Here is a 113,317-nt window from a genome sequence, read left to right as displayed (position 1 = left end):
CCACATTTCACGACATCGCCAGCGCCCTCGACCATGTCGTCGAGGTCGATCAGCAATACCCACAGCTCACCACCGACGACGAGTTGGTCGTCGGACACAGTGCCGGCGCGCAGCTGGCCGTGTGGGGCGGCACCCGGCACAAGCTCGACGACGACGAGGTCGGGTCGAGCCCGCGGTTCCGGCCCACCCGCGTCGTGTCACTGGCTGGTCCGCTCGACATGCGGTACGCGGCCACCCACGGCGACGACCGGATCGTGACCGTCCTCGGCGGCACGCCCAGTGAGGTGCCGGAACGGTACACCGAGGTCGATCCCATCCAGAACATCGATTCGGACACCCCGGTCGTCGCGATGCACGGGACCATCGACACCGTTGTTGCGCCGACGAATTCGCGGCGCTACGTGGACGAGGTGGAACGGCAGGGCGGGTCGGCGTCGCTGGTGCTGTTACAGGGGATCGACCACGGCGGGATCGTGTCATCGGACAGTTCGTCGTATGACCGGGTCATCGACGTGATCGCCGCGACGTCGCAGGCCGAACTCGACGAGCTGGTGGCCGAATAGACGGGCCGCTATCGCGGTGCGGTGAACACCTGGAACATGACCTCACGGCGCACGACGAACCCGAGCGTTTCGTACAACCGGATGGCGTTGGTGTTGGTGGCCGCGGCGTGGAGGAACGGAATCTCCCCGCGCTGCCGGATGCCGTGCACGAGAGCGAGAATCAGGCGACTGGCCAACCTCTGGCCACGGAAGTCCGGGTCCGTGCAGACAGCGCTGATCTCGGTCCATCCGGGCAGGTGCAGGCGCTCGCCGCCCATGGCGATGAGCCGGCCGTTGCGTCGGATGCCCAGGTAGGTGCCGAGTTCGATGGTGCGCGGGCGGAACGGTCCCGGCTCGGTGCGTCGCACCAGGTCCGTCATCTCCGGTACGTCCGCGGCCCCCAGCTCGATCGCCTCGGGGTCCGGTACGCCGGCTGCGCTCTGGTCGATCATCTGCACGCCGGGCATCTGCATCGTCACACCCCAGTCCGTGGGCGCGGTCACTGACACCACCGGCAGGAACATGGACTGTCCGGCACCCACCAGGACGGCCGCATCGGCCCAATCGGCAGCCGACGGATCGTCGGGCAGCGCGGCCATCGGGCAGACCTCCGGCCGGTAGCGCACGGCGTGGCCGTGCCGTTCGGCGAAGCGGGTATGCGGGCCGGTCAGGGCCGCGAAGGCGGGGTTGTCGAGCATCCGGTGGTCGGCGTGCGGCGGCCCAGCAGGGGAGCCGGAGGTTGCGCAGGTGACCACGACGCGACGATACCCGCAGGCAGAGAACCGGAGGAACCGGATTTCGCTCCCTCGAATGACCTCGATGGCCGACTACCCTCGGACACAAGCGTGATGGGGTGTGATGTGAACGTTCGGACGATGGCTGTGGGCGCGGTGACAGTGCTACTCGCGCTGAGTGTGGGTGCATGCGCCGACGACGACGAGCCGGGAACCGCGGTGGTCACCGAAACGGCGACGCAGACCGTGACACCCTCTTCCGCCGCAGCGCCGCCGGCCGCGTCATCGCCGACGACCTCGGACGGCGAATGCGTCGACCAGGGCATGAACCCCGCCAACTGGAACACCGCCGAGGACACCGCACCACCGATCAGCCCCGCCACCGATGGCGGCATCGGCGACGTGACGCCCAGCGCGGGTGAGTGTTTCGATCAGATCGTCATCAGCACCACGACATCCGAGGTTGGCTTCGATGCCCGGTACGTGCCGCAGGTGCGGCAGGACGGTTCCGGGTTCCCGGTGCAGTTGCAGGGCGGCGCCTTCCTCGAGCTGTCGGTGTTCGCGTGGGTGAACGACCCGCAGCAGTTCCGCGACTACCGGTTCGTCGCCGACGACAGCTACCGGACCTTGCGCGAGATCGCGTTCGCCACGTCGTTCGAGGGCGTCACCAAGTTCGGCATCGGCGTCGACGAGGAGACGCCGTTCGCGGTCGAGAAGCGGCGCCGCGATGACGGAATCGTCGATGTGGTGGTGTTCCTCGCACACTGATCCCCCCTCCGCTGATCCCCCATTCGTTGATCGAGTAGCCCGAGGCGCCCCCCCGTTGATCGAGTAGCCCGAGGCGCTAGCCGAGGGCGTATCGAGATCCGAGATCCCGTGACCACCCCCCCGCTGATCGAGTAGCCCGGAGCGCGCCCCCCGCTGATCGAGTAGCCCGGAGCGCTAGCGGAGGGGGTATCGAGATCCGCCCTGGGTACTCACCACCCATGACCCCCTACCGCCGCCAACTCCTGGCCACCTACCTGCGCATGCACCTCCTCGGAGCCGGGCTGAACGAACGCGCCGAGCAGCAGGTCAGCACGCTGCAGGAGCTGCATCAACGAGCGTCGGCCGAGGCCTTCACCTGACTACGAGTACCGCCGCCGGTTGAACACCCACGCGGCGGCGCCGGCGAACACGCTCGAGATCAGGGCACACCACCCCAGCGCGAGTGCAGCCGTCGATCCCAGGTCCGTGACCGGCTGTCCGTCGGTGCCCAGTCCCACCAGCAGCCCGCGGAGGGTTTCGATGACCGGGGTGATCGGCTGGTGCTCGGCGAATCCCCGCATCCATGTCGGCATCGTCTCCGGCGGCACGAACGCACTCGACACGTACGGCAGGAACAGCATCACGAACCCGAACCCGCCTGCGGCAGCGGGACTTCGCACGGTGACGCCGATGAGGGCGGCGACACAGGTGATCGCGGTGACATAGGCGACGACCATGCCGATCGCGCCCAGCCATTCCAGCGGATCGGCCGACGGCCGGAAGCCGATGGCCACGGCGACGGCGAGCACCACCGCGGTGGTGACCAGGTTCTTCAGCACGCTCACGACGATGTGCCCGCCGACCGCCGTCGCACTCACGATGGGCAGGGACCGGAACCGATCCATCGCGCCGCTGGTCATGTCCTGACAGATCGCGATCGCGGTGTTCGACGCCCCGTAGCCGGCGCAGAGCAGGATGACGCCCGGGGTGGCGTAGGTGATGTAGTCGACGCCGATCGAGATCGCGCCGCCGAAGACGTAGACGAACAGCACCAGGATGCTGGTCGGCAGGACCAGCGCCATGATCAGTTCGTCGGGGTCGCGTCGGGTCAGGCGGAACGACCGGCCGACCATCGTCGAGAGGTCGCCGGCAGCGTTGCGAAGCCGGCCGCCATGGACCGGGGTGGGTGCGAGCGTGGTCATGCCGCCACCTCTTCCTTGTCGGGATCTGCAGGGGCAGTGCGTACTCCGTGACCGGTGAGGTTGAGGAAGACGTCGTCGAGGGACGGTGCGCGCAGATCCCACGAGACCGGACCTACGGGCAAGTCCACGGCGGCCGCCAGCACGGCCCGAGCATGCTCGACGGTGCCGTCGGTGGGGACACGTACCGCCGAGTCGGTGACTGTCGGCGCGAAGGAGGCCAACGCTTCCGACGCCCGCTGCGCGTCGCGATCCGACCCGAACGTGAACTCCACACCGGCGTCTCCGACGCGCCGTTTCAGTTGCGCCGGTGTGCCTTCCGCGGCAACCCGACCATCGTCGATGAGTGCGATCCGATCGGCGAGCTGGTCGGCCTCCTCGAGGTACTGGGTGGTGAGGAACAGGCTGGTGCCCTCGGCGACGACCCCGCGAATCACCTCCCACATCGTCTGCCGGCTGCGTGGGTCCAACCCGGTGGTCGGCTCATCGAGGAACAGCACCTGCGGCCGGGTGAGGAGGCCGGCAGCGAGATCCAGTCGCCGTCGCATACCGCCGGAATAGGTGTCGACGCGGCGGTCGGCCGCGTCGACCAGGTCGAAACCGTCCAGCAAACCGTCGACCCGCGATCCGATCGTGCGGCGCGACATATGCGCGAGCCGCCCCATCATCGTCAGGTTCTCCCGACCGGTCTGCTTTTCGTCGACCGCCGCGTATTGTCCGGTGAGACTGATGATCTCGCGCACCCGATGGGCGTCGCGCACCACGTCCAACCCGTCGACGGATGCTGACCCGGAATCCGGGCGGAGCAGTGTCGTGAGAATCCGAACGGTCGTCGTCTTGCCCGCGCCATTCGGCCCGAGCAGCGCGAGGACCTCGCCGCGCGCCAGCGTGAGGTCGACGCCGCTGAGCACGTCGACCTGCTTGTTTCCGCGGCCGAAGGACTTGTGCAGTCCGGTCGCGCTCACCACTTCATCGGACACTGTCAGCTCCTCATCCAACTGTTTACGACATAAACATTGCGTTTATGGTAGACACAGTTAGTGGTGAACGGCAAGGGCGAAGTGGATGATGAGGACGTGAGTGACAGCGGGTCCGACGAATTTCCGGGAACGGTTCAGCGGTTGTGGTTCGGCGGGGTCAGCGGCAAGCGTGGTCCGAAGCCTGCATTGAGCGTGGAGTCGATCGTCCGCGCGGCGATCGAGATCGCGGACGCCGATGGGATTGCCGCAGTGTCGATGGCGAAGATCGCCGAGCTTCTCGGATGCACCTCGATGGCGTTGTACCGCCATGTGGCGAACAAGGATGAGTTGCTGGTGCTGATGGCCGACGCCGTCGGCGGATTGATGACGCTTCCCGACACCGACGGCCTCACCTGGCGTGAAGGGCTCGAACGCTGGGCGTCCAGACAGATCGAGGGAATGCTCGCGCGGCCCTGGATGCTCGACCTCCCGCTGTCGTCGGTGGTACCCGGGCCGCAACGTATGGAATGGATCGACGCGGGATTCGGCATCATGCGCGAGCTCGACATCTCCTTCATGGACAAGCTGGCGATCCTCGGCCTGCTCGGTCAGTTCGTGCTCGGCGAGGGACGCGTCGAGGTGGAATCGCGGCGCGCCGCAGCGGCCGTCGTCCGTCGTGAAGCAGGCCTCGATGACTCCACCCCGTTCTCCGCGCTGGACCCGGCCGCCGTCGAGGCCGCCAACCCCTACGCCGGGTTCGAGGCACTGATGGCAACCGTCGCGGGTCCCGACCGGTTTCCGCACATCGCGGAGGCCATCGCCGGCTCCGATCCGACCGGCCTGGAGGAGGATCTGCAGTTCGGACTGCGAGTGGTCCTCGATGGGATCGAGCGATTCGTGGAGGAGAAGGCGAGATAGCGGATGGAGCCGGTGATCGACGATGCCTGACCTTCAGCAGCCGACCGGCGGGGACGGCCGCGCCCGAGACCTCCGCGAGAATGTGCTGGTCATCATCCTCGGATTGGTCGGGACTATCGCGACGCTCGCCCTGACGACGGTCCCGATTCTCGCGGATGTCGCGTACAACGCTCCCTTCGCCATCTTCGTCGGCGCGATCAACACGTGCAGCTACCTCGGCATGGTGATGCTGGCGACGCAATCACCCCTGCGATGGCAACTGGTGCGAGATCTCGGTCTGCTCGTCGTCCTCGTCTCGGCGATCGCCGCCGTCTGGGCGGTCACCGTGATGGACCCCGCGACGGCGGGTACGGCGTTCCTGCTGGCGACGTCGGGGCTGATGGGGTTGGTGGTGCTCATCGTTTGCCGGCTGGTGGCGGCCAACTGACTCGCGTCGATCAACCAACCGAATTCGCGACGAGCCGGTACCGGACGCTCGCGCACGCCGGTTACCGTTCGATCATGAAACTGGGTCAATCCCGACTGGGTCCGACGATGGCGGCAGTAGCAGTGGTGGCCGGTGGCGTGATCGTGCTCCAGGACGTTCCCGGTGCGACCGCGAGTCCACCACGGATCGGCGCTCCGTGCACCAAAGCCGAGGCCCGCGACTACCGGAATCAGCCGAACGGTGTGCCCACCGTCTGCGCCTACATGGGTGGCAGCGGCGGCTTCAAGTGGGTGCGTGTGGCACCGGCCGATCCGGTGACCCGCACTCTCGGACAACCGTGTTCGGGTCAGTACTCCGTGGCCGTGACACCCAAGGGCAAAGCGGTCATGTGCGCACAGGGCCGCTGGTCGGTCGGCCCGTAGCCGCCCCGAGCACAGCACGATCCTCGTCCGACAACGCCACCGGCGAACCCCGCAGGATCATGTCCTCGAACCCGCCGTCTCGCTCCATCACGGTGATCGCGTACATCTTGTCGGTCTCCGACGAGTTGGCGATGCGGTGCACCGACCCTTTCGGCAGGACGATGATCGTCCCCGCCGACACCGGCCGCACGTGGTCATCGGAGTAGGCCACACCATCACCGGCCACGATCACGAAGGTCTCGGTCGACTCGGGATGGCTGTTGGGTGGCTGCGATCCCAGCGGCTCCCAGATCTCCAAGCACACAGTGGTATCCGAACCGGAGGTCTCCGGCCCGGACAGCACCGCGAGGGTGACGGTGTCGTCGGGGCTGATCTTGTAACCGTGCAGCGTGTCGACGTCCGCGACGACGGGAGCGGCGATCACGAGCCGGCTGTTCCTGCCGGGGCCGACAGCCGCACCGGGCGAATCCCGGAGCCTGCTGCAGATGCGATCATCCGTTCGGTGAGTTCGTGATCCGCGCGCGCACGCTGCGGATCGTCGACACCGCGACGCCACACCGTCGAGCCGCCGACGATGACCTCGTGCAAGTTCCGCAGCCCACAGCCCAGCACGTAGGTGGCGACCGGGTCCCAGATGGGTCCGGTGTGTGGCGAGTACGGGTCGACGATCAGCAGATCCGCGAACTTGCCGACTTCCAGTGAACCCACCCGGTCGGCGACTCCGATCGCGGCGGCCGATCCGAGCGTATGCAGCGCGAGCACATCGGCCGGGGTCAGCAGACCCGGATCACTGTGCAGCCCGCGCTGCAGGAACAGGCCGGTGCGCATGTTCTCGAACGGGTCCGAGACATCCGTGCAGGACTGATCGTCGACACCCATCCCAACCGTCACCGACTCGCGAAGCAGCCGTGGCACATCGGCAATGCCTGAGCCCAGCCGTCCGTTGGACATCGGCTGCCACACCACCGCGGAACCGGTGTCGCGGACGCGGGTCACCATCTCGTCGGTGGGGTGGACGAAGTGGCCGAACGCGAAGCCGGGTCCGAGGACTCCGGCGGCGTCGTACCAGTCGAACTTGGCCTGCTGGATCTCGATCTGTTCGGCGGTCTCCACGAAATGCGCCTGGTTGGTGATGCCGTAGCTGCTCATCAGCGTGCGTTCGCGTTCAGCGGTCGCCGGTGACGACGACCACTGCACCGCCCCGTAGACCGACCCACCCAGGTTCTGGTCGGCCGGTACGGTGTCGAGATACCGCATGGCAGTGTCGAACCCGGTGAACGCGTCGTCCTCGCGCAGCTGTTCGTCGTCGAGCCGAACGCTGGTGACGAAGCGGATGCCGGAAGCCGCGAGGCCGTCGATCTGCCGGGTGACGAACTCCGGCGAATGGACCCGTTGCGGCGCGAGGACCGACCGCTCGTAGTCGAAGATCGACACCACCCGCGACTGGGTGAAGTTGTACACCGATGTGATGCCGTTGGAGAGGTGGTCGAGCCCACCCGCCAGGGTCATCCAGTAGAGGTCCTCGGCATCGGCGCCGAGCAGCATCTGCCCGTTGAGGGAGACCCACTCGTAGAGTGGGCTGCTCGGCGCGACGCCGCGCATGCCGCCGGTGTAGATGTGGCTGTGCGCCGACACGAAACCCGGTGCCAGAAAACGGCCTTCGAGGTCATGCCGAGGTGACGGCGCATCCGCAGGCGGTGTGCCCTCGCCCAGCCCGGAGATGCGGCCGGCGTCGTCGACCGACAGCCAGCCCCAGAACCAGGGCTGCTCGCCGACCACGGGCAGGATGAGTGCGTTGTGGAATGTTGCCGCGGTCATCCGGGCAGTACCTCCGATGTCCAATCGTCTCCGCGGCGGTGGAACCGTACCCGCTGCGACGGGCCGGCCGGATCGCCGCGCCAGAAGGTGATCTCGTGCAGGTCGACAGCAAACCCGGTCCACGTGGCCGGTGCCTGCAATACCGGGTGGTCGGCGTCGAACTCGGCCCACCGCCGTCGTCGATCCTCCGGTGACTGCAGGGCAGTGTCGTCATCGTTGAGCCAGGCGAGTAGTTGCAGGTAGCGTGTCCGTCGCGAGAATGCCTGCTGTAGCTCGTCATCAGACGCGGGATGTACGTCGCCGTGTGCGACGACCTGCCGGCCGACCCCGGGCCATGCCAATGCGATCGCAGCTCGTGGTCGTTCGGACAGCTCGGCCACCTTCGACGACCTGCTGTCGGTGTGGAAGTAGACGGCGGTGTCGTCGGCTTCACTCAACAGCACATGCCGCACCCTCGGATAGCCGTCGCGGCCGCAGGTGGCCAGTGACATCAGCGGCGGCGGGCTGTCCGCGTCCGGCAGCCACCGCCGCAGCAGCGCCATCGGGTCGGTGGTGCGGTAATCGGCTGCATCGCAGTCGGTTCCGAAGTCCGTACCGCTGGTGATCACCGGCGCACCCGGCCCGGATCGAAGGTGGCGATCTCGCCGAGCGACGACACCAGGGTGCTGACGCGTTCGTCGAACAGCTTCTCCCCGATCCCGGCGTCGGCTCCGGTGGGGTCGCCGATGACGCCGGACTCGGCGAAATCGGTGGCGAGCCAGCCGAACTTGACCGGTTTGGTGAAGCCCACGTGTTCGTGGTCGGCGACGGCGTCGGCCACCGACGCGACGGCCTTGTCCATCTGGACCAGGTCGGGTCTCAGGTGCAGCATGATCGACGTCTCGGCCCACCCGGCGTGGATGCCGAGACCCCGTTCGGTGGGGCCGGGCTGCCCGGGGCCGGAGGAGAAGAACGTCTGTAGGTCGAAGCGACGGCGCAGTTCCCGCGCGGCGACCTCGATCAGTGCCGAATTTCCACCGTGCGCGTTGAGGAACAACAGTCGGCGTGCCGGTGTCTGCGCGATCGACGCGCCGATGTCGACGAGCGTCTCGAACAGCGTCGACGACCGCAGCCACATCGTCCCCGGCAGATGCGCGTGCTCGTCGGATTTGGTGTACCCCAGGGCGGGAAGCAGCCACACGTCGTGCCCCGCGGCGGCACCACGCTGTACCACTGCTTCGGATACGGCTTCGGCGACAATGAGATCCGTCGCCAGCGGCAGGTGCGGTCCGTGTGGCTCGATGGCCCCGGTCGGCAGCACGAGGATCGAATCCCGGGACAGGGCGGTGGTGATTTCCGCCGTGGTGAGTTCGGCGTAGCGTCGGTGCGCGATCACATCCACCTCCCGGGATTGAGCAGACCTTTCGGGTCGGTCTGTGCGGCCAGTGCCTGAACCCGCTCGGCGTCGAGGTCGACATACCATTGGTGCGGCGAATGGATGCCGACGCCGAGCTCCTCGAGGACCGGAACCCCGGCGATGACCTGTTGCGGGTCACGGTAGATCCCGTTGAGCATGCCGAACATCATCTCGTGACCCACCTCGAGGTGCACCATGCCGCCCTCGTAGACCTCTTCGACCTCGTCGAGCCGGGTGACCAGCGCGTCACCACGACACTCCATGTGAAACCACTTGTCCGGCTGAGCTTTCTGCAGCCACCAGGTCGGATGGTTATAGGAGAGGGTGGACAACTTCACCGTTTCCGCGATACCCTCGCGAACCGCCTCGATCCGGCCGCCGCCGGCGACGAGCAGGTCGGTGGCCTCCTCGACGGCGCGGGCATCGATGATCCCGCGCACGTTGGCCCGCCCGGACACGAACGCCGGGTCCTCGGGCAGGGCGTCGACGATCATCGGACCGTCCGCCGACAGCAGCCGTGGCTTCGGCTCGATGCTCGACACCCGGTAGGCAGCGTCGAACGCCTCCCGCTGCGTCGCGAAACTGGCATACACGCAACGCCACTCCTGCAGCGGCTCGAGCCGCACCGACGCGCTCACGATGATCCCGGCGACACCATAGGTGTGCACGAACGGCTGCGCGTCGGCCCCGTCGAGATGCACGAGTTCGGCGTCCTCGGTGGCATAGACCACGTCGAGGGCGTCGACGAATCCCTCATGGTTGCGGCCGTGCACGATGGTGCCGGTGCCGGCCGATCCGCCCGCCAGGAATCCACCCAGCGTGGACTGCACGGTCGACGGGTACATCCACAGCTGGCTGCCGTGCTGCCATGCGGTCTGTTCCAGGTTGATCATCCGGGCGCCGGCCTGCGCGGTGATGGCGCGGTCGGTGACGGAATGGATCTCGGTCAGCGACGTCATGTCCAACACCAGGCCGCCGAACCGCGGGATCACCTGGCCGTAGTTGCCGGTGCCCTTGCCGCGGGTGGTGATCGGCACGCCCCGCGCGACCGCCGCGCGGACGATGGCCGGGACCACGTCGGCGGTGCGCGGGTAGCAGACCAGATCGGGAGTGCCGAGCTGCTGGGCCGACAGGATCGGGCTCATGCCCGACCCGTCACGACCGGCCCGCTCCAGGGCGCGCGGCAACGTACCGACACCGCGCGGCCCCAGGATTGCGAGCAGATCGTCGGCGAGCGCGTCCACGTCGTCGGGCCCGAAATCGGGGCGCCCGTCGTCGGTGTCGACGCTCACCACCGGGGCGGGCATCACGGCATGCCCACCGAGGTGTCGATGAACCGGTTCGTGGACACAGCTTCTGCGGTGAGGCCATCGGCGACCGGGGTGCCCTGCTCGGCGAAGATCGGCGTCGTCACCTCGATGACACGCTCCACGCGGGCCGGATCGAAGTCACCGATGGTGGCGTTGGGTCCGTTGCCGACGAGATTCTGCTCGGCCATGGTCGCCACCGCGTACTCGGCGTTGGCGTCGGTGTACACCCAGCCGGTGTTGTACTGCTCCACCGCGTCAACGATCACTGCGTCGGCCGCATCGGGATTGGCCATGTAGTCGACGGCGCCGCGCTGCAGCACCGGCACCAGCTGCTCGAGGCAGGCGGCGTTCGCTTCCAGGTCACCGGACCGCACCGACAGAGCGGACTTGTAGATCGGGAAACCGACGTCGTGCACCAGCTGGTAGTCGACGGGCTTCATCCAGCCCTCGACCTCTTCCTCGTAGACCATCGGCTCGGAGCTGGCGAAGCCCTGCTGGGCAGCGCGGCCCTGGTCGGCGACGAAGTTGGCCGGTGTGCCGTCATAGCTGCCGTCGACCTGCTCCGGCGACAGAATGCCCGATCCGGTCAGGTAGCTCATGTAGGTGGAGCCCTCGAAGTAGAGCACCCGGGCGTCGACGCCCTTGAGGTCGGCGATGCCCTGCACCTGCGGGTAGGTCGCCGGGTCCCACATGATCATCTGCGGGCTGATGTCCAGCGGCGCCATCACCGCGGTGGTGGGGTTCGACTGCGAGTTCTGCACCGCCTGGTCGGTGTCGACGTAACCGAGCATGATGTCCGGGTCGGCATACATCTGGGAGGTGACCGTCTGGTTGCCGATGGCCGGTCCGCCGGAACGGATCTCGAGGTCGACACCGGTGTACTCCCCGCCATCGAACAGCGGTCCCACCACACGCTTGTTCTCGGCGTTGATGGTGGTGTTGTCGGGGCCGAGGAGCTGGTAGAGGTGTCCGTGCTCGGACTCCGGGTTCCAGTCGGTCTGCACGACGATCTTGGCGGGGCAGTTCTGGCTGAGGTCGACCGGACCGATCGCGCCGTCGAAGCCGGACGATTCGGTGCCGCTGTCGGAACCGCAGGCTGCGGTCAGGGCCACGGCCGCGGCGACCGCCGCGATACCGGTGCTCTTGGACAGGCGACGCCAGGTGTGGTTTGTCATGTCTTCCTTCGGTTGTGGACGTGCGGATACGACGAGACGAGCTGGGGACGAGAACGACTCAGGACGGCTGGTACCAGCGGCCGACGACTCGGTTGCCGAGCCAGCCGAAGAACCAGAACACAGCGACGCCCAGCAGCGACGCCAGGATAATCGACGCGAACAGCTCCTCGGACTGCAGGCGGGACCGATAGTTGTCGATGAGGATTCCGATACCGGGATTGCCCTGCTTGAAGAAGAAGTCACCGACGATGGCGCCGACCACGGCCAGGCCTGCGGAGATGCGCAGCCCGGCGAAGATGGCCGGCAGGGCGGCGGGGAACTCGAGTTTGCGCAGCACCGTCATCCGGCTGGGGTGGTGCAGCGCGAACAGGTCGCGCATCTGCCGGTCCACCGACTTCAGCCCGAACAACGTGTTGGACACGATCGGGAACAGCGCGATCAGCACACAGACGAACACACGGGCGCTGAAGCCGAACCCGAACCAGAAACCGACCAACGGGACGAGCGCGAGGATCGGGATGCACTGCAGGATCACCGCATACGGGAACAGCGCGTTCTCCATCATGCGCGACTGGGACATGATGACCGCCCAGGTGATGCCGATGGCGGCCGCGATGGCGAGACCGGTCAGCGCGACAACGGTGGTGCGTCCCAACGCCTCCCACATCTCCTGCGCCGACGGACCGAACAGGCCGTCGGTGATCACCTTGTGCGGCGGCGGCATCAGGAACCGGCGGTCGGGATCGAGGATGGCGTAGCTCACCAGATACCACACCCCGATGACGAGGAGCAGCACGATGAGCGGTCCAGACAGTCCGCGGAGCATGGTGCGGGACTTCTTGGGAGGCTTGCCGCGTGCTGCCACGGCCACCTCGGTGGTGGACTTGGGGTCCGTGTCGGTGGTGGTCACGAGTGGGCCCCTTTCAGGGAATGGGAGATGCGGCCGGAGATCTCGGCGAACTCGGGTTCGAAACGCAGGTCGGGCGATCGGGGGAAGTCGAACGGCACCTCGATCTCGTCGACGATGGTTCCGGGACGACCGGACATGACCAGCACCCGGTTGGACAGGAACGCCGCCTCCGACACCGAGTGGGTGATGAACAGCCCGGCAAAACCCTTGGCGGCGAACAGTTCGTTGAGCTCGACGCCGAGGCGCTCGCGGGTGATCTCGTCGAGCGCGGCAAAGGGCTCGTCGAACAGGAACAGGTCGGGGTCGAGGGTCAGCGAGCGTGCCAGCGACACCCGCATCCGCATGCCGCCGGACAGCATGTGCGGCAGGTGCTCCTCGAAACCCTCGAGTCCGACGGTGGCCAGTGCGGCGGCGATGCGATGCTTGCGGTCCTCGCGGGGGACGCCGTCGAGCTCGCCGAACAGTGCCACGTTGTCCCACACCGTCCGCCACGGCAGGAGGGTGGCGTCCTGGAACACGTAGCCGACACGGTCGGCACCGCACTGCATGTAGCCGTCGGTGATCGACTCGAGACCCGCGGACAGCCGCAGCAACGTCGACTTGCCGCATCCGGATGGCCCGACGACGCTGACGAATTCGCCTTCGCGGACGGTGAGATTCACGTCGCGCAGCGCATGGGTGCCGTCCGGGTAGACGAGTTCGCTGTGCTCGAATCCGACCAACGGATGGCCGACGGGCGATCGGGGAGTGGTCGCTTCGGGTGAGTTCATCATCGCTCCATCACGCAGGGGACAGGGGTCGTTTCGGTGTCCGACGGCGCGATCGCCGTCCAACTGGTGGTCTCGGTGCGGGCGACCGGAGCGCCGTTGACGATCACCACGCGGTCGGCGGGGGCGGTGGCGATCACGTCGACGACGTCGGTGCCGCGCACCGCGAGGAAATCGGCGCGCGCCCCGACCTGCAGGCCCGCCGGTTCGAGACCCAGGGCGGCGCGGGCGTTGTCGGTGACGAGTTCCATTGCGGTATCGGGTGCCTGGTGCGCTGCGGTCACCAGCAGCGATGCGGTCTCCAGTGGATCGGCACGGCCCACCGGGTTGAACGGATCTCGGATGTTGTCGGCGCCGCCGGCCACCAGAACGCCGGCGTCACGCAGCACATCGATCGCGGTGATGCCGCGCCGACCGGCCGACGCTCCGTGGCGTCCCTGCAGGTAGAGATTGGTGATCGGCAGTGCGATGACCGACACCCGGGCCCGTGCCAGGGCCGCTGCGACGAACGCCAGATCCGCGGGCGGCAGGGTGGACAGACGGCTGCAGTGCCCGGCGGTGCGGATGCGGTCGGTCGGCCAGTCGGCGACGCGATCGGCGTAGTGCTCGATGGTGAGGTGATCCCCGTCCATGAACTCGTCGATGTGCAGATCGGTGCCGATGCCGCGGGATTCGGCGAGATCGAGCAGCCGCGTGACCTCGACGGCGGGGTCGTCGGCGATGTGCGGGGCGCCGCCGACCAGGTCGGCTCCGACGTCGAGGGCGGCTTCGATGAGACGTGTCGGTGCCAGCGGGCTGGCCAGGACGGCGATCTGCATCGTCATCAACCCGCGAAGCTGCTCGCGCACATCGACCAGGGCTCGGACGGCGCGTAGCGGGTCGTCGTCGCCGAGGATGTCGGCGTGGGTGCGGACAGCGGTGATGCCGTTGCGCAGCATGGACGTCGCGGCCTGCAGCGCCCGTCGTCGGAACGATTCCTCCCCGAGCTGAACACTACCGATGCGCCAGCTGGTGATGGCGTCGTTGAGGTCGCCGAGCGGTGGGTTCAGCTCCGACCACGACAGTGCCTTGTCCAGGTGCGCGTGCGGTTCGGCGGCCGGGGCGGTGAGGACGAAGCCGCGCAGGTCGAGCCAGTCCGAGCCGGTGAGCAGCGAGTCGTCTACATGTGGACGGATCTCGGACACCCGCGCAACACCGTCCGCGTCGACCGACACGGTGACGTCCACCGGAGAGCCGTCGCCGGACGACCCGGTGATGCCATGCATCGGGCGGGCGGGGGTTGCCTCCACGGGCGGCCTCCTCGGTAGTGGTTGGTTGGCGGCGGTTCGCTTGGCGGACAGGGGATGTGATCGTCATTGGTGGTGCGGTGGTTCCGCCGTGGCTGGGATCGGCGAAGCGTGCGGTTTCGTGCTAAATGTTGATCACGTCAACAACGCCCAAGTTAGGACCGCTCTGTTGCGGCCCTGTTAACCAAGGCTGCGGGCGTGTAACCAATGCCGGCGAATCTGGGAAGGTGATGCAGATGGCACTCGATGAGCCGGATGTGGCGCAGGTGTCGTTGGGTGCCGAGATTCGTCGTCGGCGCAAGGAGAGCGGCATGACATTGGCCAATCTCGCTGCGCAAGCGGGAATTTCACACCCTTTTCTGTCGCAACTGGAACGCGGGTACGCGCGGCCCAGCATGACGACGCTGGAACGGATCGCGCGAGCGCTCGGTACCACCCAGGTCAGCCTGATGCTCGCCGCCGACCCCGCGCTGGCCCGCAACACCCCGACGCCGGCGCCGGAGGGTACGCACATCGTGCGCTCCGACGAGGGCGCGCTACTGCCGCAGGCCGGCGACGACGCCGGCTACGCCCGGTTGCTGGTCACCGGCACCGCCGCGTTCTATCCGCAGGAACAGGTGCTGAGCAGGAGAGACTACGGCGACTACTTCCAGCACGAGCAGGAGGAGTGGCTGCACGTCGTCGTCGGAGAGGTCGAGGTTGACCTCGGAGATGGACGCTACGTCGAATTGCGCAAAGGTGACAGCCTTTATTACGCTGGCGGCATTCCTCATCGGTGGCGGCTCGTCGGCCCCGATGTCGCGCACCTGATCGTGGTGCAGGCGTCACTGTAGGGAGTGGTTCCCATGGCTGGGAACTTGGCGGAGATCAGAGCCTTCCGAGGAGATCTCCGATGTATCAGTCCACCAACCCGATTCGCGTCAGCGTGGTGTCCCGACAGCGAGTCGCCGACCTCGTCGACGAGTTCGAACTTGCCCCGGCCGGCGACGATCCGTTGCCCGACTGGACGGCGGGATCGCACATCGATCTGACCACCCCGGCGGGTCCGGTCCGCCAGTACTCGCTGTGCCCGGCGCCCGATGATGCCGGCACATACCGGATCGCGGTCGAACGGCGGCTCGACAGCCGCGGCGGATCGATCTCCGCCCATGATGACCTGGGTGTCGGCGTGGAGGCGTGGATCAGCCCGCCGCGCAACCACTTCGCGCTCACCCGTGCACTCGAGTACGTGTTCGTCGCTGGCGGTATCGGCATCACACCCATCCGGGCGCTGATCGAAGCGGCGCAGCGCGCCGGACGGCCGTGGCGGCTCCTCTATGTCGGGCGGTCGCGCGCGCGGATGGCGTACGTCGCCGACCTGATCGCCGCCCATCCCGACCGCGTCGCCGTTCACGAGTCCACGCTGTCCGGCCGCCTCAACCTGGGGGAAGAGTTGGCCGGATTGTCTCGTGGCACAGCCGTATACGTGTGCGGCCCGCCGACGATGCTCGACGCGGTCGCCGATGCCTGCGCGCCGCAACCGGCGGTGGACTCCTTCGCCGAACGATTCACCGCCGCAGTCGGTGTCGGCGCACCGAACCAACCGTTCGAGCTGTCCTTGGCATTCTCCGGCACCACCGTCACCGTGCCCGAGGACAAGACCATCCTCGACGTCCTCGACGGACGCGGCGTGGTGGCACCGTCCTCGTGCCGCGAAGGAATGTGCGGGACCTGTGAGACCGGGGTGGTGAGCGGTGAGGTCGATCATCGCGACGCGATCCTGTCGCCGGAGGAGCGGTCGGAGAACGAATCCATGATGATCTGTGTATCCCGTTGCACCAGTGGACGGTTGGTTCTCGAACTGTGACCACGCTGGTTCTTGAGGGTGCGGTCTCGGTGATGGTCGACGGCCGAACCGGCGCTTCCGGGCCGGTCGTGGTGCGCGACGGCGTGGTCGTCGAGCGGCCGGCCCCCGCCGGCACCGAGGTGGTCGATGTGTCCGGCTGCGTTGTCACGCCGGGGCTGGTGAACGCCCATCATCATCTGCTGCAGAGCGCATTTCGGTCTCGACCCGACACCAGGTTTCTGCCGATGCGGGAGTGGCTGGCCCGGATGGGCGAGCGCTACCGCGAGGCCGGTGTCGGCCCGGAGCTCACTGCGGCCGCAGCCGCGGTGGGTGCGGCCGAGTCGCTGCTGTGCGGTGTGACGACGGTGGCCGATCATCACCTGACCTGGCCACGCGATCAGGACCCGGTCGCGATGGCCGGCGCCACCATCGGCGCCGCGCGACGCGTGGGTGCACGGTTGGTGTTCGTCCGCGGCACCGCCCGCGACGATCCGGACGCGGCCGCACAATCTGTGGCCGACATCCACCAGACGTATCTCCCCGATGCCGTCGGCGGTGTCACGGCAGACGGGATGCTGCAGTTGGCGGTCGGCCCGTCCGGGGTGCATGCCGACGGACCTGAGACCTTTGCCGCGCTCGCCGACGTGGCGGCGCGACTCGGCCTGCGTCGCCGGACGCAGGCCAACGAGCAGATCGATGTGGAGATCGCCGCCGAGAAGTACGGTCGCCGATCGCTGGAACTCCTCGACGAGTGGGGATGGCTCGCCGACGACGTGACCGTCGCGCACTTGTGCGAGATCACCGACACCGAACTCGACCTTTTCGCCCGGTCAGGAGCGTCTGCCACTCACGCCCCAGGCTGCGACGTGCCGATGGGATGGGGTGTCGCGCGCGTGGCCGCCCTGCGCAACGCCGGAGTGAGCGTGGGTCTGGGCACCAGCGGCGGCGGCAGCAACGACGCCGGCCACCTGCTGGCCGACGCACGGCTGGCGATGCAGGTCTCGGGACTGGTGGGCGAGCCGGTGTCGGCCCGCGAGTGTCTGGCGATGGCGACGGAGGGGTCGGCGGCCGGACTGGGGCGGCCCGAATTGGGTCACCTGCGGCCGGGTGCCGCCGCCGACCTGTGCGTGTGGGACTGCTCGGATGTGCACGACGCCGGTGTGCCCGATCCGCTCGACGGTCTCCTGTGGGCCGGTCCCGGCCGCCGCCCGCGCGATGTGATGGTTGGTGGCCGATGGGTGGTCCGCGACGGTGAGCTACTGACCGCCGACTCACGCGCCCTCGCCGCCGACCTGCGCCCCGCCCCCTGAGGAGCTCCACCCCCCCGGGTCCCTGAGGGAGCGCACCCCCGGTCCCTGAGGAGCGAGCCTGCGAGCGTCACGAAGGGCCGCAACCCCTGGTCCTGAGGAACGCAACCCCCCCGGTCCCTGAGGAGCCTCGCGAGGAACGAGCGATGCGTCACGAAGGGCCGCGCAACCCCCTTCGTGACACTCCTCCGCTAGCGCTCCGGAGCTCCTCGGGGGTGCGGTGGTGACGCTCCTCCGCTACCGCTCCCGAACCTGCTCCGAACTCGAGTGACCCCGCAACACCACCACCCGCAACGCCGCACGCAGTTGTTCCGTGGTCGCCCGCCACGCCTGTTCCTCGTGCCGGCAGGCCGACGCCTCGTCGGTGTCACCGGCCAGGTCGGCCTCAGCGGCCGACTTCATCCACTCCAGGTACTGCTCCTGGCTGGTGCGGATGTAGCCGAGGATCGCGGACTGATCGTGACCACAGATGGTCGCGACCTCGTGCGCGTCAAGCGTGGAGCCGTCGTCGTCGAGCACGATGAGCGTCTGCAACGGGTCGGGCAGCGGTTCCGTATCGGGCTCATCCGGTCGCCCCGCCCCGGTGATCGCCTCGATGACCTGCGGCGATGACTCGGCGATGAACTCGAGCCAGCGCCGAATACCTGCGACGAGGTTCTCGCGATGAAACGCGGCCATCTCGACCGACGAGAACGCCGTCAGCGTCGTCTGATGAAGCACCAGGGTGATGCCCGGCCAGCGCACCGACTCCCGCGCGACGAACTCTGCGGCGGCCGTGGCATCGGTCACCTCGTCGACCAGCGTCGCGAAGAACTCGACGGTCGGCTGCTGGGCGACGACCCGCAGCCACGACGGCATGGTGCCGGTGGGGAGTGGGATGTCGCCGTCCGCATCGACAGCCACCGGCCGTCCCGCGATCTCTTCCAGAGCGCCGGATACCAAGCGCAGCAGGTGTTCCCGCGACGTCGGGTATACCCCAACCGCGACCGACGCTTCGGGCCGGGTGGGCGCCGGGCCGGCGAGAAACGCCGGATGCAGCACCTCCCACGGCCGCTGCAATGCGTCGATCGCGACCTGCGCCAGTTCGTCGACACGTCGTCGGCCGACTTCGACGATCATCCGACCATCACGCAGCAGCCGCCATCCAGCGGATTCGAGGACGTCGAGCTGCTCGGCGAGCACGTTCGGCGTCGGGTCGAGGTCAGATGCGTGCGCGGTGCAGCGGACCCGATTGGCCCTGGTGACGGTGAACGTGAGCACAGCGCACGGCCCGACTCCGAGCTCGTGCGACGCCCTGACGGTATGTCGCTCACCGACCTGTAAGGAAGCCAACCGGTCGCCCAGATCCGCACGGAACTCGCGCCACGCGTCGTCGACGGCGGAGTCGAAATCGAAGTCTCGCATGACTTCTCCTTTCGTCGGTCCCAGACGTCCCGGTCGCGGTGTGGCATCTGTGAGGGGTGATCCTCGGCAGGTGGTCGCGTTGTCTCGCGATATCTGAACAGTAGGGGAGGGGTCTGACAGGTCGGATCGGATGAACCGAGCTGACGGCTGAACCCGCATCCACCTGCCGGCAACGCTGCTGACATCTCAATCGGTCGCAAACGTGCCCGGCGTTACACCCAGGGCCTGTGAGGAATCACAACATCGCCAGGTCACAGAGCGATCGACACAGGGTTCTGCCGGAATCCGGCCTCGTCCCCGGACGTTGAACGGTGGGTAACGCAGAGATGAGGAGACCATGACCACACAGGCTGAGGTGCGGGACGACACTGTCGTCGGGCCGTCGCTGCTGCCTGCCGACGACCCGTTCTATGACGAGCCGGCGGGCCTGCAGCGGATGCGTCCCGGCGAGATCATCCGATCCCGGCAGGTGGAGTTGAAGGACTTCTGGGCCTCGCATCACCGCAGCGATGCGTGGCAGCTGATGTACCGATCGACCGACCTGAACGGCTCTGCGTGCATCGCCGCGACCACCGTCGTGCTGCCCCGCAAGCCGGCATCCGGCGACGGCTTCCAACTGCTGTCGTTCCAGTGCGCGATCGACGCGGTCTCCTCACAGTGTTTCCCGTCATATGCGCTGCGCAAGGGCGCCGACGCAGGTCGAACCATCGCCCCCTTCGAGTTCATGGTGGTACGCCGTGCCCTGGCCAAGGGCTGGGCGGTCTCGATCCCCGACCACGAAGGCATGCTCGGAGCGTGGGGAGCCCCGCGCGAACCCGGCTATCGCACCCTGGACGGCATCCGCGCCACCCTGTCGTTCCCCGACCACGAACTCCCCGCCGACACCCCGGTCGGCCTCTGGGGCTACTCCGGCGGTGGGATGGCGACGTCGTGGGCCGCGGAGATGGCCCCGACGTACGCGCCGGACCTCAACCTGATCGGCGCGGTGCTCGGCTCACCGGTCGGCGACATGGCGTCGGCCCTGATGCGTCTCAACGGCAGCTTCCACGCGGGCCTGCCGGTGATGGCGATCGCCGGCTTGCGCCGTGTCTACCCGCAGCTCGATCAGATGATCGAGAAGCACGCCACCGACAGGGGGCGCCGTCACCTGGCGGAGATCGCCGAGATGCCAACACTGGATGCGTTGCGCCACTTCAGAAACCACGACATCGACGACTACCTCGACATCCCGCTGGCCGACGCGCTCGCCCAGCCGAAGATGGTCGAGATGATGGATGACCTGCAACTCGGCGCCCACAAGCCGGACATCCCGTTGCTGGTGATCCAGGCGGTGCGCGACGAGGTGATCAGCGTCGACGACGTCGACGGCCAGGTCGCCCGCTACCGCGACCACGGTGCAACGGTGACCTACGTGCGAGATCAGCTCAGCGAGCACTACTCGCTGCTTCCCCTCGCCGGCCCGATGGCTGTCGGGTGGTTGTCGCGTCGGCTCGAGGGCCGGCCGGCTACCGACAAAACCGTGATGGCCGTGGCCGGACAGCGGCCACCCACGGCGGCATTGCGACGGCTCACCGACCGCATCTGGGCGGATGGGCGAGACGGCGCGGTTGAGGTGGAGGATTCGTCGGTGGCGTGACGCGGTCGTCCAGTTCGGTGACAAACTCCGTCACGCAAGGTAACCGCGTTGCGTCTCGCCCAGCACTTCATCGATGTCTCCAGAAGGAAACTCGTAGGTGAGCGCCTGACGCACGGCCGCCAATTTGCGGGCTTTGATCTGGTGGTGCTGCTTTGCACGCGCATCGCGGAGCGCGGAACGAACCCACTGGGCGACGGTGGTCCCCTGTCGTCGCGCTAGGTTTTCTATCTCGGCGTACTCTTCGTCCTCCAGCATCACCTGCAAGCGCTTGCTCATCTTCCGAGTATGAACGGGACAAGTGTCCAGCGGGAAACGCCTGCGTCACAGTTCTCTTCCACCATTCAGCCCCCGCTCTTCTCGCGCCAATGTCAACGTGACCATCATGACAGCGCCATCGCACACGACCGGGTTTACCGTGAGACATGGCCAGTACAAAGTCGTACTCGCAGTTCATCGCTCTCGATCCCGAAGCCGTGTGGCAGGTCCTCGGTGACCCATCCCGGTTGCCCGAGTGGCACAGCGGATATCGCTCTGTCTCGCTTCACGATCCGATTCAGGTCGGCGGGCGAGGAGCGTATGTCCAAACGCACAAGATTGCCGGTCCACTTCATCGCCGCCTGGCGCCGCCCTTCGAGATCACAATCGTCGACGCCGGCCGCCACCTGCAGCTGACCCAACCGGAACCGGTAGGTGCGGCGGTGATCGACTTTCGCCTCACTCCGGCAACAAGCGGATGCGTGATGACCGAAACAGTCACCACCACAGCGACATCCGGAACCATGAGTCGCACCCTGCTCGCCGGCACCCCACACCTGACCGACCGCGCCGACTTCGCACGGCTGGCCCATCTCGCCGGACTCGCACCCGCCGACGACGCGCTCAACGTCGTCATCGCCGGCGGCAGCGGCGCACTCGGTCGACACCTCGCCGCCGACCTGTCCTGCCGCGGCCACCGTCCGGTGATCCTCACCCGAAGTCCCGACACTGCTACGCCTTTCGAGCAGATCGAATGGGACGGACGCACGGTCGGCGACTGGGCCGACGTGCTGACTGCCGACCGTCCGACCGCGGTGGTGAACCTGGCGGGCAAGCTCGTGGATTGTCGTCCGACCGAACGAAATGTGGCGCGACTGCGCGACAGCCGGGTGAACGCCACACGAGCCCTGGTCACGGCGTCGAAGCAGCGGGACACCCCAATCCGGCATTGGTTGCAAGCGAGTACGACAGCGATCTGGAGCGACGCCGGCGAACAATGGTGCACCGAGAACACTCCGCTGCCTGACGGTTTGCCACAGATGACCGGGGTGGCGCAGCCGTGGGAGGACGCCGTCGAAGGTGCGCACTCCGACCACCTGGTGATCCTGCGGACCTCGATCGTGCTCGACGGTCAGGCCCCGGCGATGAAGCGTCTCGCCGATCTCACGCGTGCGGGCCTCGGCGGCCGGGTCGGCTCAGGCAGGCAGTGGTTCAGCTGGATTCACATCGACGACTGGCTCGCCATCGCCCGCGCCGCACTCGGCCTCGACCCAGATATCACGATCCCCGACGGCGTGGTGGTCGGTGCCAGCCCGAACCCGGTGCGCAACACCGAACTCATGGCCGCCTTGCGGCGCGCACTGCACCGCCCACCTGCGCCGCCGACGCCCGCACCCCTGCTTCGCCTCGGTGCCATCGTGCTGCGCACCGATCCGGCGCTCGGACTCACCGGGCGACGGGCTCGGTCGCAGGTGCTCGTCGACGTCGGATTCGAGTTCCGATTCCCAGAACTGGATGGTGCCTTGGCGGATCTGCTCGGCAGAAGCGGGCGCGGCCAATGGGTAACCCCAGCAGGGGTCACAGCAGGAGCTTCTGCAGCCGATCCTCACTGATGACGTGGATGCGCTCTCCTCGGCGCTTGCGTTCGCGGACCTCGTACAGCTTGCTGCCTTCGGCGATACCAACGGTGTTGGCGATCTGCGGGGCACGGACGAGAACAGTCGTGTCGTCGGTGATCGACGACTGGACGACACCACCTGCCTTGGCGATCGCTTTTGACAGCTCCCGCTGGGTTCCGATGCTGAAGCGTCCGGTCAGTGCGACGTGGTGGCCGTACAGGGATCTCGGCCCGGTCTTGTATCGCATGTCGACGGAACCGAGTTCCTTGAGCGCCGTCGCCGCCTGTGAACCGTTGACGTACCGCAGCCCGTTGCGGGCGGTGGCGTGCCAGATCCAGCACTTGAGGTCGTCCGGCGCTTCGAGCGTACGGATGTGCGCCACATCGCCGCTCTGCCAATCCTGACCGGTCAGCAACGTCCCGGCGAGTAGCCCCACCTGGTAGATGTCGACCCATGTCGCCCAGTTCTGGCGCTCTTCGATGTCCGTGGGGGAGTAGGCGGGCGTGTAGGCGTCGATCGGGGAACGCTTCGGCGTGAGCGTGTGCTTCGAGATGCCGAAGTCGCCGAGAACAAGATGGCCGTCGCGCACGAACACGTTGTCCGGCTTGATGTCCCGATGCGTCACCCCGCTGGTGTGCATCAACGCCAGCACGCGGAGCAGCCGGCGGATCTCACGATGGACACGGCCCGGTGACCAACCATGCCACTCCGGGTCGTCGGCGAGCTGTGCAATGGTTCCGTCGGCGAGGTACTCCAGGACCAGCACGTATCGGGTCCGACGTCGTGGCTCGGTGCCGACAGCGAAGGAATCGATGACTTCGACGACCTCCGGATACCCGGCGAGTAGATGTCCGAAATGCGCCTCGCCGTGCCAGTCCGTCGCCGACGCGCACACCTTGACGCACACCGTGCGCACATTCCGATCACTGGTTGTGGAGAGGGTTGCGGCACGGTAGACCGAGCCGTAGCCGCCGCCGGCCAGATATTCGATGATGCGGTAGCGCCGGCCGTCGTCGTTGGTGAGGATCTGACCGGCACGCAATCGGGCTCGTGGGGACGCCATGCGTTCACGGTAGCGGGGTCGGTGACAGGCCTGTTGGTTTTGTACGTCAACCTCGGGAGTATGCATTTCGTAGGTTCAGAGCCTACGGAACGCAAACTCGTGGCGCCCCGTAACGGTCTAGGGCCTACGCCGACGGCACCGGCAACGGAGCCAGACTGTTCCCCCGCGGGATCGTCGCGCAGTTGCTGCGTGTCGGCGTGCCGGCGAAACGCTCCGTGAGGAACTGCAGCGCTTGGGCCTCGAAGACCGGGAACGCCTGTCCGTGGGTGAGGCCGTCGTACTGGGCATAGGTGACATCGACTCCGCGGGTGCAGTATTCGTGGGCGAGACCCACCACGTCGTCGGTGACCATGATGGTGTCGCCGACCGCGTCGGCGTGGCCGACGGCGAGGAACAGCGGCGACCGCGGGGTACCCCGGCTGCCCATGATGTTGTCGTTGACCGCGCGGACCACCTCGGGCACGTCGAGCAGCCCGGAATAGGGCGGCTTCACCATGTCGGCACTCGTCAGACCGGGATAGTCGCGGGCGAAGTCGTTGATGCACTCATCGCTGACCTGCTGGGTGATCTGCTTGCCGCGGGTGGACAGGAACGAATCGGTATCGAGGTCGTAGGTGCGTTGGTACGCGACGACGAGAGCGGGAATCACCCCGGCCCACTGGGCGCTGCCGTTGATGTAGGGCAGGTTGTGCGCGAGGTCGACGGGCAGGCCGCCGCCCGCCGTGCCGACGATGTTCAGCTCGGGCGCATACCGCGGCGCCACCTCCGCGCCCCACTGGGTCGGCACCGATCCGCCCGAGTAGCCGACCAGTCCCACCGGGGTGGAATCCGGAACGCGCAGGAAACTCTGCGCCGCACGCACACCGTCGAGCGCGGCATACCCCGACTGCCGGCCGATGGTCCACTCCAGATCCTCACCCTCGTAATCGGGCGCCACCACCGTGTAGCCGGCCGCGAGATACCCGGCGATGACAGCTTGTTCGGCGGTGTTCAGCGGGTTGGCGTAGCCACCGCTCAGCGTGTACGACGGGTCACACTTCGAGCCGAGCGCGTCGTAGGCCATGTGGTACGACACCAGCCGCGTCGGGCCCGGCGTCAGCGGCCGCAGCACCGTCGCCACCGTGACCGCGCCGTCGCCGGCCTGGTCCGTGGTCCGGTACAGCACCTGACTACCCGTGACAGGTGTGTCCAGGGTGGGGGTGCGGAACGTCATCGGCCGCGACCGCAGAACCGTTCCCGGCGCGACACCGCCCAGCGGGCCCGCGTAGTCGTAGAACGGATCCGCCGACGGCAGCGGCGAGCCCGGTCCGGGTGCGGCGGTCGCCGAGGGCGCGGCGGCGAACACCACGGACCCGAGCGTCAACCCGAGGGCGACGAGGACACGAAGAAGCACAAGGCGGGAAGCGCGGGCCATGGACCGAGTTAAACAGCAACCGACCAGGTCTGCCGAAGTTGGCGGGAACCCACGGCGATCGTGGCTCAGATCCGCGTGACCTCCAGATCCCCGTCCGTGTACTGCGACCGCAGCCGCTTCTTGTCGAACTTGCCGACGCTGGTCTTCGGGACCTCGTTGATGACCGTCCAGTTCTCCGGCAGCTGCCACTTGGCGACCTTGTCGGACAGGAACTCCTGCAGGTCTTCGACTTTCGCGTCGGACCCCTCACGCAGCACCACCGCCACCAGCGGTCGTTCGTCCCACTTGGCGTCCGCGATGCCGATCACCGCGGCCTCGATGACGTCGGGGTGACCCATGACGGCGTTCTCCAGGTCCACCGAGGAGATCCATTCGCCGCCGGACTTGATGATGTCCTTGGTGCGGTCGGTGAGGGTGAGATAGCCGTCGGGGGTGATCATGCCGACGTCGCCGGTGCGCAGCCAACCGTCATCGAACTTGTCGTCGGCGTCGATACCGTAGTAGGAGCCGGTGATCCACGGTCCGCGCACCTGGAGCTCGCCGATGGACGTGCCGTCGTTGGGCACCACCTCGTCGACGTCGACGAGCCGCGCCTGCACCGACGCCGGGAACCGGCCCTGGGTGTAGCGATACCGCCACCGCTCCTCACCCTCGGTGTGCGCCGGCGGCCGCGACACCGAGCCGAGCGGCGACGTCTCGGTCATGCCCCAGCCCTGCAGGATCTGGATGTCGTGGTCCTCGTCGAAGGTGTGCATCAGCGACGGCGGCACCGCCGACCCGCCGATCAGCACATCGTGCATGCAGGAGATGTCCTGCGGATGCTGCTCCAGATATTGGTGCAGCCCAAGCCAGATCGTCGGCACCGCAGCCGAGAACGTGGGCTGCTCGGCGGCGATCAACGCGGCCAGCGGTTCGGGCTGCAGGAACCGGTCCGGCATGATCAGCGACGCCCCGATCATGAACGCCGCATACGGCAATCCCCATGCCATCGCATGGAACTGCGGCACCACCGCCAGTGCACGGTCACCCTGCTTGAGCGCCGGGCCGTCGGTCATGCAGACCTGCATCGAATGCAGATAGACCGAACGATGCGAGTACACAACACCTTTCGGATCACCGGTGGTTCCGGACGTGTAACACATCGCGGCGGCGGATCGTTCGTCGACCTCCGGCCAGTCGAACTCGACCGGCTGATCGGCGATGAGCGTCTCGTACGCGTGTACCTGCACCCCGTCGGGCACCTCGACGCCGTCGGTGGAGTCGCCGGTGACGATCACGTGCTTGACGGTGCTCAGCTGTGGCAGGTGCGGCGTGAGAAGCGGCAGCAGCGTTGGGTCGACGATGATGACCTGGTCTTCGCCGTGGTTGGCGACGTGGATCAACTGCTCGGGGAACAGCCGGATGTTGAGGGTGTGCAGCACCACGCCCATAGACGGGATGGCCAGGTACGCCTCGAGATGTTCGGCGTTGTTCCACATGAAGGTGCCGACCCGCTCGTCGCCGGTCACACCGAGTCCGCGCAGCGCGTGCGCGAGCTGCGCGCAGCGTCGTCCGACGTCGGCGTAACTCCGTCGTCGTGCACCGGCGTCGGTCCAGGTGACGACCTCGGCGGTGCCGTGGATGGTGCTGCCGTGACGCAGGAGCTGTGCGATCGAGAGTGGGGTGTCTTGCATGGTGCTGAGCATGGGAACTTCTCCTTCGAAGATCTGAGCAGAGGACCTGGGTGGTATCTCGGCGTGGGGTGGTCAGACGCATCAGGTTCGAGCGTCGCACTCCGATGCGATCCGGATGGGCAGTTTCGCGAAGAGCGAGACGGGGCAATGTTTCAAGTGGTCGTTCCGTGTAATGTGTGTTGATAGCGCACGATATCCCCAGGTGGAGGAGGAGATCATGAGTGATGTTCTCATTCGAGATGTTCCAGACGATGTGCTTGCGGCAATCGACGCGCGCGCGACACAACTAGGCCTCTCCCGAACGCAGTATCTTCGCCGTAAGCTCGCGCAGGATGTCCTGGTGGATTCGGAGCCGGTAACCGTGGAGGACCTGCAATCCTTCGGATCCACATTCTCCGATCTGGCAGATGACGACGTGATGTCACGCGCGTGGCGATGACCCGTTCCTGGCTCATCGACAAGTCCGCGCTGGTGCGCCTCGGGTCGAGTCCGGACGCGCACCATTGGGCGGAAAGAATTGAGCGGGGGCTCGTTCACATCACCACGATGACTCGGCTCGAGACCGGATTCTCGGCCAGAAGTGCACCGGAGGCACGCCGCGGATTACATAAGCCACCCATCTCTTTGATGCCCGTCGAGTACCTCACACCCGCAATCGAGGCGAGAGCCCTCGAAGTTCAACTGCTTCTGGCTGAGGTGGGACACCATCGCGCTCCGTCGGTTCCAGACTTGCTGATCGCGGCGACCGCAGAACTCGCCGGACACGCGGTCTTGCACGTCGACAAGGACTTCGACCTCATCGCAGAGATCACCGGGCAACATGTGGAGCGGCTCGCGGTGCCCTCCAGGTGATCCCACTGCATCCGATCCCCCTGCATCCGATCCCCTTGCGCGACTCGGAGGCGGGATCTGGGGAAGGATCGGGTGTCGACTATCCGCGACGCCTCGCCGCCCTGCGGGCAAACTCGTCGAGTGCGTCGGTGACCTCGGCCGCATGCCACATCCTGTTCCGGGAGAACCCGGTGAACTCGCGAAGGATTCCCGCCTCGACCAGGGGGCCGATGGGTCTGCCGGCATTGTCGGGCGAGACATCCAGTGCGGCAGCGACGGTTCGGCGATCCACCACTGGCTGTCGAAGCAGGAAGTCCATGAGTCGCAGGGCACCTGCTCCCTGCCGGACACGTATCCGGTCGCGCCATTGCTCGCGGATGTGTCGTAGGTCCGAGACCAGGTGGCTGCCGTTCTCCACGGCGGAAAGAGCGGCGCGCGAGAGTGTTTCGACGATCATCGACGGATCTCCGCTCCGATAGGAATCCAACGCTGCGAAGTAGCTGCGCGTATCGGCGAGCAGTCCGGCCGACACCGGCACAGTGACGTTCTGCGTCAGTCGGCTCGCGCGGAGCATGGCCTGGACGAGTGCGCGGCCTGTCCGGCCGTTGCCATCGGGGAAGGGATGGATTGTCTCGAACTGCGCGTGCGCGATCGCGATGTGGATCAGCGGTGGGATATCGCTGCGACGGGCGAACTCGATCAGGTCGTCGATGAGGTCGGGTACCCGCGCAGCTGTGGGCGCGACGAACTCTGCGTCATGGGGGCCGATGCTCGTGCCACCGATCCACACCTGATCGTCTCGCCATAGCCCAGCCATCTGCGGGCTGGTGTTCTGCATCAGCGCGTGGTGCATCGCGAGGATGGCGTCGGCGTCCAGGCGGTCTGCCAGCTCGACCGCCGCCGTCATTGCCGCGACATTCCCGACGATCTCGGTGGCATTGCGCTTCTCGCGGCTACCCAACTCGGCGAGCGCGATCTGCTTGGCTCCCGACGACAGATTCTCGATCTGCGACGACGACGCGGACTCGGAACGTAGGAGTATCGCAGAGAACGGTGCCAGCTCGTTGCCGAGCTCGGCGTCGAATCGGGTGAGCACCGCACTTGCCTCGGCGACGAGCGCCGACGTCTCGGGAGCGACATGCGGCGTGGCAGCGGCGATGTGCGGAACAACGGCGGCCCGATACGGGCCCCGGTACCGCTCGCGTTGAGCTCGAGTCAGTAACTCAGGTGGGATCGTCGGGGTCCAGTCGATGACCTCGCTGGACAACGCGGGCCAGTCGCCTGGCCCGCGGGCGGGAGTCCCAAGTGAGGGCATACAGGAACCATACCTTCACTTATGAGATAAGTGAGGGTATGGCACACCCATGCCATCACTTACGCCGGTCTCGCCCGACTACCCGAGGTCGACGCTGCTCACCCGACGCGCGGTGTCGTTGATGAATCCGATCTGCGCGGACAGATTGGCCTGCATGCCCTGCAGGTGATCCCACTGCATCCGATCACACTGGGTGTCCCGTCCCCAAGATGCTCCGACGGTGTCGCCGTGCGCGAGCAACCGCTGGTGGCGTTCGTGGTCGCGCAGCACCTTGGCGTAGGAGTCGAAGTTGGTGGCGAGCTCGGCGAGCTGCGCGACGTTGTCGAGCAGCTCCCGCCAGTTGTGCTGCACTCGCGCCAGGCGTTGGTTGATCGCCTCCGTGAGCGCACGGCCGACGTCGGAGTCCGACTCGGGGTACTCGATCGATGACCGCACCCACCAGATGCGGTAGCACTGGTGGCTGATCGTGTAGAGGGACTGGTCGACCTGCGGCAGGATCTGGCCGGCGGTGATCACGTGACTGCGCGCGGCCGGCGATGCCTTGATCCGTTCGACGAGCAGCACCGCGATGCCGAGGAGTTCCGCCTCCGGTCGCAGCAGTGCCGATTCGCCGGCGAGCTCACCGTGCGCGGGGGTCCGTTCGGCGCCGTACGGCCACGGGTTGGCCGTGCGCGCATTGTCCGGAAATCGGACAATCCGTGGCCGTGTAATCCGGCCCCACAGTCCGGGCTCCGCGGGCGGCGGTGCCTGATTCGGCCACCGGTTCGACGCGGTGAACCGCAGGTAGGCGTCCCGCGCGTACTCCGACGTGAGCGCGCCGACCAGGGCTTTCAGTTCGGTGGTGTCGGCGTCGGGGCGCCGGCCGTCACGCGCACCCGCCGACGACATCGCGACCAGGTGGTCGGTCATCGAGACGGAGTTGGTGGGCATCGTGAACTCTCCGGAGGGGCAGGTAGGTGGCGTCCGGGTGACGGTAGCAGTGCGCACCGACCACGGGCTGCTGACTACATCGTCCCGTGATCAGCTCTCACATCCCACACCGTCGCCGTCGCGGTCGAGGTGCGAGCCGTAGCCGGGCTGCCCGGCGTAGACGGGTGCCGCGCCGGCGGCACGGGCCGCGGTGCAGTTCTTGTAGTAGGCGCTGCTGTCCTGGGTGGGCGCGGGCGGTGGCGGTGGGACGTAGGCCGGGGTGGTCGGCTCCGGTTCCGGCGCGGCCGGTATCGCGCGGCGCGTCTGCTCGTCGACGTACGGTTCGGTCTCGACCGCCTCGGTGGTCTCCTCGGTGACGGGAACCGTTGCGCCACAAGATGAGAGCACGCGCTGCATGGCGGACTTCTCGGCCGCGGTCACCCAGAGGCGGTACTCGGCTTTGACGTCGATCTGCCGGGACACGTAGGTGCAGCGGTACGACTTGTTGGGTGGCAGCCAGGTGGCGGCGTCGCCCGCGCCCTTCTGGCTGTTGGTGGGTCCGTCGGTGGGCTGCAGGTTGCGCGGATCGTTCGCCAGGTTGCGGCGTTCGTCGGCGCTCAGCTGCTGCGCACCCTTCTGCCAGGCGTCCGACAGCGCGACGACGTGGTCGACCTGCACCTCGGTGGACGTGGTCTCGCCGCGGGTGAACGGGATGGACCGGCCGGTGTACGGGTCGTTCAACGTGCCCGACAGGACCACGCAGTTCTGGGTGCCCGGCTTGATGACCACAGCGTCCATCGTCTGGAGGAGGTCGTTGCGGGTGTCGCAGCCGTTGTGGCCGCCGGCGACGGTGACGTCGTCGGACCAGGCCTGCCCGAACTGGTCGCGGTCGTAGCCGGTCTTGGGGGCGCGGCCCTTGACCGCCAGGGTGTCGAGCTTCGTGATCGCGGCGTTGGCGTCGTCGCTGGTGAGCGGTACCGCCGCGGCGACGGTCGACGTCGGGGCCGCACTGGTGGTGATGGACGTCGTCGTTGTGGTGGGTGCGGTCGTCGTCGACGACTGCGCGGCCGCCGGCGTCGACGTGTCCTCCTCTTCGGGGAGGAAGTTGCCGATGATCGCGAGCACCGCGATCCCGGCGACGACCCCGCCGCCGATCTTCCACCATTTACCGCCGCTGCCGGTGGCCGTGGTGGTGGCGCCCGGCGAGTGGTAGCGGTCGGTCCATTGCTCGCCGTCCCACCATCGCAGCCGTCCGGATCCCGACGGATCCAGATTCCAACCGGGCGGGGGCAGCGGCGCACTCACTTGTTTTCTCCAGGCAAATCGATGTAACTCAGTCCGCATGGTTTAGCGTTCGGGAGGCTCACTCTGTTACAGAGTGCCGATCCGAAGTCCAAGTCGACTCGCGTCAGAATCGATCCCCGCAACGATGGCCAAAGCAGCTGAGCGACCATAGAATACGGCATCCGCCAGAACTCCGAAGGGGTCGAAGGTACTGACTTCGCGGGACCAAAGTCGCACGGACATCGTCGTTTCTACCGCAGTCCTGCCCGATCGAACTCCTGTTGCAGCCGAGGACGATTCCGATGAATGTCCCGCAGTTGCACGATGAACGTGTCGACCTCGTGGGCTCGGTCGGTCCCGTTGGCCAACCGGCGCATTCGGACGAGGTGCCGGGCCGCTGCCTGGTAGTGGCCGGCGCCTGCGGTCTCGAGTTCGGCATACACCAGGTCGGTGAGTGGTCCGAGCACGGCGAGCCGGTCGATCTTCTCGTACTTCTTGATCAGGTCGAGCCACAGCGCGCCGTCGGTCAGAGACAAGTCGTGCGCCTGCGCCCAGGCCCGCCGCGGATCACGAAGTGTGTTGAGACTGAACAGGACCGCATCGCGCGGGCGGGTGTTGAGAGTCGTGGTGACCTCGTCCTGCAGGCTGTCCCAGTCGTCGCCGGCAGTGTCGTACAGACGCGCGGCGGTGGACGATGACGGGAACCGACGAAACACCGCGAGCCTAGTGGCGAGGAGCTCGTCGGGTCGATGGGCAGCCACCAGGGCACACCAGGTTTCCGACGCCGTCAGCGACTGATGTCCTCGGTCGAACTCGGTGGCGCGCTGTGCCCAGTCGATCGCGCGGTCGTACTCGTCGATCTCGGCGAGTGCTTTCGCGGTGTCGTCCAACCAGGCCGCGACCCGTTGGTCGCGTGCGTGCGTCCGGATGACCGCATCGGCGTCGCGGTCCAGCACGGCGAGACGACGGTCGTTGTGGTCCAGGGTGAACAGTTCGTGACGGAAGGAGGTGCGCCAGTCGTCGGGCAGAGGTTCGAGCCCGGCTCGGATCTCGTCGAGCCGCCGACGGTAGCGCGCCATCCCGACGTCGCCGAGCGCCGGCGCGTACCGCACCGGGTCGAGGGTGAAGAAGTCGCAGTCATTGTGGAACTGGAACTTGATCATCCAGTCGACCAGCTTGGCGGGTGGCGGAGCTGCCGGGCCGGACAGGTCGGCGTGCAGGTCCAGGAGGTCTCGGACGGCGTCGCCGATGATGCCGCTGGAATCGTCGGCACGCATGATCACCTTGAGCGCGGAGGCCAGCGCCTTCTGCGTCACCGCGAACGCCTCGGCCGGGTTGCCTTGGTCGGCGGCTTCGCGGAGCAGGTCGACACCCTCGTGCATCTGGGCGCCGTGGGCGTTGGATGCCCGCCAGGTGTGCAAATCGGCGCGCGTGCGGATCAGCGGTAGGACGTCGTCGGCGAGATCGGCCATCTCACCATTGTGGACAACGGGTCGGGCCGCGGCTGAGCCCAGGTCGCAGGCCTCCCGCCCGTAGATCGGTGCGGGCATACTGTTCGTGATTCGCCCGTCCCTGACTGGAGGTTCCTGTGGCCGGTGGCCTCGTCGCTTTGCTGGACGACATCGCGACCCTGACGAAGGCGGCTGCGGCGTCGATCGACGACATCGGCGCCGCCGCCGGCAAGGCCAGCATCAAGGCGGCCGGTGTGGTCGTCGACGACACCGCCGTGACGCCTCGTTATGTGCACGGCTTCACGCCCGATCGGGAACTGCCGATCGTCCGCAAGATCGCCGTCGGGTCGATCCGCAACAAGCTGCTGATCATCCTGCCGGTGGCGATGATCCTCAGCCAGTTCCTGCCGCAGGCGTTGCCGTATCTGCTGATCGCCGGCGGCCTGTTCCTCTGCTACGAGGGTGCCGAGAAGGTGTACGAGGCGCTCGGCGGCGGACACGGGCACGACCACACCGACGACGCGCCTGCCGCGGTGAAGGGACCCGAGTTCGAGAAGTCGATGGTCAACGGCGCGATCCGCACCGACCTCATCCTGTCGGCGGAGATCATGGTGATCTCCCTGTCGTCGGTCGAATCCGAACCGTTCTTCACCCGCCTTGCCGTGCTCATCGTCGTGGCGTTCCTGATCACCGCGCTCGTCTACGGCGTGGTCGCGCTGATCGTCAAGATGGACGACGTCGGGCTGTCCCTGGCGCAACGCCGCTCGACAGCGAGCCAACGCATCGGGCGAGGCCTGGTCAAGGCGATGCCGAAGATCATGGCGACGCTGACCGTAGTGGGCATCGCCGCCATGCTGTGGGTCGGCGGCCACATCCTCATCGTCAATGTCGGCGAAGCCGGATTCCCATGGCCCGCCGACCGTCTGCACGACCTCGAGCACTGGTTCGACGAACTCGTCCACGGCTTCGTCGGCGGCTTCCTCGCGTGGACCGCGAGCACCGTCGTGTCGGCGCTCGTCGGGCTGGTGATTGGTGCGATCGTCGTCGCGATCATGCATGTCATTCCGAGGCGGGGTGGCAAGGAAGTGCACGCGCAGCCGACGGAATAGGTAAATGCTGCCTGAACAGCGCCGATAAGATTGCCTTATGGACCTCGGTAGCGAATACCGCAACGCCCGACGCGACGAGGAAGTTGCCCGACTGCGTCGGGTCATCGCATTGCGGGCTCTCGTGGCGACGGGGAAGTCTCAACGAGAGATCGCCGAGGTTCTGGATATCTCCCAGCCGGCAGTCAGTCAGCAACTCAAGTTCGCACCCAACCTCGACCGTGTTCACCCGGAGATGCTGCTCGAAGCCGCCGCACCAGTCCTCAAAGCACTTGCTGCGCAACGCGGATACACCCGCCTGGCGGCCTTCGGTTCGGTGGCTCGCCGGCAGGCAGGTCCCGACTCCGATATCGACCTGATCGTGGAAGCCCCCGACGCGACGTCGTCGTTCGACTTCGTCGCCTTCAAGCGACTCCTCGAAGAGGTCCTCGGGCGCGAGATCGATCTCGTCGAGTACGGCGGCCTGAAAGCCGGCCTCGACGACGACATCCGCGACGACGCGGTGATGCTCTGACGGACGGGGATTGTTGCAGGTCTACGCAACGACCACCCACATCAGAAGCAGTGTCAGCAGCTGGAAGGCCCCGCCGGCCGCCGCCACGCCGATGAACACGGCCAGCGCGATCGGTGCCTTGATCCGCATGGCTGCGACTCCCGCCAGCCATCCGATGATCAGACTGGCCGCGGCCACCGCGAGCCAGGAATTGAGCAGCAGTGTGCCGAACCAGCCGACGACCAAGACAACAAACACCACGACGATCCGCGTCAACGGGTCGCCCTGCTTATCGACAGCCGGCGATGCGGAGCTGTTGTGGGACATCACTTCTCCTCTATGACGGCTCGTGCACTGACCCGGGGCGGTCCTCGCCAGGCGACCTGCCCTTCCGGCCGGCTCCACGATCTGACGCGCCCGCCAGTGGGCGATGTTCCCGACGCGCGCGTGCGGCCGGCATCGGCCGCATCTCGGAGCGGATCGGCCGACCTCGCGAATCGTGCTGTACTGGAGTAGTGATCAAGCTCCTCGTGTTTGTCGTCATTGCGGCGGCGATCGCGGTTGCGCTGGTCGTGGTCGGCTCGTGGGTGATCAACGGTGTCCGATCGCTCGGCGAGGGGCTGGGGAGTCGGCGAGTCCGGCCGTTGTCGGCCGACGAACTGCGTGCCCTCCCCGAGGTGGACTCAACCGATGCGGAGCCGGACCCACTCGGGGAACTGGCCGACACCCTGCGGTCGACGCGGGCCGCGCGGTGGTCGCGGTGTCGCGCGATCCAGGAACAGGAAGAGCCCGCCGAGTCGAGCCAATACCTGCAGCTCGCGCTCGACACCTGGGGAGGCGACGCTGACGACACTGCTCAGCTGCGCAACGACCCGATCGGTCAGATCGCCGTCACCGCGGGCCTGGTTGCCGACCGGGTGAGCGACTTCCCGGCCTGGAAGCTGGACTTCTTCGATCGGCACGGGGTACGTGTGGACCTCGGGCGCGAGGTCACCGAGCTCACGACGTCGGCCGCGAACGTCCGCGACCAGATCGACCTCCTCGGTGAACCGCCCACCCACCTGAGTACCGACGACGACGTCGTCGAGACCTACATCGCCAAGTCGTTGATGCTGTCCCGGCGGCTCGATGGGCTGGTCGAGCGGGTCGGCGCGCTGGGCGAGTACCAGCAGATCGTGGCCGCAATCCAGCAGCGCCAGGACAAGCGGGACTGGCTCGATCGGGTCAGCGCCATCGACGACTTCGAGAACGAAGTCGACGCGCAGTGGGACGCCACCGAGGCCGACCGGATGCGCAGCACCGCCGACGAATCGGAGACGCTTGCGTCGATCTACCTGGATGCGCTCGCGCCTCTTGCCAAGACACTCGGGCGAGAGTGAGCGGCACGTGAACGACGACGAGATCTTCGCCGCCATCGCCGACGAGCGCCGCCGCCTGGCCGACCTCGCGGCCACGTTCACCGACGAGCAGTGGGCGACCGCGTCGTTGTGCGACGGCTGGACCTGCCGGGATGTGATGGCGCACCTGCTGGTCCCGCTCGTGGTGTCGATTCCAGCGGCAGGCCTCGCGATGCTACGAGCCCGCGGCAACTTTCATCGCGCCAACCTCGCCATGGCGGCCAAGGTCAAAGCCACCTATCCGGATTTGCCGAGGGCACTGCGCGACAAAGCGGACACGCGGTTCACCCCACCCGGCCGGCAGGGTCCGCGTGCGCCGCTCACCGACATCATCGTGCACGGGCTCGACATCCGGCGGCCGCTGGGTATAGCGGCGACCACTCCGCCCGACCGGACCCGGGTGGTGCTCGACTTCCTCGTCAATCCCGTGAGCAACAACATGTTCGGGAAAGTGCCAAGCGCCGTGCGCTGGGTGGCCACCGACCTGGACTGGGCAGCTGGTGCAGGACCTGTAGTCGAAGGTTCATCGGAGTCGCTGTTACTCGCGCTCACCGGGCGTCCGGAGGGGATGGCCGAGCTTGCCGGCGAGGGCCTGCAAGAGCTCACGTAGATGGCATCGGGGGCCCGGCCGGATGCAGTCACGACCTGGCGAGCTGCGGATACAACGTTTCGATCGGCGCTGCGAGACCGGCCTTGACCTGCTTGCTGAGTTCGTCGGCGAGGATCTCACGGTCGCCGGTTTCGAGGCCGTCATACGCGGCGCGCACGATGTCGGCGGGGTCGTTCTTCGGGGCGTCGACGCTGGCGACCATAGGTGTGTCGGTGTAGCCGAGGTGCAACGAGACCACGTCAATACCCTTGTCCGCGAGCATCAGTCGTTGCGTGTTGGTTGCCGACCAGAGCGCCGCCTTGGTGGCGCTGTAGCCGTCACCCATCCCATGCCAGCTCAGCGCTGACAGGACGTTGAGCAGCGTCCCGCCGGAGCTTCGGAGTGCCGGAACGAACGCGTTGGCAACGGCCAGCGGACCCCAGAAGTTGGTCTCGAACAGTGCGCGGAGCTCGGTGAGGTCGCCGAGGACGCTCGCACCGTTGAGGCCGCCGGCGTTGTTGATGACGATCGTGACGTCGGCGGCGGCTGCGGCCGCAGCGTCGATCGACGACGCGTCGGTCACGTCCAGCGACAGCGGGACGATGCGCGCACCGTCCCAGTCGCGTGGGCGTCGGGCAGTGGCATACACCTTCGCCGCGCCCCGCTCGAGGGCCTGGTGGACGAAGTGCGTACCGAGGCCGCCGTTGGCGCCGGTGACGAGAACGACTGCGCCGTCGAGTGAAGTCATTGTGGTTCAGATCCTTTCGATGATGGTGGCGTTGGCGAGACCGCCGGCTTCGCACATGACCTGCAGGCCGTACCGGCCGCCGGTCTGTTCGAGATTGTTGAGCAGGGTGGTCATCAGGCGTGCGCCCGACGCTCCGAGCGGATGCCCGATGGCGATGGCGCCGCCGTTGATGTTCACCTTCGCGAGGTCCGCGCCGGTTTCCCGTTGCCACGCAAGCACAACCGATGCGAACGCCTCGTTGACCTCGAACACGTCGATGTCGTCGATCGTCAATCCCGCCTTCGCGAGGACCTTCTCGGTGGCGGGGATGACGCCGGTCAGCATGAGGACCGGGTCATCGCCGGCAACCGCAAACGAGTGCACGCGGGCACGCGGGGTGAGGCCGAGTCGTTGTGCTGCTTGCTCGTTCGTGACCAGGATTGCGGCCGACCCGTCGTTGATGGGTGAGCTGTTGCCGGCGGTAACACGCCAGTCGAGGTCGGGGTAGCGGGCTTCCCAGTGCTCGTTGCGGAATGCGAGCCGCAGATTCGCGAGCGACTCGACGGTGGAGTCGGGCCGGATGGTCTGATCGGTGTGGAGGTCGTTGACAAAGGTGACCTGGGAGTCGAACAGTCCGTCCTTCCAGGCACGGGCCGCGCGTTGGTGGGAGGTCGCGGAGAACTCGTCGAGCTCGGTACGCGACAGGTTCCACTTGTTGGCGATCAGCTCGGCGCTGACTCCCTGCGGGATCAGGCCCTCGGCGTACCGTTCGGCAACCCTGCTGCCCGCGATGTCCTTGCCGAGCGTTTGCGATCCCATGGGGACCCGGCTCATCGACTCGACGCCGGAGGCGATCGCGACGTCGTAGGCCCCGGCGATGACGCCCTGCGCGGCGAAGTGGAATGCCTGCTGGCTGGAGCCGCATTGGCGGTCGACGGTGACGCCCGGAACGGATTCGGGGAAGCCCGCGCCCAGCAGTGCCCATCGCGAGGTGTTGCCCGATTGTTCGCCGACCTGCCCGACGGCGCCGCTGATCACGTCGTCGACGACGACCGGATCGATGCCGGTGCGTGCCACGAGGTCGGCCAGCACGTGTGCATGCAGGTCGACGGGGTGGATGTCGGCGTAGGCGCCACTCGGCTTGCCGTGGGCGATGGGGGTGCGGACGGCGTCGACGATCACTGCAGAACTCATGACTGGCTCCCTCTATAGGTCGTGTCGTCACCGGACGACACGCTGACTTTGCGATCCCTTAGTCAGCATGCTACGAGCTGACTTGGGGTTTGTAAAGCCAGGAGTAGGATGAATCACATGAACGACGACGGACCCGAGGTCGCCGGCCCCGATGTGATGGAACTGCAGGGTGCTTTCGCGCGGCGCGATGACTGGCAGGTGAAGGGCTGGTGCCGCATCGAGCGGGCGCTCGACGTGATCGGAACCAAGTCGGCGATGGTCATCGTCCGCGAGTTGCTTTATGGCGGTACGAAGTTCGATGAGCTTGCCCGCAGAACGCAGCTGAGCGACGCGGTGGCGTCGTCGCGGTTGAAGCAGCTGCTCGCCGACGGGATCGTCGAACGACGTCCCTACCAGGAGCCTGGACAACGCACCCGCTACGAGTACGTGCTGACCGATCGCGGCCGTGCGCTGTTCCCGGTGCTGACGGCGTTGATGGACTGGGGCGAAGACCTCGAAGGTGATCCGCGCGGTGGTTTGGAAGTGACGCACCGTGGCTGCGGGGCACCGGTGTCGGCGGTGGTGCGGTGCGCGGAAGGGCACGAGGTGTCGGTCGACGAGGCTGCCGCGCGCATTCGGGATGAAGCCTGGGCGGTCGCGGCACGAGAGCGAGGGCGGAAGGCGTCCCCGCCCGCTGTGGACAACTGACCGTCGGCAGCCCGGATCTGTCGGAGCCACTTCCTACCGTGCATGTCAGAGGGTCATCGCCGATGACCGACTGCATAGGGGGGATGCACATGGCCGAGAATCAGGCCGCGGACTTCGTCGACGACATCGACGCGGAATGGCGAGAGTTCCGCAAGCAGCTCGCGATCAGCGTGGCGAGGCTGGAACGCGACGAGTTCGTGGAACTGAGCCGCGAGGGAAATACCGGCCGGCCGTTGCTGATCTTCACGGTGACCGGCGCCGGCCGGGTGCGATGCACCATCGGCACGTTGGCACTTGTCAACTTCTGGCCGCCCGACCAGGTACCGGTCGCTCGTGCTCAGCGTGCCGCCGTCGATCGGCTCGGATGGCGAGAACTGCGGTCGGGCAGCATCATTCGCGAGTCGGGCAAGCGCGCAGTGGATCGGCTCCTTCGCGATGCCGAGGCGGCGTTGCGTGAGGTGTGGCAGATCGAGCATCCGTCGGTGCTGCACGTGCACGATCCGTTCAGTCCGGAGGCGAAGAAGCTCCGGACAGAAAGCCGGCCGAAGCAACGGGAGCTGACCCTCAGCGGGACGGCCTCGTTCGGGGTGATCCCCGACGACGCCGAGCACCTCCTGGCCATGGCCGCCGAGACGTTGGGTGTCGGCTGGGGCTGCGACATCCCGATCGACGACGGCGCCATCCGCTTCACCGACATCGACGGCATCTACACCAAGCTGCTGGTGTCGCCGCATGCGATGCGCTTGGAGTTCTGCACGATCGTCGGTCACTGCATGCCCGACATGGAACTGCTCGGTGCCGTTGTCGCCGAGCACTCATCGCGATGGCCTGACGTCTCCATTCTCGTCGCCAAGGATCACGTCTTCGCGGTTCGCGCGCTCGAGTGCACCACCTTCTATCCCACCAACCTGCTGTCGGCGATGGAGGCGTGGCGCGACTTCTGCGCCGCCGGCGCAATCGACATCGTCGAACAGCTGCACCCCGAGATGACCGGCCAGTACGGGTCGGTGAATGGGGATCTGCCCGCGGGGCTCGTCGACCTGATCCGGCGGTTCGTCGCGGATCCATGCGGTTTCACGCCGTCCCGGCTGGCCTGTGACACCAGAGCGAACGCGCCGATGCTGCGCCGCTATGCGCGCGTCTGCGGCGAGTGGCTCCAGCAGTGGCCCGACGGGGAACCGGCCGCCGGCTGCAACGAGCCGCCGACACCGGCTCCGCATGATGTGCAGCGATTTGTGCCAGTCCTGTTGGAGGCGATCGGGATTGCGGCCGAGCTCAATGTGGAGTCGGAGATGAGGCGGGGGAGGTGAGTGTGGTCGTAGACCAGGAGGCCGGACAAGCTTGTGGAGTTGCCCGGAGTAATTCTGGCCCTGCGGTCAGCCGCCGACGATGTGCGGTGCGGGCGGCAGGAAGCTCGGGTTGTCGGGCAGCGCCTGCTCGCCGTTCTTTTCTCCGACTTGCTTGACCGTATCGAGGTCAGCGAACTTCGACGATCCCTGCCGAGCCAGCGAGTCGTCGTACCACTCGAACCAGGGATACCCGTAGCGCCGATACTGGGTGATCGTCGGTGGCGCATGGTGCGGGGGAGTGTCCGTGAGCGCTTCCCACTGCGCACTGTTGATGATGCGCAGGGTCGCCTCGGATTGCGCGTCGATCACCCAGTTCTCCTTCTGCTCAATGGGTACAGCGATCGACTGGGTGATCGAACCGCCGGCGCCCATTCCCATCGCCGAGCCGGGTTCTGGCATCGCGCCGTCGGGTGCAGCCAACGGGGCCACTATGTCGCCGAAGTCGGCCACCTTCCGTCGCCGGGCCCGGCGTGCGGCTTGGCGGCCGTCCCACGTCTCGCCCTTCAGGGGTGTCACCTGGATCCGCAGCGTTGCGTCGTCGTCGCCGGTCAGCTGCTCGGCTGCGGTGTACCCCTTGCCGAGTGGCATGGCGACGAACTGGCGCACCGTCGTCTCATCCACCCGGAACCCGTCGAGCCACGGTTGTGTGGGCACCTCGAAGTAGTCCTCGCCCGTGAAGTCGACCTCATCGGTGAAGTCGTCACCGGTGACGGCGTTGATGCCGCCCACCGACATGCGGACGAGGAACGGATAGTCACTTAACGCCGAGAAGCTGAACCACGCCGCCTCGGCCTGCCACATCGGCAGCAGCACATCGCCAGACGACCAGTCGCGTGCCCGGTTGCGAACTTGCGCGCCGTCGGTGAGCTGAAAGGCACCGAGCCCCGGCGGCAAGCCGTAGGTGGTGGCGTCATCGGGAACACGCAGCGTGCGCTGCACGGTGATGGACAGATGTGCTTGCCGGTGGACCTCGGGGAACGCGAACTCGAGACAGCTGTCGGTGGTGGTGACGGGCATAGGTCCTTCCTCGGTGGTGATGATGTGCGGACAGGCTATGACGGGGGTATGACAAAGACGCGATGCCGAGTCGTCGCGAGGGGCTCAGTCCGAGCGCACCCGCCGATCACTCAGGGTGGTCGCCACGCGCTTGCCGAGAAGCTTCTCGACCGGGTATCGGTCGATCTGCTCGAGCGTCAACTCCGCGGTAGGGGACACCATGCGTTGCAGAACGTCGGCGGACACATTCGGCACCTCCACGGCGACTTGCCGCGCTTCGACGATGTCGATGTTCTCGTGCGTCCACACGAAGTCGGATGTGCGGTGATGATCTTCCGTGACAAACCAGTTCGCCAGAAAGATCGATCGATTCGGGATGAGCGTCCACACCTTGCGTTGATCGACGAGCGCCCGAGCCTCCGGCCGGGTCGCGGCAAGCCAGTCCACGGTGGTGCTGCCGGCACGTGTCAGGCGCCAGAACTCCCAGCCATCCTTGGCCATGCGGGGTCTCCTTTCGTTGAACGTGACGGGTTGACCGCAAGGACCGTCCGGGCATCTACCAACCGGAAGTGGTTGTTATGGAACGGTATACGGCACCAATGTGGGCCGACTACACACCGAGCTGATCGGCAGCGTACGTCGCCTGCTCGACGGTGAACTGGTCTCCGGCATCCGACGTCAGCTGCTGGATGAGGCCAGAGCGCGACATCCCCATCATGTCCAGGTAAGCCTGGCCGGCTTCGACGGCTTCTGCATTCCAGTCCACGTCACCCTGCTGCTCGATATGGTTGACCGCGACAGTGGCGTCCTCGACCGAGAAACCATCTCCCGCATCGGAACTGAGCTGACCGATCAGTCCCTGCTTGGACATCCCCATCATGTCCAGGTAGGTCTCGCCCGCGCGCACGGCGTTGCGCTGGCTGCTGGTGAGGCTCGGAGTGGCCGGGGCTTGTTCGGTGACCGGGGCCGGTGCTTGCTTGGTCGTGGTGTCGGCCACCTGGGTGGCCGTCGCCGGTGCCTCCGGGACGGCGGTGTCAGCGACGGCCTGCTCGACCGGGGTGGGCGCGGAGACGCTGGTCGGCGACGCATTCACGTCCGCGGTCTCGGTGTCCGAGCCGCCGCCGGCGGCCGCTCCGATGCCGCCGACGATGACGAATGCGGCGACACCACCGACGACGATCTTCCTGCGCCGACTCCACCCCTTCTTGCTCTCGGGCGGTCCATCGGGCGCCGTCGGCTGGTCCCACTGCGCGGTGGGAATGTCGTCGTTGTGCTGAGTCATCGTGAACCTTTCGTATCTTGTGTGCGCTGATCGGCTACTGGTGGCCGCGTCAGCGGGTGGTCGAGGTGACCGGGTCGTCGATGGTCTGAATCCCGCTGTGCACGAACGCAACATCGCTCACGCGTCTCCGGCCCACGCCGCTGTTGCGAACGCGGACCGACCGCCCGTGGGCCGGGCGGGTCCTGGGGGTGTATTCCGATCTCTGACGAACTGACTCAGAGAGTAGAACTGAGGTCTGACAACATTTCGCCGTCAGTTGTTCGCAGTCTCTGGAGGGGCCACACGGTGTGGCCGGCGCACGTAGTCTGACGACGATGAGTACCGACGACGGCTATTCCGACTCCTTGGCTTCCGCGCTGTCCAAGGCACGGTTCCCGTCGGCCAATCATGAGTTCATTCGACACGTAACCAACTCGATCGGCATTCCGGATACCGCTACATGCCGGCCGGTGAACGCTACATCGCAGCCATCCGGCGAGACGGCCGCGGAGAGCTGCGGATCTATTCGGGCTACACGATCCGCTTCGTCGACGAGGCCGAAGCCCGACGAGTGGGTGCCGGTGCAGACACTATTCGACCGAGTGTCAAGGCCGGCGGTGGCTGGCTCGTCTCGCATCCGGAGCACGGTGACCTTGATCGTAGGTCGGCCAACGGCAGCAGCAAGCCGAACGTATCTCGGCAGTGTCCCAACCGGTGCGGCTACGAGCTCTCGGCTCGAGGCCATTGTCCGTCGTGTGATGACGACTGACCGGGTTGCGATGTGTACCCGATGGCGTGACGCGTGGTCCCGAGCGAGTTGATGTCACCTACCGGACTGCGCGGCTTCCAGCCGCACCGCCTCTGCGATGCCATCGAAGCCAACCGGTGACACGCCGAGGGCCTGCGGTAGAATCGACAGCGCGATGCTGCGCTGATTTCCGAGTCGACGATTGATGGTCGCGGTGGCGACCACGTAGAACTCCCACTGCTCGAGCCGAAGCGGGTCGGCGACAGCACGATCGTCGGCAGTATGAACGCAGAACACATAGACGTCAGCCTGTCGCATCGCTGTCGTGTCGTAGGTGTTGGTGTCTGCATGCCAGGCTGTGGTCTCACCGATGCTGAAGCGCCGCGACGACGGCTTCGTGACGCCCCAACTCTGCAGGTACGCTGTCGATTTCACCTCGATGGTGGTGCCGTCGTCGGTCTTCAGGTCGAACGCGTCCCACTCGAGACGGATGCGATGGTCGATGCAGCCGAGCGCCACGCCGACGATGTATTCGGCGAGCATCCCGCGCAACGCGTTCGACAGAAGGTCGGATGAGGACCAGGACCAGAAATCATCGACGGTACGTCCCAACTGGACGTCTTCGTGCGAGAAGGGTTCTTTGCCCGTCAGACGAATCACGGGGTTGCTGCTGTCGGGAGCCACAGAAGCACTGTGGCACGTTGTCGAGAACAACGGTGCTGGTTGACGGCGCCCGACCGTGCAACTGCGCCAAGGGCCCGTAGGGGTGGCTCTGCGCTAACTCGACGTCCAATCGAAATCGACCTTACCGAGAACTCCGATATCTTTGCGGCCCAACCAGACCGGCGTGCTCTCGGGTTGCGTCGCGTACAGGCCATGCGCAGCGGACACCACGCGGTCGAACTGGCTGGGCCAGTTGATGCCGGCGGCCAACTCATCGAGCAGGTGCTGACCCCGGCCCAACGCCCGGTCGACATGCGTGGGGGAGGGCAGTAGGTCTGACTTGTTGGAGTTGCACGACGGGCACGCCAATACGAGGTTGGCCAGGCCGTCGATGCCGACGCGCGACCACGGCAGCACGTGGTCCACATGTCGAGTGGCCGTCAGTCGAGCGGAACAGTAGAAGCAGTGCGGACCGAACTCGCTCGCCAAGACGTCACCCGCCTTGAGCAGTGACACGCGATCGGTGCCGAAGAGGTGGTCGGCGATGTCGGGACCGTCGGCGAGGAGGGTCTTGTTCATGCGTCGGACGTCGTCGACCCAGGCGAGCTGGAACGCGGGTTTCAGCAGTGGGGCCAGGCGCGCGAGTGTGGTGCAGACTCCGGGGAAGAGGATCAGCTTGTTGCCGTGGTCGGCGACCACGCGCAGCGAATCGGTGCCCATCCATGAGTCGTCGTACAGGAAGCGTTCGTGCGCGGTGGCGGTGGTGACGTTCTGCAAGAGCTTGAGCGGGTAGCGAACCAGTGTGCGCTTCACCGTGGTGTGCGCGGCGTGGTAGGCGTCGGAGCGGTCGGCAACGACCAGGTCGATCGTCGGCGCGCGGTGAGCGCTGGTCAGCTCTGCCCGCAAACCGGCGACAGTGGCGAAGATGACGCCGCGACCATCCGTGGACTGTCGCAGCTGATGCCCATCGAGGGGGCGCATCTGCCGCCAGTACAGCTCGATGACGCGGGTGGTGAGGTCGTCGAGATCGATGTCGACCGCGGTATTCGGGTCGTCGGGGACGGACTCGACGCTGAGGTCCAACAACGCCATGAGAACCGCGAGCTTGTAGGTGGCCGTGCGGCGCCCGCCCTCGAGGAGGGCGACGAGCTTCTGACCCAGGGCGAGGGGATCGGAGTGGGCTTGGTCCACGACGACGAGCGTAGGTCACTGGTGCAATACGGCGGCCAGATGCTGGGTCGAAAGCCTTGGGAACTTCGCGGCTACAGATCCATGGCGATCGGCCTCCATCAACGTGAGGCGCTAGCGTCCGCGCGTCTGATGCAAACCACCACGGGTGATACTGATGATTCCTGTTCGTCCGGACCCTCGAGAGGCACTCTTACGTCCTGCGCTGTTGTCTGGATACAGGGTCTTCGATTCTGAACTCTTGGACGATGATTGCGATTGCTGTTGAATCGCAGTTAGTTTGCGAAGTCGACTTGATTGCGCCAGGGTGAGTCCGCCTCCCTTGCGCAACGTTCTCAGTTTCTCGATCTCCGCCTGGACTTCGCGAGTCTGTAATTCTGTCTGCCGCTTGACTGTTATGGGCCGCTTGGATTTCTTTGCGACTCTTGATCGTCTTGTTTGCTGCAAATTGCCTTCGACTCGCCCTGTCGCCTTTTGCCGGGCCGTCAGAGCGGCTGCAGGAGACGCCGGCCGATCGCGGCCAAAGACGACGTCTGGGAATTGACTACGCAGCGACGATCGCTCTGCTTCCCATCGCTCGATATCGCGCGCCTCAGCTTCGGTGAGGGGCCGCGAGAGGCCTTCGCGACGCACAGAAAGCAGTTGCTGGCTGAGTCTTTCGAAATGCCTCAGCGCACTGTCTCGTTTCAAGGACGCTCCTGCGATCGGGGTTCGAATCTGCGCCGACGGAATTGCCGCGGGTGCTGCCATTTTCTGTTCTTCGGCTGACTGATCAGTTATTCCTCACTGGCGAAGTGAATTTCGCTCTCGGCGGGTGCAAAGCCGTAGAAGTTAACCCCGTTCCAGTCAGTATCGACGGCAATCAGAATTCCGGCCTCTATGTCAAGACCTTCCTGAATATCGTCCAGGTCCAAGTCATCTGGATCTGCGGGGAGTGCTTTGGCTAATCGTGAATTGACATATGCCCATTCGCTGACATCTCCGTAGTAGACAAACAGCAGAGTCGTGTCGGACTCGTTGGGGCTCTCATTTAATTCGGCGGGCAAGCCGGTAAACGGCGAGTGAATCTCTCCGAGGTAGCGAATATTGACTATCGGTAGCGACATGCTGTCCTCCGGACATGTGGTCGAGCTAGATTGAGCGTCGGCCAACTGAGCAAATGGCGATCGATGACTGGGCCTGACGCCTTACAGCTCCCACACCTGATCCGGGTCATCGAGGGCTTTCCGAATCTGGCCGAGATCACCCATCGCTGCCAACGGTGAACTCTTAGCGACGTCGACAACCCCCTTGACCACTTCGCTAATGAGCTGCGAGTCACCCGCCTCGATCGCGGCATCAAGTCGCGCAAACATTGCGTCAGTCGTGGCGCGCCGCTCGGCAAATGTGTGGTCGAAGTACTGTCGCAGAATTCCTTCAGCGGCCTTGATCCGCGCGACTTCGGTGTTCTCGTAGGCGGCGATCCTCGCCTGCTTGGTGTTCTCGACCGCGTGAACGGTAATGCACTCGCGCGCCGCGTCGACCAGTTCGTTCAACGCGGTGAAGCCATCAAGCGCGGCCGGCATCGAAGACGTGGGTCGAATGACCTCGCCCGAGAGTGGTTTTGAACGGTCAGTCACGGGCTAGCTCCTCGTCTGCCTCGAGTACGGGGGACTTGGAATCCTTGCTGTCCGTAGTCGACGGAGCGGAACTCACCTTCCGGTACTTCACGGTGAGCCGGTGGCCGTCGTCGGTCAGTTCGCCGTTCTCATCGATGACGGGAGTAGTAGCCAAATCGATAACACCTTTGACCAGGACCATCGTTCGCTGAAACAGCGGGGCGTGAGCTCCAGGGTCGAATGGCTCGGCTTCCAATTCATCGAGCGCAGCGATTGCTTTGTCGGCCATCTCGAAGAGGAGGTCGCTGAGCTCATCGGTCCGAGCCTGCACCGCGCCCATCTGGGCGTCTGCAGCGTCCAGGTTGGCGATCTCGACTTCGATCTCCGCTTGGTAGGCGCGCGCTTGTGTAGCTGCTTTCTTGCCTTGGCCCTTGACCACGAACCCGGCGACGAGCAATCCGGGCCCAATCGTCACGAAGTTCAGTGCGAGTGCGCCCAGCGCCATCCCTCCGCCGCCAGCCGCCACGGCTCCTCCGCCGAGCCACGCTAATGCGGCGCTTTCAGCCGCTGCACCCGAGAGTCCCGAGATGGCGGCGCCAGTGCTAGCGACCCCAAACGTCGTGGCCGCCGCGCTCGTCGCGGCGCCAGCCCCTGCACCTGCCCCGACAGAGCCGATCACCCCACGCACCCATTCGGAAATCGACAGGTCAAGCGAGGCGGATCCTGCTACAAGGTTGACATTGGCCTCAATGCCGTCAACCAGCAGTTTCTCGTTCTCTCGAACCTTCTTCTCGTTGCGGATGAGGAAGTCGTGCATGCGCAGGACTACCTCCCGGATCGCGCCTTCTTGCTGGCTGCCGTAGCGGACGATTCGATCATTCACGGATTCGACGAGCATTTCGCTGTCTGCGCGCCGCGCCTCGTATCGCTTACGAGCGGCGCCAAGTTCTGCGTTGGCCTTCTTGATGTCGTAGGCGCCCTTGCCTCCCAGGGCAAGGCCGCTACCACCAGCGGCGGCGCCCACCGCGATGGCTACGACAGGAATCAGTGGCAAGACCATGAATGTCCCCTTCTCGATTGGCCAAGAGTCTGACATACGCGTCCGACAAATCGGAAGGGTGCAGAAACCAACCTTCGTCCGAGGCAGCGATGTTCGGCCGTATGGGGGATAGCCAATTCGTTCCGAAACACCGCACCGTTCGCGAGCGATAGCCTGACAACTGCCCTACGACGAGGAACCTCTCAATGTCGAGTCTCGCCTGGCCGGACACGTCCACGGACGACGAGCGCCGCATGCGCGAGATCGTCGAGATGTTCAGCGATACCACCACCCTGGACGATCTGGGGATCGGGCAGGTGCCCCACGGGCGACCCCCAACCATTCCCGTCCTGCGCCTCGCCGGGATGGATTTGGGAAGGGCGAACAACCTTGCTTAGTAACTGTCTTACGACTACTGTCCAAAGCAGTCCCAAGGTCGCAGGAGGTCGCAGATGCCACAGATCGAGATCGATGACGAAGTGTTCGCACGCCTGAAAGGCGAAGCCGAGCCTTTCGTAGATACGCCCAACGACGTCCTCAGGAGGCTCCTCGGCATGGAAGCTGAGCCCAGAGTCGCGGTCGACTCTTCCAAGAGTCCGGCGCTGCCTCGCCCTGTCAAACGCTACCGGCGTCGGAAGGCTGGCGAGCTGATGCCGTTGTTGGACGCGGGCATTCTCAGGGTCGACGACGAGCTCGTTTATCAGAAGAGAAGCGGGGAACAGTACAACGGTTTAGTCACAAACGATGGCTGGATAAGCGTGGATGGCGAATCGTTCTTCTCGCCCTCAGGTGCGCTGAAGTCGGCAGTGGGGTATGACGTCAACGGTTGGAAGCACTGGAGAGTGGTTCGCACCGACCGCTTGCTGGACGAGTACCGACAGGCTGGTTGAGATCTGCCGCGAAGCATGGACAAACCATGCTTCGCGTCTTGGATGCAGATAGGGCGAACGCGTGTCGTGAGAAAGCATGTGTACTGCTAGAACTTTGAGGAGGGGTTCGATGATGATTTGCTCGTCGGCAGCACAAGCAAGGATGGCTGGATGACAACACGAGAGCAGTTCATTGTAGACAACACGGCTGAAGACTGGAAAGCGCTTGAGTACGTTCGTGAGTGGTGCGACATTAGCTCGGCCATAGACATCGCGACCGGCCACTTTGAAATTGGTGCGTTCTTGGCGCTCGACGGTGCTTGGCAGAAGGTGGACAAAATTCGCCTCCTCATCGGTGGCGAGACGAGTCGAGCCTCTGCGGATGCCATCGCGGCAGCACTCGATACATCAATCGTGGTGGAGCGTCAGTCGGGTGATGCCTTCCTCACAGGAGTTGAAGCATTGGTTGGGGGGATCCGCAGCGGCAAGGTCGAGATCCGGATCTATAAACCGAAGAAGTTCCATGCCAAGGCTTATATCACTCACAGTAAACTGAAAGTCGTCGGTTCGGCCGCGCTGGTTGGTTCCTCCAACTTCACCCGACCCGGCCTGACTCAGAACGTAGAACTGAATGTGCGCTTTCAGGGTCCTGAAGTCGCCGACCTGCAGGACTGGTACGAGCGGCACTGGGACCAGGCGACGCCGGTCAATGAAGAACTGCTGTCGGTGCTCGAACACAATGCACGCGAGTTCACTCCATTCGAGATTTACGTCAAGGCGCTGCATGCGTTGACCGCGAATGTTGCGCACACCGACAAGAGTTGGGAGACGACGGAGTCGGTCATCTACCCCATGCTCGCGACGTATCAGCAGGAGGCATTTCACTCGCTCGTGGAGATGTCGCGCCGCTGGAACGGTGGCTTCCTGACCGACGGTGTCGGTCTTGGTAAGACGTTCGTCGGCCTGATGCTGACCGAATACTACGCGGTACGGCACAGCAAAAACGTGTTGATCATGGCCACCAAGACCGGCCAAGACGCGGTATGGAACCCTGAGCTCCAGGAGAAGTTGCCCGACCTGTTCGGCCAGTTCTCGAACGTGCTCGTGCGTGCACACACGGATCTCACCACGAAGCGTGGGTCGGATGAGATCGAGCACCTCGCAAAGCGTGCCGACATCATCATCATCGATGAGGCACACAACTTCCGGAATCACGGCAAGGCGGCGACCGACGAGAACCCGTGGGGTTCCCGGTGGTGGCGGATGCTGGAGGTCTGCAAGGGAAAGACCGTGTTCCTGTTGACCGCAACCCCGATCAACAACACCTTCTTCGATCTCGTCCATCAGGCCGAACTCTTCACGGGGGTTGATGCCGACGATCACTTCGCGAGCATCGGAATCAGCAGCCTGCGCAAGTACACGGTCGAGTTGGAGAAGCCGTTCAAGAGCGGTGTTCCCGATCCTGCAGCCGTCGCCGCGATGATGGCGCAGGACAAGTTGTTCCAGTCGATCATTCACCAGAACAGCCGGCGCTATGCCGTCGAGAGTTCGAAAGTTACCGGGGGTGCAACAGTTGTCTTCCCGGAAACCCAGGTGCCCCGAGTCGTCCCCTACGAGTTCGGAACGCTCTATTCTCCCCTGTTCGCTGAACTCCAAACCGCGTTCAGTCGGGCCACCCCCCTCTTCACCCTGCCGATGTACTATCCACTGGCGTTTTCGAACGACAAAGACATCGACACCATCGCCGAGAACCGGCAGCGCCAAGTCGTCGCACTGATCCGCACAATCTTCCTCAAACGGTTCGAGTCCAGCCTGGCGGCGTTCGCGGGATCGTGCCTCGACCTGTCAGTGAAGGTTCTCCACTGGCTCGAGGTCAACACCAAGATCGCCCCCAGCGAAGAGGATCGGCTCGCGACATGGCGCTTGACGAACGAGCCGACGTTGAAGGCGATCCACGACCGGTATCGCGCCACCCTCGAAGAGGGTTGGCACGAAGAAGATCTCACCGAGGAAGAACTCAGCGAGCTCGACTACAACCTCGTTGGTGGCGACTATCGACTGCAGGACATGATCGACGCGGCGTTCGATGACCTCGACCAGCTGACTCGTTTCATGAGCCTGGTACAGGCCGGCGCAGGCGTCGACGACAAGTACCTCCGTCTTCGCGACCTGCTGATCGAACCGTCGAAGCCTCAGCAGAAGAAGGCACTCGACAAGGAGATCTACACACCTGAGTTCCGCAGCCAGCAGGTCATCGTCTTCACCGAGTTCGCCGACACCGCCCGCTACCTCGAAGAGCAGCTGAAGCAGGAGGGGCTGGCCGACGTCGATCGTATCGACGGTACTCGCGGCAACGACCGCTACGCGATGATCAAGCGCTTCGCCCCGTTCTACAACAAGGTGTCGCAAACCGACCGGGCTAAGCTGAAGCCGTTGCGCGTGCTCATCTCGACCGACGTCCTCAGCGAGGGCGTCAACCTGCAGGACGGCACGCTGCTCGTGAACTACGACATCCACTGGAACCCGGTTCGTCTGATGCAGCGCATCGGCCGTGTCGACCGCCGCATGAACCCCGCGATCGAGGCGGCACTGGTCAAGGAGAAGCCGTCCACCAAGAAGTCCCGCGGCCATATCCAGATCCGAAACTTCCTGCCACCGGACGAGATCGAGACGCTCCTCACCCTGTACAACCGGGTACAGAACAAGACCCTGATGATCTCCACCACCCTGGGAATCCCGGGCGGAAAGCTCTTCGACGAGTCCGACATCTTCGACGATGTGAAGGTGTTTCAGGCGTTCAAGGACGAGTACAACGGAGACATTGCCCCTATCGAGGAGTTGAGGCTGAAGTGGCTCCAACTCGTGGAGGACAACCCGGGCCTCGATGGCCTGGTCGAGCGACTTCCGGACGGCATCTCGACTGCGAAGACGGGGACGCCGGCCAGCATGTTCGTTTGCCGCCGTATCCCGGTGCTCACGAAGGTATCCGACGAGGCCGATCCCGAGTGGCGCATGGAGCCCGGCGAGGTCGAGTGGGCACTTCGCACACCTGACGGGGTCGAGCGAGCGCTGCACACCATCGATGAAGCGATATCCGCTGAACCCAACACAGCAACTGCATTATTCAGCGACAAGGCCGAACTGCAGTCGACGCTCCGCGAGTTTGAACGCAGCGAGACCAAACGCCTACGCAAGGAGACACAGTTGCCGCTCGACGCGCCGGCCCCCAAGACGATCTGTTGGATGGAGGTCCGATGAGCGTGGTCGAGAATCGTCTTCGCCAGATGCTCAAGGCAGCACCGAAATCGCCGGATCACTTGTTCGACCTCCTGGTCGATGGGCTCGACTGGCCTATACCCGAAGGCTTCGGGCTGAGTGACATCGAACTCGACTGGGAGCCGGAGGAGCTGCACCTCGACCCGGAGAAGGTTGCCAAGCTCACACAGATCTCACAGATCCCGCCGCTGACGAAATCCCAGACCTTCGGCGTCTTCGTCCTCGCCTTCGAGGGTGGTCGCCTCCCGATCGGTGCGGTTCGACGCCTCGTGCAGAGGCTGGTCCGAAACGAACGGTCACGAAGGGGAGCTGGAAAGATCCCCCAGTTCGAACTCAGCGATCTGTTGTTCTTCTGCCTCTCGGAGCCCAGCCATGACGTACTCCACGTGGTTGGGTTCCGAGAAGCCGACGGCAAACGGGTGCTCAAGGCCCTGAGCTGGGGCGGCAGCGTGACGGAGGCGAAACTCGACCTGATCGTCAAGCGCGCGGTCCCCAACCTGCGCTGGATGGGCAATGGGCCGTCGATCACGGTGGATCTTGACTATGCTCAGGGCTTTGGCGGCTACCGAGCTCCGATCCGCAACGCTGAAGCGCTCTCGTCACGCATGGCGGAGGTCGCCCAGGAGCTCAAGTCCGAGGTTCTCGCCCTGTACGAAGTTGAAACAGACGAGGGGCCACTTCGGACCTTGTATGACGAGTTCCGAGCGGAACTGGTCGCCGACCTCACGGTGGAGAAGTTTGCCGACGTGTACGCCCAGACAATGGTCTACGGGTTGTTCACGGCACGGGTGGCGCACCCGGAAGCGTTCAAGGAGGGCGATGCCGCGTCGCTGATCCAGTTCGAAAACCCCCTCCTCAACGAGATCTACACCCGATTCCGAGACGAGACCGACGGGGAGATCGACGTAGACGAACTCGGATTGGCCGACCTCTCCGCACAGCTGGCCGTCACCGATGTGGAATCGGTGGTCGCCGACTTCGGAGCGAAGAACAAGCGAGAAGACCCGGTCGTCCACTTCTACGAGGCATTCCTTGCGAAGTACGATCCTAGGGCCCGCATCTCCGCGGGCGCCTTCTACACACCGCTGCCCGTGGTGCGATTCATCGTCCGTGCCGTAGACCACGTACTTAAAACGACCTTCGGGCTTCCGTTGGGCGTTGCCGATTCCGGCACCTGGGGACAGGTTTGCTCTTATCTGGACATCCCGGTGCCAGGCGGGATCCAGGCTGACAGCAGATTCACCTCCATGCTCGACCCGGCAACCGGCACCGGAACGTTCCTCGTGGAGTGGATCCGGCAGGCGGAGGCCTCATTCAAATCGGTGCAACCCGAGGGAGATTGGCCTGCACACCTGCAGAACGTCGTGTTCCCTGGCATGCACGCCTTCGAGTTCATGCTCGCCCCGTACGCCATCGCGCACCTTCGGATCGCGCTCGCGGCCATGGAATACGACGTCGACGCCCCGAAACTTACGATACTGCTGACGGACACGCTGGATCACCCATCGAATCAGCTGATGATCGAGGAGATCGCGGACCCGGTGGCCGCAGAAGGGGAGCGAGCCGCCCAGCTCAAGCAGGACGCCCGATTCACCGTCGTCATTGGCAACCCACCATACGAACGCGAGCAGAAGGACGTCGGGGACACCGCGAAACGCAAGGGCGGTGTCGTGCGCCACGGGACCGCTGGAGTCACCCCGCTGCTCGACGATGTGATCGAACCCATGCGCGCCGCCGGACACGGCAAGCACGTCAAGAACCTCTACAACGACTACATATACTTCTGGCGCTACGGAACCTGGCGAGCAACCGAACGACCCACCGGGCCGGGGATCGTCGCGTTCATCACCGCCTCCTCCTTCCTGGACGGCGTGTCGATCGGCGGTCTGAGACACCACTTCCGGGACGTCTTCGACCAGCTTCACGTCATCGACCTCGGTGGCGAAGGACGCGGTGCTCGCACCGAGGAGAACGTCTTCGACATCCTCACCCCCGTCGCCATCGCCGTGGGCGTCCGCGGAGCCGGCGGCAGTGGCTGCGTCGTCGACTACGCGCGTGTGGCCGGGACCCGCGGCGTGAAGTTCGACTGGCTCGATTCACACGATCTGGAGACCGCAGACACGATCGAGGTACCCGGTTCAGGACTTTCCGTCCTCACACCCGTGAGCGCCAACGACTACCAGGCGTGGCCGGAGATCACAGAGCTGTTCCCGTGGATTCACAGCGGAAGCCAGCTCAAGCGGACCTGGCCGATCGGCCCAACGAAGTCTGTTCTTTCGAGGCGTTGGAGCGAGCTTCTCGCCCTTCGGGGCGTTGCCCAGGATGAGGCATTTCGTGACACGGGGTTCCGAGGACTGGACGTGGAGACGACAAGCCTGAGCGGCGACACGCGGCTGTCGTCGATTCGTGCGAACGGCATGTCAGCACAACCGGAGGCGACGACTCGTTATGGGTACCGAAGCTTCGATCGGCAGTGGATTCTGGCTGATGCGCGGCTGGGTGACCGGATGAGGCCGGACCTGTGGCGAACGATGGGTCCTGATCAAGCCTTCTTCACCACCCTCACCTCGACGAAGCTCGGTCGCGGTCCCGTGGTGACGGCGACCCCGTACATTCCGGATCTCCACCATTTCCGGGGCTCGTACGGCGCGAGGGACGTCATGCCGTTGTGGCGAGACTCGAAGGCGAAGACTCCGAACCTGACGCCACACCTGCTCGACACCCTCGCCGCTGCGCTGGGTTCCGAGGTGACGGCCGAGGACGTGGCAGCGTACGTGTACGCGTTGACCGGGACCGCCGCGTTCGCTGAACGCTTCGCCGAGGAACTCGGCGAGCAGGCAGGTCCGGTGCATGTCCCGATCACCAAGAATCACAACGCCTTCGCCCGCGTGGCCGCATTCGGGAGGGATTTGCTCTGGTGGCATACCTGGGGTGAGCGGTTCGGTGAACCCGCAACCGTTGCCGGCGCCGCCGAGGAGATCACGGCAGTCAGCGGAATGCCCGAGAAGTTCAGCTACGAGCGCACCGAATGCGTTGTACGTGTCGGGTCTGGATGCTTCGGGCCGGTCGCCCCTGAGGTGTGGGAGTTCGAGGTGTCGGGACTGAAGGTCCTGCAGTCCTGGCTGGCTTACCGCATGGCGAAGCGGAAGGGAAAGAAGTCGAGTCCGCTCGACGACATTCGTCCGGCGAAGTGGACATTCACCGATGAACTACTACTGCTCGTACACACCCTCGAGTACACGGTGCAGGTGACGCCGACTGCGGCCGAGCTGCTGGAAGAGGTTGTTGAAGGACCAGTATTCCTTGCCACCGAACTGCCGATACCCACCGATGCGGAGCGAAAGGCCCCGAGATGACCTTCAAGCCCAATCTGTCCGTCAAGGAAGGCCTCGACCACCTCGCGAAACGGCTGGACCCGATCATCAACGCGCGGTTCGCCGGTGACCTCGGTGAGCATCCGTGGACTGTTGTTCTGGAAATCCTCGATGAGAAGAAGGGGTACTTCGCCGGACGCAAGTATTGGGTGCACGACCTCCAGGCGCAGCTCCGAATGCTCACCGAGCGACTTGGGGACTTCGGCTACCCATTCGACGACAAGCTGCGCACCGTCAGCACCCTCGGCAACGAGCTGCGCATTGTCCGGAATCAGCTGGCCCACATGCACGACTTCTCCATCGAAGAAGCGTTCCGTGCGAACGACTTCAGCGTGCGACTGCTGATGCACTTCGATGATGAGGGGCTGGACGACGCCAAGCAGATCCGTCACGAGGCGCTGGCCGCGCTCGCCTCCGCGGAAGGTGTCACCGTGCAGACCGCCGCGGAGGAAGCGGTCACACTGGCCACTGTCACCTTTGTCGAGGAGTCCAACGCGGATGTGGATGAGACCGAAGCCGAGGTCGTCACACCGGACCCATCAGTCCTGGTGCGTGAACCGAGCGTCATCGGCGATAAGCGGCTCATCTTCGAGCCGTGGACTGTCGTGCGAGTTGGGGACGTGGACGTTCTTGACGACCTCCCCAAGAAGATTGCCAAGGAGAAGGTCCGTGCCGCGGCAGTCGAGATCGCAACGTACGAGGGTCCGATACACCTCGACCGGCTGGTGCAGATGACGGCAAAATCATTTGGGCTTCAACGTGTTCGGGCGTCTCGTTTGCGGAAGCTCACCTACCATGTCCAGCAGGCCGGGTTGTTCGTTGATTCGGACCGCTTCGTCTGGCCCCGCGAGATAGATCCCGGCTCATGGCGAGAGTTCCGTCCCAATGACAGCTCGGTAGATCGGCCCTTCGTTCATGTGAGTCCGGTCGAAATTGCGAACGCTGCCCGCCTCATTCGGAAAAGACGCGAAGAGCTCAGCGAGGACGACCTCGCTGTGGCGGTATTACAGACCTTTGGCCGGAGCCGTCGGACCAAGCAGGTCGTGGCCCACCTCTCCAAAGCCATGTCGCAACTCATAGAGGGACCGTAGTCGAGGCCATCCGAGCAATCGATGAAGAACAAGGCTGACACGATCATGCTGACCTGCAGCCACCCTGTAGTGTGCCCACGCAACGTGCGCCAAGATGTCAAGTGCGACTTTGTGAGAGCGCGGACCTCAAACTTGGCGTTTGGCAACCTTAAGGTGCATATGGATCAGCGAAAGCAGCTTTGTGAGTGACTGTTCGATCGGTCGCGATGAGGCAGTTGCGTCTACCCGATCACTGTCTCCCAAGTCGACTCAGGAACGCCCTCCGGCATCCTCGGAGTCGGTGCGCTCTCGGATGAGCAAACAGAAGCGGAAAGATACGCAAGCCGAACTGCTCGTACGGCGGGCTTTGCACTCGCGCGGAGTGCGATTCCGAGTCGGCGTACGGCCGGAGCCGGCACTGCGGGTGAGAGGCGACATTGTCTGGCGCGGCCTCAAGCTCATTGTGTTCATCGATGGCTGTTTCTGGCACGGATGCCCCGAACACGCAACGCGCCCACGGGCGAACGCCGAGTGGTGGGCTGAGAAGCTGGACAACAATGTGCGACGAGACAGACGAACTGACGCAGATCTTTCTGACCGGGACTGGCATGTGCTGCGCTTCTGGGAACACGAGGACCCGGAGGATGTCGCCGACGTCATCTGTGCGAAGCTCGGCGCACTGAGGTCTGCCAGCCGGTCACGGTGATTCAGTTCACGAGATCCAGAAGCTCAGCGGAGGGGGCTGTGATGGGGATGGCGACGCCGCCGTCTCTCGAAACCTTCCACGGTGAGCGCACTGATCGCTCCAGTTCCTCGCGGTCGATCAACAGATTCAATGCAGCCGCTAGAACATGAACCGACAGGCGAGGCGGGATGGCGTTGCCGATCTGCTGCCCGACATCGCTTCCAGCCCAGGGATAGTCACGCGGAAATGTCTGAAGCCTACCCGCCTCCTGCAGGGTGAAACGCCCGAAGTCGTCGTTCGCGAGTTCGAGTCGGTTGCGCATGATCTTGCCCGTGACTGTCGCGGCCGGCTCGTCCGACTGCCGTCGACCTCGCTTGCGGGGATCACCGCCACTGCCGTAGTTCGAGATGACCGTGAACGGCACGGTGCGGTCAAGTGCGTCCGCCATCGACACCCAAGGCTCGAGCTTCCGAGTGGACTGTTTCAGTTGTCCTCGCTGAAAAGCACGGTGGGTCGGCTCCGGTAAAGCGACTTCTTCGTCGTCGAGCCTCGCAATCAGTACAGCTCGACGCCGGGTTTGCGGAACACCGAATTCTTCCGTGCGGACGACGTCGTGATCGACGCCGTAGCCGAATCTTTCGAGGACCTTTCGGTACGCGGCCCAGACAGGTAGCACCTGTGGCACCTGCTCGAGAACAACCGCCTCGTACGGGCTGTCCTGGCGCAACGCCTCGAGAATCCAGCGCATCGGCTCGAGCACCAGGCCGGTCCGCTCGTCATCGAACACGCTCAGGCTGTCGGCCGCGTCCTCACCGTTCGCCATCCGGTCCACGAGCGCGACCACGTCGTCCAGTGCCTTGCGCCCGGTTCCTGTTCCCGCCACCGTGAACGTCTGACACGGCGGCCCACCCGCGAGAACGGTCGCGTCAGGGAAGTCCGCGGGGCCGAAGTCCCGGACGTCACCCTGGGTCGTGTCCAGACCCGCGGCAGCCCTTGTCGCGCAGGCATTGTCGTCGAGCTCGATGCCCTCGGCGGGGATTCCCAGCCATGCCGCCCCCACATCGAGGCCACCCGGGCCGGCGAACAAGTCGACGATCCGCGCACCGCCGGCGGCCCCTCCCGTTCCCAACACCATGAGAGAGATCGTAGCCGGCGGGACCGTCAAGTTCCCGTAGGCCGCAACGGTCAGTCGGATGCCTCCGCGGTAACGGACTTCCGGCGCTCGGCAGAGCGAGTCCCCGCGCTGGCTGCAGCGTCGTAGGCATACGACCAGGCGCGTTCCGCGATAGTGGTTCCGCCGCTGATCGATGTCTTGCTTGTGTCCACACATCCGGGACCGTCGGGAAGTGCGTTCCAGCTCACTGGGATGTCGGGGATCTGCGAGAGCCACTGCTGGTACCCAGCGAAATCGTCCTGCTGGAAGTCGGTCTCGGTCTCGGGTGGCGCGCCCGCGGTGGCAAGGTTCAGCACCCGAGCCAGGTCGTTGATGTCATCAGCGGACTTTGGGCCGGAACCCAAGGAATCGTCGATGGAGATGAGCTCGACAAGAGCCAGAGCAAGTGAGCGACAACGGACGATCGGCCTATGCAGGTAGCTGTTAGGGAGGTCCTGGAAGATGAACGCCTTTTCGACTGGGCGATAGTCCGACCCGTTGCGGAACAGTTCGGCTCCCCACCAGAGTCGGGCGAACGCCTGCTTGTGGACAGGGCCGCGGAAACGATTCTCGGCCGTGCCGGTTTTGCCTGGCCACCGCCACTCGACGTAGTCGAGGAAGCGGATGCCGAGCCATGCCCACAGGTCTGGGTCGGAAGCCTCTGCGCGACTGAGTCGCAGCGCGTAGTGGAGCCGGGGCGCCAACCATCGGTCGCTGGCGGAGCGATCAGCCCACGTACCCTTACGCCGAGTGAACTCCTCTATCAGGTCGACCACGCTTTCGAGGGACGCCGTCCCTGAATCGCCGGCGCGCCCAAGCGGCTCGGAATGGAGCTCCCAGTCGCACTCGACGAACATGCGGAGTCGCTCGCGCGCATCCACTGACTCGGTGAGCCGCCAGACGACCTCAGACATACTGCACCTCCGACGTCGCGGTGGAGGCTGTGGACGATGCATCGGTGAGAGTATCGATTGCGGCGTCGATGTCCGCCCAAAGATCGGCGATGCCCGGGCGCGACGTAGTTCGCACGAGCGCTGAATACAACTCATCTACCGAGGTGTAGTGAGGTATGGCGCCAGCGACCTTCTCGCACGTACTTCTTAGTAGCGGATCAGAGGGACCGATCGGATCATCGTCACCGTCCGCCACGACATCGGCGGCCGCGAGCCGGAAGAGTGTCGAGACCGTGTAGCGGGCGATCTGCGATCCGAGGATGTCTCGTAGCCGTCGGCGCTCCAGTTTTGCGTTCTCTGCGGTGAGGATCATCTGCAGGCCTGGGATTCCGGAGTTCAGGTACAGGATGGGCTTGTCCGGGGCCGCATCCAGCGCCGCGTGTGCACGGTTGTTCTTACGCGCGACGGGGGGTGCGTCAGCTGAGTCGAAATCGACCCACACCTGAGTGATCGGAGGCTCTCCGGCCTTTGCCGGAGCGTCGAACCTCCGCAGCACGATGGTCCAGGGGATCGCGCGGGCGACCACTCGGGTTCTACCGTCAACCTGTGCCGTGATCTCGGCGGACAGGGTCGCCGTATCCTCCAGGACCTCGCGGTTGAGGGTTATCGGCCCGGAGAGTCGATCTGGGTTGCTTGCGTCCGGGAACAGGCGAAAAGGGATCCGGGTATTGGTGCCGCGACAAGCGACCAGTGCAAAGCCTTGCTGCGCGACGAGACCGGCAGGGGCCGGCTCTGTCGGGGACAGGTTCAGCGTGAACGTGACAGTGTGCCAGGCAAGGTCGTCAAGGTGAAGCCGGTATCTATCTCCGTCGGGCTCCACGGCTGCGCCGGACTCTGTGGCGACGTCGAGCAAGTGCGACGCCCACTGACCCTTGTACGTGGGCCACGCGACGACAGGACTCATTTCGCTGCCTCCCGACTCAGATTGCTCAGGTCGCGTACCTCGACGTCGACGGTTGCCTCCTCGGCAGGGATCGGGAGAGAGTCGGTCGATACACCTGTGATCGTCGCGGAGACGAATCGGCCGCGATCCTTGCCAGGGATCACCACGACGCCGTCGTCGACCTCGGCATCGGCCGAGGCGAGGCTCGACCATGCGACCTCGACGTTCCTGCCGTCGAGACCGACGAACATCAACGCCGGCGCGATCCGCCAGCCATCGCTCCGATTCCGGGCCTTGATCTGAAAGGTCAGGTGCCACTGACCGTCCCGGACTTCCCAGGATGTCATCGTCACCGTTGGCTTGGCCGTGCGTCCGGTCCCCGCGGCGCCCTTGCCGGGGTCGCCCGACAAGAATCGGAGATGTTTGAAGACCGACTCCGGAGGCTTGCCGTCAGTCGGTGGGGCGGCGCCGAAGATGTCGAAGAGCGCAGCGTTGATCTGCTCTTCGATCCGTCGCAGGTTCGGTAGCCACGGGGGCACGTAGTGCGCGTTCAAACTGGATTGTGAGGTCTTGCTTCGTCCGCCCCGCGGAATCCACCGGTCATGGGCCGGGGGTTCGGAGTATCTCAGGAAATCGTCGGCCAGTTGGTTGTCCGGGTCATCGTCTGTGGGACTGACGGCGCCTCCGACCAGCAGAAAGCCATGGTAGGTGTGGTTCTCGAAGGTCTTGTCGATGGTCTCGACGATCATCTCCGGCTTTCGGAACAGACACACCTTGTTCTCGAGGGTGTCCTTCTGTTCATCGGAGATCGTGACGACCAACTGTGCGTTGTGTGTGAACTTCGTGTGCCGCGGCTCCGACTTGCGGGCGGGCACCTGGATCGGGACCTCTCGCACGATCACCGAATAGGGTTCGGACAGTTCGTCATCGAGGTCCCCGGCGTCGAATCGCCTCAACGCACGGACCAATTCGGCGTACGTTTCTTCGGGATCGATCTCCATGTCGGACACCGCTCGGCCGTTCTCCTTGACCGTGATGGAGACATCCATTCTCCCGCGGGCGAGCAGCGGCCAGAAACTCTCCTCGACGCCCGCGCGCAGTTCGGTGGCCATGTCCTTCACACCTTCGATGCCGCGGGCGCCCTTCTCCGGATCGTCCGGGTCTTGGAAGCCGACCAGCAAAGCGGTGGTCCCGGGTCGGGGATCGGTGCGTTGGAGATGGAGATCAAGGGTCTCCTGATCGGTCGCCCATGTCGATGCGACGTCGCCTTGGGCGTTCTGGATGCCGAAGTAGCCGCGGCCCTGGTAGGACGAGCCATCCAGCCGATGGGCGACACCTTGGTTCACGCCGAACAACCGGTTTCGCGTGTTCCCGTCGACAGCGTCAGCATCGGCCAGGACCGAATTGAACAGGACGGTCTGGATGCTGGAGAAGCGCCAGTAGACGGCCTTGCCGAGCCCGAAGCTCCCACCTGCTGCCTTGTCTTTGCCGCTGAACAGGTCGAGCCTGCACAGCTTGATGAAGTTGCCGAACTCGGCGGTGTCGATGTTGGAGAACTCGGGCCCGGTGAGCCCGCGGCAACCGTAGTCGGAGACCGCCAGCAGAATGATCGAATCCGAGTCTCTGAGCTTCTCGAGGCCTGTACGGATATTACCTGCAGCCACTGCTCCGGCTGACTCCTCTGACATGGCCAGCAGGTGCTTGGCGAGCTCATCCTTCCAGCCGAGAGCATTGAGGAAGTCCTTGCGATGCTTTCCGCTGAGCAGGTGAAATGTGAAGTCGAGTGCGGGCGTGGCCTCCGTCCGGGCGTCGTTCGAGTTCTGTGTACTCTCGCGCGCCAGGGAACTCATCCCGGCGTTCACGGTCCATTGGTTGGCATTTCCGTAATTTCCGTATGTCGCGCTCTGAGGGTCCCATTTCCAGGTCAAAGTCATTTATTCACTCTCTTCGTTCACGCGGCCCGAATTGTCGACACCATATCGGACTGGACTGACAGCTGCGATCAATACTCATCGCTGATCTATACAGATCGGCTGATCGAGTTGAGAATCTTTCCGTCGGTCCGCGCTGTCGGCGATTCCTAGGACAACGCCCTCGCCGAGAGCGTCAACGCCGACGCCGCCTACAAGGCCGAACCGATCCGCCAACCCGGCCCTGGCGCACCCGGCGAGCAGGTCGAGCTGGCCACCTGTGAATGGGTCTGCTGGTACAACCCCATGAGCGGCTGCACGAAGCTCTGGGCTGCCGCACCTCAGCCGTGGACGAAGCCACCTCGACCGGGAGCTCAGACGTCCGCGTGCCCGCTGTCCCGGCCCTCGCGCCCACATAGCAACTAAACCTGGGTTACTTCACTTCACCCGCCGAGCGTCACCGCAAATCCGTCGCCCACGACTGCGGGGATACGGAGGCGGACATTCGACTCCACCCCAGCAGGCGCGGCGCCTAACCCTCGATGCCAGCTTCCATCACCATCGTGTCGAATGAGGGCATCGTGGCCAAGATACCCCTTGCGATCGCCTGCTGGGGCTCCCCCGAAAAAGTGGACACGGTTAGCTTGATTGCTGACTTGTCAGTGATGTGATCTCGAAGTCGATAGGCGAGATCATCCCCAGCGAGCTGTGCCTCCTGTCATGATTGTAGAATCTGATGTAATTGTCAAGTCCTGCAGTAAGATTCGCGTACGTGGTGAACGCGTGTCGCTTGTAGTACTCGTGCTTGACGGTCGACCACAGCGATTCGGCGCCGGCGTTGTCCCAGCAGATTCCTGTCGCGCCCATCGAGCGCCGCAAGCCATGCTTGCCGCATGCGGCGGCCATGTCGTGGCTGGTGTACTGACTGCCCCTGTCGCTGTGCAGGATGGTGCCGGCCACCGACCCGCCTCGGGTGAACACCGCGGCGTCCACGGCGGCCTCGACCAGCTCGGTACGCATGTGGTCGGCCAGCGACCAGCCCAGCACCCGACGTGAGTGCTCGTCACGGATCGCACACAGGTATGCGTCTCCTTCGCCGCAGGTCAGGTAGGTGATGTCAGACGTCCAGATCAGGTCGATGCCGCCCTGGTCGAACACTCGCCCGACCCGGTCGGGCGGGAACGCTGCCGTCGGATCGACCTCGGTGGTCTTGACCTTGAACGTGCGTGGGCTGATGCCCTCGATACCCATCTCGGCCATGATCTTGGCGACGGTGTTCTCCGAGACCGCGACACCCTCGGCATGCAGATCGGCCGTAATCCTCGGTGAACCGTAGGTACGCGCCGATGCCTGCCAATGGGCGAGGATCTTCACCTCCAGATCCCGGCGGCGCTGCTGGCGCGGTGTCAGCTCCGCACGTCGTTGCCGATCCACCCACGCGTAGAATCCGGATCGTGAAACACCCAGCAGTTCAGTGAGTTTCGTGATGTCGTGGTCGGCGCACTCCGCAGCAATGAGCTCAAACTTGCTCACCGATGTTGCTGCGCCGCAAAGTACGCCGATACTTTTTTCAGGAACGCCAGATCGCGATCCTTCTCGGCCAGCTCCGCGCGTAACCGAGTCAACTCCGCGCGCTCACCAGCCGACAAGTCCCGATCCGGTGGGGCGTTGCGCACCTCGTCGGCGACACCATCGCGCATCCGCTCAGCGCGCACCCATCTGCCCAACAAGTTCTCATGCACGTTGAGTTCACGCGCGACCTCGGTGACCGGCCGGCCCCCATCGATCACCCGACGAGCAGCCTCCGCCTTGAACTCAGGCGTAAACGACCGACGCGTCCTGGACATGTAGACATCCTCCCAGCAGGACCCTTCGTCCCGCTATCTCAGGTGTCCACTCAAACTGGGGAGGTTCAATCTATAAACCGCTGAGGCGCACCGAGATGCCGGGGAGTTCAGAGATCGTCGTTTGCCGTTACGGATACATATCGCTGTTTCCCGACGATGATCGGCCAACTCAGTGGACGATCGGCCCGGCGGTGACGTATCCAGTCGTGCTAACGATCGAAAAGTCGGGACGACAGCCACCGTCGGGTCTGCGTGGTCACCTGGGCCAGCCTCACGGCGATGTCTTTGGCGACTGGACGGTTTCGTCGTACAAGTACATCGCGCTGCCACCCGCATGGCCCAAGGAAGATGACGAAGCCTGCGCCAACCAGTTTCCCAAGGACCCTCACCAGCTTCCGCCCAGGGACACTCCGAATCAGCAGCCAATCCCGGTGTTGCCACCGTCGCCGGGCTGGCCACGCGGAGGCATCGCGTGAGTCACACCGACGTATCGGCTCGCTGGGCCGGGCCCACGTGGTCCGTGACTGTGTTGGGAATCGTGCTCTCCACGGCCCTTCTCTACGTCAACGGCCGTGTGTGGCTGGATGATGCGGAACCCAACTTGGGCGCAACGTTGCTCATCGTGGGAGCCGTTGCCGTCGTATTCGGGATCGCCTACCTCCTGTTGCCGAACCGACCGATCCGACGATTCGCCCTTGCGGGTTTACTCGCCGATGTCGTCGTCGCCATCGTCTTTGTTGGTGTAGCGCTATGACAGGTGCACGTTCTGAGACCGTGTCACGGGAGCCTCGGAGTCCCTTCTTCGGGCCCACAAGCCCTTTCGCAGCAAGCGTCACCCTGCTCCTCAGCTTGGTGGTCTGGCTCGTACCGGGTGCGCTCTGGGTTGTCATCCTCGTGCTGATCGCGGCGTGTCTTGGTCTCGTCGCCTTGGGGACGCCAGGAGTGATCCGTCAGATCGGCGCCGGCCTGCTCGTGGGTGCTCTCGCTACGCCTCTCGGTGTCATCTTCGCGTTCGCTTCTAGTTCGGTCGGGATGTGAGTCATCAACCCACTCCCGGCGGCACCTCCAAACCAGGACACCGATCGAACGCCTGAAAGTAGTAAGACGACACCGGCTCGCCGCTCGGGTTGGCGTTGGCTTTCGCGGGCGCGACCAAGAGGTGGCGAGGCGATTGACTATCGAATGTGGATCTACGATTGCTACGGCTTCGAGCCGGGGATCGACATCTTCCGACCCCTCGACCTTACGGACCAGCGTTCATCGACAACAACAACCTCTACGGATGGGCTCAGAACTTCGATGTCACCGCTACGTTGAGCACGCGACACACGGCTGGTGGTGGCTATCGTGCGAAAGAAGAAGGTCGTGGCATTGGCGGCCGCCATGCTGGTACTCCTGCTGGCTGGCTGCATAGCTGATTCACACGATCCAGCAGACGCTGCAGAGATTATCCAGGTAGAACTGCCGGCGTCGGCGCAGGACACGCAATCAGATATTGCCACCGGCCGCGACGGCACATTCGTCAACCTTGAGTTCACGATTCCCACCGACACCTGGAATCAGTACGTCGCGCAGTACCCGACGATCACCCTGACTCAGAGCGAGGCATCGTGCGTCGAGTGCTCGTACTTCTCGCGCGAGGAGAGATCGGGCAAGCCGTTCTACTACGGCAGCGACGAGATACAGATCAATCACAATGGCGAGCAGCAAACGACTCGCAAACTGACGGTCATCCCCGACGAGGCCACCGGTCGGACGTGGATTATCTGGTCAAACAGTTAGCAGTGGACCGTCGCATCGGAATCAGGCGGCTCGGTCGAGTAGACCCGACCCCGATCCAATTGACGACACAGACCAACCGGCCAAGCAGTCTCATTGTCGGGATCCTGCCGGGCGCGCCCTCTTGACGACCTCCTCGTCGAGCAGCCATGGCGAAGCCACACGGAAATCGGGCCGGTGTTCGTTTTGGGCGTGGGTTCGTAGCTGCTCCCGCAGCCCGGCGTCCTGGTGGCCACTGTCATAGGGGCACGGGCGGTGTGGCCCTGACCTGAATACCCGAGTCCGATGGAACCGACGAAGCGTGGGCCGCGTCTTAACCGAGGGCGAAGAACGCCCGATTGGGTCCGCCCAGATGAACCTTGTGGTCGCTGACCTGGTATGAAGACTGTTCGGGGGAAGGAACCACATGTCGGAATTCGTAGTCGACCCAGGCGCGGTGACCGCCGCTGCTACCAGTATTGCGGACACCGGGGAGCGTATCGCTGCGCTCGAGCTCACCTCGCCATTCAGCCAGCTCGAGGGCGCGTTTGTCGGAGCCAGCGACCCGATGCGTCAACCGGCGTCGCAGGGCGACCAGCAGGTCAAGTCAGCTCTAGCTAACGCTGCCGGCCATATCAAGGGCTGGTCCGAGCTGATCATGGGATTCAAGGGCGCAGTCGAGGAGATGGACGCGTATAACGCGACGCGGATCCGCACGATTATGCCGCCGATTGGTGAGAGCGCTCCCTGATGACGCCGACCTACGACCAAGTGGTCGCGTGGCAACCGGAGTTGATGCAGAGTGTGGCGCAGGCATTGCGCTCACTTCACGAGTCCATAGAAGCAGAAGCGCCGAAAGTCGCCGACCCTGTCTTGAACCTGACAGCTGCGCAGTGGAAAGGTGTGTCGCGATCGGCAGCCGATGGGCGTGCGACCGATGAGACTCGCTGGCTGAAGTCGATCTCTGACAGAGTGACCGATCTGGCGACCACACTGGAATCAGCCCAGCCCGGCGTGCGCGGCGCGATGGATGCACTCCAAGCCGCCAAGGGTGACGCCGATGCGGAGGGTTACTTCCTGCGGACTGGCGATCCTGGGTACGGGATCGACTTCGATCCGTCTAGGACGGCCAATCCCGAAGCCAAGTACAACGCCCAGACAGCCAACGACTGGCACAACCGGTTGCTGACTCTGGGGCAGGAGGCCGACACCGCGGTGTCAGAGGCGTCCTCGGCACTGTCGGCTGGGCTAAGTGCCCTGGCGGGCCTGACGCCGTCATCTATCGCGCAGAACAGTTCGACGATCGACCCTGGCAAAGCTGCGAGTGACGCTCAGGCGATTCAGAACGGCACGGCAACCCCGGAGCAGCGCGCACGGTTTGAGCACGCCATGCGACTGACTCCGGAACAACTCGCCACGCTTGGCAGGGGCCAGCAGATCGAGATCGCACCTGAACAAATGCGCTACATGCGACTGGCCGCCGGAGCCGTCGACGTCGGTAACGGCGAGCTCTCCGGCATTGGTGCGTTTGATCAATTCGGTACACGTCCCGGCGACGAATCCGCCCGATCAGCGCTGGCGAATGGGCTGCAGGTCATATCAAACCCGAATGTTCACAGCAGCGCAGGCAACGGGGGACTGGCGGTGCTCCCACAGTCAATAAAGGACTCGTTGACCGATCCGAACCTGGTAGACAAGAGCAGAAACGGAAAAGGGTTCTTCCTCAACCGCGTAGGTGACAATGCGGCCATTGGGCGACTTCTCGATACATCGTCCAAGGAATATATGGCAGGCTCCGATGTCAACAAAAAGTTGATGGATGTAGCGCAGCAATACACCAATGCACAGGCCGACTATGAACAGAAACACGGGCCACGCCCCGCCGGCATGGGTGTGGACCCCTTCTTCGACAATATGCGGTTCATGAAGGTTGACGGCGAACTTCGCCTCGACGATGGAGGTACAACCAGCATCGCGGGCGATATTCAGGACATGCTGTCAGTTGGAGACGACAAACTCGCGGTGCATGACGCCTTTTCTGGCGAGAGCGGGCAAGACTTCATACATGACCTGATGACGGTCCAATGGACTGACGACGGGGCTGCCGCGGGAACGTTTGTGAACACGGACAGTGAGGATGCGTTTGTCACGAATCCAGACGATCCCAATGACGTCTTCCAGTCCAAGCTGACTGGCGGAATCATGGAAAAGGTCGCGCAATACGCACATAGCCATGAGGGGTGGGAGTCACTCAAGGATATCCCTGGGGCCGATAATCAGTCTGTGGGGCAGGTTAATCCCGAGTTTCTGCGCTCGCTGGCCGGTGCGATGCAGCCGTACGCCGGGGAACTCGGCGGTGACAACGATCCTCGGAGTTGGGTGGACATGTCAGAAGGTCCTGGCCCGAAGGGCTTCAATGCCGACAACGTTATCCATGGAGATGGTGGAGCGGATTACGAAGGATCCTCGAGGATCTTCGCCCTTATGGGCACAGACACCGAGGCTGCGAAGATCTTCTACGGCGGAGCCATGGATGCGGTTGCCAGCGAAGCTCGCGAGTACGCTGACGATCCCAATGACGGGTCTGCCGCCGACCACATCACCACAATGGGAACACTGCGGGGACTCATCGACGAAGGTCTCACGTATGCATCCGACGATGCTGCGGAGACGGCGTACGATTCGGCTCACCGCAGCTGGGAGATTAAGAAGGAAACGTTTGACACTCTGATGCAGGGGACTTCAGCGGTAGCCGATTCGAAATTCCCGGGAGCCTCCGCCGGGTTGCAAGCCATCCGGGGCGAGTTGGAAGGCGGGTTCGTCGGTGAAGAGCCTCAGCGGACCGACTTCAATCCGGAGAACTATAAGGCGGATATCGGATCGCGTAACGGGCTCGAACAGGGCCAAAACCTGGGGGACCTTCGGCAGCTGATCGCGACGTCGGTGCCTGGAGACGTGAGATCGCAGTTGGACGCGGACTTCGTGAACAATCGTGCTGATTGGTTCAACGGCGACGGGTCGCTAAAGTCGCCCGACCAGATTTCCGGGCTGGTTGACGAGAACAGGCAGAACAAGTATGTCCAATCGGAGATCTCAACCGGTTTCGAAACCATTGTTGGACAGCTTGATCGAACCGGGAACAGTGACGATAACAAGCTTGAAACGCACTATAATAACGTCACTGGGAGTTCGCCGGAGGCTCGTCGATGGGAATAACAAAGACCTCCAAGATCCGCGGGAATCGTACAAGTCTGCGGTTTGGGTGTGCCGTCTTCGGCGTCTCGATTGTCATGCTCGGTTGTACAGCGGAAGACGACTTTGTTCACGAACGGACTGAGTCACCAGAGGTCCCGTACTCAATCGTTTGGTCGTCGAGTACTGGCGTCGATATTCAGGCGAGGGATGCCGAGCTGGTTAGGGCGGCGCTCGGTGGCGCGACAATGGCCCGGTGGGCTGGGAGTGATCAGTCATACCCGGGATTCGCCGGTGCTGTTGCGGGGCTTTCACGCGATGACTACAGCTCGCTCTTCGGCGACCCCGAGCAGACCGCAGAAGAGGTAAGCGACGAGCGGCCGCAAACTGTCCTGTTCTCGTATCACATTGCGGCCTTGGAAAGTTCGGTAGATCGTGTACAGGCGATGGTGTGCACTCTGCGTCAGAATACGCAGCGGTCGCCGACTCAAGGCCCGCCCGAGAACTATTCACCCTCGACTACGTTTGGAACAGCTGTACATCCCTATACGTTTACGGTCGAACTCAGTCGCGATTCCGGACCGGTGGGAGAGACCGGGAGTCACGACAACAGCGAGAGTGAGCACAGTCCTCGGGGTCACAAAGTTCCGACTTGGGATGTGTTCGGCTCCTGGTCTGTTGACCGTATCGCGCACGACCCAGAGCTGGTCTCCAATCAACCCCCATGCGTCGACTGGTGGCGTCAGAAGTTCCCCGACTGGTCTCCGTCCCCCTCTGATCCGTCGGTCCTGCTCCCGCCTGCAGGTATCGAGAACATTGACGAAGCGCTCAGTGTTACTTCGATACCGCCGGACTACCCGGAATGGATTGAACGAACAGGCGAGAACGCCTGAGGCCGGCACCGCAACGTGGTGGTCGATGAGGAGCAGGCTGTCCGGTCACCCCACCCCCGGCGGCAACTCCCCAAACCTGAACACCCGATCGAACACCTGGAAGAAGAACGAGGACACCGGCCCGCCGGTCGGGTTGGCGTTCGCGTCGCCGGGCCGCGGCCACCGGTAGGTGACGGTCACGCTGAACGGGGTGAACCCACTGACCCGGGTGTACCCAGTCGGACGATTCGTCACCCCGAGATACCTGCCGGGCCGGAAGAGCAGCACCGCCACCGGCGACGACGCGGTGCCGCCTGAGGTGTCGAACGTCGCCCACATCAGGAACGGACAGTTCGGGGTGCGATCCATCGACCGCGCCATCGACCCACTCCGAGCCACCCAACGCAGATCCGATCGACCGAGCGGCGGCCCGATCTCACGCAGACCCCGCTTCACCTCCGACGCGTTCAGGTCCAGACACAGCCCGCGGCCCTCGGTGCCCGCCGCCGGAGTGCTGCCCGCCGGAGAGGCGGACGCGGCCGGCGCGGTCAATGCGACGGTCAGCAGGACCGTCGCGGCGAGGAGCAGCGTGGCGAGGAATGGTCGGCGAAATGGCATGGTTACTCCTGATATTCATCCCGACCTGGGTGAAGAGAGCCGACACGTTGAGGCCGGCGTGGCGAAGGTTTCATGGGATCTGAACGCGCACAGGCGGCTTCGGCAGGTACGGCCGGTGCGGTTGCACGGTGAGCTCGACGGCTCCCGAACCCGTGACCGGGTACCGGTACATGAGCGTCCCGGCGAACGGGACTACTGTGCCCGACACCCGACCGTGCACAGCACCCTTGGCGCCGGTTCTGAGATTGCGCCAGTGCACGGTCACCCCGACTCCGCATGGCGCCAACGATCCGGAGATGCCGTAGAACCCGCCGGACACCTGGATGTAGGTGGTCCGTGCGCGCGTCGGCGACGGCGAGGCCAGCAGGTTGATCACACCCCCGCAGAACGGCCCGTCGGCGACGGAGTAGATCGGGCCCGAGAGCACCGTCCGGTTCTGCGGCTGCGCCTCCGCCGTCGCTTGCACGGAGGTGACCGCGACGACGCACCCCGCGGCGACCGCGCACCCTCGCAGCGCGAGGGTGCGCCATCGACCTCCCCGATGTCGCCCCGACCTCGACGACATCGAGGCATTCCCGGGCTGAGCGTGTCGTGGTCGCATGTGTCGGTCCTTCCTGCGGTGAGCGCAGAGCAGCGGGAAGTGTGACACAGGTCATATCGGGGCGAGCCAGTGCGGCGTTACCGCGGCATGGACTCGTCCCGACGACACGAATCGGATTGCTGCGTGGGTCGCTGTGGACGGAGACGCGACTCAGGCGGACTGGCGTCCGACAATGACGTCCAGCTGCTCGATGAACTGCGACAGGAACGCATCCTCGCCGAAGGAGTTGAGCTTCCAGAAAATTGCCTGGCTACCGCCGGACGTGATGGCGACAAGGCCCAGATCTCGTTCGCGTCCGACCAGTGTCACCGTGAGACTCAGGCGGTTGGCGCCGACCATGCTGTAGCGCTCGAAGACCATGGTCGAACAACGAACGTCACCGACGTTGAGGTCGCTCGAGTCCTCGAAGCTTGCCGACGAGCTGCCGGCGATGACGCCTCGGTGGATCGCGCGGAGGACTTCGTCGAAGTCACCGGTGAACGTGCGCTCGTGTTTAGCCATGTGCTGTGTCGATCTCGGTCGTGGTGGTTGCTGGATTGTCAGGCCGCAATCCTGCCAGGGCGAGGGCGCAGTGACGTCCGGCGCGCCGATTCGATGACCTACCCCAACCTCTCCAAAATGCTCACCCAGCACCTGGGTTGATTCGTTTGATCGACAACACGTCGCGCTGACCGTCGCAGCGGCTCACACTGGGCGTTATTCGCGGGTTGTGTCCCGATGGCAGAAGGTGCGCGATGTCCCGTCCCAGGCGCGGTTCCAGTTGCATAGCCGTGCTGCTGTGCGCCGCGCTGGGCGCGTCGGTGGTGGGATGCGAAACGCAATCCGCCCCGGCAAGAGAACCCGGGTCGTCGGTCGACAGCGGTGCGTTCATCGACGAGTTGGCATCGGCGGGTATCGAAGTCTTTCGTCTGAACTCGGTCGAACCGATCGTGCCCGCCGAGAACCCAGGGCCGCTGCGGCTGACAGAAGCGCAGGCAATGAGCGCGGCACAGGGGGTGGCGGCCGGCGCCGGCATGACAGGGGCGGCCATCGACGACATGATCACGGTCGAGCCACTTGAGTTGGGCGCGACCCCGATTCCCGCGTCACTCCTTGTCTCGGCCTGGGTCGACAGCCAGCGAAGCCCCGCGAGCCGATTGGCCAGAACCTATATGGGAGAACAGGACCTGCGTCAGCACACGACGGCAGTGTTCCCGTCTGCCGTGTTGGGCCTGTACTCGTCCGACGTCGCCGGAAACCCCGACGTCCCATTGCCGCCGACCGCCCCGCAGCCACCGCACCAAGGGGCGACCGGAACCAGCCTGTGCGAGACGTTCAAGTCCGCCATCTACGGATCGATCGAGCGGGTATTCAATGCCATCGGACGATTCGAGACCGTCGGCTACAACGGCGACTTCTGGCACGACGTCGCGGCATTCGTGCGCAATATCGGTGCAACGGTCGGGAACTTCGCCCTGGATACGGTCAAAGCGATCATCGTGAACGGGGTCCGGATCGTCACGGGGCCAGTGGTGAGCGCACTCGCCACCGTTGCTGGAATGCTCGCCGTCGCCACCACAGTCGTCACCACGCTGCAGCCGTGGACCGGCGCCATGTCGTCGTCACCCGATCCGGTGCGGCGTGATGCCAACGCCAATCGCGGTAGCGTCAACCTACGTGTGCGCAGCGGGCTCACCGCGAGCGACTGGCCCGACGAAGTCGCGGGCTGCGCCCGTGCTGCCGGAGTGGAACTGCCGTCACTGCAGCCGCGCGATGCAGGGATCTCGTGGAAGATCGATGGCCAGTATCCCGAAGACATGGTTGTGCGCGTTGTCGATTCCGGTCCGACGAGTAGGGACGGCTCAGCGATTCTCGTCTTCGATACCATTCCCGAGCCCCCGGACAGGGCGCGCGGCGAGCAACGCGACGACGGGCGAGTTCACTTCACCGTGGACGTGCATCGTCGCGACATCGACAAGCTCGAACGGCTCCTGTCGGACACAGTGTTCAACGAGATACCCGGTATCGTCATCGATCTCATCGGGCCGCAGCTGCACAGTCTCATCGACCCACAGATCAGATCCCTGCTCGGCCCCCTTGCCAAGCTTCGCGATCTCACCGTCAAACACCAGATGAAGGTGGTGTACCACACCACGAGAAGGCCTTCGCGCAGCGCAAGTTCCTCCGCCACGAGGCCCGTCAGGCGGGCGCCGACGGATTGCCCGCCGGCGGAAGCACTGAATATCGGTGCAGCACAAGCGCATCAGAACGCGCAGCAACTGTCCGCGAATCTGCAGCTGATGCATCATAGTAGGACAGACGCCAGAGGGCCCGGAGCGTTTCAGTGCGCCTACGGCCTTCCGACACCACCCGAGGCGCAGGCATTTGGCCTGCCGCCACTGCTGGAGAGCGTATTCCTGTACTTCATCCCAACCGCGAGGCACAAACCCGCCGAGTGCGATCCGCGACAGGCAGGTCCGACGCCGCACTGTGCTGTCGAAACGCAAGTTCGTGGCGCACGCAGCGCATGGTACGACCACGCCACCCCTGGCGTCGATGCGACGGGCGCGACTGCGATCGTCGACGGCTGGACAGTAACCCAAGCCGGTGTGCCGACCACCGACCCCCAGCCCAGCGATGTAGGCGCCTTCGTTCCGATGCTCGAATCCGTCATCCATTGGGCCACAGCGCGATAACAGCGGTGATCGGCGACGCTTGCCTGCGCCAAGTGATCCGGTGAAACGGCATGGCCGGCCGCCACAGCACTGTGTGCATGGTCCCCGTTCCGGTTGGATGTCCCGCTTCCGGTGAGATGTTCCCAAGATCGCTGTATGTGCGTGCGGATGTCGTTCGTGCGGAGCACCTTCGGATGCGAAGTCTTCGGTCCTAGGACTCGATGGCCCTACGGTCACAGCGATGCATGATGGACAAACGACGCGGAAGCAGGACTACGTGATGAGAGATCCACAACGAAATACGACGCCGCTGCGCGCCGTACTCACCGCGGTCGCAGCACTGCTGGTGAGTCTGTTGCCGTTGACCCACGCGGACGCGGCATCGACCAATGGCATGGGCAGCGATCGATCATCGTCACAGCCCGGTGGGGACCGCCACGGCAAGAGCAAACCATCGCAGCAGGGTGGCGGTGCGGCCAAGAAGGCGAACCCGCGGCCCCAGCAATCCGCACCGCGGAATACTGCGCCGCGGCCGTCCGGACCGGGCGCCGGGTCGCCGGGGAGCACGTCGTCCGGTGGTCACAGCCCGGACAAGCCGAACCGGGCTTCGCCTCCCCGCAGGTCGAAGCCGTCGCCCGATCGGAGCCCACACAAGTCGTCGCCCCGGCGCACGGCGCCGACCACCGACTCGCCGGGTGGAAGACGGCACGACAACGATTCGCAAGAACGTGACGACTCTCGGAGCGGATTGCGGGACAACTACTCTCGTGATCGCAACTCGAGAGACAAGGATGATCGGGCCGGCAATTACGACCGCCGGACCGAACCTCGGCAACATCGCGGCCCGAGCAAGGTCGGCCCAAAGACCGCGGGCCCCGGAGAGCAGAGCCGTGACCGGACCGATCGCCGTGACAGCGGTCGTCCTGGAGACGAGGCCCCGGAGCGTCAAGCGACGCCTGATCGTGATCAGACGCCGACGCCGACGCCGTCCGCGCAGTCAGAGCGTGATGAGTCCGGTCACGACGACACGGACCCGGCGGCGCGCACTCAGTCTCCGCCCGCACAGACGGCCGATCCGGAAGGATCGACACCGCAGACACCCGACTCCGTGGGTGCGCCAGAGCCAGAAGACAACCGGTCGGGCAGCCGGACGCCGCGGAATCCGCAAGCAGAACTCCTCGACGACGAACTGGCAGCTCCGGGGATCTCCGACGAGGACGACGATCGTGTTGATCAGGCGGTTGACGACGTCCTGCGTGACAACGGGTTCAAGCCGTACTCCGGCGCCGGCGGCGAGCAGGGAGACTTCGGGTTCAGTATCTACACCGGATGGGGACCAGGCCTTGAAGAAGTCGTACGAAGCGGTGATCTCGGCGAACGCAGCACCGGCGACCCGGACCTGGACAAGATCGTCATCGAACATCTGAAGCGGCATGCTGCTCAGATCGCGGCGGCCGGCGGAGGCAAGGGCGGCTGGGGACCGTTGATCCTCGAGGGGTTCAACCCCGATCCGGATCAGAACGGGATCCCCGGTGGAGCGGTGCTGAACATCCCCCGGTGAGCCGAGCGGCAGCGGGCGTCGCACACGCGCGTCGGGAGCTGGCACAATCATCCCCACCCGACGAAGGAGGCAGACGATGGCCGAGCATCGGATCTTCACCACGAGCTTCGCCAGCATCTACCCGCACTATGTGGCGAAGGCCGAACGCAAAGGTCACACCAAGGCGGAGGTCGACCAGGTGATCACCTGGCTCACCGGCTACGACGATGCCGGCCTCGAGGCGGTGCTCGCCGACGAGACCGACCTGAAGACCTTCTTTGCGCAGGCGCCCGCCTTCAACCCGAACGCCGAACTCATCACCGGCGTCATCTGCGGTCACCGCGTCGAGGACATCGAGGACCCGCTGATGCAGAAGATCCGCTACATGGACAAGCTCGTCGACGAGGTCGCCAGGGGCAAGAAGATGACGTCCATCCTGCGGGGAGCCACCCCGGCGACCTGAGCCCACGCATGACCCGCGGCCGTCGACCGATCACTCGGCCCGAGGCGCCTCGCAGACCATGTCCTGCTCGGGCATCGTCCCGTCGACCAGATACTCGGTGACCACCTCCTGAGCGCACGGATTCGTGCCGAGCACATACCCGCCGTGCCCGCTGCCATCGATGGTCAGCAGCCGAGAACGGTTGTCGAACTTGTCATTCATGAGCTGACCGCCCCGCAGGGGCGTCACCGGGTCCCGCTGGTTCTGCACGATCAACACGTTCGCTGGCCCGCTAGTGCCCACGGGCACAGGCGGTTCCGCATCCTCACGCGGCCAGAACGCGCACGCGAAGACGTTCGCGCTCGCCGCGCCGAACAGTGGGTAGCGGTCGCGGTCCTCGGCCACAGCCTCCCGATACACGTCCACGTCGGTCGGCCACGAGAAGTCGTTGCACGTCACGGCCAGAAAGACGGTCCAGGCGTTGTCATGCGGCGACAACCCCGGCGCCGTCGCCGGCCTCGCGGACGCGTCGGACCCACCGCGCAGGTACGACACCCACGCCTCCGCGGTGGCCGCGTAGGAGATCGGATTGTAGAGCGCGACAAACGTACTCAGCCGGAACATCGCGCCGTCGACTTCATCCACCGGGTTGCGGTCGAGCTGGTCGGCCAGCCGCAGGTAGGTTTGCCGGACGTCCTCTTCGGTGGCGCCGAGGTGGTACTCGGCGTCGCGCGCGGCCACCCACGCGGCGAAGTCGGGGAACGTCTGCTCCATGCCGAGTGCATAGCGGCGCAACCCATCCCGGTCCAAATGGGTGTCGCCCAGGTTGCTGTCGAGCACCACACGATCGGTGTGATCGGGGAACAACGACGTGTAGGCCGCGCCCAGGCCCGACCCGTAGGAGTAGCCCAGGAAGCTCGCGGTGTCCTCCCCGAGCGCGGCGCGAATGAAGTCGAGGTCGCGGGCCATGTTGGCGGTGGTCACATGCGGAAGGATGCCGTCGTGGTCGTTGGCCGCGCATTGTGCGGCAATGTCTTTCGACCGCTGTGCCTGCGCGGTCACGGCGGCGTCGTCGACCGCGTAGGGCGGGATGTTGCCACCATAATTCTGGTCGTTGGTGAATCCGCAGCTCACCGGCGACGAATGGCCGACGCCGCGCGTGTCCATGCCGATGACGTCGTAGCTGTCGAGCACACCCTGCGGCAGCCCGAGATCGGCGAGGAACGTGGGCTGGTTCAGGCCGGTACCGCCCGGGCCACCCGGGTTGAGCAGCAGAATCCCGCGGCGCTGCTCGGGATTCGCACTGGCCAGCCGGGAGATCGTGAGGTCGATCCGGCGGCCGTCGGGATCGTCGTAGTCCAGCGGGGCCGACACTGTCGCGCACTGCATCCGAGCCGGACCGTTCTCGGTGTTCTCCACGTCGTCCGGGCATGGGCGCCAGGTGAGTTCGGGTGCATTCGCCGCCGGTGCGGGTGTCGCGTCGGGTTGCGGGGTTGTCGAGCATCCCGCGACGACGCCCAGGGTGAGGAGCAGGGCGATGATGATCGGGGCGGGGGAGCGCGGTCGTACGGGCATGACTGTCCTCCAGGGGGTGAGAAGCGTTGGATGGCGGTCAGTTGGCAACGGCGTCGAGCGCCCAGTGGTAGCGCAAGCGGAGAGCGCGTTCCATGCTGGCGGCGGCCGTGGTGAGAGCCAGGGAAATGGTGAGCCAAAGGGGCAGCGTGATCGGCGAGACGAACACGCCGATCGAGTCCGCGATCGGTGGAATCTGTGAGACCGGTTCGGCGATCTGGAGCGCGAGAAGCGCAATACCGATCAGTAGCAACATAATTGAGACGACACCGATCGCTCGGCTCAGCAGCGGACGACGCTGCTGCAGTCGCGCGCGACGCCCCTCGGCCGAGGCCCGATCCGGGATCAACTGGTGCTCGGTCCCGTCGGCCGTGACGAGATGCACCGCTTGATCCCGAACCCGCTCATCGCCACCTCGATCGCGCCGGCCTCGACGGGAAACGCGGCCGGGAGGGTCGACGACGCGTGATGCCGGCCGTCGCGGTAGAGGTCGGCGGTCACGTCGCCGGAGGCCTGGTTCTGCCAGTGCCGCACGTCGACGGCGTAGTCGGGGTGGTCGCGGCCGTCCGGGCACCGCAGATAGAACAGCGCCCGACCAGGTAGCTGCCACCACCGGAACCGTTGCAGCGCCCGACCGTCGCCGGGTTGCAGTCGCTGCGCTGCATGTCGTCGTCGCCACTTGTCCCACATGGCAGTCATCTCTCCTCGGTCCGTCAGCTACTAGCACGCTGTATTGTTGGCTACAGAACCGACGCTAGCACACTGTGCTAGTACGGTGTGCTAGTCGAAAGGTAGGAGATGGCAAAACCCGAGGTAAAGGCGCTCGATTCGCGGGCGAAAGTGATCATCGCGGCCTGTCAGATGATCGGAGAGGACCCGTCGAGCACATTGAGTGTGCGTGCGGTTGCGGCACGGGCCGGGGTGAGCATGGGGTCGCTGCGACATCACTTCCCGACCCAGCGAGCACTGCGCGACGCCGTGCTGGAGACCATCTACGACGTGGTCGCCGCCGACGACCAGATCATCCATGACACCTCGGTCCCGGTCCGCGACCGACTGGCGCAATGCCTGCGGCAGATGTTCGCGCCGGGCGTCGGCGAGGAGGCGCGTCAGGCGTGGATCAAGGTGTTCGAGGGGTTCATCGTCCCGGAACCGACCGCCGACACCCGGCAGGCGTATATGGCCTTGGATGTCGAGGGACGCCGGCGCGTCGAGCACTGGCTCGCGGTACTGGCCAACGAGGGCGTGCTGAGGCCCGGCGACAGAATCCAGCAAGCGCGGTTCCTGACGACCGTTTGCACCGGGCTGTCGATCGAACGCGCACTGCCGGCCGAGGATTCGATCCTGCACACCGAGACGGAAACGCTGTATGCGGCGGTCGATGCGGTGCTGAAAACCTCCCTCTGACCCGGCCACGGGTCGACCGACGTCGCTGCGTCACCGACGGTCACATGCGGACGGCGGCCTCGGCTAGGTCCCACAAACGTTGTGCCGCAGCATCGGCGACCGCGTGTGGTGCCACACCGGCGGGACCGGATGCCGTGACCGCGGCGGGCTGATTGTCCTCCAGATAGACGCCTGACAGCGAAGCCGCCAGCGGTGAGGCGGCGAGCAGCACGCTCGGTGCGGCCGCCTCCTCCAGTGTCTTGGAATAGGGCTGCGGGATGACGTTGCCGTCATCATCGATCGCACCCATTGCGCGCATCGTCTCGTCATCGAGGTGGCGCTGCAGGTCGGTCATCACCCAGCCCGGATTGACGGCGTTCGCGGTGATCCCGCGGTCGACCCAGCGCCGTGCTGCCTCGGTTGCCAGCAGGATGTCCGCGGTCTTCGACTGGCCGTAGGCGACCCACCGGTCATAGGGTCGATCGTGGAACTGCGGATCGTCGAAGTCGAACGGGACGTCGCGATGCGCGCCGGATGACACGACCACCAGTCGGCCGTGTGCAGCCGCGAGCGCCGGCTGTAGCTGCAATGCGAGGGCGAAGTGCCCGAGGAAGTTCACCGCCAGTTGGTACTCCCAACCGGTGGCCGTGCGCTGCAGGTCTGGGATGGCCATGACTCCGGCGTTGCACACCACCGCGTCCACCGGACCCTGCCAGCGGCCCGCGAAGGATCGCACGGACTCGAGGTCGGCGAGGTCGATGTGCTCGACGTGTATGTGGGATGCGAGATCGTCGGTGGTCAAGTCGTGGGAAACCCGTTCCGGATTGCGCACCGCGATGGTGACGTCGGCGCCGGCCCGTGTCAGTGATCGGGTGATCTCGGCGCCGATGCCCGCGCCGCCGCCGGTCACGATCATCCGGCGACCCGTCAGGTCGACACCGGCGAGTACATCGGACGGCGTGGAGTGGGCGTGAAACGGAAGAGTTGCTGTGGTCATATATCTACAGTAGAACCGCGAATCTGGACGGAAAATGGCTCAGAGTCGCAATTGTATGAGCGAGAGTCCAGAATGGTGGGATGGTGGACCCACTCTCGGATGTACTGCGGCTGACGGAGGTGACCGCGCATCTGTCCGCGGGCATGACGGGCCGCGGTCGCTGGTCGGTGTCGTTCGATGCCCCGGTCGGGGTGAAGTTCAACGCCGTCCGTGCCGGGCATTGTGTTCTGCGGGTCGACGACACGACGATCGAACTCCACGAGGGCGACTGCTTCCTGCTCACCGCACCACACCCGTTTCAGCTCGCCACCGACCCACACGCGATGCCCCGACGAGCGGGCGACGTGTTCGCCACCCTCGACGCCGACGGGGTTGCCCATGTCGGTGCCGACGAGTCGGGTGAGCCGGTCACGCTCATCGGCGGGCGATTCGACTTCGGGGCGCGAGCACACGAACTGATCATCAGCGCATTGCCCGGCGTCGTCCACGTGCGCGCCGACCGCCCCGAGGCAGCCACCGTCCGCTCCGCGATCGAAGCGATCGACACCGAATTGCGCAGTACCGCAGCCGGAAACGGGGTGATCGCGGAAAGCCTCGCCGTCGTCATGCTGGTTCGCATCCTGCGGCTGCTGCTCGACGACGCACCGCACGGCCTGACGGGCATGCTGGCCGGCTTGCGCGATCCGGCTGTGGCGGCGGCGATCTCCGCGATGCACGAACGTCCGGAGCATGCGTGGTCGGTGGCCGAACTGGCTGCGGTGGCGGCGGTGTCGCGGTCCACGTTGGCGGCACGTTTCACCCATACCGTCGGAGTGGGGCCGCTGGCCTATCTCACCGGCTGGCGGATGGAGTTGGCCGCACACCGGTTGCGCCACACCGATGATGCCTTGGCCCGCATCGCCCGCGACGTCGGCTACGGCTCGGACAGTGCGTTCAGTGTCGCCTTCACCCGTGTTGTCGGGTCCTCGCCGAGTGCCTACCGGCGGGCGTCCGTCGATGCGCAGGCGTCCTGATCGCAGACTGTGACCTTGGCCAGATCGATCAGTTCTTGGGCGGTGCTGGGCCTGCCATTGTGGTTGGGCCACCCATGGACAGCGGTGCGCCAGTCGGCAGGCACTGCATCTGCGCCCCACCTCGCCCCGAGGAGGCCGCCGGCGATTGCCGCGACCGTATCGGTGTCATTGCCGATCCGAATCGCGGTGTCCAGCGCGCGCTGAAAATGGGTCGCATCGGTGGCCGGGGTCTGCACGATCGCGGCAGCAGCCGATTGGAGTGCGGTCACTGTGAAACCGTTGGGCGTGAACACCTTCGGGCTCTGGGTGGTGGCGTCGTCCAGCCACTGAGTCCAGGTCGGCTGTCGGTCGTCGGGGATCAGGTCAAGGCCGGCGCGGATGTCGATGTGGCCGTCGAGAACGGCCACGCGGATGGCTTCGCACCACAGCACACAGGAATCGCCGGCGAGCGGATCGGCATGGGTCAGTGATGCCACCAGCCGGGCAGCCCTGGCCAGCTTGTGGCGATCCGCGAGAAGGGCGACGGCTACCGGTGCAGTGCGCATCAGCGCACCGTTGCCCGCGGAACGCGGGTTGGCGTCGGCATACCGCCGGGATTCATCGCGCATGATGCGACTGACTCCGTCCGCGCCCGCATCGATTCGGCGGCGGGTGGCGCCGAGAACCGCCCGGGTCTGGTTGCCGACGTCCGGCGGGTTGCCGTCGAACCAGCGCAGGAAGTTCTCGGCGATGGCGTCCAGCGCGTCGTCGGTGGTGAGATCCGCGCCGGTGGCTGCGACGAGCGCAATGGCCATCGCCATCGAGGTGTCGTCACTCCACTCGCCGGGAGCGAAGTCTCCGAGACCGCCGCCCAGCATCTGCGGGGTCTCGTCGTCATGGAGGACGCGGGTCTCGAACTCGTAGGGCACGCCGAGGGCGTCGCCGACGGCGGTGCCGAGGAGAACGCCTGTGGCGCGGTCGAGTTGGGTGGGGGTGAGGTGCACTGGGGCCTTTCTAGTGGGTGGTGTCGAGAGGTCTCGATACGCGTCGGGCTCGCAAGCTCGCACGTCGCTACTCGACCAACGGTTAAGGAGTCGCGTATCGAGATCGACCAGCGGCAAGGGCTACGAGCGCCGGCGCCCGCGCTTTCGGTTCCCCAGGTGATACGAATCCCGCGTCGCCTTCGACGCGTAGATCGATCCGATGAGGGGCGCTTCGGCACTGACCTCCTCGATCATCGACAGCTCCATGTCGATCGCCGCACGATCCTCCGGCCTCGCCAGGACGGACGCCGCCCGCAGGCGGTCGCGCGATTCACGCATGTGCGCCAGGCCGCCGTCGAGGTCGCCGGTCTCGTAGGCCTGTGACGCCTCGAGCTTGGCCGCCTGACCTTCCTGATACAGCCGCTCCGACTGCACCTTCGGATCGGGCACCCGATCGCCGAGTTCGTCGCCGGGCACCACGTTCACCGAGATGGGCAGCGACACCGTGTGTTCGGTGAGGGTGGCGGTCTCCACATAGCGCAACTCCAGCGACGCGATCTGGGCGAGGCCCAGCGAAGCGAGGCCGTCGACCTTCATCCGCAGCAACAGCTTTCGTGCCTCGAGCGCGTACAGGTCGCCGAGTTCGATCATCACCTCGCCGTCGGCGGTCTGGTGGGCGGGCAGGTCGTTGTACAGCGAGAGTGCCTGCACCTGCGGCACGTAGCGCACGGTCAACGTGACCGCCTGCGCCGACTTCGCTAGCAAACCCTCGACCTCACCGGCGATCGCCGCGCCGGCCGCGTCAGGGTCGTCGGCGAACACGTGGTTGCCGTTGCCGGAGCGCGAGATCGCCGACAACAGCGTCTCGTCGTAACCGCGGCCGTACCCGAGGGTGGAGGTGACGATGCCGTCGGCGGCCGCCTTCGCGGTGATACTCGCGAACTCGTCCAGATCCTGGATGCCGCGGTTCACGTGACCGTCGCTGATCACCAGCACTGTGCCGCCGCGGATACCGGCAGTGGTGCCCCGTCGCAGTTCCTGCAGACCCCGCAGGTAGCCCGACGACAAGTCGGTGCAGCCGCCTGCGCTGATCGAGTTGATCGCGTCGGTGGCGCGCTGCTTGTCGGTGAGTGCAGCGGCGGGCACCACCACCTGGGCGTCGTCGTCGAAGGTGACCACGCCGAACACGTCCGACGGATCGAGCTGTGCGACAACCCCGGCCAGCGCCTTCCGTGCACCGTCGAGGGGCGGCCCGGACATGGAGCCGCTGCGGTCGAGCACCACCTGCAGCGCAGTGGGCGTGCGGTTGGTGTCCGGGCCGGCGGGGGCTTCCAGTTCGAGTAGCACGGTGACCTCGTCGGCGGCCTCGTGGGCGACGACCTCGACGTCGAGAGCGGCGGAGAGTTTCATCGGATTTCCTTCCTCCCACCTGGCATCCGACCGAGGCGGTGACTTTGCGCGTTTTTGAGCTTACTACTTTGCGCAGACATTCGCATAGGGTTGGGGCGTGAGTGCTCGCGCCCGCCCCGGTCTCAGCGACTATCCGCGGCCCAACGTCGCCGCCGACATCGCCGTGCTCACGGTGGTCGATGCCACGTTGTGCGTTGTGGTTCAACGCAACACAGACTCCGAGGGAGCCGCGCTGCCGGGGCGGTTCGTCCGGGAACGACACACCGTCGAGGAGACGGTCCGCGAGGTCCTCGAACTCAAACTGGGGCTTTCGCCCGATCACGTCCGACCGCACTTGCTGGCGGTGTTCAGCGATCCTGACCGAGATCCCCGGGGGTGGACGATCTCGATCGCGCATGCTGTGGCCCTACCGGCCGACGAGCTGTCGGACGTCGTCGGCGAGGTCGCGCCGCTGACGTCGGACGGGCAACTGACGTCAGGGGAGCGCTTGCTCTATGACCACGAACAGATCATTGCAGCGGCCACCGACAATCTTCGCGAGCGCTACGAGGACCAGCCCGATCCGGACAATCTGCTACGCGCGCCGTATACGCTGTCGGAGCTGCGTGAGCTGCACGAAGCCATCCTGGGCCGGCGGCTGATGCGCGACTCGTTCAACCGTCGGGTACAGCCGTTGCTCGCCGCCGAGATCACCGCCGACGGTCAGCCGGCGACGCGGGTCGGAGGTGGCCGGCCGGCGCGGCTCTACTCCAAGGACGCGTCGCCGACGGCGACCTTCGGGTGGCGGTTGCCGAGTGCGGAGGGTCGGGAGAAGTAGTTTCGGAGGATGACAGCTGTCAGGGCTGCGGACCGAGCGAAATCGGGTAGTAGAACACGCCGTCTTGGTTGTCGACGCGCTCGACCTCGAGGCGTTGTTCTTCGGAAAGGTGGTCGCTGACCGCGATGAAATCGGCGGGGTCGATGTCGCCTGCCTCGACGAGCAGGCGCTTGACCGCTTTGGCCGGGATCAGGCCCCGTTGTCCGTCGTAGTCCATTGCGAGTGCGTAGCGAGGCGCGGCCCTGGTCACTGTCACGACGGTCGTATTGACAGAAGTCGCACCATCAGGCGTGGGCTTGTTGTTCCGTGCTTGCTGGGACTCAAGCTCTGCTGCGAGGTCATCCGCGAGCTGGTCGACTGTACTTAATAGGTCGGCCATGGTCTTTGCGACCTTTCGATGAAAGTCGGTCGGGTTGAACCCTTCGCCAGGCTTGTACATGTCTTCGTGAGTCAGCTCGCCCCACGAGTCCTGAAGTCGGGTTTTCACCTGCACCTCGACCTTGACTAGGTGGGCCTTGGTGTCAACTGTGCTGGGAGCCTCCAGCACGACATGGTAGGCCCGATAGCCACTCGGTTTCGGACTCAAGACATAGTCAGAGGGGTCTTCCGCGAACTGAATCCGGCCACTGGGAACGGCTTCTTCCAGCCGACACTTGAACGCCGCGAGGTCACGTGTGCTTTTGCACAAGACCTTGATCCCAACGATGTCTGAGATCGCCCCTTCGATCTCGTCGGCATCTTGTGGCAACGCACTGATCTTTCCGTCGCGTAGCTTTCGACGGATCTTCGCCTCGGCGCGTTTGGGCTCTTTTATCCGATGAGTGCGGCAGTCGATGCGGGAGGGGTCTCCATCTCCGATGGCCGATGCCGCGACCTGGGTTAGGAAACCCTGTGCAGCGCTCAGGGCAATCGACCAGCAGCTATCGCGAGCCTGCCAGGTCTCCTGTACGAGCGTTTCGAAGCCATCTGACATGCGCACCTCCCCGACGGTCCGCTCGAACATAGCGCAGTGAACGGTGAGGGCTGCGAACATCTCTGGCGAGTGTCGCGGGGTGCGGCCGTGAGAAACGTTCTGTCGTACGGCGAGGTCGCGGATACCGCGTTGTGGCTGTCGAGCCGCGCTGGTGAGTATGGGTCATGTACGAGGCGACGCGGTTATCGGTGTCATGTGGGCGACGGTACGTCGGTGGTCCGTGATGATCACGGCTTCAGCGGCAACTGCGCGCGCATTCGACCGGATACGGATGTGGCGTCTCCACTGCATCTCCACATCGAGTGGCCATCGACCTGGATTCCGAATTGCGGCCTTGGATCGTCAGATCTAGTTCATTCGAGTAACGCGATCTCGCGTGCTATATTCGATCGCGCTCTATCCTCCCATCTCTTCACCCCAATTTCTGTGTAGAATATACTTGGTTGCGCGAGAAAGCCTTTTAGGACATCGCGACGTCCTGGACGGAAATATGCGTCGGGGATGGTGGAGTACTCATCCCTCACTTGTCGGCGATAGCGGTCATATTCTGCGGCCGATGCTCCGAGTATCGACAGATCTGCATCGCATAGGACTGCAGCGTTGATATCTCCGTCCGCAACTAGGTGTCTTGCTGTGATCTCCACGAGTCGCGCGACCTCGTCTGAGACCCTTGGATCAATCAGCTTCTCAGCTGCCAAAGCGGCTGAGTGGCGCTCGTTGTCAGGCCCCGGGATGTCGTAAATCGCATCGTGAAACCATGCCGCGAGTCGAACAGCGGCAACGTCGAACTCGAGCCCGGCGTCCCGGAGGATATCGATAGACGTCAGAACATACTTGAGGTGCTCGACAGTGTGGTACTTGCGGTGTGGCTCGCTCCAGCGAGATAGAAGCTCTTCGCGTAGCTCCGGACTTAAGGCGGGCTCGAGCAAGGCACAATCACTCATAGAATTGTCCCTTTGGAAGTCGGGGCCGGGCCGCAGCAGGCCATTCTTCGCTTGTGACTATTGTCCAAGTGGAAGGCTTTGACGTGAAGTCCATCCAACGTCCGTTACCTAGATACAGTGAATAGAGATGTTCGTCGGGAAAGTTTCCCAACCTGATGTAAAGGTTGGACGAACCACATCGTCCGCGAAACCATGATCGGTCTTGGGGATCGGGTGTAAATACCACCTCCGTGGCCAACGCCGCTTCGAGATCGGGAACTTGAACTGCGCGGGTAACCATTGCCTAGCTCTCTAATCCTCTAGGTGGGCGGACTTTACAGTATTGGTCAATGCCGACCATGCATCCACGCTCTCGGAAGCAGTCGTGCCGGTGCATTGCAGTAGGTAGACGACATTGCCTCGCTGGTAAAAAACGTACTTTGTCACGGTGAACAGCCACCCCGATCCTTCATCTCGATAAGAGCCGGCCTGGATTGTGCCGCCTTCATCTCGATCTGTGACAGGGAATCGCTCGGCACGCTGCTCTGACCAATGCGGAAAGTGGCGTGCTTCGGTGAACGCATCATCGAGCGCATCGTTGACATCCACATTCGAATCGACGATGAAACGCGTGACTACCACGATGACGTTGTCCCTGAAGGTCGTCAGAACATCGGAGGGCCCCACAAGGGTGGTGAGATACCCAAGCTCTCGTCCGCTCGAAACCTCTTGCCATGCAGCCATCTCGGCGTCGAGGCAGACGGTGCCAGCAATCGTTTGAGGGTCGACAACGCGCGCCATTGAAACGGCCATTAGGCCGACTCTTTCGTAGATTCCGATCGTTTTGATTGGAGTCAATCGAACAGCCCTCCGAGTTGCTTTCCGACGCGATTGCCGAGGAGTCCGCCGGCGATTCCGCCGATCACTGCGCCAGCTGCCATGCCAACCGGGCCCCCGCCCACGCCTGCCATCATCCCGTACTGCGCACCCGCCCATCCTCCTGCGAGTGTGCCAGTTCCTGATCCCGCCGCCTCGAGCACGCTCTCGTTTCCGTCCTTAACCTGGTGGTATCCATCGTAGATCTCGTAGGCGACAGCCACCGGGATCGCCGCCTTACCGACCACGCTAAGCGCACCTTTTCCGTACGCGGGTGCCGCTTCTGCAGCTGGCCCGGCGCGCGCCGCCACTCTCGACTCGACTTCTCCTGGGTCGGGCAACTTAGGGTTGGCAGGGTCAACACCGTACGCCGCGTTCACCGAGCCGCGACTCTCAGACGAGGAGCGGATGATGTCGTCCAGCGCCTGTTCTCGGCTCATTCCGTACTTGTTGGCTTTATGCTCGATGAGTTCGTCCATCGACTTATTCGGCTCCTCCCGGAAGAGTTGCGCGGCCAGGTCTCGATCAGCCATCAAATCGCGTGCTTTGGTCCGGATCTCGTTTCGCAGGTCGACGGCAATGCGTGCGCGCTGCTCCACCGGCAGATCGCTCTTGGCCAATGTGTCGTTGAGGGTCTTGAGCCGTTTCTCCGCTTCGGTGTAGTAATTGCGGGTCTCGGCTTCAGTCAAAGAGCCGTCAGGATACTGGGGGAGGCCCAGGGAGGCGATCCCGTAGTTTCCGCGGTATGAGCCATCGAAAGCGGCTGCGGGAAGCTGTTCCGGTCGGATCTCACCATCTGCCGCCCGAATCGCAGCAGCCAGCGCATCGTCCGCCTCCTCGGCATTTAGTAGCAACTGGTTGACCAAAACCTGGAGTGCAGCGCGATCAGCTTCTCGCTCGTTGGCATCCTCGACGGACATCACTGTCTGTAATATCGACCGAACGCTGCCGTCGTTGTCTATCGAGAACATCTTCGCAGCCGCTTCGGCACGGAGCTTTGCGAGGTTGTCCTTGATTGCCTGGATCTTGGTCGCGGCAGCGCTCGCGGCACGTCCGATCGCTGCGACCTGTCCGCCGTGCTGGCTCAGATCGACTCGGGTCCGCCCGACGGACCTTTGCGCGGCTGCGGCCGCATCTCCATCCCAAGTCGAAAACGTTGATAGGTTGCGAAGCTGAGCGGCTTGCGAGTCACAGTGCGCCTCTTCCGATGCGCACACATCGAACACAGCCTCGATATCACCGACATTCCATCGGTCGATATCGTCTATGCCAATCACAGGTTCAGGTAGCGGGTTCCGCCCGTCGGTGGTGGCGCGACGGTCCTGGATATCTCGGCACCAGATGATTCGTCTTGCGTCTCATATTCGTCCGCCGAGAGAGCGAATTTCGTCGAATGGTCGTTCATGCGACTGGTTACCGCTCGGGCCGACGACTTCAATGAATCCATACGCTCAGCCAGCGCCGACGCTGACGCCCCGACCCACCCCGACGACGCCTCGTCGATACGCGAATGTCCAGAGTCAAACACCTGAACGGTGTCGTCATGCCAACCAGCGACCAGGTGAGACCCGAACCGCAACTCAGCCGGATCGACCTTTACGTGATCACCCACAAGAACCCCCGAATACAACTGCAGCTACTCGACACTGCACTGGTCACACGCTAGCAGCGAGTTAGACAGTGCACGCTGTGACGGTGGGGAAGGCACACGCGATTGAGAATTACCAGCTACTTTGGCCCTGTCTAGTCATCCATTCGATCGACCCGTGGCCGCGCGACGGCATCGGCCAAGAGTTCCCAGCGGCCGATCTCCACTTACCCCGACACGACCCCGACATCCCCAGGTCACGCGCCCTCCGCTCGTACAGTGAGCCGAAGCCGGCGACCGAGGATGGACCGATGAGCAAGAAGCGTGAGCGTGACACGACTAAGCGCCTCGAAGCCGAGGTGTCGCGGCTGCAGAGCGAGCTCGCGCGGGTCGAGAAGGTCACGTGCAAGCGCATCACCCGGCTCGAGAAGGATGCCGCCGAACTCCGGGCGTTGATGCTCTCGATGACCGAGACGGTGATTCCTCCGGCGAACTCTGCGCCGGTGACAGCGAACCCGAAGCCGCCCTCACCGAAGCGCGCGATGCCGGAACCCGCCGGTGAGTCTCCGGCCAGGAAGGCGATCGCGAACTGGCCCACGGTCACCAAGGCGTATCTGACGACGCACTGAGCAGTGCGGCGCGAGCACCGTCGCATGCCGCACTGCGCGCCCACGCGGAACGACTACCGTCATGTGCAGCCACCGAACGAAGGAGCAGCCATGACCACCCCGCAGGCCGACGCCGTCCTCACCGACTTCATCGACGCCATCACCACCGGCAGCCTCGAGGTGATCGACCTGACCACCCCACTCAGCGCCGCCACCCCGGCCCTGCGCCTGCCCGACCCGTTCGTCAACCTGATCGACTTCAGCCTCGAAGAGGTCAGCGCCTACAACGAGCCGGGCCCGTTCTGGCGGCACAACAACATTCACACCGGCGAGCACATCGGCACCCACCTCGACGCGCCGGTGCACTGGATCACCGGCCGCGACGGCGACGACGTCTCCCAGATCCCCGTCCAACGACTCATCGGGAAGGCCGCGGTGCTCGACCTCACCGCCAAGGTCGCCGACAACCCCGACTACCTCCTCACCATCGCCGACGTCGAGGAATGGGAAGCCACTCACGGCCAACTCGACGCCGGCACGTGGCTGCTGCTCCAGACGGGATGGGAATCGCGCGGCGGATCGGAGGCCGAGTTCCTCAACGCCGACGACACCGGCTCGCACACACCGGGAGTCGCCTCCGACTGCGCCGAATGGCTTGCCATCCAACGCAACATCACCGGCCTCGGGGTAGAGACCGTCGGCGTCGACGCCGGCCTGGCCGCCGGATTCGACCCGGCCTTCCCGGTACACCATTACTTCCTCGGCAACGACAAGTACGGCCTGACGTCGCTGCGCAACCTCGGCCGGCTGCCCGCCACCGGTGCGCTGCTGGTGGTCACCCCGCTGCCGATCGTCGGCGGCACCGGCAGCCCGTCGCGGGTACTCGCGGTGATCGGCGCGGCATGACCACCTACGGTCCCACCGTCGCCGACGTGGTGGGCCGAACCTTGGCTGATCTCGGCGTCGGCCACGTCTTCGGGGTGGTCGGTAGCGGCAATTTCGCAATGACCAATGCCCTTCGGGCAGGCGGTGTTCCGTTCACCGCAGCCCGCCACGAGGGTGGTGCGGCGATGATGGCCGACGGCTACTCCCGTATGTCGTCGCGCGTCGGGGTGGTGTCGCTGCACCAGGGATGCGGTCTCACCAACGCGATGACCGGCATCGCCGAAGCGGCCAAGAGCCGCACCCCGATGATCGTGCTCACCGCCGACAGTCCCGCCGCGGCCCTGCGCTCCAACTTCCGCGTCGACCAGGAGTCGATGGTGACCAGCGTGGGCGCGGTCAGCGAGCGGGTCTACTCGGCGCAGACCGTGGTCGCCGACGTGACACGCGCTTATCGGACCGCGGAGACGCAGCGTCGCACGGTGGTGCTGAATGTGGCCATCGATGTGGCGGCGAGCGCGGCGTCAGTGAAGGGGCCGATCAACGCCGTCTTCGAGGCACCACGGGCGCGGCCGAACGCGGAAGCGGTGGCGCAGCTCGTCGACGCCATTCGGGCATCGAAGAGGCCGGTGTTCGTCGCAGGCCGCGGCGGTCGTGGGGCCGGTCCCGAAATCTCTGCGCTGGCCGAGGCTTCCGGAGCGTTGCTCGCGACATCGGCGGTGGCGCATGGGCTCTTCGTCGACGACGAGTACGCCCTGGGTATCTCAGGTGGCTTCTCGTCGCCAACGTCGGCCGAGCTGATCGCCGACGCCGACCTCATCGTCGGATGGGGTTGCGCGCTCAACATGTGGACGATGCGACACGGCAAGCTCATCGGGTCGGAGACGACGGTCGTCCAGGTCGATGATGACGTCGACGCGATCGGCGCGCACCGCCCGGCCACGATCGGGGTCATCGGCGACTGTGCGTTGACGGCGCAGGATGTGCTTTCCGAACTGGGGCAATCGGACGTCTCGCGCTACCGCACCGCCGAAGTCGTCGTTCGAATCGCCAAAGATTCACGGTGGCAGCATGTCCCGATCGACGACATCTCCACCACCGACCGCATCGATCCGCGCGCACTGACCATCGCACTCGATGAGATCCTGCCCGCCGATCGGGTCGTGTCCATCGACTCCGGCAACTTCATGGGCTACCCGGCCACCCACCTGTCGGTGCCCGACGAGTACGGCTTCTGCTTCACCCAGGCATTTCAATCGATCGGGCTCGGGCTCGGTACCGCGATCGGTGCGGCAGTAGCTCAGCCGCAACGGCTTCCGGTGCTGGGTACCGGTGACGGCGGATTCCTGATGAGCATCGCCGACCTGGAGACCGCGGTGCGGATCGGTCTGCCGCTGGTGGTGATCGTCTACAACGATGCGGCCTACGGGGCCGAGGTGCACCACTTCACCGACGCCGACCACGCCACGGTCACCTTCCCGGACACCGACATCGCCGCCATCGCCGAGGGGTTCGGCGCACGAGGCGTCACAGTGCGGACGCTCGACGATCTCGACGGTGTGCGGCAGTGGGTGGACGAGTTTCGCTCAACCGGGTCAGCCCGACCGCTCATCATCGACGCCAAGATCGCCGACGACGGCGGCTCCTGGTGGCTCGCCGAGGCGTTCGCCGGACACTGAGCGACGAACCGCGTCAGCCGGCAGGTACCGGTGCCGGCGTCAGATCCTTCAGGAACTTCTCGATGCTCGGAACGATCGGCGGCGCGTCGAGCGCGGGCATCCGGGGCGGGGTGATCACCGGCAGTTGCGGCGGGGTGATCGCCGGCGCGGGTGGGGGCACGATGTTCTTGACGATCCGGTCGAACTCGGCGGAGACATCCTGCACGGTCTTGGTGACGTCGTTGGTCACCCGCTCGACCTGGGCCGGAACATCCGCGGCCAGCTTGTTCAGCTCGGCGACCGGATCGGGCAGCGCGGGTGGTGGCGGCAACTCGAGTCGAGGCAACGCGGGAATCTCGAGGCGCGCGTTGCGGGTTCCCGCCCCCGGCAGCGGGATCGGCCGCAGCGCACCGGCGATGAAGTCGCGCTGGTTGAGCAGGGTGGGGATGACGCCGTGGATCACCTCGAAGTGAATCCCGGCCGGCGGGAGGAACGGGGCGTCGATGGTGAAGCCGCTGGGATTGCCGCCGAGGAGTCCGGGCAGGCCCAGCTCGGCCGAGACGCCGACCGAACCGATCAGCGGTAGCGAGAAGCTGAAGCCGATCTGGAAGGTGTGCCCGTTCAGCAGTGCGTCGACGATCTTGACCGGGTCGTTGAGGAGGTGGCTGACGAACGTGACCGGGTCGCCGCGCAGAACCGAGAGCAGCAGGCCGGCGCTGCTGACGCTCAGCACCCAACCGACCGACAGTGCGGTGCCGATGAGTGCGGGCGTGACCAGCAGCGCGACGATCGGGAGTCGGAGCGCGACCCGCCCGGCGTTGGCGAGCGTGTTCCAGACGATGGGCAGCAGGTCGGCATGTCCCTCGTTGGCGATGCGGATCGCATCTTCCAGCGGGACCAGCGCCGCTGCCGCGGCCTCCTCGAACCGACCCTGCAGCAGCAGGGTGAACGACCGGAACACCGCGCCGGGAACCTCGAGCGCTACCCGACCGAGCTGTGCGTAGGTGTTGAACTCGACGGCCAGGAAATAGGCGATGTTGGCCAGCTGATTGCGGCCGATCTGCGTGAGGATGGGGGCCGGCTCCCGGATGAGGATGCCGCCGATCTCCGCCAGATTCTGGCCGGTGTTGGCGAACAACGTTCCCCAGGTGACGAGCGGATTGACGAACCTGACGGGGTTCACGTCGAGGGTTTGCGTCGCGACCACCGGCGCCGCGATCGGCTCGACCGGCTTCATCGGTGCCGACTGCAGGGCGGGAACCGCGATCAGTAGGATGGCAGCGAACGCGGCGATGCCGGCTTTCACCTGCAGGCCAAGCCATTTCGGCATAGCATTTCTCGCTCTCGGCAGACAACGCGGGATGGCCCGCAGGTCTGCGAACCGCGAATCTTCGTGTGCGACAAATATCCGGTCTTTGTTGTAGCACATTGGGCGTTGATCGGCTGGGCTTCGCGGAAAGCTGGCCTGTGTAACCCTGATCCCTGAGGAGCGAGCTTGCGAGCGTATCGAAGGGTCACGAAGGGCCGCCCCTTCGTGACGGACCTCCGCTAGCGCTCCGGTCCTCCTCAGGGAGCGAGGGGGGAGGCTCCTCAGGGACCAGGGGGCTCGCTCCCCAGGGAGCGGTAGACAGTAGCGCTTCTCCGGACCCGGGACGTCAGTATCATCGCGACCATCGAGACCACGCAAGGAGGCGACTGATCGATGGCGGATGCCGCCCCACCCGAAGCCCCGACGCCCGCGGACTTCACTTTCGCCCCACTCAGCCCGGTCTCGTTCCTGTCCCGCGCAGCGGCGGTATTCGGCGAGCGCACCGCCATCGTGGACGGCGAGCTCACCTTCACCTACGCCGAATTCCACCAGCGATCCGGTCAGTTGACCGCTGCCCTCGCGGACCTGGGCGTCCAACCCGGCGATCGGGTTGCCGCGTTGTGTGCCAACAGCCACGTGATGCTCGAACTGCACCACGGTGTACCGGGATTCGGGGCGGTGCTGGTGCCGCTGAACATCCGGCTGTCCGAGGCGGAACTCGGCTACATCCTCGAACACAGCGGCGCGACGCTGTTGGTGGCGACCGCCGAGTTCGCCGAGGCCGCACGGACCATCGCAGACGCGGCCGGGATTCGGGTGATCGTCGCGGGCGGCGCCGACGACGAGTACGAGGCGTTGCTCACGACCGCGACCGCGCCGGTGTGGCGCGACGCCGACGAACGCGGACTGCTGGCCATCAACTACACCTCGGGTACCACCGGACGACCCAAGGGCGTCATGTATCACCATCGGGGCGCGTATCTGCAGTCGCTGGCGATGGCCTATCACACCGGCATCGGTCCGGGTTCCGCCTACCTGTGGACGTTGCCGATGTTCCATTGCGACGGTTGGTGTTTCCCGTGGGCACTCACCGCCGCCGGCGCCACCCACGTGTGCCTGCGCGCCATCGACACCGCCCAGATCTGGCGTCACCTCACCGAGGACGGCATCACCCACTTCAGCGCCGCACCCACGGTGCTGACGATGATCGCCGAGGACCCGGCTGCCGCGACCCTCGACCACACCGTGCACGCGACCACCGGTGGCGCGCCGCCGTCGCCGTCGCTACTCGCGCGAATGGCCGACCTCGGCGTCGAGGTCACCCACCTGTACGGGCTCACCGAGACTTTCGGTCCGATCGCGGTCAACCAATGGCAACCCGAGTGGGACGCCGGAGATGCCGATGCCCGGGCACTGCTCAAGGCACGCCAGGGCATCGGCAACATCTCCGCCGGCCTGCTGCGGGTGGTGACCCCCGACGGCGACGACGTTCCCGCCGACGGCGCCACCGAGGGAGAACTCGTGGCGCGTGGCAACAACGTGATGCTCGGCTATTACCGCGACCCGGACGCGACCGCGGGCGCCACCGTGAACGGATGGCTGCGCACCGGCGACGTCGCCGTCATGCACCCCGACGGCTACGCCGAGATCCGCGACCGCAGTAAGGATGTCATCATCTCCGGTGGCGAGAACATTGCTTCGGTGGAGGTCGAACGCGTCCTCGACAGCCACCCCGACGTGGTCGAGTCCGCCGTGGTCGCCCGCCCCGACGACCGCTGGGGCGAGGTGCCGGTCGCCTACGTCACAGTTCGTCACGGAGCCGATCTGTGCGCCGACGCGTTGGTCGAGTTCGCCCGAGAACACCTGGCGCGGTTCAAGGTTCCCAAGCATGTCGTGTTCGCCGAGCTGCCCAAGACGTCCACCGGCAAGATCCAGAAGAACGTGCTGCGTCGGCAGGTCGAGCAGGGCGATGCCTCGTGACGCGCCCCGATGCGTCCACCGAACGTCGCCGCATCCCGCGTCTGCCGCTATGGGTGATCGGCGCTGCGGTGGTCGTGGTCATCCTCGGCGCCCTGCTCTGGCACGGGCGGTCCACCATGCAGGAACGCAGCGCGCACGAGACCGTGGCGACCTCCCGATGTGAGGACGCCGTGCGCGGCGAACTCGACAACCGGTTGGGCGCGAACGGCCAAGCCGCAGAAGCGGAGTTCGTCGACGTCGATTCGCGGACAACGGGCGTGGGCAGTGGCGAGGCGCAAGCTCTGCAGGACGCCGGCCGCGACCGCGCCGACATCGAAACCCATTGGGCCGTCACCGGTGACGTCACTCTCGACGGTGAGCTCCCCAGCGCCGCCCGACTCGGGCCGACCAACCCGTTCCGATGCACCGCAGCCGTCCTCGACGACGACAGCGTGGTGATCACCGGAGTGCACATCAACTGACCTGAGGCGGTCCGGGAGTCACGGTTCGAAGCCGTAGACCTCGATTGCGTTGCGCGCGTAGAACTGGTCCTGCTCATCGGCGGTCGCGTCGCCGATGACCGCGTCGAAGCCGGCCTGCAGTTCCTGATAGGTACCGGCGATGCGGTGGATGGGGAAGTTGCTTCCGAACATGACCCGATCCCAGCCGAAGGTCTCGATCGCCGGCTCGATCCATCGGCGCAATGCCGTGGGCTCAAACGTGTTCGTGGTCATGCTGAGCCCGGAGACCTTGCAGGAGGCGCGAGTCTCACGGGCACACAACTGAACGGCTTCCAGCCACTCGGCGTGGGCGTCGTCGTTGTCCGCGGTGGGAAAGCCGGTGTGCACCAGGGACACCGTGAGGTCGGGGAAACGTTCGAGCACCCGAATCCAATCGGCCATCTCGTCGGGCTGGGTGACCAGGTCGAACACCACATCATGCTCGGTCAGCCACGACAAGACGGTGTGCACCGCGGGGGAGTCGGGTTCGAAGTCGTAGACGACGCGGATGCCGGCAAATCCCGATGTCATCGCCTGCTGAGCGTTCAGATCGGCGACGATTTCCGCCGGGGACATCGTCGCGTCGACACACCCGATGTACCGCATGTCCAGGTGGTGCTCGTCGGCCAGTTTCACCGCCCACCGCAGTTCGTCCAGATACGAGCGCGGCGTCAGCGCTGCGGAGATGTGTAGGAGCTTGTCGACGGGGAACGAACCGACCGCTTGCTGGTAGTCATCGGGCCCGAAGTCGCTCGCGAGTTCGGGCGTCGCGACGCTCCGCGCATAGTCGGCCATTCCGGGGTACCAGCCGGTGGCCAGGTCCCAGAACCGCATGTGAGTGTCGACAACCCGGTCGGGCATGGCTTCTCCCGTCAATCGACCGGCGACGAGCTGACGTCTGGTTCGTTAGGAAAGATAACGTATTCAGAGCGTCGGCGAAGCCCATCAATTGGGGGAATTGTGCGATCAGCTGATGGCGCGGATCCTCTCGGCCGGTGACTCCCACTGCGCCAGCGACCGCATCACGTCGCTGGCCACCACCGCGTGCCCTGCCCGTGTCAGATGGATCATGTCCGCGCTCAACCAGCTCGGCCGGAGTCGCGCGGGGTGCTGCCAGAACTCGGTGAGCACCATGTCGTAGCGTCCGGCCAGTCGACGCGTGATGTCGGCCAGCGCGGAGAAGCGCTCGCGGAGGTCGGCGAAGTCATCGGAGAACGCGTCGGCGAGGGTGAACATCGACAACGTGGCACCGGTCGCCGCGACGGCGGAGCACAGTTCGTCGAGGTCGCGTTCCACGGTGTAGAGGTCTGCGCCTGCGAACAGGTCGTTGCCGCCGGCGCTGATGTGCACCAGATCGGGCATGAACTCGTACAGCGGAACAACCTGTGCCGCAGAGATTTCCGGGATGGTCGCACCGATGAGTCCGCTGTTCAAGTAGGCGAGGTCGGGGTTGACGGTCCGCAGCGTGTCGGCCACCCGGTCGGCCCAGGCGACGTCGGCGTACCCCGGCCACGGGTCGCCGATGCCCTGCGCGATCGAATCGCCGATGACGGCGAACCGACGCCAGGGGGCCGTCGACAGCATCTCGCGAGCTTTCGCCGGCGGCAGGAGGAGAGGATCGTCGCGCTCGGTCCAGGTGTCGGACGAATGGTCGTCGACGTGGTTCATAACAGACTCCCTCGGATCATCGAGCGTAAACTCAACGGACGGTCGTACGTCTTGTTCGAAACAATACGACCGATCGTTCGCCTTTTCAAGGGTTGGGTGGGAGCATGGGTTCATGACCGACTCGGAGCGGCTCTCGGACAAGCGCCTCATCAAAGGCGCCAGGGCGCGCGCGACCATCGCACGCCACGCCGCCGACGTCGCGTCCGTCGAGGGGCTGACCGGCTTGAGTCTCGGAAAGCTCGCCACGGACCTCGGGCTGAGTAAGAGCGGTGTCTCGACACTGTTCGGCTGCAAGGAGAACCTGCAACTGGCCGCGGTCGAGTCGGCGCGCGACGTCTTCCTCAGTACGGTCGTCGCGCCGGCGCTGAACGACGAGCGCGGACTGCCACGGCTGCGCACCCTCGTCGATCGGTGGCTGGACTACGTCGCAACGCCGGCGATGCCAGGCGGATGTTTCCGCGCTGCAACAGTTCCCGAGTTCGACAGCCGCCCGGGACCGGTGCGTGATGCCATCGGGGCGGACCGGCGTGAGTGGCTCGACTTCCTCGAGAAGGCGATCCGCTACGCACAGGACGACGGTGCGCTCGCCGACCATGACGCCGCCACCCTCGCGTTCGAGCTCGACGCCGTGGTGGCGGCCGCCAACTCCGGGGCCCGCATCGGAGACGAGTCGGCGTTGCCGACGGCGCGACGGATCGTCGAACGACTGCTGGGTGAGACTGACCAGCACCGCCTCTAGGCCAGGTCACGTCGGGCGAATCCGACCACCCCGACGACACCCAGGATCAGGCCGGTACCGGCCAGGAGTGTGGGCGGGAGGGCGTGCACATCGACTCCCGGCAGATGCGGAACATGATGAAAGACTGAAAGGTTCATGATCTCCGGTCCGAGGTTCATCGACGGCCCGAGGATCGTCACCACGCCCGACCAGGCCAGGATCACCCACGGTAGCCAGGCCAGCCGTGGTGCAACTCCGATGACCCCGACGGTCAGCCCGATGAAGAAGCACGCCGCGGGGAGCTGCGCCAGAGATGCGATCAGCATGCGTGCCGGTTGGCCGGGGTCGCCGACCCCCACCCCGTGCGCAAGGCCGATTCAGACGCCCACGATGCCCGCCAGTACCACGGCAGTCACTGCCGCCAGGGCGAGGTGCAGTACCGGCAGTCGCCAGCGCGGCACCAGTCCCGACAGCAGCAGGTCTGCGCGCCCGGCGAGTTCTTCGCTGCGCAGTCCCGCGGTGATCGCGATGGCTGCGCCGGTGGTCGCAACCGCGAGAATCAGTGTCGACATCGCCAGGAAACCGTCCACCACATCGACGTTGAACCGCTCCAACAGTTGCCGCATACCGGCCGGGCCGTCGGAGATGTCTCCGACGTCGCGGGCCGTGACCCCGAATCCCAGTCCGAGGACGACCATGGTGGCGGCCCAGATCGCCAGGGTCATACGTTGATTGCGCAGCACCAGGCCCGCGGGCCGTCGGGTGAACCAACCCGCGTGGGCCGGACCTGGCGACGGGCGCCAGAGGCCGGAGCCGTGGTCACGGGTGAGCTCGATTCGCAGTGCGACGAGCACACCGGTCACGGTGATGATCAGGCACGGGATCACCGGCCACCACTGGATGTTGCCGTACGGGTGGATGGCCTGCGCGAGGCCGAGGGGCGAGGCGTACCGTAGCGAATCGGAATCGGTGGCGTCGCCGAGAGCGCGGAGCAGGTAGGCGACACCCAATACGCCGCAGGCGATCCCGTACGCGCCCTTGCTGTGCTCGGTGATCTGGGCAGCCAGAAGCGCGATGGCCGCGAACATGGTGCCGATGAGCACGGTTGCGACACCGAACGCGAACGCACCGGTGGGTTCGCCGCCGCCCGCGATCAGCGCGAATGTGGCACCGATCCCGATCGTGACATTGATGACGAGCGCCATCGCCCCGACCGCAACTGAGTTGGCCAGCAACGCGAACCGCCCGGAACGTAGCAACTCGAGCCGGCCGAGTGCTTCCTGCGACCGGGTGTTCCGGACGACGAGAACGATGTTGAGCAACGCCACCGCGAATGTGACAAACCACCCGACCTCGAACGTGGTGATCCCTCCGATGCCGACCAGGCCCACCGGCGGTCCCTGCAAGGCCTGGGACGCACGGAGGCCGTCGGTGATCAGTGCGTACTGGATGCGATCGGTGACGGTCGGGTAAATCGCGGTCAGGCCGAGGATGCCCGCGTAGAAGCAGGCGACCACACCCGCGGCGGCGACCATGGCGCCTCGGTAGTTCAGACGGACACACAAAGTGAATGCCGTTGTCATTCCGGTCATGTCATCCCTTGGTGGAGCTGGTACCGGAAGGGATAGCGCGGTCGGCCGACGTGTCGTAGTGACGCATGAAGAGCTCCTCGATCTCGATCGACCCACCCGACACGGCTCGGAGCTCGGCGAGCGACAGTGATTCGACGGTGCGGCCATCGCGGATGATGGTTGCCCGGTCGCACAGCTTCTCCACCTCGGGCAGGATGTGGCTCGACAGCAGTACTGTCTTGCCCTCCTTGGCCACATCGCGGATGCATTCGCTGAACTGTCGTTCCATCAGTGGGTCCAGTCCGGAGGTGGGTTCGTCCAGGATGAACAGTTCGACATCCGTAGCGAACGCGGCGACCAGCGCCACCTTCTGGCGATTTCCTTTCGAGTACGTGGAGCATTTCCGCGTCGGGTCGAGAGCGAATCGGTCCAGTAGCTCGGAGCGTCTGGCAGGGTTGATGCCCCCTCGTAGATTCGCGAGGATGTCGATAACCTCGCCACCCGTGAGCGAGGGCCACAGGTTGACGTCGCCGGGCACATAGGCGAGGCGCCCGTGGATGGTCATCGCGTCCCGCCGAGGGTGTAGACCGAACACCTCGGCTCGGCCGGAACCGGCCTTCAACAAGCCGAGTAGGGTACGGATGGTCGTGGTCTTGCCTGCACCGTTGGGGCCGAGAAATCCATGGATCTCACCGGATTGGACCACCAGATCGAGCCCGCTCAATGCGTGGAAGCGGCCGTAGCGTTTCGTCAGGCCGGACACGTCGATGACCGGAGACATCTGTCCTCCTCTTCCCGACATCTGTCGGGATGTGAATTGTGTGGACAGTCTGGCGCGCTAAAGCGTGCAGCGCTTGTATGGATCTGCAACCGCAGCATCTCGACTACCAGCGCTTACGCCGCTAGCCTTACTCCATGGGCGGAGAATGGCGCGGCCAGTACCGTCTGGGAATCAGGCGCGTTGTGCTCGCCGGCTCCTTCGGACCGGCGAAGCTGCACCGCCACCCCATCGTGCAGGTGACCGTCGCCTATTCGGGTGATCTGCTGGCCACCAATGGTTTCGACGATCGGCGCTGTCGTGCGGTCGTCATTCCCGGAGGTGTCACCCACACCATCCGTGCGGTCGGCGATGACGTCCGGGTGCTCTCGCTGCACATGCCGGCCTGGACAGCAGAGGCGAAAGCAGTTGGTGGACTTGTGCCTCCGGGAGGAGGGCCATCCGACTGGGTGGCTGCAGCAGCCGTCCTCGAGGACCTGCATCTCGACGAGGCCATGGACATCGACGTCGCAGCCGACAAGGTCATGGACGTACTGCTCGCGACGGCGGGCAGGGAAGTCGAGAACTCGAAGGTGGCCGCCGCTGTCGAACTGATCGGAACCCGCGTACCCGGCAAGCTGCGCATGCACGATCTGACGCGAGTTGCGGCGGCGTCGCAGAGCAGCCTCAGCAGACTGTTCACCCGTGAGACAGGGATGAGCTTCGCCGCCACCGTGCGATGGGTGCGGATGCTCTATGCGGCGCAGGTGGCGGAGTCCGGCGGGTCCATCACCGATGCCGCACACGCGGCCGGATTCACCGACAGTGCGCACGCCAACCGGGTGTGTCTGGAGATGACTGGCGTGACCCCCAGAGTCATCTGGCAGGCCGCCCGCAACGGGGATGTGCACAGGTAGGTCGGCGCCGCCGCGCGGTGTGGTCTGAACAGACGACATTCACGCGGAGGCTTGCGGCATCGTTTACAGTGAGCGGGCGATATGCCGGTCTTGACGGGGGTCTCGATGATCATGCGTAGGTTCTGCGCTGTCCTGATGGTGGGGGCAGTGGGGATGCTGACCTTTCTGGGTCCGGGTACTGCTTCGGCGGAACCTCAGTTGCCGAGAATCACGCAGTACTCCGAGGACATCGGCACCTTTGGAGACCACTCCTACTGTCGCGGCGCATTCCGCGTGGGCATGGTGGCCCCGAACGGCAAGAGGGGCGTCGTTCGGCTGACTCTGACTTCTCACGGATTCACTGGCGACGGTGCGAGTTGGCGCCGCGATCCAAATTGCAGGTTCATCACCGAGATCACGATCTTCAGCGCCACTGTTGTGGGCCAGCAGACGTCGATTCCTGTGGCGTTCGGGCCGCGCCGGGGCGAGAAGGTGGTCCGTGATATTCGCACCGGGTCCGGCCCGGTCAGTATCGGCGTACTCACTTATCCGTCGCACAACCCAGTTCGGCTGCAGCAGTCGTTCGGCGCAGCCTTCTACACGATTGTTCCGTGAACATTCGGACTCGAAAGGACTCTGAACCGATGGGGGATGCGTTGAACCAGGCGCGTGGCAGGCATCGTCAGGTCGACGAACATCGGATGCCTTTGCGGATGACGGTGACATCGGCAGCGCTGGCCGCATCGATCGCGACCGGCATGGGTGCCGGACTGGCGTACGCGGTCCCCGAGCAGGGCGGCACGAGTCCCAGCGTCCCTGAGCAGGGCGGAATCACTCCCAGCCAGGATCCGCCGGTGCAGGGCGGAACCACGCCGTCGCCCGACGTCGCGCCGGTCAACGTGCCTGGCCCGGGTTCGCTGCCGGCGCCGCCCCAGGAGGCGCCGTACCAGCCATACGTTGAGCCCAGCACCTACACGGCTCCGACCTACGAGGACGCGTACAACCCGGTCCCGGAGCGACCGCTCAGTGCCCCCAAGCCGTCGGCCCCCGTCCGTCCGATCGCACCGCCGCCGGAGAAGATCCGCGTCGGCAACTTCATCACGGACATCCCAGAAGGCATGTCCGAGAAGGACGTCAACTCCGTCAACGCCTGGTCCGCGTATGGCGAGTCGAAGATCGCTCAAGGCCTGATCTCCGTCGGCGTGCCCGAAGACGAGGCATCGCGACAGGCTGCTTCCACGATCATCGGTGTGATGACCGGTGGTACTGCGGGTGCGGTCACGCTGGGTATTCCGGCTGCGGCGATGGGTGCTGTCGGTGGGGCGATCATCGGCGCAGGCATTGGTGCGGGAGTCGGTGCAGCGATGACGTGGCCAGCTCCGGGTCCCCTAGTTGGCCCAGGAGCCGGAATTGGCGCAGGCGTTGGTGCAGCAGTCGGTGCAGCCGGTGTCGGCGCCGCAGGCGCTGCTTTGGGCGCGGCAATCGGCGGAACCGCGGGCGGCGCTCTGGCGTACGCCCTCGGCGCCGGCGACCCGGGCGCGAATCCAGACGCCCCCTGGCTCGACGAGCAGAAACGTGAGTCGCTACCGAACCCGGACGCCAACCAGTTCGAGCTGAAGCTGTCGCCGGAGGACGCCCAGAAGGTGGGTCTGCCCTCGATCGACTATGTCGTGAACTCGCGCGGAGATGTTCAGATGTCGATCGCCGGTTTGGAAGCCGGCTGGTCCGTCGAGCAGGCGATGGCACCGTACGGCGTTCTTGGCGCAGGTGCGGCCGACTCGGCGCGGGACGGAACGAAGCAGCGTACCGACCAAGCGCAGGACTCGATTCCGGATCTTTACGTCGCGTGGCCGCAGGAATCTGCCCCGAAGTACTAGCCAGCTTCATACATCTACTCGCCCGTGAGGCCTTTGAAGGAGGGAAACCCGTTGCTACGCAGAATCTCCTGCATCTTCGCGATTCTGGTGAGCGCAGTAGTTCTCAGCAGTGTTGACTCGAGCTTCGCAGGGGCTGCGCCGTCAGCGAAGACGCTCGCGAGCGACAACTTCGGAACCTTTGGAGATCGTCACTATTGCCATGGGACGGTCAACGCCAGGCTCAGCGCGCCCCACGGTAAGCCGGGAGTAGTTCGCCTGACACTAACGTCATTCGGATTCGCGGGATCTGGACCTGCTTGGAAGAAGGATCCGAAGTGCCGAATCACTTTCGGCACGAGTCACATTAGCGCAATCGCTTGGAATCGCGAGCACTTCTTTCAGGCTGCCTTCGGTCCACGAAGGGGTGAATCGGTGACGCGCGACATCTTCACGGGCTCGGGGCTTATTCAGTTCGGTGTCGTTCCGTACTCAACGAACACGCCGGTAAGGGCACGACAGGGTTATGGAGTCGGGTTCTTCGTCGTTGTTCCCTGACTCGTCCTGCCTCGAAGGGATCTCGATGATTGCACGCAAGTTGCTCGTGGCCATGCTCACCGTAGTGGTGGGGGCACTCACGGTCGTGGGAGCAGGATCTGCCTCGGCAGAACCCCAGCTACCTCGAATCCCGCTGTACAGCGACAACTTTGGCACTGTCGGAGATCACTCCTACTGCCGCGGCGCGCTGAACGTGGGAGTCGAAGCGCCCAGGGGCAAGAGTGGAACCATTCGAGTCACGGTGAGGTCGTTCGGCTTCACGGGCAACGGTCCGGGGTGGCAGCGCAATCCGAAGTGCCGGTTCCTAATCTTCCTGAGCCAGATCAGCGCCAAGTACCCGCTCGGCAAGGAGACGTTCCACCCGGTCTCGTTCGGTCCCCGTCCTGGCGAGAAGTTCGTCAAGGAACTCAATCCCGGCCCGGGACTGGGCTCGTTCAGTGTGGCAACCTATGCCATCAACCAGCCGGTGCGTCTCCCGCAGTCCTACGGAGGAGTCGGGTTCCTGACCGTGGTCCCGTAGTTCCCTCCATGCATCGATGAGCACGTGAGAATGACACCTGTCAATTAATTGACAATTGACCATTCTGATGTCCTGATCTACGTTTCTCCCTATGCGCGGGCAATCCGTCTCCGAACCAGCTGTCGATCGGCGAGTGCGGCGATCACGGACGGCGCTCTTCGCCGCTGCAGTCCGTCTGGTATCCGAGAGACAAACGACCGCAATCTCTCTCACCGAGCTGGCCGAGGCCGCCGACCTAAGCCGTCAAGCCGCATACTCGCATTTCGCGGATCGCGACTCTCTGATCGTGGCGGCCGGAATGGATTTGATCGAGCGGGAACTGTTTCCGCAACTGGTCGACTGCGAAGGCGGGGCTTGGCGTGACATGGCCGTGCTTGCCACGACCCACCTCGCACGCCACCGGGAGTTCTATCGTGCCCTGGGGACCGGTCCATGCGCGTACCCGACCAAGCAAGCTGTGTTGTCGGCGTTGGCTGCCCCGGGTCCCGGTGGACTATTGCTGCCTAGCCTCGAGGGCGGTGACGTTGCCACGTTCATCGTCGGAGGCTGCATCGCGATGTTCACACGGTGGCTCGATGAGGGTGGTGACCTCCTTGACCCCGACGACATGGCCGATCGGCTGCTCGGCGTCGCGGGTCAGTTCATGCTTGGGTCGGCCAATTGACAAGAAATACAACAGAATCAGGGGGGAGATCGTGGTGAACTGGATGATGCGGACCGTCACAATACTTGCGATTGCCATCGTCACTTTGTTGATGCCGAACGCGATCTCGGCCGCCTCACCCTCCGGGACAGAAGGTGTCGCCGAGCCCGTCCGGTCGGCGGGTTGTCGAGCTGCGCCGACCCCTCCGGGCTCGTCGGTCCAGCTGTTCTCTGCGGTCGGTCGTGCAGGGGACTACCTGCAGGAAGTCCCTCGACTGCCCTCGCGCACACCCATGCCCGTGGTGTTCGACGTCCACGGTTACCTGCAGCCTGGCGCATTGCAATCCGCATGGAGCGGTATGGCGGCGTACGGAGCCCGACACGGCTTCGCCGTCATCACTCCGGAAACCCACGTGCTCCCACCGAAGTGGGATTCCGGCGCCGACGGTATCGACATCGACTACCTGGAGGCGATGCTCACCCACGTCGAGCAGACGTTGTGTATCGACAAACGTCGGGTGTACATGACCGGGCTGTCGATGGGGGCTTTCACGGCATCGTCGGTCGCCTGCCAGTTGGCAGATCGATTCGCTGCGGTCGCGCCGGTAGCCGGTGTGCAGGATTTCTCGTGGTGTCGCCCGTCCCGTCAGGTGCCGATGGTGGCCTTTCACGGTACAGGTGACGAGATCATCTCCTACGACGGCGGAGTTGGGCCACGCGGAATGCTGTTGCCCGCGTTGGACGGCTCGTTGCGCACAATCGGACAGCAGATGAGCCAGGACGAGGCATCTCCGAGTATGCCGAACGAACAGAGCATCCCGGATCAGGTCGGGCGGTGGGCCGACCGCAATGGCTGCGGCGCCAACTCGGTCACGCGGACAGGGGCCGTGGACGTGGCGCGGACCATCTACCCATGTGCGCCGGCGAACTCGGTGGAGCTGTACACGATCCACGGTGGCGGGCACAACTGGCCGGGTGGAGATCCGACCCTGGCTGCGACACCGATCACCGGGCCGATCACATCCTCGATCAGTGCGACCGCAATCATCTGGGACTTCTTCCGGCGACACCCGATGACGGGACTCGTCTCGGATTAGCCGAGTGGTCGATAATCGAACCCATGACCCCCGAGGACCTCGACCGCATCGAAGCCGTCAAGCAACTCAAGTACCGCTACTGGCGTGCATGTGACGGCAAGGACCCCAAAGGTTTTCGGAACTGCTTCATCCGCTCGGGCGCGCGGATCGACTACGGGCCACTCGGCACGTTCGACGACGCGGAACCGATGGCGGAGATATTCGAACAGGTGGCGTTGCACAGGGTCGACGGGGAGTACGTCATCTTCGACATGCACCACGGGCTGCACCCTGACATCACACTCACGTCCGACACCACGGCCACCGGCCGCTGGACCCTCAAGTTCCGCCAGGTCAGTCTGCTCGACCGCACAGAGACTGTGATGACGGGTGAGTACGACGACGAGTACATCGTCGAGGACGGCGAGTGGAAGATGTCGGCGAGCACCCTCACCGAACGTTGGTCGATCCAACGCCCCCTCGGCGACGACGCCCGCGTACGGGTCGGGACGTTCACGACTCCCGACGACTGACCTGTTCGTCGCGGGCCCGCCACGCCGCCAGCGCGGTCGCCGCGCACACCGGACCCCAGACCCGTTCGACCTTCGACCGCGACACCGAGTTCATCACCGTGCCGACCACCATCACACCGGTCAAGGCCGCCAAGCCTTTCTGCCGGACCTGCGGCTCGCCGACGCGCCCGACGAGGCAGCCGGCGCCGGCCACATAGACCACCGCCGCCACCCCGCTGGTACGCCGCAATCCGACCGGCAGTCGTCCGCGATGACCACCGCCGTAACTGGCGACACCCCATGGCGCACCGGCGGCCAGCGCAGTCTGAAATCCCGCCAGGCCGGACAGCAGGGCGGCAGTGGTGAGAGTCGCGGGCTGCGGGGTCGACGCCATGGGGCCAGGGTACTCAGAACGGCGCCGGACCACCGTTGCGTCGACGGTTCCGGGATCGCTCCGCCCGGCGGCGGGCATGCTTGTCCGCCACCCGTGTACCTGCTCGGGTGGGCCGATCCTCCTCGGGGACTTCGCTTCTCGGTGGAGCCTTGGCGGGTGGCGCGCGGAATCGGATGCGTCGCAGGCCGGGGAACAGGTCTTCGTTTGTCTCCGCGGGTCCGGGCAGCGTGAGTCCTTCGGGCGTGGTGAACTCGGTGACCAGGCGACCGGTGGGGTCGCGGTACTGGTCATCGAGCCATTCACCGAAGGTCTTCAGCAGATGCCCGGGCCGACATTTGGAGTTGAGGTTCTCCGAGGTGGTCTGACCGCCGGATTCTGGATCGTCGTGGTCGTACTCGTCGACGTGGTCCAGGTCGCCTTTGAAAGCGCTCTGTCCGCAGCCCGGTTCGACGCAGTAGCCGTCGCGGATGCGCGTGTGGGTCGCCAACGCCGTCGACGGCCGGTAGGAATCAGATGGACCGTGGGCCGGCAGCGTGAAACCACCGTCGGCATCGGGTTCGGTGCCCTTCGGCACGAGACGCGACACCACCGTGTCGGGCCGTGCGGCGATGTCACGGACGTGCTCGTCGGAGATCACGCCGTGACCATCCATGAAGCCCGGGTTGTCGGCGCGGCCCTCGAGAGTGCCCTCGTCGCACACCACGTGCAACACGATCTTGGCGTCCACCGGCGGCACGGTACTGGGCTCGGGGATCTGCGCGGTGCAGTCGTCGCGGCCGCACTGGCACTCGAACGACGTACCCGACAGCAGTGCGAACATGGCGTCGGACATGCGTTGCGGCTTCGTCCGCTTGTCGTGCTCGCAGGCCGTGTCGGCGAGTGCGGCGACCGCGGCAGCGGCGATGCGAACGTTCTCGGCAGCCATCAACCCGGTGATCTCCGCTACCCCGTCGCCACGGGCCTCGGTCCACACGCCTCGCTCATCGAGCGCCTCTCGACGTCGCTCGCGAACGCAGTCCGGGTCCAACCGGAAGATGGTCCGATCGACCATGTCGCGCAGACGCTTACGCGGCCACGTGCCCTTGCGGGATCGGAGGAGCTGAGCGATCGTCGCATCGATCTCCGGAGTGACCGACTGGCCGTCGAGGAGGTCGGTGCGGGAGACGATGAGCTTCGCCTGCCACGGCGCAATCACCCCGTCACGCAGGCAGTCGAGAACCTCCGGCAGACGGTCACGCAGCGCGACCGCCTCGTTGAGCAGCTTCTCGGCCTGATCGCGCGATACTCCGCGAAGACCCGCGATGCGGGCGGCGGCGTCGGCGAAACCGTCGACGACGAACCTGTCGGACTCCCCTCGTGCGGCCACGAGTCGGTCGTACATGACTGCCACCGAACGGTATTCGCAATAGGCCAGGTAGGAGCGCCCACGATCGATGTCGCCGAGGCCGAGGAGCAGATCGTTGAGCGGCTCCTCATCGGGATAGGCCGGGTCGATGCCACCGACATATGTCGACGGCAACTCCTGCCACGACGACGATGCTGCTGGCACGACAAAACCTTCCGGAGATCCGACATGATCTCAGGACACTCGCTGTCATCGTCATCTCCGGGCCGCCCCACGGCTGCCCGGACTCTCGTCATCATTTGATCGATCCTGTTGATACCAAGCTACAACAGGCCACCGACAAGAATGGTCGCCAGCCGATGGCGGTGCTCAGGCGGTGTCTATCTCGGCGAGTCCCCGCTGGATCGTTGCCTCGATGTCGGCCGCGATCCTCCGATGGCGGTCCGCAGCAGCCGGATCGCCGATGAGGTCGGCAACCTCGGCGAGCACCGTGTCGACCGGACCGAACGCCACACTGCCCGAGTTGAGGCCGGCGACGGTGCCCGACCATGGACTCAGTTCGTCGTAGAGCCGTCGAGCGGGCCCGACCATACCCAAGCGGACCAGCGCCCGCGCGTGGAACACCTCGAGCGCCGTCCAGTAGTAGTCCCGACTGACATAGGGGTCTGCTTCCGCGATCGCGCGGGCCTCGTCCTCGCGGCCCGCATCGAGTAGCGCCACGACATGGACCCAGGCGATCGAGTGTTCCGCGCGGTTGAACACGGCTTCGGTGAGATCGACGATCGCGCCGATCGAGCCCCGAACCCATCCGATGGAGAGATGACCGATGAGGGCGAACTCATCACTCGACGGAAGGCCGGCGGCAGCGAGCTGATTGGCCAGCATCCCGTACGTCTCCTCGGCGCGATCCAGGTTGCCCCGCAACAACTCCAGCACGGCACCGAAGGACGACATCACGACCACCAGCTCGCCGACTCGGCCACTCGTCGCGCATTCCACCGCACGATGCATCTCCTGCATGGCGCCGGGGAGATCGTTGTCCGTGCACCGCAGCATGAACTGGTAGAAGCGGGCAGCCGCCTCGTACTCGAGGCTCCCGGCATCCCGGGCAGCCGACAGGAACTCGGCAGCGATGCGCGGATACTCCTCGCGCAGGTCGGGACCCAAGGACGTGAACGCGCGGGCATTGAGGGCGGCACAACGCAACTCGTCGTCGTCGATCCCGGCAGCAATGTCGACCGCCTCCCGCGCACAGTCGATGGCGAACCGGTCCTGATTGCCCTCGAACTCGAACACTGCGGTGAGCAGCAGACGCGCACGGTCGGCACCGGACGACCCGGGCAGTGCGGCGAGCAGCGCCGAGGTCATCACCTCGTCCGCAACACCCTTGAGGCGAGTGGTCCAGATCGTGGGCGTCCGCCAGGACGTCAACGCGGCCAGCATGAGCGACTGGTCGCCGGTCGTCTCGGCCAGTCGCAGAGCCTGAGCGCGACGGCCGCGCGCGGCGGTGATGTCACCGCGATGCGCGAGCGCCGTGACGAGGTCACACAGCGCATGCACCAGAGCCACGCGGTCGGCCACCGCCGCGGTCTCGCGATGATGACCGACCAGCTCGTGCAATTCGACGGCGTACTGCCACAATTGGGCGGAGTCGGCCGCGAGGTCACTGTCCGCGCGCATCCGGGCGGCCGTCGTCACCACGGTGATGGCCTGTTCTGCAGTGGCGGTGGAGGCGCCCAACGCGGCGTGCACGGCGAGTTCGTCGGCGGGAGCCCGGCCGGTGTCCTGGAGGTATTCGAGTGTGCGCCAATGCAGGCGACGACGACGTAGCGTCGGGATGCTGTCGTACACGGCGTCGCGCATCAGGACGTGGGTGAACCACACGTCGTCGGCCCCGGCGGCGAGCAAGCCGGCGACCACCGCGGTGTCGATGGCGTCGAGAACGTCGTCTTCCGGCTGTGTTCCGTTGGGCCAGAGGGCGACCAGTGTGTCGAGGTCGGCGCGGCGTCCGCAGATGGCGATCAGTCGTAGTGCGGTCACCGTATCGTCGGGCAGGCGTTCCACCCTTTGCAGCAACACCTCCCGGACGCCGGTGGGGATGGCTGTCTCGGCGCCGCGAGATCCCCGGGATGCGACGAGTTTGGCGAGTTCACGGACGAACAGGGGATTGCCGTCGGTGCGGGATCGCAACAGCGCCAACGTCGTGTCGTCGAGGGGATCGAGGCCGACCTCGGCAGCGAGGAACCGGATGCCGTCGTCGGAGAGTCCGGCCAGGGCGAGCACGTCGGCGGTGGCCGATATCAGTGAGGCCCCGGTCGCCATCAGTTCGGTGTTCGCCTCGGACGGCCGGTACGTGCCGACGATCAGCAGCGGCTCGTCGGCCAGCCACGTGACGATCTGGCGCAACACCTGCAGGGTGGCGCTGTCGGCGCGATGGGTGTCGTCGAGCACCAACACCGTGCCGGGGACTCCCGAGGGTGCGGCCTCGCAGGCGGCGCGCACTTGCCGGGCGATCAAGAACGGGTCGTCGAGGTCGGGGTCTCCGCCGAGCGCTCCGACCACCTCACGCCACGCCCACGCGGTCGGCGCTCCCTCGACCTCGGGGCAGTGTCCGACGGCACCACGCCAGCCGGCCACCCGCATCCTGGCGACGAACTGTTGGGACAGTGTTGATTTGCCGCCGCCGGCCTCGGCCGTCACCCAGACGACACGAAGCCCGCTGTGACGTACCGCCTCGGCGTGTCCGGTCAGCCGCTCGAGTTCGGTTTCCCGCCCGGCGAATTCGACGGCGGCCGCCTGTTCCGGTCTGGTGGCCGGCAGCGATGGTGAGGTGGGCTCCGCGCGGACCTCGATGTCGAGCCCCGGGTCCTGGGTGAGGATGGCCGTCTCCAGCGCACGCACCGCGGCCGTCGGGTCGACGCCGAGTTCGTCGGCGAGGTACTCCCTGAGGCTTCGGAGCGTTTGCAACGCATCCGCCTGACGGCCGAGTCGGTAGTGCGCGAGCGCCAGGAGCCGGAACATCTCCTCGCGGCCCGGGTGCTGATCGCAGACCACGCCGAGCGTTGACACCACCTCCGATGGCCGGCCCAGGTCGAGTGCGGCGGCCGCTTGCTGCTCGACGGCGGACAGGTGGATCTCGGTGAGCCGGGCGACGTCGGCACGGGCCCACTCGTCGGTGGCATGCGGACCGAAGGGTTCCCCCGTCCACAGCGCGAGGGCGTCGGTGAGTTCTGCGTATCGGGCGGCGGCGTTGCCGTCGGCATGGGTGACGCGATCGTGGAACCGCCACAGGTCGACGGCATCCCGCGGAAGCCGCAACGCGTAGCCGGGCGCTTCGCTCACCAGGATGCGGGCCGCTGCCCGGGGCGTCCGGTTCGGTTCGAGGATGCGCCGAAGGTTGGAGATGTGCACCTGCAGGCCGCCGAGTGCCTTCGGCGGCGGCTCGCCGTCCCACAGATCGTCGATGAGTCGATCCGTGGACACCACGTGCCCGTCGGCCGCGACGAGGCGGGCGAGGACGGCGCGTTCGCGGCGCGACTTGATCTCGGCGGGTTCGCCGTCGACGTCGACGCGGACGGTTCCGGACAGACTGACGGTGACGACGGGCCTCGACTCGACGTCACCCGACATCGCTCACGCTCCTCGCGTCTGTCAGAAGGAGCGGTCCCAGCGAACCACCGACTGCATCACGTCGGGGAACTTCTTCTCCGCGTAGCGGAGGTACTCGTCGATGTGTTCGGACATCTCCGTCATCGACGCCGGCGCGTCACGGTCTTGCATTGCGCGGAAGATGGATTCGTGCGCGGCCAGGGTGGCCTTGCGGCGGGACTGCGGGAAGTCGAGTCCGACGATGGTGCTGTTGGTGACCTCGAGCAGGGAATCCGCCAGGTAACCGAGCAACGGGTTGTCCGACGACCACGCGATGATGTCGTGGAACTGCTTGTTGGTTTCCAGGAACATGTAGCGGTCGCCGTTCAGCGAGATCCGCATCTGGTCGATGTTCTCGCTGATCTCGGCGAGCTTCTCGTCCGAGATACTCGCCGCGGCAAACTTGGTGATGACCGGTTCGATGGCGAGCCGGGCCTCGAAGATCGCCTTCAGCGGTGCGTTCTTCAACTGCATCAGGAGCACGAACGCACCGGACAGGAAGGACGCCGTCGGCGACTGCAGGACCGGGCCACCGCGCGGTCCGGGCTTCATCACGATCACACCCTGGAACTCGAGCAGCCGTAGCGCTTCGCGCAGGGTGCCGCGGCCGATCTGATAGCGCTCCACCATGACCTTCTCGGGCGGCAGGAGATCGCCGGGACCGAGCCCGGCGTCGTGAGCCTCCTGGATGATGCGCTGACTCACGACGACCGCGGCCTTGGGCGAGCGACCACCGGCCGTCATGTCTGCTCACCCACTGATGTCCTCCTGCGTTTCACTGGTACCCCCATAGTCGGCGAACGCGTCTGACTGGTGCTTTTCCTGGTTCCTGCTCATTAAGGTACATATGTTTGTCAGGAATGGGGCGTGGATGCGGCTGGCTTCGGCCCGATCAGCTCCCGAACCGCTCGTGCGCGCAGCTGCGGATGGTGTCGAGTTGCAGACCGAAGGTCGGCCCTCCGCCGGTGCTGTATTCGATCAACCGCTCGGCGCCTCGGTCATAGAGGCGTCGAGCTCCGGTCGCGTTGCCGCGCTCGTGATGGGTGAGTCCGACGCAGAGTTGTGCCAGGCCCTGCCAGAGTGGGCGCTCGCCCGGCGGGCAATTCTTCCAGCGCGTCTCGAACACCTCGTGGGCCGAGAACGGACGCCCCTCGTCGAGTAATCGTCGGGCGAGGTCGATGGTCTGCTCCGGAGGCAACGGGTCTTCGGGAACCGGCTCGACACCGTCGGCGCCGTAGGGCAGCGGTCGACCCAGCGCATCACGCGGCCGCGCCTGACGGGCGCGACCCTTGGAATCACGGTCGCGATGCTGCGTCATCGTGCCACTCGCATGAACCCGACTCTACGTGGTACTTCCGCGTGACCACCGTCGATGCCTCAGCTGCATCGATACCGCGGACATTTGACTTGGACATGAATGGATGTGCGGTCCTACCGTCGAATCATGGCTCAGGTCACGTCGAGTGATCCCCGACGCGACCCGAGCCGCTCCACCGATTTCGACGACTCGAGGGGTGCCTCCCATGACCACCGCCCAGCGGACCGGACCGGACACGACGCAGGAGCTGACCGGCCAGATGATCATCGCCGGTGACCACGTCACCGGAACCGGAGATGCCATCCACGCCGTGAACCCGGCCACCGACGAACGCCTGCAGCCCGCCTACGCCCACGGCACCGCCGCCGACGTCGCGCGGGCCACCGCGGCGGCAGCCGAGGCGTTCGCCGTCTACCGCAACACGTCGTCGTCCGATCGGGCCACGTTCCTCACCGCCATCGCCGACAACCTAGATGCCGCCGTCGATGCCCTGGTCGACCGCGCCACCGCGGAGTCCGGCCTGCCGGTTCCGCGGATCACCGGCGAGGTCGGCCGCACGTCCGGCCAGCTGCGGCTGTTCGCGTCGGTGCTGCGCGAGGGCAGCTGGCACGGTGCCCGGATCGACCCGGCCCAGCCGGACCGCACCCCGATGCCGCGCGCCGACATCCGCCAACGCAAGATCGCCCTCGGTCCGGTCGCGGTGTTCGGCGCCAGCAACTTCCCGCTCGCGTTCTCCGTGGCCGGCGGTGACACCGCCTCGGCGCTCGCCGCCGGCTGCCCCGTCGTCGTCAAGGCCCACGACGCCCACCCGGGCACCTCGGAACTCGTCGGCCGCGCGATCACCGCCGCCATCGCCTCGACCGGGATGCCCGCCGGCACCTTCTCGCTGCTCTACGGCAGCGGCCCGGATCTCGGCATCGCACTGGTCACCGACCCGAACATCAAGGCCGTCGGATTCACCGGGTCCCGTTCGGGCGGGACAGCACTCGTCCGTGCCGCGGCGTCGCGGCCCGAGCCCATCCCGGTCTACGCCGAGATGAGCTCCATCAACCCGGTGTATCCGCTCCCGGGTGTGCTGGC

The 113,317-nt window shown here is 65.2% G+C and carries 110 protein-coding genes and 1 pseudogene (2 of these 111 cut by a window edge); 49 read left to right on the top strand and 62 right to left on the bottom strand.

The genetic code is table 11. From position 1 onward, the window contains the following. Positions 1-563, top strand: partial view of an alpha/beta hydrolase family protein gene (locus VZC37_RS15970; RefSeq protein WP_330433547.1) — the 3' portion only. The gene continues 388 nt to the left of window position 1, outside the view; only the last 563 of its 951 coding nucleotides appear in the window; its start codon lies off the left edge, out of view; it ends in the stop codon at positions 561-563. Between the two features lie 8 nt (positions 564-571). On the opposite strand, the gene VZC37_RS15965 is transcribed toward VZC37_RS15970, so the two are convergent. Further along, positions 572-1,240 carry a GNAT family N-acetyltransferase gene (locus tag VZC37_RS15965; RefSeq protein ID WP_330433787.1) on the bottom strand — a complete coding sequence of 223 codons (669 nt, stop codon included), beginning with the start codon at positions 1,238-1,240 and terminating at the stop codon, positions 572-574. A gap of 177 nt (positions 1,241-1,417) precedes the next feature. Between VZC37_RS15965 and VZC37_RS15960 the strand changes: the two genes are divergently transcribed. After that, positions 1,418-2,044: an AMIN-like domain-containing (lipo)protein gene (locus VZC37_RS15960; protein WP_330433546.1), complete on the top strand. Its 627-nt coding sequence runs from the start codon at positions 1,418-1,420 to the stop codon at positions 2,042-2,044. A gap of 218 nt (positions 2,045-2,262) precedes the next feature. Then, entirely contained in the window at positions 2,263-2,403 is a 141-nt protein-coding gene (locus VZC37_RS15955; protein ID WP_330433545.1) for a hypothetical protein, read from the top strand. On the opposite strand, the gene VZC37_RS15950 is transcribed toward VZC37_RS15955, so the two are convergent. Then, positions 2,404-3,225: an ABC transporter permease gene (locus VZC37_RS15950; protein ID WP_330433544.1), complete on the bottom strand. Its 822-nt coding sequence runs from the start codon at positions 3,223-3,225 to the stop codon at positions 2,404-2,406. Further along, complete coding sequence (locus VZC37_RS15945) at positions 3,222-4,202, bottom strand: ATP-binding cassette domain-containing protein (protein WP_330433543.1); 981 nt, start codon at positions 4,200-4,202, stop codon at positions 3,222-3,224. Before VZC37_RS15945 ends, VZC37_RS15950 begins: the two co-directional genes overlap by 4 nt. A gap of 96 nt (positions 4,203-4,298) precedes the next feature. On the opposite strand from VZC37_RS15945, the gene VZC37_RS15940 reads away from it, so the two are divergent. The 3 genes from VZC37_RS15940 (at position 4,299) to VZC37_RS15930 (ending at position 5,948) form a co-directional block, all read left to right on the top strand. Further along, on the top strand, positions 4,299-5,099 hold the full coding sequence (locus VZC37_RS15940) for a TetR/AcrR family transcriptional regulator (RefSeq protein ID WP_330433542.1): 801 nt from the start codon (positions 4,299-4,301) through the stop codon (positions 5,097-5,099). A gap of 22 nt (positions 5,100-5,121) precedes the next feature. After that, positions 5,122-5,526, top strand: a complete 405-nt coding sequence (locus VZC37_RS15935) for a hypothetical protein (protein ID WP_330433541.1) — start codon at positions 5,122-5,124, stop codon at positions 5,524-5,526. Between the two features lie 74 nt (positions 5,527-5,600). Continuing rightward, positions 5,601-5,948: a hypothetical protein gene (locus VZC37_RS15930; RefSeq protein WP_330433540.1), complete on the top strand. Its 348-nt coding sequence runs from the start codon at positions 5,601-5,603 to the stop codon at positions 5,946-5,948. On the opposite strand, the gene VZC37_RS15925 is transcribed toward VZC37_RS15930, so the two are convergent. The 9 genes from VZC37_RS15925 to VZC37_RS15885 all read right to left on the bottom strand — a co-directional run bounded on the left by VZC37_RS15925 (position 5,911) and on the right by VZC37_RS15885 (position 14,589). Further along, a complete protein-coding gene (locus tag VZC37_RS15925) occupies positions 5,911-6,372 on the bottom strand; it encodes a cupin domain-containing protein (RefSeq protein ID WP_330433539.1) in 462 nt (153 codons plus the stop codon). The genes VZC37_RS15930 and VZC37_RS15925 overlap by 38 nt on opposite strands. Continuing rightward, positions 6,369-7,766, bottom strand: a complete 1,398-nt coding sequence (locus tag VZC37_RS15920; RefSeq protein WP_330433538.1) for an amidohydrolase family protein — start codon at positions 7,764-7,766, stop codon at positions 6,369-6,371. Before VZC37_RS15920 ends, VZC37_RS15925 begins: the two co-directional genes overlap by 4 nt. Next, positions 7,763-8,374: a pyridoxine/pyridoxamine 5'-phosphate oxidase gene (locus VZC37_RS15915; protein WP_330433537.1), complete on the bottom strand. Its 612-nt coding sequence runs from the start codon at positions 8,372-8,374 to the stop codon at positions 7,763-7,765. The genes VZC37_RS15920 and VZC37_RS15915 overlap by 4 nt, the downstream gene beginning before the upstream one ends. Further along, positions 8,371-9,141 carry a creatininase family protein gene (locus VZC37_RS15910; RefSeq protein ID WP_330433536.1) on the bottom strand — a complete coding sequence of 257 codons (771 nt, stop codon included), beginning with the start codon at positions 9,139-9,141 and terminating at the stop codon, positions 8,371-8,373. Before VZC37_RS15910 ends, VZC37_RS15915 begins: the two co-directional genes overlap by 4 nt. Then, positions 9,138-10,469: an FAD-binding oxidoreductase gene (locus tag VZC37_RS15905; protein WP_330433535.1), complete on the bottom strand. Its 1,332-nt coding sequence runs from the start codon at positions 10,467-10,469 to the stop codon at positions 9,138-9,140. The genes VZC37_RS15910 and VZC37_RS15905 overlap by 4 nt, the downstream gene beginning before the upstream one ends. Next, positions 10,469-11,647 (bottom strand): ABC transporter substrate-binding protein, encoded by a 1,179-nt coding sequence (locus tag VZC37_RS15900; RefSeq protein ID WP_330433534.1) that lies wholly within the window; start codon positions 11,645-11,647, stop codon positions 10,469-10,471. The genes VZC37_RS15905 and VZC37_RS15900 overlap by 1 nt, the downstream gene beginning before the upstream one ends. A 58-nt stretch (positions 11,648-11,705) precedes the next feature. Further along, complete coding sequence (locus VZC37_RS15895; protein ID WP_330433785.1) at positions 11,706-12,473, bottom strand: ABC transporter permease; 768 nt, start codon at positions 12,471-12,473, stop codon at positions 11,706-11,708. An 80-nt stretch (positions 12,474-12,553) separates the two neighbouring features. Then, complete coding sequence (locus tag VZC37_RS15890) at positions 12,554-13,327, bottom strand: ABC transporter ATP-binding protein (protein WP_330433533.1); 774 nt, start codon at positions 13,325-13,327, stop codon at positions 12,554-12,556. Further along, entirely contained in the window at positions 13,327-14,589 is a 1,263-nt protein-coding gene (locus VZC37_RS15885) for an amidohydrolase family protein (RefSeq protein WP_330433783.1), read from the bottom strand. The genes VZC37_RS15890 and VZC37_RS15885 overlap by 1 nt, the downstream gene beginning before the upstream one ends. Positions 14,590-14,846: 257 nt before the next feature. Between VZC37_RS15885 and VZC37_RS15880 the strand changes: the two genes are divergently transcribed. The 3 genes from VZC37_RS15880 to VZC37_RS15870 are packed head-to-tail and all read left to right on the top strand — an operon-like array spanning position 14,847 to position 17,745. Then, a complete protein-coding gene (locus tag VZC37_RS15880) occupies positions 14,847-15,443 on the top strand; it encodes a helix-turn-helix domain-containing protein (protein WP_330433532.1) in 597 nt (198 codons plus the stop codon). Positions 15,444-15,502: 59 nt separating this feature from the next. Further along, the gene (locus VZC37_RS15875) at positions 15,503-16,456 is read left to right on the top strand and encodes a PDR/VanB family oxidoreductase (protein ID WP_330433531.1); all 954 of its coding nucleotides are present in this window, start codon (positions 15,503-15,505) and stop codon (positions 16,454-16,456) included. Next, positions 16,453-17,745: an amidohydrolase family protein gene (locus VZC37_RS15870; RefSeq protein WP_330433530.1), complete on the top strand. Its 1,293-nt coding sequence runs from the start codon at positions 16,453-16,455 to the stop codon at positions 17,743-17,745. Before VZC37_RS15875 ends, VZC37_RS15870 begins: the two co-directional genes overlap by 4 nt. A 234-nt stretch (positions 17,746-17,979) precedes the next feature. On the opposite strand, the gene VZC37_RS15865 is transcribed toward VZC37_RS15870, so the two are convergent. Beyond that, positions 17,980-19,146, bottom strand: a complete 1,167-nt coding sequence (locus VZC37_RS15865; protein WP_330433529.1) for a TY-Chap domain-containing protein — start codon at positions 19,144-19,146, stop codon at positions 17,980-17,982. A 337-nt stretch (positions 19,147-19,483) separates the two neighbouring features. On the opposite strand from VZC37_RS15865, the gene VZC37_RS15860 reads away from it, so the two are divergent. After that, entirely contained in the window at positions 19,484-20,782 is a 1,299-nt protein-coding gene (locus VZC37_RS15860) for a lipase family protein (protein WP_330433528.1), read from the top strand. Positions 20,783-20,812: 30 nt separating this feature from the next. Here VZC37_RS15860 and VZC37_RS15855 read toward each other — a convergent pair whose 3' ends face one another. Then, positions 20,813-21,058 (bottom strand): ribbon-helix-helix protein, CopG family, encoded by a 246-nt coding sequence (locus VZC37_RS15855; RefSeq protein WP_330433527.1) that lies wholly within the window; start codon positions 21,056-21,058, stop codon positions 20,813-20,815. 146 nt (positions 21,059-21,204) lie between these two features. On the opposite strand from VZC37_RS15855, the gene VZC37_RS15850 reads away from it, so the two are divergent. Further along, the gene (locus VZC37_RS15850; protein WP_330433526.1) at positions 21,205-22,650 is read left to right on the top strand and encodes a DUF1731 domain-containing protein; all 1,446 of its coding nucleotides are present in this window, start codon (positions 21,205-21,207) and stop codon (positions 22,648-22,650) included. On the opposite strand, the gene VZC37_RS15845 is transcribed toward VZC37_RS15850, so the two are convergent. From VZC37_RS15845 to VZC37_RS15835, 3 genes are all read right to left on the bottom strand, one after another. Beyond that, complete coding sequence (locus tag VZC37_RS15845; RefSeq protein WP_330433525.1) at positions 22,616-23,719, bottom strand: protein kinase domain-containing protein; 1,104 nt, start codon at positions 23,717-23,719, stop codon at positions 22,616-22,618. The two genes, VZC37_RS15850 and VZC37_RS15845, sit on opposite strands and share 35 nt — an antisense overlap. Before the next feature lie 124 nt (positions 23,720-23,843). After that, positions 23,844-25,133, bottom strand: a complete 1,290-nt coding sequence (locus tag VZC37_RS15840; RefSeq protein ID WP_330433524.1) for a lipase family protein — start codon at positions 25,131-25,133, stop codon at positions 23,844-23,846. Positions 25,134-25,198: 65 nt separating this feature from the next. Then, on the bottom strand, positions 25,199-26,818 hold the full coding sequence (locus VZC37_RS15835) for a long-chain fatty acid--CoA ligase (RefSeq protein WP_330433523.1): 1,620 nt from the start codon (positions 26,816-26,818) through the stop codon (positions 25,199-25,201). Positions 26,819-27,023: 205 nt separating this feature from the next. Between VZC37_RS15835 and vapB the strand changes: the two genes are divergently transcribed. After that, complete coding sequence (gene vapB, locus VZC37_RS15830; RefSeq protein WP_330433522.1) at positions 27,024-27,245, top strand: type II toxin-antitoxin system VapB family antitoxin; 222 nt, start codon at positions 27,024-27,026, stop codon at positions 27,243-27,245. After that, positions 27,242-27,658: a PIN domain nuclease gene (locus VZC37_RS15825; protein ID WP_330433521.1), complete on the top strand. Its 417-nt coding sequence runs from the start codon at positions 27,242-27,244 to the stop codon at positions 27,656-27,658. Before vapB ends, VZC37_RS15825 begins: the two co-directional genes overlap by 4 nt. A gap of 79 nt (positions 27,659-27,737) precedes the next feature. Here VZC37_RS15825 and VZC37_RS15820 read toward each other — a convergent pair whose 3' ends face one another. The 4 genes from VZC37_RS15820 to VZC37_RS15805 form a co-directional block, all read right to left on the bottom strand. Beyond that, complete coding sequence (locus tag VZC37_RS15820) at positions 27,738-28,952, bottom strand: Fic family protein (RefSeq protein ID WP_330433520.1); 1,215 nt, start codon at positions 28,950-28,952, stop codon at positions 27,738-27,740. 78 nt (positions 28,953-29,030) lie between these two features. Next, on the bottom strand, positions 29,031-29,882 hold the full coding sequence (locus VZC37_RS15815) for a hypothetical protein (protein WP_330433519.1): 852 nt from the start codon (positions 29,880-29,882) through the stop codon (positions 29,031-29,033). Positions 29,883-29,972: 90 nt separating this feature from the next. Further along, entirely contained in the window at positions 29,973-31,166 is a 1,194-nt protein-coding gene (locus VZC37_RS15810; protein ID WP_330433518.1) for a GmrSD restriction endonuclease domain-containing protein, read from the bottom strand. A gap of 230 nt (positions 31,167-31,396) precedes the next feature. Next, positions 31,397-32,617 (bottom strand): DUF6880 family protein, encoded by a 1,221-nt coding sequence (locus VZC37_RS15805; RefSeq protein WP_330433517.1) that lies wholly within the window; start codon positions 32,615-32,617, stop codon positions 31,397-31,399. A gap of 116 nt (positions 32,618-32,733) precedes the next feature. Here VZC37_RS15805 and VZC37_RS15800 point away from each other — a divergent pair, with 116 nt between their 5' ends. Beyond that, complete coding sequence (locus VZC37_RS15800) at positions 32,734-33,705, top strand: DUF808 domain-containing protein (RefSeq protein ID WP_330433516.1); 972 nt, start codon at positions 32,734-32,736, stop codon at positions 33,703-33,705. A gap of 37 nt (positions 33,706-33,742) precedes the next feature. Next, positions 33,743-34,216 (top strand): nucleotidyltransferase domain-containing protein, encoded by a 474-nt coding sequence (locus VZC37_RS15795; RefSeq protein WP_330433515.1) that lies wholly within the window; start codon positions 33,743-33,745, stop codon positions 34,214-34,216. A 21-nt stretch (positions 34,217-34,237) separates the two neighbouring features. On the opposite strand, the gene VZC37_RS15790 is transcribed toward VZC37_RS15795, so the two are convergent. Continuing rightward, entirely contained in the window at positions 34,238-34,522 is a 285-nt protein-coding gene (locus VZC37_RS15790) for a hypothetical protein (RefSeq protein WP_330433514.1), read from the bottom strand. Positions 34,523-34,710: 188 nt separating this feature from the next. Between VZC37_RS15790 and VZC37_RS15785 the strand changes: the two genes are divergently transcribed. Both VZC37_RS15785 and VZC37_RS15780 read left to right on the top strand, forming a co-directional pair. Then, positions 34,711-35,574: a hypothetical protein gene (locus VZC37_RS15785; protein WP_330433513.1), complete on the top strand. Its 864-nt coding sequence runs from the start codon at positions 34,711-34,713 to the stop codon at positions 35,572-35,574. Between the two features lie 7 nt (positions 35,575-35,581). Further along, positions 35,582-36,202: a maleylpyruvate isomerase family mycothiol-dependent enzyme gene (locus VZC37_RS15780; RefSeq protein ID WP_330433512.1), complete on the top strand. Its 621-nt coding sequence runs from the start codon at positions 35,582-35,584 to the stop codon at positions 36,200-36,202. A gap of 28 nt (positions 36,203-36,230) precedes the next feature. Here the strand turns inward: VZC37_RS15780 and VZC37_RS15775 are convergent, their stop codons facing one another. Together VZC37_RS15775 and VZC37_RS15770 are read right to left on the bottom strand one after the other, a co-directional pair. Beyond that, positions 36,231-36,929: an SDR family oxidoreductase gene (locus VZC37_RS15775; protein ID WP_330433511.1), complete on the bottom strand. Its 699-nt coding sequence runs from the start codon at positions 36,927-36,929 to the stop codon at positions 36,231-36,233. Positions 36,930-36,935: 6 nt separating this feature from the next. Beyond that, positions 36,936-38,102, bottom strand: a complete 1,167-nt coding sequence (locus VZC37_RS15770) for a thiolase family protein (RefSeq protein WP_330433510.1) — start codon at positions 38,100-38,102, stop codon at positions 36,936-36,938. Between the two features lie 117 nt (positions 38,103-38,219). On the opposite strand from VZC37_RS15770, the gene VZC37_RS15765 reads away from it, so the two are divergent. Further along, positions 38,220-38,789 (top strand): winged helix-turn-helix transcriptional regulator, encoded by a 570-nt coding sequence (locus VZC37_RS15765; protein WP_431309423.1) that lies wholly within the window; start codon positions 38,220-38,222, stop codon positions 38,787-38,789. Positions 38,790-38,878: 89 nt separating this feature from the next. Next, positions 38,879-40,099: a TY-Chap domain-containing protein gene (locus tag VZC37_RS15760; RefSeq protein WP_330433509.1), complete on the top strand. Its 1,221-nt coding sequence runs from the start codon at positions 38,879-38,881 to the stop codon at positions 40,097-40,099. Positions 40,100-40,165: 66 nt separating this feature from the next. Here the strand turns inward: VZC37_RS15760 and VZC37_RS15755 are convergent, their stop codons facing one another. The 8 genes from VZC37_RS15755 to VZC37_RS15720 form a co-directional block, all read right to left on the bottom strand. Continuing rightward, on the bottom strand, positions 40,166-41,155 hold the full coding sequence (locus VZC37_RS15755) for a hypothetical protein (protein WP_330433508.1): 990 nt from the start codon (positions 41,153-41,155) through the stop codon (positions 40,166-40,168). Between the two features lie 84 nt (positions 41,156-41,239). After that, positions 41,240-41,635, bottom strand: coding sequence for a hypothetical protein (locus VZC37_RS15750; protein WP_330433507.1), 396 nt, complete (start codon positions 41,633-41,635; stop codon positions 41,240-41,242). A gap of 109 nt (positions 41,636-41,744) precedes the next feature. Beyond that, positions 41,745-42,416 (bottom strand): Ltp family lipoprotein, encoded by a 672-nt coding sequence (locus tag VZC37_RS15745; RefSeq protein ID WP_330433506.1) that lies wholly within the window; start codon positions 42,414-42,416, stop codon positions 41,745-41,747. 802 nt (positions 42,417-43,218) lie between these two features. Next, entirely contained in the window at positions 43,219-43,827 is a 609-nt protein-coding gene (locus VZC37_RS15740; protein WP_330433505.1) for a hypothetical protein, read from the bottom strand. Positions 43,828-43,920: 93 nt separating this feature from the next. Beyond that, positions 43,921-44,997 (bottom strand): HNH endonuclease, encoded by a 1,077-nt coding sequence (locus tag VZC37_RS15735; protein ID WP_330433504.1) that lies wholly within the window; start codon positions 44,995-44,997, stop codon positions 43,921-43,923. Between the two features lie 773 nt (positions 44,998-45,770). Beyond that, entirely contained in the window at positions 45,771-46,100 is a 330-nt protein-coding gene (locus tag VZC37_RS15730) for a hypothetical protein (RefSeq protein ID WP_330433503.1), read from the bottom strand. Between the two features lie 81 nt (positions 46,101-46,181). Then, positions 46,182-46,613: a hypothetical protein gene (locus tag VZC37_RS15725; RefSeq protein ID WP_330433502.1), complete on the bottom strand. Its 432-nt coding sequence runs from the start codon at positions 46,611-46,613 to the stop codon at positions 46,182-46,184. Continuing rightward, the gene (locus VZC37_RS15720; protein WP_330433501.1) at positions 46,606-47,652 is read right to left on the bottom strand and encodes a hypothetical protein; all 1,047 of its coding nucleotides are present in this window, start codon (positions 47,650-47,652) and stop codon (positions 46,606-46,608) included. The genes VZC37_RS15725 and VZC37_RS15720 overlap by 8 nt, the downstream gene beginning before the upstream one ends. Positions 47,653-47,837: 185 nt before the next feature. Between VZC37_RS15720 and VZC37_RS15715 the strand changes: the two genes are divergently transcribed. The 6 genes from VZC37_RS15715 to VZC37_RS15690 all read left to right on the top strand — a co-directional run bounded on the left by VZC37_RS15715 (position 47,838) and on the right by VZC37_RS15690 (position 56,926). Further along, positions 47,838-48,029, top strand: a complete 192-nt coding sequence (locus VZC37_RS15715) for a hypothetical protein (RefSeq protein WP_330433500.1) — start codon at positions 47,838-47,840, stop codon at positions 48,027-48,029. 54 nt (positions 48,030-48,083) lie between these two features. Beyond that, positions 48,084-48,521: a restriction system modified-DNA reader domain-containing protein gene (locus tag VZC37_RS15710; RefSeq protein WP_330433499.1), complete on the top strand. Its 438-nt coding sequence runs from the start codon at positions 48,084-48,086 to the stop codon at positions 48,519-48,521. A 150-nt stretch (positions 48,522-48,671) separates the two neighbouring features. Continuing rightward, positions 48,672-51,758 (top strand): helicase-related protein, encoded by a 3,087-nt coding sequence (locus tag VZC37_RS15705; RefSeq protein WP_330433498.1) that lies wholly within the window; start codon positions 48,672-48,674, stop codon positions 51,756-51,758. After that, positions 51,755-55,132, top strand: coding sequence for a type ISP restriction/modification enzyme (locus VZC37_RS15700; protein ID WP_330433497.1), 3,378 nt, complete (start codon positions 51,755-51,757; stop codon positions 55,130-55,132). The genes VZC37_RS15705 and VZC37_RS15700 overlap by 4 nt, the downstream gene beginning before the upstream one ends. Continuing rightward, positions 55,129-56,241: a DUF3320 domain-containing protein gene (locus VZC37_RS15695; RefSeq protein ID WP_330433496.1), complete on the top strand. Its 1,113-nt coding sequence runs from the start codon at positions 55,129-55,131 to the stop codon at positions 56,239-56,241. Before VZC37_RS15700 ends, VZC37_RS15695 begins: the two co-directional genes overlap by 4 nt. A 181-nt stretch (positions 56,242-56,422) precedes the next feature. Beyond that, complete coding sequence (locus VZC37_RS15690) at positions 56,423-56,926, top strand: very short patch repair endonuclease (protein ID WP_330433778.1); 504 nt, start codon at positions 56,423-56,425, stop codon at positions 56,924-56,926. A 1-nt stretch (position 56,927) separates the two neighbouring features. Here VZC37_RS15690 and VZC37_RS15685 read toward each other — a convergent pair whose 3' ends face one another. The 6 genes from VZC37_RS15685 to VZC37_RS15660 all read right to left on the bottom strand — a co-directional run bounded on the left by VZC37_RS15685 (position 56,928) and on the right by VZC37_RS15660 (position 63,651). After that, positions 56,928-58,040 carry a DNA cytosine methyltransferase gene (locus VZC37_RS15685; RefSeq protein ID WP_330433495.1) on the bottom strand — a complete coding sequence of 371 codons (1,113 nt, stop codon included), beginning with the start codon at positions 58,038-58,040 and terminating at the stop codon, positions 56,928-56,930. 50 nt (positions 58,041-58,090) lie between these two features. After that, a complete protein-coding gene (locus tag VZC37_RS15680) occupies positions 58,091-58,972 on the bottom strand; it encodes a DUF6339 family protein (protein WP_330433494.1) in 882 nt (293 codons plus the stop codon). Further along, complete coding sequence (locus VZC37_RS15675; protein ID WP_330433493.1) at positions 58,965-59,915, bottom strand: hypothetical protein; 951 nt, start codon at positions 59,913-59,915, stop codon at positions 58,965-58,967. Before VZC37_RS15675 ends, VZC37_RS15680 begins: the two co-directional genes overlap by 8 nt. After that, entirely contained in the window at positions 59,912-61,828 is a 1,917-nt protein-coding gene (locus VZC37_RS15670) for a hypothetical protein (RefSeq protein ID WP_330433492.1), read from the bottom strand. Before VZC37_RS15670 ends, VZC37_RS15675 begins: the two co-directional genes overlap by 4 nt. A gap of 615 nt (positions 61,829-62,443) precedes the next feature. After that, complete coding sequence (locus tag VZC37_RS15665) at positions 62,444-63,337, bottom strand: IS3 family transposase (RefSeq protein WP_330431293.1); 894 nt, start codon at positions 63,335-63,337, stop codon at positions 62,444-62,446. After that, positions 63,334-63,651, bottom strand: a complete 318-nt coding sequence (locus tag VZC37_RS15660) for a transposase (RefSeq protein ID WP_330430959.1) — start codon at positions 63,649-63,651, stop codon at positions 63,334-63,336. Before VZC37_RS15660 ends, VZC37_RS15665 begins: the two co-directional genes overlap by 4 nt. Positions 63,652-64,171: 520 nt before the next feature. Here VZC37_RS15660 and VZC37_RS15655 point away from each other — a divergent pair. From VZC37_RS15655 to VZC37_RS15640, 4 genes are all read left to right on the top strand, one after another. Beyond that, the gene (locus VZC37_RS15655) at positions 64,172-64,405 is read left to right on the top strand and encodes a hypothetical protein (protein WP_330433491.1); all 234 of its coding nucleotides are present in this window, start codon (positions 64,172-64,174) and stop codon (positions 64,403-64,405) included. 593 nt (positions 64,406-64,998) lie between these two features. Next, entirely contained in the window at positions 64,999-65,433 is a 435-nt protein-coding gene (locus tag VZC37_RS15650; protein ID WP_330433490.1) for a hypothetical protein, read from the top strand. 403 nt (positions 65,434-65,836) lie between these two features. Next, positions 65,837-66,160 (top strand): hypothetical protein, encoded by a 324-nt coding sequence (locus VZC37_RS15645; protein WP_330433489.1) that lies wholly within the window; start codon positions 65,837-65,839, stop codon positions 66,158-66,160. Then, positions 66,160-68,625, top strand: coding sequence for a TPR repeat domain-containing protein (locus VZC37_RS15640; protein ID WP_330433488.1), 2,466 nt, complete (start codon positions 66,160-66,162; stop codon positions 68,623-68,625). The genes VZC37_RS15645 and VZC37_RS15640 overlap by 1 nt, the downstream gene beginning before the upstream one ends. A gap of 914 nt (positions 68,626-69,539) precedes the next feature. Here VZC37_RS15640 and VZC37_RS15635 read toward each other — a convergent pair. The 3 genes from VZC37_RS15635 to VZC37_RS15625 form a co-directional block, all read right to left on the bottom strand. Further along, entirely contained in the window at positions 69,540-70,091 is a 552-nt protein-coding gene (locus VZC37_RS15635) for an LppP/LprE family lipoprotein (protein WP_330433487.1), read from the bottom strand. A gap of 70 nt (positions 70,092-70,161) precedes the next feature. Next, entirely contained in the window at positions 70,162-70,557 is a 396-nt protein-coding gene (locus VZC37_RS15630; RefSeq protein ID WP_330433486.1) for a hypothetical protein, read from the bottom strand. 285 nt (positions 70,558-70,842) lie between these two features. After that, a complete protein-coding gene (locus tag VZC37_RS15625; protein ID WP_330433485.1) occupies positions 70,843-71,193 on the bottom strand; it encodes a DUF6054 family protein in 351 nt (116 codons plus the stop codon). A 233-nt stretch (positions 71,194-71,426) separates the two neighbouring features. On the opposite strand from VZC37_RS15625, the gene VZC37_RS15620 reads away from it, so the two are divergent. The 3 genes from VZC37_RS15620 (at position 71,427) to VZC37_RS15610 (ending at position 75,349) form a co-directional block, all read left to right on the top strand. Next, positions 71,427-73,367, top strand: a complete 1,941-nt coding sequence (locus VZC37_RS15620; RefSeq protein WP_330433484.1) for a hypothetical protein — start codon at positions 71,427-71,429, stop codon at positions 73,365-73,367. A gap of 1,087 nt (positions 73,368-74,454) precedes the next feature. Continuing rightward, entirely contained in the window at positions 74,455-74,907 is a 453-nt protein-coding gene (locus VZC37_RS15615) for a hypothetical protein (RefSeq protein ID WP_330433483.1), read from the top strand. 76 nt (positions 74,908-74,983) lie between these two features. Then, on the top strand, positions 74,984-75,349 hold the full coding sequence (locus VZC37_RS15610) for a DUF2200 domain-containing protein (protein ID WP_330433482.1): 366 nt from the start codon (positions 74,984-74,986) through the stop codon (positions 75,347-75,349). Between the two features lie 30 nt (positions 75,350-75,379). On the opposite strand, the gene VZC37_RS15605 is transcribed toward VZC37_RS15610, so the two are convergent. The 3 genes from VZC37_RS15605 to VZC37_RS15595 form a co-directional block, all read right to left on the bottom strand. Continuing rightward, positions 75,380-76,903, bottom strand: coding sequence for an alpha/beta hydrolase (locus VZC37_RS15605; RefSeq protein ID WP_330433481.1), 1,524 nt, complete (start codon positions 76,901-76,903; stop codon positions 75,380-75,382). A 37-nt stretch (positions 76,904-76,940) separates the two neighbouring features. Next, a complete protein-coding gene (locus tag VZC37_RS15600) occupies positions 76,941-77,156 on the bottom strand; it encodes a hypothetical protein (protein ID WP_330433480.1) in 216 nt (71 codons plus the stop codon). An 89-nt stretch (positions 77,157-77,245) separates the two neighbouring features. After that, the gene (locus tag VZC37_RS15595) at positions 77,246-77,599 is read right to left on the bottom strand and encodes a hypothetical protein (RefSeq protein WP_330433479.1); all 354 of its coding nucleotides are present in this window, start codon (positions 77,597-77,599) and stop codon (positions 77,246-77,248) included. A gap of 99 nt (positions 77,600-77,698) precedes the next feature. Here VZC37_RS15595 and VZC37_RS15590 point away from each other — a divergent pair, with 99 nt between their 5' ends. After that, on the top strand, positions 77,699-78,307 hold the full coding sequence (locus VZC37_RS15590; RefSeq protein ID WP_330433478.1) for a TetR/AcrR family transcriptional regulator: 609 nt from the start codon (positions 77,699-77,701) through the stop codon (positions 78,305-78,307). A 40-nt stretch (positions 78,308-78,347) separates the two neighbouring features. Here VZC37_RS15590 and VZC37_RS15585 read toward each other — a convergent pair whose 3' ends face one another. Continuing rightward, positions 78,348-79,283: an SDR family NAD(P)-dependent oxidoreductase gene (locus tag VZC37_RS15585; protein WP_330433477.1), complete on the bottom strand. Its 936-nt coding sequence runs from the start codon at positions 79,281-79,283 to the stop codon at positions 78,348-78,350. 80 nt (positions 79,284-79,363) lie between these two features. Here VZC37_RS15585 and VZC37_RS15580 point away from each other — a divergent pair, with 80 nt between their 5' ends. Further along, on the top strand, positions 79,364-80,296 hold the full coding sequence (locus VZC37_RS15580; RefSeq protein ID WP_330433476.1) for an AraC family transcriptional regulator: 933 nt from the start codon (positions 79,364-79,366) through the stop codon (positions 80,294-80,296). Here the strand turns inward: VZC37_RS15580 and VZC37_RS15575 are convergent. Then, positions 80,260-81,279 (bottom strand): ADP-ribosylglycohydrolase family protein, encoded by a 1,020-nt coding sequence (locus tag VZC37_RS15575; RefSeq protein ID WP_330433475.1) that lies wholly within the window; start codon positions 81,277-81,279, stop codon positions 80,260-80,262. The two genes, VZC37_RS15580 and VZC37_RS15575, sit on opposite strands and share 37 nt — an antisense overlap. Before the next feature lie 120 nt (positions 81,280-81,399). Further along, the gene (locus tag VZC37_RS15570) at positions 81,400-82,668 is read right to left on the bottom strand and encodes a vWA domain-containing protein (protein WP_330433474.1); all 1,269 of its coding nucleotides are present in this window, start codon (positions 82,666-82,668) and stop codon (positions 81,400-81,402) included. Positions 82,669-82,765: 97 nt separating this feature from the next. Between VZC37_RS15570 and VZC37_RS15565 the strand changes: the two genes are divergently transcribed. Continuing rightward, positions 82,766-83,485 (top strand): NUDIX hydrolase, encoded by a 720-nt coding sequence (locus tag VZC37_RS15565; protein WP_330433473.1) that lies wholly within the window; start codon positions 82,766-82,768, stop codon positions 83,483-83,485. A gap of 19 nt (positions 83,486-83,504) precedes the next feature. Here the strand turns inward: VZC37_RS15565 and VZC37_RS15560 are convergent, their stop codons facing one another. The 5 genes from VZC37_RS15560 to VZC37_RS24720 all read right to left on the bottom strand — a co-directional run bounded on the left by VZC37_RS15560 (position 83,505) and on the right by VZC37_RS24720 (position 87,869). Then, on the bottom strand, positions 83,505-84,518 hold the full coding sequence (locus VZC37_RS15560; protein ID WP_330433472.1) for a GTP pyrophosphokinase: 1,014 nt from the start codon (positions 84,516-84,518) through the stop codon (positions 83,505-83,507). 293 nt (positions 84,519-84,811) lie between these two features. Next, positions 84,812-85,402 carry an HD domain-containing protein gene (locus VZC37_RS15555; protein WP_330433471.1) on the bottom strand — a complete coding sequence of 197 codons (591 nt, stop codon included), beginning with the start codon at positions 85,400-85,402 and terminating at the stop codon, positions 84,812-84,814. 291 nt (positions 85,403-85,693) lie between these two features. After that, positions 85,694-86,194 carry an LpqN/LpqT family lipoprotein gene (locus VZC37_RS15550; protein ID WP_330433470.1) on the bottom strand — a complete coding sequence of 167 codons (501 nt, stop codon included), beginning with the start codon at positions 86,192-86,194 and terminating at the stop codon, positions 85,694-85,696. Positions 86,195-86,235: 41 nt separating this feature from the next. After that, complete coding sequence (locus VZC37_RS15545) at positions 86,236-87,534, bottom strand: phage head morphogenesis protein (RefSeq protein ID WP_330433469.1); 1,299 nt, start codon at positions 87,532-87,534, stop codon at positions 86,236-86,238. Next, positions 87,531-87,869, bottom strand: a complete 339-nt coding sequence (locus VZC37_RS24720; RefSeq protein ID WP_431309422.1) for a WXG100 family type VII secretion target — start codon at positions 87,867-87,869, stop codon at positions 87,531-87,533. Before VZC37_RS24720 ends, VZC37_RS15545 begins: the two co-directional genes overlap by 4 nt. Positions 87,870-88,156: 287 nt before the next feature. Here VZC37_RS24720 and VZC37_RS15540 point away from each other — a divergent pair, with 287 nt between their 5' ends. The 3 genes from VZC37_RS15540 to VZC37_RS15530 all read left to right on the top strand — a co-directional run bounded on the left by VZC37_RS15540 (position 88,157) and on the right by VZC37_RS15530 (position 91,014). After that, positions 88,157-88,474, top strand: a complete 318-nt coding sequence (locus tag VZC37_RS15540) for a hypothetical protein (protein ID WP_330433468.1) — start codon at positions 88,157-88,159, stop codon at positions 88,472-88,474. A gap of 90 nt (positions 88,475-88,564) precedes the next feature. Continuing rightward, positions 88,565-89,359, top strand: coding sequence for a cyclase family protein (locus VZC37_RS15535; protein WP_330433467.1), 795 nt, complete (start codon positions 88,565-88,567; stop codon positions 89,357-89,359). Then, positions 89,356-91,014 carry a thiamine pyrophosphate-binding protein gene (locus tag VZC37_RS15530; RefSeq protein WP_330433466.1) on the top strand — a complete coding sequence of 553 codons (1,659 nt, stop codon included), beginning with the start codon at positions 89,356-89,358 and terminating at the stop codon, positions 91,012-91,014. Before VZC37_RS15535 ends, VZC37_RS15530 begins: the two co-directional genes overlap by 4 nt. Before the next feature lie 13 nt (positions 91,015-91,027). Here the strand turns inward: VZC37_RS15530 and VZC37_RS15525 are convergent, their stop codons facing one another. After that, on the bottom strand, positions 91,028-92,323 hold the full coding sequence (locus VZC37_RS15525) for a hypothetical protein (protein ID WP_330433465.1): 1,296 nt from the start codon (positions 92,321-92,323) through the stop codon (positions 91,028-91,030). Between the two features lie 372 nt (positions 92,324-92,695). Here VZC37_RS15525 and VZC37_RS15520 point away from each other — a divergent pair, with 372 nt between their 5' ends. After that, positions 92,696-94,282 carry an acyl--CoA ligase family protein gene (locus VZC37_RS15520; protein ID WP_330433464.1) on the top strand — a complete coding sequence of 529 codons (1,587 nt, stop codon included), beginning with the start codon at positions 92,696-92,698 and terminating at the stop codon, positions 94,280-94,282. Next, on the top strand, positions 94,279-94,743 hold the full coding sequence (locus tag VZC37_RS15515; protein ID WP_330433463.1) for a hypothetical protein: 465 nt from the start codon (positions 94,279-94,281) through the stop codon (positions 94,741-94,743). The genes VZC37_RS15520 and VZC37_RS15515 overlap by 4 nt, the downstream gene beginning before the upstream one ends. A gap of 18 nt (positions 94,744-94,761) precedes the next feature. Here the strand turns inward: VZC37_RS15515 and VZC37_RS15510 are convergent, their stop codons facing one another. Together VZC37_RS15510 and VZC37_RS15505 are read right to left on the bottom strand one after the other, a co-directional pair. Further along, positions 94,762-95,622 (bottom strand): amidohydrolase family protein, encoded by an 861-nt coding sequence (locus VZC37_RS15510; protein WP_330433462.1) that lies wholly within the window; start codon positions 95,620-95,622, stop codon positions 94,762-94,764. A gap of 105 nt (positions 95,623-95,727) precedes the next feature. Continuing rightward, a complete protein-coding gene (locus VZC37_RS15505; protein ID WP_330433461.1) occupies positions 95,728-96,429 on the bottom strand; it encodes an SGNH/GDSL hydrolase family protein in 702 nt (233 codons plus the stop codon). A gap of 112 nt (positions 96,430-96,541) precedes the next feature. Between VZC37_RS15505 and VZC37_RS15500 the strand changes: the two genes are divergently transcribed. Further along, the gene (locus VZC37_RS15500) at positions 96,542-97,168 is read left to right on the top strand and encodes a TetR family transcriptional regulator C-terminal domain-containing protein (protein WP_330433460.1); all 627 of its coding nucleotides are present in this window, start codon (positions 96,542-96,544) and stop codon (positions 97,166-97,168) included. On the opposite strand, the pseudogene VZC37_RS24725 reads toward VZC37_RS15500, so the two are convergent. Then, a pseudogene (locus tag VZC37_RS24725) lies at positions 97,165-98,235 on the bottom strand (ABC transporter permease). The gene VZC37_RS15500 and the pseudogene VZC37_RS24725 sit on opposite strands and share 4 nt — an antisense overlap. A gap of 505 nt (positions 98,236-98,740) precedes the next feature. After that, positions 98,741-99,499 carry an ABC transporter ATP-binding protein gene (locus tag VZC37_RS15485; protein WP_330433457.1) on the bottom strand — a complete coding sequence of 253 codons (759 nt, stop codon included), beginning with the start codon at positions 99,497-99,499 and terminating at the stop codon, positions 98,741-98,743. A gap of 134 nt (positions 99,500-99,633) precedes the next feature. On the opposite strand from VZC37_RS15485, the gene VZC37_RS15480 reads away from it, so the two are divergent. The 7 genes from VZC37_RS15480 (at position 99,634) to VZC37_RS15450 (ending at position 105,553) form a co-directional block, all read left to right on the top strand. After that, complete coding sequence (locus VZC37_RS15480) at positions 99,634-100,392, top strand: helix-turn-helix transcriptional regulator (protein WP_330433456.1); 759 nt, start codon at positions 99,634-99,636, stop codon at positions 100,390-100,392. Between the two features lie 153 nt (positions 100,393-100,545). Continuing rightward, the gene (locus VZC37_RS15475; protein ID WP_330433455.1) at positions 100,546-100,986 is read left to right on the top strand and encodes an enoyl-CoA hydratase; all 441 of its coding nucleotides are present in this window, start codon (positions 100,546-100,548) and stop codon (positions 100,984-100,986) included. Between the two features lie 29 nt (positions 100,987-101,015). Next, positions 101,016-102,248 (top strand): hypothetical protein, encoded by a 1,233-nt coding sequence (locus VZC37_RS15470; protein ID WP_330433454.1) that lies wholly within the window; start codon positions 101,016-101,018, stop codon positions 102,246-102,248. 775 nt (positions 102,249-103,023) lie between these two features. Continuing rightward, entirely contained in the window at positions 103,024-103,302 is a 279-nt protein-coding gene (locus tag VZC37_RS15465) for a hypothetical protein (RefSeq protein WP_330433453.1), read from the top strand. A gap of 91 nt (positions 103,303-103,393) precedes the next feature. Then, positions 103,394-103,966 (top strand): TetR/AcrR family transcriptional regulator, encoded by a 573-nt coding sequence (locus VZC37_RS15460; RefSeq protein WP_330433452.1) that lies wholly within the window; start codon positions 103,394-103,396, stop codon positions 103,964-103,966. Positions 103,967-104,303: 337 nt separating this feature from the next. Further along, complete coding sequence (locus VZC37_RS15455; protein WP_330433451.1) at positions 104,304-105,041, top strand: CE1 family esterase; 738 nt, start codon at positions 104,304-104,306, stop codon at positions 105,039-105,041. Positions 105,042-105,064: 23 nt separating this feature from the next. After that, positions 105,065-105,553, top strand: coding sequence for a nuclear transport factor 2 family protein (locus VZC37_RS15450; protein ID WP_330433450.1), 489 nt, complete (start codon positions 105,065-105,067; stop codon positions 105,551-105,553). On the opposite strand, the gene VZC37_RS15445 is transcribed toward VZC37_RS15450, so the two are convergent. The 5 genes from VZC37_RS15445 to VZC37_RS15425 all read right to left on the bottom strand — a co-directional run bounded on the left by VZC37_RS15445 (position 105,534) and on the right by VZC37_RS15425 (position 112,237). Further along, entirely contained in the window at positions 105,534-105,926 is a 393-nt protein-coding gene (locus VZC37_RS15445; RefSeq protein WP_330433449.1) for a hypothetical protein, read from the bottom strand. The genes VZC37_RS15450 and VZC37_RS15445 overlap by 20 nt on opposite strands. A gap of 13 nt (positions 105,927-105,939) precedes the next feature. Further along, positions 105,940-107,475, bottom strand: coding sequence for an HNH endonuclease signature motif containing protein (locus VZC37_RS15440; RefSeq protein WP_330433448.1), 1,536 nt, complete (start codon positions 107,473-107,475; stop codon positions 105,940-105,942). 165 nt (positions 107,476-107,640) lie between these two features. After that, a complete protein-coding gene (locus VZC37_RS15435) occupies positions 107,641-110,901 on the bottom strand; it encodes an ATP-binding protein (protein ID WP_330433447.1) in 3,261 nt (1,086 codons plus the stop codon). Between the two features lie 21 nt (positions 110,902-110,922). Beyond that, complete coding sequence (locus VZC37_RS15430) at positions 110,923-111,663, bottom strand: FadR/GntR family transcriptional regulator (protein WP_330433446.1); 741 nt, start codon at positions 111,661-111,663, stop codon at positions 110,923-110,925. Positions 111,664-111,811: 148 nt separating this feature from the next. Continuing rightward, positions 111,812-112,237, bottom strand: a complete 426-nt coding sequence (locus tag VZC37_RS15425; RefSeq protein WP_330433445.1) for a DUF309 domain-containing protein — start codon at positions 112,235-112,237, stop codon at positions 111,812-111,814. Between the two features lie 205 nt (positions 112,238-112,442). Here VZC37_RS15425 and VZC37_RS15420 point away from each other — a divergent pair, with 205 nt between their 5' ends. Then, on the top strand, positions 112,443-113,317 hold the 5' portion of the coding sequence (locus tag VZC37_RS15420) for an aldehyde dehydrogenase (NADP(+)) (RefSeq protein ID WP_330433444.1). It continues 736 nt past the right edge of the window; the window shows 875 of its 1,611 coding nt (coding positions 1-875); the start codon lies at positions 112,443-112,445; the stop codon falls past the right edge of the window.

The sequence above is a fragment of the Gordonia sesuvii genome (assembly GCF_036350415.1).
Lineage (GTDB): Bacteria > Actinomycetota > Actinomycetes > Mycobacteriales > Mycobacteriaceae > Gordonia > Gordonia sesuvii.
Note: the sequence above shows the minus strand (reverse complement) of the source record. Positions and strands in the feature narration are given on the sequence as shown.

Excerpts from the sequence above, each read along its gene's own strand:
- VZC37_RS15965 (WP_330433787.1), bottom strand. The coding sequence starts at position 1,240 with ATGCTCGACAACCCCGCCTTCGCGGCCCTGACCGGCCCGCATACCCGC.
- VZC37_RS15960 (WP_330433546.1), top strand. The coding sequence starts at position 1,418 with ATGGCTGTGGGCGCGGTGACAGTGCTACTCGCGCTGAGTGTGGGTGCA.
- VZC37_RS15955 (WP_330433545.1), top strand. The coding sequence starts at position 2,263 with ATGACCCCCTACCGCCGCCAACTCCTGGCCACCTACCTGCGCATGCAC.
- VZC37_RS15950 (WP_330433544.1), bottom strand. The coding sequence starts at position 3,225 with ATGACCACGCTCGCACCCACCCCGGTCCATGGCGGCCGGCTTCGCAAC.
- VZC37_RS15935 (WP_330433541.1), top strand. The coding sequence starts at position 5,122 with ATGCCTGACCTTCAGCAGCCGACCGGCGGGGACGGCCGCGCCCGAGAC.
- VZC37_RS15930 (WP_330433540.1), top strand. The coding sequence starts at position 5,601 with ATGAAACTGGGTCAATCCCGACTGGGTCCGACGATGGCGGCAGTAGCA.
- VZC37_RS15920 (WP_330433538.1), bottom strand. The coding sequence starts at position 7,766 with ATGACCGCGGCAACATTCCACAACGCACTCATCCTGCCCGTGGTCGGC.
- VZC37_RS15905 (WP_330433535.1), bottom strand. The coding sequence starts at position 10,469 with ATGCCCGCCCCGGTGGTGAGCGTCGACACCGACGACGGGCGCCCCGAT.
- VZC37_RS15900 (WP_330433534.1), bottom strand. The coding sequence starts at position 11,647 with ATGACAAACCACACCTGGCGTCGCCTGTCCAAGAGCACCGGTATCGCG.
- VZC37_RS15895 (WP_330433785.1), bottom strand. The coding sequence starts at position 12,473 with ATGCTCCGCGGACTGTCTGGACCGCTCATCGTGCTGCTCCTCGTCATC.
- VZC37_RS15890 (WP_330433533.1), bottom strand. The coding sequence starts at position 13,327 with ATGAACTCACCCGAAGCGACCACTCCCCGATCGCCCGTCGGCCATCCG.
- VZC37_RS15885 (WP_330433783.1), bottom strand. The coding sequence starts at position 14,589 with ATGCATGGCATCACCGGGTCGTCCGGCGACGGCTCTCCGGTGGACGTC.
- VZC37_RS15880 (WP_330433532.1), top strand. The coding sequence starts at position 14,847 with ATGGCACTCGATGAGCCGGATGTGGCGCAGGTGTCGTTGGGTGCCGAG.
- VZC37_RS15875 (WP_330433531.1), top strand. The coding sequence starts at position 15,503 with ATGTATCAGTCCACCAACCCGATTCGCGTCAGCGTGGTGTCCCGACAG.
- VZC37_RS15865 (WP_330433529.1), bottom strand. The coding sequence starts at position 19,146 with ATGCGAGACTTCGATTTCGACTCCGCCGTCGACGACGCGTGGCGCGAG.
- VZC37_RS15860 (WP_330433528.1), top strand. The coding sequence starts at position 19,484 with ATGACCACACAGGCTGAGGTGCGGGACGACACTGTCGTCGGGCCGTCG.
- VZC37_RS15855 (WP_330433527.1), bottom strand. The coding sequence starts at position 21,058 with ATGAGCAAGCGCTTGCAGGTGATGCTGGAGGACGAAGAGTACGCCGAG.
- VZC37_RS15850 (WP_330433526.1), top strand. The coding sequence starts at position 21,205 with ATGGCCAGTACAAAGTCGTACTCGCAGTTCATCGCTCTCGATCCCGAA.
- VZC37_RS15845 (WP_330433525.1), bottom strand. The coding sequence starts at position 23,719 with ATGGCGTCCCCACGAGCCCGATTGCGTGCCGGTCAGATCCTCACCAAC.
- VZC37_RS15840 (WP_330433524.1), bottom strand. The coding sequence starts at position 25,133 with ATGGCCCGCGCTTCCCGCCTTGTGCTTCTTCGTGTCCTCGTCGCCCTC.
- VZC37_RS15835 (WP_330433523.1), bottom strand. The coding sequence starts at position 26,818 with ATGCTCAGCACCATGCAAGACACCCCACTCTCGATCGCACAGCTCCTG.
- vapB (WP_330433522.1), top strand. The coding sequence starts at position 27,024 with ATGAGTGATGTTCTCATTCGAGATGTTCCAGACGATGTGCTTGCGGCA.
- VZC37_RS15825 (WP_330433521.1), top strand. The coding sequence starts at position 27,242 with ATGACCCGTTCCTGGCTCATCGACAAGTCCGCGCTGGTGCGCCTCGGG.
- VZC37_RS15820 (WP_330433520.1), bottom strand. The coding sequence starts at position 28,952 with ATGCCCTCACTTGGGACTCCCGCCCGCGGGCCAGGCGACTGGCCCGCG.
- VZC37_RS15815 (WP_330433519.1), bottom strand. The coding sequence starts at position 29,882 with ATGCCCACCAACTCCGTCTCGATGACCGACCACCTGGTCGCGATGTCG.
- VZC37_RS15805 (WP_330433517.1), bottom strand. The coding sequence starts at position 32,617 with ATGGCCGATCTCGCCGACGACGTCCTACCGCTGATCCGCACGCGCGCC.
- VZC37_RS15795 (WP_330433515.1), top strand. The coding sequence starts at position 33,743 with ATGGACCTCGGTAGCGAATACCGCAACGCCCGACGCGACGAGGAAGTT.
- VZC37_RS15790 (WP_330433514.1), bottom strand. The coding sequence starts at position 34,522 with ATGTCCCACAACAGCTCCGCATCGCCGGCTGTCGATAAGCAGGGCGAC.
- VZC37_RS15775 (WP_330433511.1), bottom strand. The coding sequence starts at position 36,929 with ATGACTTCACTCGACGGCGCAGTCGTTCTCGTCACCGGCGCCAACGGC.
- VZC37_RS15770 (WP_330433510.1), bottom strand. The coding sequence starts at position 38,102 with ATGAGTTCTGCAGTGATCGTCGACGCCGTCCGCACCCCCATCGCCCAC.
- VZC37_RS15765 (WP_431309423.1), top strand. The coding sequence starts at position 38,220 with ATGAACGACGACGGACCCGAGGTCGCCGGCCCCGATGTGATGGAACTG.
- VZC37_RS15760 (WP_330433509.1), top strand. The coding sequence starts at position 38,879 with ATGGCCGAGAATCAGGCCGCGGACTTCGTCGACGACATCGACGCGGAA.
- VZC37_RS15755 (WP_330433508.1), bottom strand. The coding sequence starts at position 41,155 with ATGCCCGTCACCACCACCGACAGCTGTCTCGAGTTCGCGTTCCCCGAG.
- VZC37_RS15750 (WP_330433507.1), bottom strand. The coding sequence starts at position 41,635 with ATGGCCAAGGATGGCTGGGAGTTCTGGCGCCTGACACGTGCCGGCAGC.
- VZC37_RS15745 (WP_330433506.1), bottom strand. The coding sequence starts at position 42,416 with ATGACTCAGCACAACGACGACATTCCCACCGCGCAGTGGGACCAGCCG.
- VZC37_RS15730 (WP_330433503.1), bottom strand. The coding sequence starts at position 46,100 with ATGTCGCTACCGATAGTCAATATTCGCTACCTCGGAGAGATTCACTCG.
- VZC37_RS15720 (WP_330433501.1), bottom strand. The coding sequence starts at position 47,652 with ATGGTCTTGCCACTGATTCCTGTCGTAGCCATCGCGGTGGGCGCCGCC.
- VZC37_RS15715 (WP_330433500.1), top strand. The coding sequence starts at position 47,838 with ATGTCGAGTCTCGCCTGGCCGGACACGTCCACGGACGACGAGCGCCGC.
- VZC37_RS15710 (WP_330433499.1), top strand. The coding sequence starts at position 48,084 with ATGCCACAGATCGAGATCGATGACGAAGTGTTCGCACGCCTGAAAGGC.
- VZC37_RS15705 (WP_330433498.1), top strand. The coding sequence starts at position 48,672 with ATGACAACACGAGAGCAGTTCATTGTAGACAACACGGCTGAAGACTGG.
- VZC37_RS15700 (WP_330433497.1), top strand. The coding sequence starts at position 51,755 with ATGAGCGTGGTCGAGAATCGTCTTCGCCAGATGCTCAAGGCAGCACCG.
- VZC37_RS15695 (WP_330433496.1), top strand. The coding sequence starts at position 55,129 with ATGACCTTCAAGCCCAATCTGTCCGTCAAGGAAGGCCTCGACCACCTC.
- VZC37_RS15685 (WP_330433495.1), bottom strand. The coding sequence starts at position 58,040 with ATGGTGTTGGGAACGGGAGGGGCCGCCGGCGGTGCGCGGATCGTCGAC.
- VZC37_RS15680 (WP_330433494.1), bottom strand. The coding sequence starts at position 58,972 with ATGTCTGAGGTCGTCTGGCGGCTCACCGAGTCAGTGGATGCGCGCGAG.
- VZC37_RS15675 (WP_330433493.1), bottom strand. The coding sequence starts at position 59,915 with ATGAGTCCTGTCGTCGCGTGGCCCACGTACAAGGGTCAGTGGGCGTCG.
- VZC37_RS15670 (WP_330433492.1), bottom strand. The coding sequence starts at position 61,828 with ATGACTTTGACCTGGAAATGGGACCCTCAGAGCGCGACATACGGAAAT.
- VZC37_RS15660 (WP_330430959.1), bottom strand. The coding sequence starts at position 63,651 with ATGTCCAGGACGCGTCGGTCGTTTACGCCTGAGTTCAAGGCGGAGGCT.
- VZC37_RS15645 (WP_330433489.1), top strand. The coding sequence starts at position 65,837 with ATGTCGGAATTCGTAGTCGACCCAGGCGCGGTGACCGCCGCTGCTACC.
- VZC37_RS15640 (WP_330433488.1), top strand. The coding sequence starts at position 66,160 with ATGACGCCGACCTACGACCAAGTGGTCGCGTGGCAACCGGAGTTGATG.
- VZC37_RS15635 (WP_330433487.1), bottom strand. The coding sequence starts at position 70,091 with ATGCCATTTCGCCGACCATTCCTCGCCACGCTGCTCCTCGCCGCGACG.
- VZC37_RS15625 (WP_330433485.1), bottom strand. The coding sequence starts at position 71,193 with ATGGCTAAACACGAGCGCACGTTCACCGGTGACTTCGACGAAGTCCTC.
- VZC37_RS15620 (WP_330433484.1), top strand. The coding sequence starts at position 71,427 with ATGTCCCGTCCCAGGCGCGGTTCCAGTTGCATAGCCGTGCTGCTGTGC.
- VZC37_RS15610 (WP_330433482.1), top strand. The coding sequence starts at position 74,984 with ATGGCCGAGCATCGGATCTTCACCACGAGCTTCGCCAGCATCTACCCG.
- VZC37_RS15605 (WP_330433481.1), bottom strand. The coding sequence starts at position 76,903 with ATGCCCGTACGACCGCGCTCCCCCGCCCCGATCATCATCGCCCTGCTC.
- VZC37_RS15600 (WP_330433480.1), bottom strand. The coding sequence starts at position 77,156 with ATGTTGCTACTGATCGGTATTGCGCTTCTCGCGCTCCAGATCGCCGAA.
- VZC37_RS15595 (WP_330433479.1), bottom strand. The coding sequence starts at position 77,599 with ATGACTGCCATGTGGGACAAGTGGCGACGACGACATGCAGCGCAGCGA.
- VZC37_RS15590 (WP_330433478.1), top strand. The coding sequence starts at position 77,699 with ATGGCAAAACCCGAGGTAAAGGCGCTCGATTCGCGGGCGAAAGTGATC.
- VZC37_RS15585 (WP_330433477.1), bottom strand. The coding sequence starts at position 79,283 with ATGACCACAGCAACTCTTCCGTTTCACGCCCACTCCACGCCGTCCGAT.
- VZC37_RS15580 (WP_330433476.1), top strand. The coding sequence starts at position 79,364 with ATGGTGGACCCACTCTCGGATGTACTGCGGCTGACGGAGGTGACCGCG.
- VZC37_RS15570 (WP_330433474.1), bottom strand. The coding sequence starts at position 82,668 with ATGAAACTCTCCGCCGCTCTCGACGTCGAGGTCGTCGCCCACGAGGCC.
- VZC37_RS15560 (WP_330433472.1), bottom strand. The coding sequence starts at position 84,518 with ATGTTCGCAGCCCTCACCGTTCACTGCGCTATGTTCGAGCGGACCGTC.
- VZC37_RS15555 (WP_330433471.1), bottom strand. The coding sequence starts at position 85,402 with ATGAGTGATTGTGCCTTGCTCGAGCCCGCCTTAAGTCCGGAGCTACGC.
- VZC37_RS15550 (WP_330433470.1), bottom strand. The coding sequence starts at position 86,194 with ATGGCCGTTTCAATGGCGCGCGTTGTCGACCCTCAAACGATTGCTGGC.
- VZC37_RS15540 (WP_330433468.1), top strand. The coding sequence starts at position 88,157 with ATGAGCAAGAAGCGTGAGCGTGACACGACTAAGCGCCTCGAAGCCGAG.
- VZC37_RS15535 (WP_330433467.1), top strand. The coding sequence starts at position 88,565 with ATGACCACCCCGCAGGCCGACGCCGTCCTCACCGACTTCATCGACGCC.
- VZC37_RS15530 (WP_330433466.1), top strand. The coding sequence starts at position 89,356 with ATGACCACCTACGGTCCCACCGTCGCCGACGTGGTGGGCCGAACCTTG.
- VZC37_RS15525 (WP_330433465.1), bottom strand. The coding sequence starts at position 92,323 with ATGCCGAAATGGCTTGGCCTGCAGGTGAAAGCCGGCATCGCCGCGTTC.
- VZC37_RS15520 (WP_330433464.1), top strand. The coding sequence starts at position 92,696 with ATGGCGGATGCCGCCCCACCCGAAGCCCCGACGCCCGCGGACTTCACT.
- VZC37_RS15510 (WP_330433462.1), bottom strand. The coding sequence starts at position 95,622 with ATGCCCGACCGGGTTGTCGACACTCACATGCGGTTCTGGGACCTGGCC.
- VZC37_RS15505 (WP_330433461.1), bottom strand. The coding sequence starts at position 96,429 with ATGAACCACGTCGACGACCATTCGTCCGACACCTGGACCGAGCGCGAC.
- VZC37_RS15500 (WP_330433460.1), top strand. The coding sequence starts at position 96,542 with ATGACCGACTCGGAGCGGCTCTCGGACAAGCGCCTCATCAAAGGCGCC.
- VZC37_RS15485 (WP_330433457.1), bottom strand. The coding sequence starts at position 99,499 with ATGTCTCCGGTCATCGACGTGTCCGGCCTGACGAAACGCTACGGCCGC.
- VZC37_RS15480 (WP_330433456.1), top strand. The coding sequence starts at position 99,634 with ATGGGCGGAGAATGGCGCGGCCAGTACCGTCTGGGAATCAGGCGCGTT.
- VZC37_RS15475 (WP_330433455.1), top strand. The coding sequence starts at position 100,546 with ATGCTGACCTTTCTGGGTCCGGGTACTGCTTCGGCGGAACCTCAGTTG.
- VZC37_RS15470 (WP_330433454.1), top strand. The coding sequence starts at position 101,016 with ATGGGGGATGCGTTGAACCAGGCGCGTGGCAGGCATCGTCAGGTCGAC.
- VZC37_RS15460 (WP_330433452.1), top strand. The coding sequence starts at position 103,394 with ATGCGCGGGCAATCCGTCTCCGAACCAGCTGTCGATCGGCGAGTGCGG.
- VZC37_RS15455 (WP_330433451.1), top strand. The coding sequence starts at position 104,304 with ATGGCGGCGTACGGAGCCCGACACGGCTTCGCCGTCATCACTCCGGAA.
- VZC37_RS15450 (WP_330433450.1), top strand. The coding sequence starts at position 105,065 with ATGACCCCCGAGGACCTCGACCGCATCGAAGCCGTCAAGCAACTCAAG.
- VZC37_RS15445 (WP_330433449.1), bottom strand. The coding sequence starts at position 105,926 with ATGGCGTCGACCCCGCAGCCCGCGACTCTCACCACTGCCGCCCTGCTG.
- VZC37_RS15435 (WP_330433447.1), bottom strand. The coding sequence starts at position 110,901 with ATGTCGGGTGACGTCGAGTCGAGGCCCGTCGTCACCGTCAGTCTGTCC.
- VZC37_RS15430 (WP_330433446.1), bottom strand. The coding sequence starts at position 111,663 with ATGACGGCCGGTGGTCGCTCGCCCAAGGCCGCGGTCGTCGTGAGTCAG.
- VZC37_RS15425 (WP_330433445.1), bottom strand. The coding sequence starts at position 112,237 with ATGACGCAGCATCGCGACCGTGATTCCAAGGGTCGCGCCCGTCAGGCG.